This is a genomic window from Streptomyces sp. ME02-8801-2C (genome assembly GCF_033793965.1).
In the GTDB taxonomy this organism is placed as follows: domain Bacteria; phylum Actinomycetota; class Actinomycetes; order Streptomycetales; family Streptomycetaceae; genus Streptomyces.
On the sequence record NZ_JARAXP010000001.1, the window covers coordinates 1 to 115,343 of the forward strand.

Annotated in this window: 107 protein-coding genes and 2 riboswitches (1 of these 109 running past the window's edge); of the genes, 72 read left to right on the top strand and 35 right to left on the bottom strand. The window is 70.3% G+C overall.

Annotation, left to right across the window (positions count from 1 at the left end; all coding sequences use genetic code 11):
* The 3 genes from PV396_RS00005 to PV396_RS00015 all read left to right on the top strand — a co-directional run.
* On the top strand, positions 1–703 hold a 703-nt coding region (locus PV396_RS00005), incomplete at its 5' end, for a cbb3-type cytochrome c oxidase subunit I (protein ID WP_319199460.1).
* Positions 700–1,098: a cytochrome c oxidase subunit 4 gene (locus PV396_RS00010; RefSeq protein WP_053743865.1), complete on the top strand. Its 399-nt coding sequence runs from the start codon at positions 700–702 to the stop codon at positions 1,096–1,098. The genes PV396_RS00005 and PV396_RS00010, both read left to right, overlap by 4 nt.
* A 144-nt stretch (positions 1,099–1,242) precedes the next feature.
* A complete protein-coding gene (locus PV396_RS00015; RefSeq protein WP_319199461.1) occupies positions 1,243–2,505 on the top strand; it encodes a L,D-transpeptidase in 1,263 nt (420 codons plus the stop codon).
* Between the two features lie 89 nt (positions 2,506–2,594).
* Here the strand turns inward: PV396_RS00015 and PV396_RS00020 are convergent, their stop codons facing one another.
* Entirely contained in the window at positions 2,595–2,996 is a 402-nt protein-coding gene (locus PV396_RS00020; RefSeq protein WP_319199462.1) for a hypothetical protein, read from the bottom strand.
* Between the two features lie 188 nt (positions 2,997–3,184).
* Here PV396_RS00020 and PV396_RS00025 point away from each other — a divergent pair, with 188 nt between their 5' ends.
* The 6 genes from PV396_RS00025 (at position 3,185) to PV396_RS00050 (ending at position 10,367) form a co-directional block, all read left to right on the top strand.
* The gene (locus PV396_RS00025; RefSeq protein ID WP_044472511.1) at positions 3,185–3,805 is read left to right on the top strand and encodes a heme-copper oxidase subunit III; all 621 of its coding nucleotides are present in this window, start codon (positions 3,185–3,187) and stop codon (positions 3,803–3,805) included.
* An 83-nt stretch (positions 3,806–3,888) separates the two neighbouring features.
* On the top strand, positions 3,889–4,701 hold the full coding sequence (locus tag PV396_RS00030) for a c-type cytochrome (protein ID WP_319199463.1): 813 nt from the start codon (positions 3,889–3,891) through the stop codon (positions 4,699–4,701).
* Entirely contained in the window at positions 4,698–5,771 is a 1,074-nt protein-coding gene (locus PV396_RS00035; protein ID WP_319199464.1) for a ubiquinol-cytochrome c reductase iron-sulfur subunit, read from the top strand. Before PV396_RS00030 ends, PV396_RS00035 begins: the two co-directional genes overlap by 4 nt.
* Complete coding sequence (locus PV396_RS00040) at positions 5,768–7,408, top strand: cytochrome bc complex cytochrome b subunit (RefSeq protein WP_319199465.1); 1,641 nt, start codon at positions 5,768–5,770, stop codon at positions 7,406–7,408. The genes PV396_RS00035 and PV396_RS00040 overlap by 4 nt, the downstream gene beginning before the upstream one ends.
* 144 nt (positions 7,409–7,552) lie before the next feature.
* Positions 7,553–8,617, top strand: coding sequence for an anthranilate phosphoribosyltransferase (trpD, locus tag PV396_RS00045; protein ID WP_319199466.1), 1,065 nt, complete (start codon positions 7,553–7,555; stop codon positions 8,615–8,617).
* An 82-nt stretch (positions 8,618–8,699) separates the two neighbouring features.
* A riboswitch (SAM riboswitch) is annotated at positions 8,700–8,817 on the top strand.
* 188 nt (positions 8,818–9,005) lie between these two features.
* Positions 9,006–10,367 carry an aminotransferase class V-fold PLP-dependent enzyme gene (locus tag PV396_RS00050; protein ID WP_319199467.1) on the top strand — a complete coding sequence of 454 codons (1,362 nt, stop codon included), beginning with the start codon at positions 9,006–9,008 and terminating at the stop codon, positions 10,365–10,367.
* Positions 10,368–10,566: 199 nt separating this feature from the next.
* On the opposite strand, the gene PV396_RS00055 is transcribed toward PV396_RS00050, so the two are convergent.
* Positions 10,567–10,848: an Lrp/AsnC family transcriptional regulator gene (locus tag PV396_RS00055; protein WP_319199468.1), complete on the bottom strand. Its 282-nt coding sequence runs from the start codon at positions 10,846–10,848 to the stop codon at positions 10,567–10,569.
* Positions 10,845–11,600: a rhomboid family intramembrane serine protease gene (locus PV396_RS00060; protein ID WP_319199469.1), complete on the bottom strand. Its 756-nt coding sequence runs from the start codon at positions 11,598–11,600 to the stop codon at positions 10,845–10,847. Before PV396_RS00060 ends, PV396_RS00055 begins: the two co-directional genes overlap by 4 nt.
* A 159-nt stretch (positions 11,601–11,759) precedes the next feature.
* On the opposite strand from PV396_RS00060, the gene PV396_RS00065 reads away from it, so the two are divergent.
* From PV396_RS00065 to PV396_RS00085, 5 genes are all read left to right on the top strand, one after another.
* Complete coding sequence (locus PV396_RS00065; RefSeq protein WP_319199470.1) at positions 11,760–11,999, top strand: hypothetical protein; 240 nt, start codon at positions 11,760–11,762, stop codon at positions 11,997–11,999.
* Positions 12,000–12,040: 41 nt separating this feature from the next.
* Complete coding sequence (locus tag PV396_RS00070) at positions 12,041–13,390, top strand: NYN domain-containing protein (RefSeq protein ID WP_319199471.1); 1,350 nt, start codon at positions 12,041–12,043, stop codon at positions 13,388–13,390.
* A 233-nt stretch (positions 13,391–13,623) separates the two neighbouring features.
* Positions 13,624–14,658 carry an NlpC/P60 family protein gene (locus tag PV396_RS00075; protein WP_319199472.1) on the top strand — a complete coding sequence of 345 codons (1,035 nt, stop codon included), beginning with the start codon at positions 13,624–13,626 and terminating at the stop codon, positions 14,656–14,658.
* A gap of 255 nt (positions 14,659–14,913) precedes the next feature.
* The gene (locus tag PV396_RS00080) at positions 14,914–15,933 is read left to right on the top strand and encodes an NlpC/P60 family protein (protein ID WP_319199473.1); all 1,020 of its coding nucleotides are present in this window, start codon (positions 14,914–14,916) and stop codon (positions 15,931–15,933) included.
* Between the two features lie 86 nt (positions 15,934–16,019).
* Positions 16,020–17,240 (top strand): hypothetical protein, encoded by a 1,221-nt coding sequence (locus PV396_RS00085; RefSeq protein WP_416071309.1) that lies wholly within the window; start codon positions 16,020–16,022, stop codon positions 17,238–17,240.
* Here the strand turns inward: PV396_RS00085 and PV396_RS00090 are convergent.
* Complete coding sequence (locus PV396_RS00090) at positions 17,228–18,469, bottom strand: glycosyltransferase family 87 protein (protein ID WP_319199474.1); 1,242 nt, start codon at positions 18,467–18,469, stop codon at positions 17,228–17,230. The two genes, PV396_RS00085 and PV396_RS00090, sit on opposite strands and share 13 nt — an antisense overlap.
* Positions 18,470–18,609: 140 nt before the next feature.
* Between PV396_RS00090 and PV396_RS00095 the strand changes: the two genes are divergently transcribed.
* Entirely contained in the window at positions 18,610–19,752 is a 1,143-nt protein-coding gene (locus PV396_RS00095) for a glycosyltransferase family 4 protein (RefSeq protein ID WP_319199475.1), read from the top strand.
* A gap of 154 nt (positions 19,753–19,906) precedes the next feature.
* Positions 19,907–21,493, top strand: a complete 1,587-nt coding sequence (locus tag PV396_RS00100) for a GMC oxidoreductase (RefSeq protein WP_319199476.1) — start codon at positions 19,907–19,909, stop codon at positions 21,491–21,493.
* A gap of 34 nt (positions 21,494–21,527) precedes the next feature.
* Here the strand turns inward: PV396_RS00100 and PV396_RS00105 are convergent, their stop codons facing one another.
* Positions 21,528–23,324 carry an AMP-dependent synthetase/ligase gene (locus tag PV396_RS00105; RefSeq protein ID WP_319199477.1) on the bottom strand — a complete coding sequence of 599 codons (1,797 nt, stop codon included), beginning with the start codon at positions 23,322–23,324 and terminating at the stop codon, positions 21,528–21,530.
* Between the two features lie 348 nt (positions 23,325–23,672).
* Between PV396_RS00105 and PV396_RS00110 the strand changes: the two genes are divergently transcribed.
* The 6 genes from PV396_RS00110 (at position 23,673) to PV396_RS00135 (ending at position 29,082) form a co-directional block, all read left to right on the top strand.
* The gene (locus PV396_RS00110; RefSeq protein ID WP_319200570.1) at positions 23,673–24,428 is read left to right on the top strand and encodes a metallophosphoesterase family protein; all 756 of its coding nucleotides are present in this window, start codon (positions 23,673–23,675) and stop codon (positions 24,426–24,428) included.
* 138 nt (positions 24,429–24,566) lie between these two features.
* Positions 24,567–25,007 carry an SRPBCC family protein gene (locus PV396_RS00115; protein ID WP_319199478.1) on the top strand — a complete coding sequence of 147 codons (441 nt, stop codon included), beginning with the start codon at positions 24,567–24,569 and terminating at the stop codon, positions 25,005–25,007.
* Between the two features lie 150 nt (positions 25,008–25,157).
* Positions 25,158–26,351 carry an ArsA family ATPase gene (locus PV396_RS00120; RefSeq protein ID WP_319199479.1) on the top strand — a complete coding sequence of 398 codons (1,194 nt, stop codon included), beginning with the start codon at positions 25,158–25,160 and terminating at the stop codon, positions 26,349–26,351.
* A 57-nt stretch (positions 26,352–26,408) separates the two neighbouring features.
* The gene (locus tag PV396_RS00125) at positions 26,409–26,930 is read left to right on the top strand and encodes a DUF5304 domain-containing protein (protein ID WP_319199480.1); all 522 of its coding nucleotides are present in this window, start codon (positions 26,409–26,411) and stop codon (positions 26,928–26,930) included.
* A 135-nt stretch (positions 26,931–27,065) separates the two neighbouring features.
* Positions 27,066–28,019, top strand: a complete 954-nt coding sequence (locus PV396_RS00130) for an ROK family glucokinase (RefSeq protein ID WP_319199481.1) — start codon at positions 27,066–27,068, stop codon at positions 28,017–28,019.
* Positions 28,020–28,326: 307 nt separating this feature from the next.
* Positions 28,327–29,082, top strand: a complete 756-nt coding sequence (locus tag PV396_RS00135; RefSeq protein WP_319199482.1) for an endonuclease/exonuclease/phosphatase family protein — start codon at positions 28,327–28,329, stop codon at positions 29,080–29,082.
* 46 nt (positions 29,083–29,128) lie between these two features.
* Here PV396_RS00135 and PV396_RS00140 read toward each other — a convergent pair whose 3' ends face one another.
* Positions 29,129–29,725 carry a hypothetical protein gene (locus PV396_RS00140; RefSeq protein ID WP_319199483.1) on the bottom strand — a complete coding sequence of 199 codons (597 nt, stop codon included), beginning with the start codon at positions 29,723–29,725 and terminating at the stop codon, positions 29,129–29,131.
* Entirely contained in the window at positions 29,718–30,599 is an 882-nt protein-coding gene (locus tag PV396_RS00145; protein ID WP_319200572.1) for an alpha/beta hydrolase, read from the bottom strand. The genes PV396_RS00140 and PV396_RS00145 overlap by 8 nt, the downstream gene beginning before the upstream one ends.
* Before the next feature lie 189 nt (positions 30,600–30,788).
* On the opposite strand from PV396_RS00145, the gene PV396_RS00150 reads away from it, so the two are divergent.
* The 4 genes from PV396_RS00150 (at position 30,789) to PV396_RS00165 (ending at position 34,698) form a co-directional block, all read left to right on the top strand.
* A complete protein-coding gene (locus PV396_RS00150; RefSeq protein WP_319199484.1) occupies positions 30,789–31,529 on the top strand; it encodes a lysophospholipid acyltransferase family protein in 741 nt (246 codons plus the stop codon).
* A gap of 61 nt (positions 31,530–31,590) precedes the next feature.
* Entirely contained in the window at positions 31,591–32,856 is a 1,266-nt protein-coding gene (gene macS, locus PV396_RS00155; protein ID WP_319199485.1) for a MacS family sensor histidine kinase, read from the top strand.
* A gap of 35 nt (positions 32,857–32,891) precedes the next feature.
* Complete coding sequence (locus tag PV396_RS00160) at positions 32,892–33,587, top strand: response regulator transcription factor (RefSeq protein ID WP_319200574.1); 696 nt, start codon at positions 32,892–32,894, stop codon at positions 33,585–33,587.
* An 82-nt stretch (positions 33,588–33,669) separates the two neighbouring features.
* Complete coding sequence (locus PV396_RS00165) at positions 33,670–34,698, top strand: 6-phosphofructokinase (protein WP_319199486.1); 1,029 nt, start codon at positions 33,670–33,672, stop codon at positions 34,696–34,698.
* 99 nt (positions 34,699–34,797) lie between these two features.
* Here PV396_RS00165 and PV396_RS00170 read toward each other — a convergent pair whose 3' ends face one another.
* On the bottom strand, positions 34,798–36,657 hold the full coding sequence (locus PV396_RS00170) for an anthranilate synthase family protein (protein WP_319199487.1): 1,860 nt from the start codon (positions 36,655–36,657) through the stop codon (positions 34,798–34,800).
* A 350-nt stretch (positions 36,658–37,007) separates the two neighbouring features.
* Here PV396_RS00170 and PV396_RS00175 point away from each other — a divergent pair, with 350 nt between their 5' ends.
* The gene (locus PV396_RS00175) at positions 37,008–38,360 is read left to right on the top strand and encodes a class II 3-deoxy-7-phosphoheptulonate synthase (RefSeq protein WP_319199488.1); all 1,353 of its coding nucleotides are present in this window, start codon (positions 37,008–37,010) and stop codon (positions 38,358–38,360) included.
* Between the two features lie 159 nt (positions 38,361–38,519).
* Complete coding sequence (locus tag PV396_RS00180; protein WP_319200576.1) at positions 38,520–38,750, top strand: bacterioferritin-associated ferredoxin; 231 nt, start codon at positions 38,520–38,522, stop codon at positions 38,748–38,750.
* A 34-nt stretch (positions 38,751–38,784) separates the two neighbouring features.
* Here the strand turns inward: PV396_RS00180 and bfr are convergent, their stop codons facing one another.
* Positions 38,785–39,264: a bacterioferritin gene (gene bfr, locus PV396_RS00185; RefSeq protein WP_319199489.1), complete on the bottom strand. Its 480-nt coding sequence runs from the start codon at positions 39,262–39,264 to the stop codon at positions 38,785–38,787.
* Positions 39,265–39,449: 185 nt separating this feature from the next.
* On the opposite strand from bfr, the gene PV396_RS00190 reads away from it, so the two are divergent.
* A complete protein-coding gene (locus PV396_RS00190; RefSeq protein WP_319199490.1) occupies positions 39,450–40,097 on the top strand; it encodes a sulfite oxidase-like oxidoreductase in 648 nt (215 codons plus the stop codon).
* Between the two features lie 33 nt (positions 40,098–40,130).
* Here the strand turns inward: PV396_RS00190 and PV396_RS00195 are convergent, their stop codons facing one another.
* The 6 genes from PV396_RS00195 to thiO form a co-directional block, all read right to left on the bottom strand.
* Positions 40,131–40,616 (bottom strand): DUF4396 domain-containing protein, encoded by a 486-nt coding sequence (locus tag PV396_RS00195; protein ID WP_319199491.1) that lies wholly within the window; start codon positions 40,614–40,616, stop codon positions 40,131–40,133.
* A gap of 87 nt (positions 40,617–40,703) precedes the next feature.
* Positions 40,704–41,573 (bottom strand): deoxyribonuclease IV, encoded by an 870-nt coding sequence (locus tag PV396_RS00200; protein ID WP_319199492.1) that lies wholly within the window; start codon positions 41,571–41,573, stop codon positions 40,704–40,706.
* A gap of 73 nt (positions 41,574–41,646) precedes the next feature.
* A complete protein-coding gene (gene pknB / locus PV396_RS00205) occupies positions 41,647–43,605 on the bottom strand; it encodes a Stk1 family PASTA domain-containing Ser/Thr kinase (RefSeq protein ID WP_319199493.1) in 1,959 nt (652 codons plus the stop codon).
* A gap of 174 nt (positions 43,606–43,779) precedes the next feature.
* Positions 43,780–44,574, bottom strand: coding sequence for a thiazole synthase (locus PV396_RS00210; RefSeq protein ID WP_319199494.1), 795 nt, complete (start codon positions 44,572–44,574; stop codon positions 43,780–43,782).
* 3 nt (positions 44,575–44,577) lie between these two features.
* Entirely contained in the window at positions 44,578–44,778 is a 201-nt protein-coding gene (gene thiS, locus PV396_RS00215) for a sulfur carrier protein ThiS (RefSeq protein WP_319200578.1), read from the bottom strand.
* 8 nt (positions 44,779–44,786) lie between these two features.
* Positions 44,787–45,959 carry a glycine oxidase ThiO gene (gene thiO, locus PV396_RS00220; protein ID WP_319199495.1) on the bottom strand — a complete coding sequence of 391 codons (1,173 nt, stop codon included), beginning with the start codon at positions 45,957–45,959 and terminating at the stop codon, positions 44,787–44,789.
* Positions 45,957–46,069, bottom strand: a riboswitch (TPP riboswitch). Its footprint overlaps the gene before it by 3 nt.
* A gap of 51 nt (positions 46,070–46,120) precedes the next feature.
* Here thiO and PV396_RS00225 point away from each other — a divergent pair.
* The 6 genes from PV396_RS00225 to PV396_RS00250 all read left to right on the top strand — a co-directional run bounded on the left by PV396_RS00225 (position 46,121) and on the right by PV396_RS00250 (position 51,190).
* Positions 46,121–46,474: a hypothetical protein gene (locus PV396_RS00225; protein ID WP_319199496.1), complete on the top strand. Its 354-nt coding sequence runs from the start codon at positions 46,121–46,123 to the stop codon at positions 46,472–46,474.
* 53 nt (positions 46,475–46,527) lie between these two features.
* Entirely contained in the window at positions 46,528–47,766 is a 1,239-nt protein-coding gene (locus PV396_RS00230) for an FAD-dependent oxidoreductase (RefSeq protein WP_319199497.1), read from the top strand.
* A 97-nt stretch (positions 47,767–47,863) separates the two neighbouring features.
* Entirely contained in the window at positions 47,864–48,235 is a 372-nt protein-coding gene (locus PV396_RS00235) for an Rv2175c family DNA-binding protein (protein ID WP_319199498.1), read from the top strand.
* Between the two features lie 97 nt (positions 48,236–48,332).
* Positions 48,333–49,013 carry a thiamine phosphate synthase gene (gene thiE / locus PV396_RS00240; protein WP_319199499.1) on the top strand — a complete coding sequence of 227 codons (681 nt, stop codon included), beginning with the start codon at positions 48,333–48,335 and terminating at the stop codon, positions 49,011–49,013.
* A gap of 111 nt (positions 49,014–49,124) precedes the next feature.
* A complete protein-coding gene (gene metF / locus PV396_RS00245) occupies positions 49,125–50,048 on the top strand; it encodes a methylenetetrahydrofolate reductase [NAD(P)H] (protein WP_319199500.1) in 924 nt (307 codons plus the stop codon).
* Positions 50,049–50,104: 56 nt separating this feature from the next.
* Positions 50,105–51,190: a hypothetical protein gene (locus PV396_RS00250; RefSeq protein ID WP_319199501.1), complete on the top strand. Its 1,086-nt coding sequence runs from the start codon at positions 50,105–50,107 to the stop codon at positions 51,188–51,190.
* Positions 51,191–51,221: 31 nt separating this feature from the next.
* Here PV396_RS00250 and PV396_RS00255 read toward each other — a convergent pair whose 3' ends face one another.
* The 5 genes from PV396_RS00255 to PV396_RS00275 form a co-directional block, all read right to left on the bottom strand.
* The gene (locus tag PV396_RS00255) at positions 51,222–52,730 is read right to left on the bottom strand and encodes an NAD(P)/FAD-dependent oxidoreductase (protein WP_319199502.1); all 1,509 of its coding nucleotides are present in this window, start codon (positions 52,728–52,730) and stop codon (positions 51,222–51,224) included.
* 35 nt (positions 52,731–52,765) lie between these two features.
* Positions 52,766–53,365, bottom strand: a complete 600-nt coding sequence (locus PV396_RS00260; RefSeq protein WP_319199503.1) for a DUF4126 domain-containing protein — start codon at positions 53,363–53,365, stop codon at positions 52,766–52,768.
* 381 nt (positions 53,366–53,746) lie between these two features.
* A complete protein-coding gene (locus PV396_RS00265) occupies positions 53,747–54,376 on the bottom strand; it encodes a TetR/AcrR family transcriptional regulator (RefSeq protein ID WP_319199504.1) in 630 nt (209 codons plus the stop codon).
* Between the two features lie 44 nt (positions 54,377–54,420).
* A complete protein-coding gene (locus tag PV396_RS00270; protein ID WP_319199505.1) occupies positions 54,421–56,505 on the bottom strand; it encodes a YhgE/Pip domain-containing protein in 2,085 nt (694 codons plus the stop codon).
* Positions 56,477–57,271, bottom strand: a complete 795-nt coding sequence (locus PV396_RS00275; RefSeq protein WP_319199506.1) for an ATP-binding cassette domain-containing protein — start codon at positions 57,269–57,271, stop codon at positions 56,477–56,479. Before PV396_RS00275 ends, PV396_RS00270 begins: the two co-directional genes overlap by 29 nt.
* A gap of 176 nt (positions 57,272–57,447) precedes the next feature.
* Between PV396_RS00275 and PV396_RS00280 the strand changes: the two genes are divergently transcribed.
* The 3 genes from PV396_RS00280 to PV396_RS00290 all read left to right on the top strand — a co-directional run bounded on the left by PV396_RS00280 (position 57,448) and on the right by PV396_RS00290 (position 59,613).
* Positions 57,448–58,017, top strand: a complete 570-nt coding sequence (locus PV396_RS00280; protein ID WP_319199507.1) for an SAV_6107 family HEPN domain-containing protein — start codon at positions 57,448–57,450, stop codon at positions 58,015–58,017.
* Between the two features lie 139 nt (positions 58,018–58,156).
* The gene (locus PV396_RS00285; RefSeq protein WP_319199508.1) at positions 58,157–58,927 is read left to right on the top strand and encodes a methyltransferase; all 771 of its coding nucleotides are present in this window, start codon (positions 58,157–58,159) and stop codon (positions 58,925–58,927) included.
* 275 nt (positions 58,928–59,202) lie between these two features.
* On the top strand, positions 59,203–59,613 hold the full coding sequence (locus PV396_RS00290; RefSeq protein WP_318321074.1) for a DUF3040 domain-containing protein: 411 nt from the start codon (positions 59,203–59,205) through the stop codon (positions 59,611–59,613).
* Between the two features lie 105 nt (positions 59,614–59,718).
* Here the strand turns inward: PV396_RS00290 and PV396_RS00295 are convergent, their stop codons facing one another.
* The 4 genes from PV396_RS00295 to PV396_RS00310 all read right to left on the bottom strand — a co-directional run bounded on the left by PV396_RS00295 (position 59,719) and on the right by PV396_RS00310 (position 65,305).
* Positions 59,719–62,106 carry a DUF3488 and transglutaminase-like domain-containing protein gene (locus PV396_RS00295; protein WP_319199509.1) on the bottom strand — a complete coding sequence of 796 codons (2,388 nt, stop codon included), beginning with the start codon at positions 62,104–62,106 and terminating at the stop codon, positions 59,719–59,721.
* Complete coding sequence (locus PV396_RS00300) at positions 62,103–63,470, bottom strand: DUF58 domain-containing protein (protein ID WP_319199510.1); 1,368 nt, start codon at positions 63,468–63,470, stop codon at positions 62,103–62,105. Before PV396_RS00300 ends, PV396_RS00295 begins: the two co-directional genes overlap by 4 nt.
* Entirely contained in the window at positions 63,467–64,507 is a 1,041-nt protein-coding gene (locus PV396_RS00305; RefSeq protein WP_319199511.1) for an AAA family ATPase, read from the bottom strand. Before PV396_RS00305 ends, PV396_RS00300 begins: the two co-directional genes overlap by 4 nt.
* Before the next feature lie 249 nt (positions 64,508–64,756).
* Complete coding sequence (locus PV396_RS00310; RefSeq protein WP_319199512.1) at positions 64,757–65,305, bottom strand: carbonic anhydrase; 549 nt, start codon at positions 65,303–65,305, stop codon at positions 64,757–64,759.
* Between the two features lie 386 nt (positions 65,306–65,691).
* Between PV396_RS00310 and rsmH the strand changes: the two genes are divergently transcribed.
* The 16 genes from rsmH (at position 65,692) to PV396_RS00390 (ending at position 83,870) form a co-directional block, all read left to right on the top strand.
* Positions 65,692–66,648 carry a 16S rRNA (cytosine(1402)-N(4))-methyltransferase RsmH gene (gene rsmH, locus PV396_RS00315; RefSeq protein ID WP_319199513.1) on the top strand — a complete coding sequence of 319 codons (957 nt, stop codon included), beginning with the start codon at positions 65,692–65,694 and terminating at the stop codon, positions 66,646–66,648.
* Positions 66,649–66,745: 97 nt separating this feature from the next.
* Positions 66,746–67,360 carry a hypothetical protein gene (locus tag PV396_RS00320; RefSeq protein ID WP_319199514.1) on the top strand — a complete coding sequence of 205 codons (615 nt, stop codon included), beginning with the start codon at positions 66,746–66,748 and terminating at the stop codon, positions 67,358–67,360.
* A gap of 5 nt (positions 67,361–67,365) precedes the next feature.
* A complete protein-coding gene (locus tag PV396_RS00325) occupies positions 67,366–69,318 on the top strand; it encodes a penicillin-binding protein 2 (RefSeq protein ID WP_319199515.1) in 1,953 nt (650 codons plus the stop codon).
* A 30-nt stretch (positions 69,319–69,348) separates the two neighbouring features.
* Positions 69,349–71,022 carry a UDP-N-acetylmuramoyl-L-alanyl-D-glutamate--2,6-diaminopimelate ligase gene (locus PV396_RS00330; RefSeq protein ID WP_319199516.1) on the top strand — a complete coding sequence of 558 codons (1,674 nt, stop codon included), beginning with the start codon at positions 69,349–69,351 and terminating at the stop codon, positions 71,020–71,022.
* A gap of 4 nt (positions 71,023–71,026) precedes the next feature.
* Positions 71,027–72,457 carry a UDP-N-acetylmuramoyl-tripeptide--D-alanyl-D-alanine ligase gene (locus PV396_RS00335; RefSeq protein WP_319199517.1) on the top strand — a complete coding sequence of 477 codons (1,431 nt, stop codon included), beginning with the start codon at positions 71,027–71,029 and terminating at the stop codon, positions 72,455–72,457.
* The gene (mraY, locus tag PV396_RS00340) at positions 72,457–73,545 is read left to right on the top strand and encodes a phospho-N-acetylmuramoyl-pentapeptide-transferase (protein ID WP_319200580.1); all 1,089 of its coding nucleotides are present in this window, start codon (positions 72,457–72,459) and stop codon (positions 73,543–73,545) included. The genes PV396_RS00335 and mraY overlap by 1 nt, the downstream gene beginning before the upstream one ends.
* The gene (gene murD / locus PV396_RS00345) at positions 73,527–74,969 is read left to right on the top strand and encodes a UDP-N-acetylmuramoyl-L-alanine--D-glutamate ligase (RefSeq protein ID WP_319199518.1); all 1,443 of its coding nucleotides are present in this window, start codon (positions 73,527–73,529) and stop codon (positions 74,967–74,969) included. Before mraY ends, murD begins: the two co-directional genes overlap by 19 nt.
* A 169-nt stretch (positions 74,970–75,138) precedes the next feature.
* The gene (gene ftsW, locus PV396_RS00350; protein WP_319199519.1) at positions 75,139–76,509 is read left to right on the top strand and encodes a putative lipid II flippase FtsW; all 1,371 of its coding nucleotides are present in this window, start codon (positions 75,139–75,141) and stop codon (positions 76,507–76,509) included.
* A 6-nt stretch (positions 76,510–76,515) separates the two neighbouring features.
* Complete coding sequence (gene murG / locus PV396_RS00355; RefSeq protein ID WP_319199520.1) at positions 76,516–77,607, top strand: undecaprenyldiphospho-muramoylpentapeptide beta-N-acetylglucosaminyltransferase; 1,092 nt, start codon at positions 76,516–76,518, stop codon at positions 77,605–77,607.
* Positions 77,608–77,632: 25 nt separating this feature from the next.
* Positions 77,633–78,451, top strand: a complete 819-nt coding sequence (locus tag PV396_RS00360) for a cell division protein FtsQ/DivIB (RefSeq protein WP_319199521.1) — start codon at positions 77,633–77,635, stop codon at positions 78,449–78,451.
* Between the two features lie 275 nt (positions 78,452–78,726).
* Positions 78,727–79,920 (top strand): cell division protein FtsZ, encoded by a 1,194-nt coding sequence (gene ftsZ / locus PV396_RS00365; RefSeq protein WP_319199522.1) that lies wholly within the window; start codon positions 78,727–78,729, stop codon positions 79,918–79,920.
* Positions 79,917–80,654 carry a peptidoglycan editing factor PgeF gene (pgeF, locus tag PV396_RS00370; protein WP_319199523.1) on the top strand — a complete coding sequence of 246 codons (738 nt, stop codon included), beginning with the start codon at positions 79,917–79,919 and terminating at the stop codon, positions 80,652–80,654. The genes ftsZ and pgeF overlap by 4 nt, the downstream gene beginning before the upstream one ends.
* Before the next feature lie 6 nt (positions 80,655–80,660).
* Positions 80,661–81,380 (top strand): YggS family pyridoxal phosphate-dependent enzyme, encoded by a 720-nt coding sequence (locus PV396_RS00375; protein WP_319199524.1) that lies wholly within the window; start codon positions 80,661–80,663, stop codon positions 81,378–81,380.
* Positions 81,381–81,510: 130 nt separating this feature from the next.
* Positions 81,511–82,170, top strand: a complete 660-nt coding sequence (locus PV396_RS00380) for a cell division protein SepF (protein ID WP_319199525.1) — start codon at positions 81,511–81,513, stop codon at positions 82,168–82,170.
* Positions 82,171–82,255: 85 nt separating this feature from the next.
* Entirely contained in the window at positions 82,256–82,546 is a 291-nt protein-coding gene (locus PV396_RS00385) for a YggT family protein (RefSeq protein WP_319199526.1), read from the top strand.
* Between the two features lie 46 nt (positions 82,547–82,592).
* Positions 82,593–83,870 carry a DivIVA domain-containing protein gene (locus tag PV396_RS00390; RefSeq protein WP_319199527.1) on the top strand — a complete coding sequence of 426 codons (1,278 nt, stop codon included), beginning with the start codon at positions 82,593–82,595 and terminating at the stop codon, positions 83,868–83,870.
* A 167-nt stretch (positions 83,871–84,037) separates the two neighbouring features.
* On the opposite strand, the gene ileS is transcribed toward PV396_RS00390, so the two are convergent.
* Positions 84,038–87,187, bottom strand: a complete 3,150-nt coding sequence (gene ileS / locus PV396_RS00395) for an isoleucine--tRNA ligase (RefSeq protein WP_319199528.1) — start codon at positions 87,185–87,187, stop codon at positions 84,038–84,040.
* 579 nt (positions 87,188–87,766) lie between these two features.
* Between ileS and PV396_RS00400 the strand changes: the two genes are divergently transcribed.
* The 4 genes from PV396_RS00400 to PV396_RS00415 all read left to right on the top strand — a co-directional run bounded on the left by PV396_RS00400 (position 87,767) and on the right by PV396_RS00415 (position 90,645).
* Entirely contained in the window at positions 87,767–88,531 is a 765-nt protein-coding gene (locus PV396_RS00400) for a TraR/DksA family transcriptional regulator (protein WP_319199529.1), read from the top strand.
* 63 nt (positions 88,532–88,594) lie between these two features.
* Positions 88,595–89,167: a signal peptidase II gene (gene lspA, locus PV396_RS00405; protein WP_319199530.1), complete on the top strand. Its 573-nt coding sequence runs from the start codon at positions 88,595–88,597 to the stop codon at positions 89,165–89,167.
* Positions 89,168–89,233: 66 nt separating this feature from the next.
* Positions 89,234–90,178, top strand: a complete 945-nt coding sequence (locus PV396_RS00410) for an RluA family pseudouridine synthase (protein ID WP_319199531.1) — start codon at positions 89,234–89,236, stop codon at positions 90,176–90,178.
* The gene (locus tag PV396_RS00415) at positions 90,175–90,645 is read left to right on the top strand and encodes a GNAT family N-acetyltransferase (RefSeq protein ID WP_319199532.1); all 471 of its coding nucleotides are present in this window, start codon (positions 90,175–90,177) and stop codon (positions 90,643–90,645) included. Before PV396_RS00410 ends, PV396_RS00415 begins: the two co-directional genes overlap by 4 nt.
* A gap of 96 nt (positions 90,646–90,741) precedes the next feature.
* Here the strand turns inward: PV396_RS00415 and PV396_RS00420 are convergent, their stop codons facing one another.
* A complete protein-coding gene (locus tag PV396_RS00420) occupies positions 90,742–91,842 on the bottom strand; it encodes a mechanosensitive ion channel family protein (RefSeq protein ID WP_319199533.1) in 1,101 nt (366 codons plus the stop codon).
* 125 nt (positions 91,843–91,967) lie between these two features.
* On the opposite strand from PV396_RS00420, the gene PV396_RS00425 reads away from it, so the two are divergent.
* The gene (locus PV396_RS00425; protein WP_319199534.1) at positions 91,968–92,537 is read left to right on the top strand and encodes a dienelactone hydrolase family protein; all 570 of its coding nucleotides are present in this window, start codon (positions 91,968–91,970) and stop codon (positions 92,535–92,537) included.
* A 3-nt stretch (positions 92,538–92,540) separates the two neighbouring features.
* On the opposite strand, the gene PV396_RS00430 is transcribed toward PV396_RS00425, so the two are convergent.
* The 4 genes from PV396_RS00430 to PV396_RS00445 all read right to left on the bottom strand — a co-directional run bounded on the left by PV396_RS00430 (position 92,541) and on the right by PV396_RS00445 (position 97,424).
* Complete coding sequence (locus PV396_RS00430) at positions 92,541–94,214, bottom strand: alkaline phosphatase D family protein (protein WP_319199535.1); 1,674 nt, start codon at positions 94,212–94,214, stop codon at positions 92,541–92,543.
* 135 nt (positions 94,215–94,349) lie between these two features.
* Positions 94,350–95,198: a thioredoxin domain-containing protein gene (locus PV396_RS00435; RefSeq protein ID WP_319199536.1), complete on the bottom strand. Its 849-nt coding sequence runs from the start codon at positions 95,196–95,198 to the stop codon at positions 94,350–94,352.
* A gap of 120 nt (positions 95,199–95,318) precedes the next feature.
* Positions 95,319–96,014: a hypothetical protein gene (locus PV396_RS00440; RefSeq protein WP_319199537.1), complete on the bottom strand. Its 696-nt coding sequence runs from the start codon at positions 96,012–96,014 to the stop codon at positions 95,319–95,321.
* Positions 96,015–96,098: 84 nt separating this feature from the next.
* Positions 96,099–97,424 carry a DUF2252 domain-containing protein gene (locus PV396_RS00445; protein WP_319199538.1) on the bottom strand — a complete coding sequence of 442 codons (1,326 nt, stop codon included), beginning with the start codon at positions 97,422–97,424 and terminating at the stop codon, positions 96,099–96,101.
* A gap of 237 nt (positions 97,425–97,661) precedes the next feature.
* Here PV396_RS00445 and dnaE point away from each other — a divergent pair, with 237 nt between their 5' ends.
* A complete protein-coding gene (dnaE, locus tag PV396_RS00450) occupies positions 97,662–101,201 on the top strand; it encodes a DNA polymerase III subunit alpha (protein ID WP_319199539.1) in 3,540 nt (1,179 codons plus the stop codon).
* A gap of 102 nt (positions 101,202–101,303) precedes the next feature.
* Here the strand turns inward: dnaE and PV396_RS00455 are convergent, their stop codons facing one another.
* Positions 101,304–101,477, bottom strand: a complete 174-nt coding sequence (locus tag PV396_RS00455; RefSeq protein WP_319199540.1) for a hypothetical protein — start codon at positions 101,475–101,477, stop codon at positions 101,304–101,306.
* 236 nt (positions 101,478–101,713) lie between these two features.
* On the opposite strand from PV396_RS00455, the gene PV396_RS00460 reads away from it, so the two are divergent.
* The 4 genes from PV396_RS00460 (at position 101,714) to PV396_RS00475 (ending at position 105,711) form a co-directional block, all read left to right on the top strand.
* The gene (locus PV396_RS00460) at positions 101,714–102,934 is read left to right on the top strand and encodes an NYN domain-containing protein (protein WP_319199541.1); all 1,221 of its coding nucleotides are present in this window, start codon (positions 101,714–101,716) and stop codon (positions 102,932–102,934) included.
* Positions 102,935–103,045: 111 nt separating this feature from the next.
* Positions 103,046–104,017 (top strand): ABC transporter ATP-binding protein, encoded by a 972-nt coding sequence (locus PV396_RS00465; RefSeq protein ID WP_319200582.1) that lies wholly within the window; start codon positions 103,046–103,048, stop codon positions 104,015–104,017.
* Positions 104,018–104,120: 103 nt separating this feature from the next.
* Positions 104,121–104,948, top strand: coding sequence for an ABC transporter permease (locus PV396_RS00470; protein ID WP_319199542.1), 828 nt, complete (start codon positions 104,121–104,123; stop codon positions 104,946–104,948).
* 34 nt (positions 104,949–104,982) lie between these two features.
* On the top strand, positions 104,983–105,711 hold the full coding sequence (locus PV396_RS00475; protein WP_319199543.1) for a hypothetical protein: 729 nt from the start codon (positions 104,983–104,985) through the stop codon (positions 105,709–105,711).
* A gap of 140 nt (positions 105,712–105,851) precedes the next feature.
* On the opposite strand, the gene ybaK is transcribed toward PV396_RS00475, so the two are convergent.
* From ybaK to PV396_RS00495, 4 genes are all read right to left on the bottom strand, one after another.
* Positions 105,852–106,352: a Cys-tRNA(Pro) deacylase gene (gene ybaK, locus PV396_RS00480; RefSeq protein WP_319199544.1), complete on the bottom strand. Its 501-nt coding sequence runs from the start codon at positions 106,350–106,352 to the stop codon at positions 105,852–105,854.
* Positions 106,353–106,363: 11 nt separating this feature from the next.
* Positions 106,364–107,104: an LON peptidase substrate-binding domain-containing protein gene (locus tag PV396_RS00485; protein ID WP_319199545.1), complete on the bottom strand. Its 741-nt coding sequence runs from the start codon at positions 107,102–107,104 to the stop codon at positions 106,364–106,366.
* 11 nt (positions 107,105–107,115) lie between these two features.
* Positions 107,116–108,180 (bottom strand): hypothetical protein, encoded by a 1,065-nt coding sequence (locus tag PV396_RS00490; protein ID WP_319199546.1) that lies wholly within the window; start codon positions 108,178–108,180, stop codon positions 107,116–107,118.
* A 109-nt stretch (positions 108,181–108,289) separates the two neighbouring features.
* The gene (locus PV396_RS00495; RefSeq protein ID WP_319199547.1) at positions 108,290–109,888 is read right to left on the bottom strand and encodes an oxidoreductase; all 1,599 of its coding nucleotides are present in this window, start codon (positions 109,886–109,888) and stop codon (positions 108,290–108,292) included.
* A 208-nt stretch (positions 109,889–110,096) separates the two neighbouring features.
* Between PV396_RS00495 and hisD the strand changes: the two genes are divergently transcribed.
* The 8 genes in view from hisD to hisF are tightly spaced (at most 4 nt apart) and all read left to right on the top strand, a layout consistent with a single transcriptional unit that may run on beyond the window.
* Entirely contained in the window at positions 110,097–111,422 is a 1,326-nt protein-coding gene (gene hisD / locus PV396_RS00500) for a histidinol dehydrogenase (protein ID WP_319199548.1), read from the top strand.
* Positions 111,419–112,531 (top strand): histidinol-phosphate transaminase, encoded by a 1,113-nt coding sequence (locus tag PV396_RS00505; protein WP_319199549.1) that lies wholly within the window; start codon positions 111,419–111,421, stop codon positions 112,529–112,531. Before hisD ends, PV396_RS00505 begins: the two co-directional genes overlap by 4 nt.
* Complete coding sequence (gene hisB / locus PV396_RS00510; RefSeq protein WP_006377508.1) at positions 112,528–113,121, top strand: imidazoleglycerol-phosphate dehydratase HisB; 594 nt, start codon at positions 112,528–112,530, stop codon at positions 113,119–113,121. The genes PV396_RS00505 and hisB overlap by 4 nt, the downstream gene beginning before the upstream one ends.
* 4 nt (positions 113,122–113,125) lie before the next feature.
* Positions 113,126–113,290 (top strand): hypothetical protein, encoded by a 165-nt coding sequence (locus PV396_RS00515; RefSeq protein WP_319199550.1) that lies wholly within the window; start codon positions 113,126–113,128, stop codon positions 113,288–113,290.
* A complete protein-coding gene (gene hisH / locus PV396_RS00520) occupies positions 113,281–113,937 on the top strand; it encodes an imidazole glycerol phosphate synthase subunit HisH (protein WP_319199551.1) in 657 nt (218 codons plus the stop codon). Before PV396_RS00515 ends, hisH begins: the two co-directional genes overlap by 10 nt.
* 3 nt (positions 113,938–113,940) lie before the next feature.
* Positions 113,941–114,666, top strand: a complete 726-nt coding sequence (priA, locus tag PV396_RS00525; RefSeq protein ID WP_319199552.1) for a bifunctional 1-(5-phosphoribosyl)-5-((5-phosphoribosylamino)methylideneamino)imidazole-4-carboxamide isomerase/phosphoribosylanthranilate isomerase PriA — start codon at positions 113,941–113,943, stop codon at positions 114,664–114,666.
* Complete coding sequence (locus PV396_RS00530; RefSeq protein ID WP_319199553.1) at positions 114,663–115,061, top strand: RidA family protein; 399 nt, start codon at positions 114,663–114,665, stop codon at positions 115,059–115,061. The genes priA and PV396_RS00530 overlap by 4 nt, the downstream gene beginning before the upstream one ends.
* Positions 115,058–115,343: the 5' portion of an imidazole glycerol phosphate synthase subunit HisF gene (gene hisF / locus PV396_RS00535; protein WP_319199554.1), read on the top strand. It continues 470 nt past the right edge of the window; the window shows 286 of its 756 coding nt (coding positions 1–286); it begins with the start codon at positions 115,058–115,060; its stop codon lies beyond the right edge, outside the window. Before PV396_RS00530 ends, hisF begins: the two co-directional genes overlap by 4 nt.

Sequence of the window (115,343 nt, forward strand, 5' to 3'; positions counted from 1 at the left end):
CTTCAACTGGATCGGCACCATGTGGAAGGGGTCGCTGAGCTTCGAGACCCCGATGCTCTGGGCCACCGGCTTCCTGATCACCTTCACCTTCGGTGGTCTGACCGGTGTCATCCTGGCCTCGCCGCCGATGGACTTCCACGTCTCGGACTCCTACTTCGTGGTGGCGCACTTCCACTACGTGGTGTTCGGCACGGTGGTGTTCGCGATGTTCTCCGGCTTCCACTTCTGGTGGCCGAAGATGACCGGCAAGATGCTCGACGAGCGCCTCGGCAAGATCACGTTCTGGACGCTGTTCATCGGCTTCCACGGCACCTTCCTCGTCCAGCACTGGCTGGGCGCCGAGGGCATGCCGCGCCGGTACGCGGACTACCTCGCGGCGGACGGCTTCACCGCGCTGAACACGATCTCGACGATCAGCTCGTTCCTGCTGGGCCTGTCCGTGCTCCCGTTCCTCTACAACGTGTGGAAGACCGCGAAGTACGGCAAGAAGGTCGAGGTCGACGACCCGTGGGGCTACGGCCGCTCGCTCGAGTGGGCCACGTCCTGCCCGCCCCCGCGTCACAACTTCCTCACCCTGCCGAGGATCCGCAGCGAATCCCCGGCGTTCGACCTGCACCACCCTGAGATCGCAGCGCTGGACCAGCTGGAGAACGCCGGACACGGCGAGAAGGCTCTCGCCGGCGGTAAGGAGGCGGGCAAGTGAAGGTCCAGGGCAAGATGTTCATCTGGCTCGCCGTCTTCGTCCTCGCCATGGCGATCGTCTACGGCGTGTGGTCGAAGGAACCGGCGGGCACCACGGCGCTCTTCCTCGCCTTCGGCCTGTGCATCATGGTCGGCTACTACCTGGCCTTCACGGCCCGGCGGGTCGACGTGGGCGCGCAGGACAACAAGGAGGCGGACGTCGCGGACGACGCCGGCGAGGTCGGGTTCTTCAGCCCGCACAGCTGGCAGCCGCTCTCGCTGGGCATCGGTGGCGCGCTCCTGTTCCTGAGCGTCGCGATCGGCTGGTGGCTGGCGTACTTCGCGGCCCCGATCCTGCTGATCGGTCTGTGGGGCTGGGTCTTCGAGTACTACCGCGGCGAGAACCGCACCCAGTAGCGCGAGCCCAGTAACACGCACGGTGCTCAGGGGAGCCCGGACACTCCGTCAGGAGAGTCCGGGCTCCCTCTTTTGTCACACCCTCGTTCCCTCGCACGGATCACCCGCCGCGCCGAGCCCGACGCACGTTCTTAGCGTGAGGGCATGAGGCACTCACCGAGTAACCGTACGGTCGTCAGCTGCACCCTCCTGGTGGCCGCCCTGGGGGCGTCCGCCACCGCCTGCGGCTCCGACGGCCATCCCCTCTCGGCGAAGCCGTACGACGCGGCTGAGCAGATCTCCTTCGGGGACTCCATCGGCGACGGCAAGAAGGCCGACCCCGACAAGCCCCTGGAGGTCACCGCCGAGGACTCAGACGGCCGCATCACGGACGTCACCGCCGTCGACGCCGCCGGACGCTTCGTGGCCGGCGAACTCTCCGCCGACGGCAGCCGCTGGCACAGCACCTCCCCGCTGGCCGCGGGCGCCCGCTACACGGTCCGGGTGAGCACGGAGGACGAGGACGGCGCCCCCGGCCGCGAGACCCGCACCTTCGAGACCAGCAGGCCCACCACCAAGAAGCGCCTGGACGTCACCTTCGGCCCGAAGACGGGCACCTACGGGGTGGGCCAGCCGGTGACCGCCGAACTCAGCGAACCCGTCCGGGAGAAAGCACAGCGCGCGATAGTCGAGCGTGGCCTCAAGGTGGACTCGGCCCCCACCGCTGAGGGCGCGTGGCACTGGGTGAACGACAAGGAACTCCACTACCGGCCCAAGGAGTACTGGCCGACCAGGGCCACCGTCCAGGTTCGCAGCAACCTGCCCGGCATCAAGATCGCCGACCGGCTGTGGGGCGGCAAGGCCAAGCCCCTGAAGTTCACCACCGGCGACCGGGTCATCGCCGTCACGGACGCGGCGACCCACGAGATGACCGTCTACAAGAACGACAAGGTGATCAACACCATCCCGGTCACCACGGGCAAGCCCGGCTTCGACACCCGCAACGGCGTCAAGGTCGTCCTAGGCAAGGAGTACTTCGTACGGATGCGCGGCACGAGCATCGGCATAGCCGAGGGCAGCGCCGACTCGTACGACCTGCCCGTCTACTACGCCACCCGGGTGACCTGGAGCGGCGAGTACGTCCACGCCGCCCCCTGGTCCGTGGGCTCCCAGGGCTCCGCCAACGTGAGCCACGGCTGCACCGGCATGAGCACCGGCAACGCCAAGTGGTTCTTCGACAACGTCCGCGAGGGCGACGTCGTCAAGGTCGTCAACTCCGACGGCCACACCATGGAAACCTTCGGCAACGGCTTCGGCGACTGGAACCTGGACTGGAAGAACTGGCAGGCCGGCAGCGCCCTCACGACCACTTCCTCGGACGGCACGAATCCGACTCACCAGGTGAGGCTGACCCCGCAGAGCATCTGACAAGGGGCGCGAGGTCCCACTTTTAGGGGCGCGGGGAACTGCGCGACAAGCCACAGACGGCCCGCACCCGCCACCGAACCGCACCCCCCCTAGGCGCTCAAGGCCCTCCTGGCCCGCAACAAAGAAGCCAACGCCGACGCGAACTCCACCGGATCCACCGGCAAGGTGACCGCCGCGTCGGCCCGACTCCACGTCGCCAGCCACGCGTCCTGCGGCCGCCCGATCAGCAACAGCACCGGCGGGCACCGGAAGACCTCGTCCTTGATCTGCCGGCACATCCCCATGCCCCCCATGGGCACGGCCTCCCCGTCCAGCACACAGACGTCGATCCCGCCCTTGTCGAGTTCCTTCAACACGGCCGCAGGCGTCGCACACTCGAGGAACTCGACCACGGGAACGTCGGGAGCGGGCCGCCGTCCCGTCGCCAACCGCACCTGCTCGCGGGTGTTGGAGTCGTCGCTGTAGACCAGCACCGTGGCGGTCGGCTGCATTGTTCCTCCGAGACATCAGCGTCGTACGGACAGACGGACCGGGTCCGTTGGGCCGGATGCTACTCCCTTGGACCCGCCGTCTGAACACCGCTCACACAGCCGTCCGATGGGCCATACGGGCTGGACACACCCCACAGACACTCCGAACGGCACCCCCCGGGGTGAGGGCGGGATAAGCGACCGACATAATGTCGGTCGTGGCGACAGCAACGACAGTAGAAACCGGGCACGCGCACCCGTCGGTCAACCGGCCGAACCTCACCAGCGTCGGAACCATCATCTGGCTTAGTTCCGAGCTGATGTTCTTCGCGGCCCTCTTCGCGATGTACTTCACCCTGCGATCGGTGACCGGTCCGGATCACTGGAAGGAGATGGCGTCAAGCCTGAACTTCCCGTTCTCCGCGGCCAACACCACGATCCTGGTGCTCTCATCCCTCACCTGCCAGCTCGGCGTGTTCGCCGCCGAGCGCGGTGACGTGAAGAAGCTCCGGATGTGGTTCATCGTCACCTTCGTGATGGGTGCGATCTTCATCGGCGGTCAGGTCTTCGAGTACACCGAGCTGGTCAAGAAGGACGGGCTCTCGCTCTCCTCCGACCCGTACGGCTCGGTGTTCTACCTGACCACCGGCTTCCACGGGATGCACGTGACGGGCGGTCTCATCGCCTTCCTGTTCGTCCTCGGCAGGACGTACGCGGCGAAGAGGTTCACCCATGAGCAGGCGACCGCCGCGATCGTCGTGTCCTACTACTGGCACTTCGTCGACGTCGTCTGGATCGGGCTCTTCGCCACGATCTACATGATCAAGTAGCCGGGCTCGCCCGATCCTCACATCGGGTCCGCCCGATACCTCCAGAAGACTCGACGCTGAAGATCCTGACACCGGGGTAATCCGTGAAAAAGCTCTCCGCACGACGACGCCATCCGATGGCGGCGGTCGTCGTCCTACTCATCGCGCTGGCGGCCGTCGCGGGGCTGTACAGCACGCTCAAGCCCGCAGGCAGGGCAGAGGCCGATGAGACCGCCCAGTCCCTCACCATCTCCGAGGGACAGCGGCTGTACTCCGTGGGCTGCGCCAGCTGCCACGGCACCGGCGGTCAGGGGTCCTCCGACGGTCCGAGCCTGGTGGGTGTGGGCGCCGCGGCGGTCGACTTCCAGGTGTCGACCGGCCGTATGCCGGCCGCGACCTCGCAGGCGGCGCAGATCCCCAAGAAGAAGAACATCTACTCGCAGGCCGAGATCGACCAGCTCGCGACGTACATCGCGTCGCTCGGCGCCGGTCCCTCCGTGCCGACCGAGGAGCAGTTCGGCCCCGAGGGCGCGGACATCGCCAAGGGCGGCGAACTCTTCCGTACCAACTGCGCGATGTGCCACAACTTCACCGGCAAGGGCGGTGCGCTCACGCACGGCAAGTTCGCCCCGGACCTTGAGGGTGTCGCCCCGAAGCACATCTACGAGGCCATGCTGACCGGCCCGCAGAACATGCCGTCCTTCCCCAACACGACGCTGTCGGAGAAGAACAAGAAGGACATCATCGCGTACCTCAACGCGGTCAACGGCGATGACACCGTCGAGCCCGGCGGCCTCGGCCTGGGCGGTCTCGGACCGGTCAGCGAAGGCCTGTTCGCCTGGATCTTCGGACTCGGAGCGCTCATCGCGGTCGCCGTCTGGGTCGCCGCTCGGACCGCAAAGGCCAAGAAGTCATGAGTAGCCAAGACACTCCAGAAGAGAAGCTGCCCGCTGTGCAGGCTGCATCACACAACGATCACGAGCACGGTGCCGTGGGCGTCGCGGACGAGAAGAACCCGTTCGCGGACCCGGGGCTGCCGCCTCACGAACACCGTGTCCAGGACATCGACGAGCGGGCCGCAAAGCGGTCCGAGCGTGCGGTCGCCTTCCTGTTCACGCTGTCCATGCTGGCCACCATCGCCTTCATCGCCTCGTACGTGGCGATCCCGCACGACAAGGCGATCTACGTCTTCCCGATCGGGCACATCAACGCGCTGAACTTCGCGCTGGGGCTGTCCCTCGGCCTGGCGCTCTTCCTGATCGGCGCGGGCGCGGTCCACTGGGCCCGCACCCTGATGTCCGACGAGGAACTCGTCGACGAGCGGCACGCGATCGAGGCGCCGCCCGAGGTCAAGGCGAAGGTCCTGGCCGACTTCAAGCAGGGCGCCAAGGAGTCCGCGATCGGCCGGCGCAAGCTGGTCCGCAACACGATGTTCGGCGCGCTGGCCCTGTTCCCGCTCTCCGGCGTCATGCTGCTGCGCGACCTCGGCCCGCTGCCCGGCACGAAGCTCCGCCACACCATGTGGTCCAAGGGCAAGCAGCTCGTCAACATGAACACGAACGAGCCGCTGCGTCCCTCGGACATCGCGGTCGGTTCCCTCACCTTCGCCAAGCCCGAGGGCCTGGAGGAGGACGACCACGAGTTCCAGACCGAGATCGCCAAGGCCGCCCTGATGATCGTCCGCATCCAGCCGGACAACATCAAGGACAAGCGCGAACTCGAGTGGTCCCACGAGGGCATCGTGGCGTACTCGAAGATCTGCACCCACGTCGGTTGCCCGATCTCCCTGTACGAGCAGCAGACGCACCACGTGCTCTGCCCCTGCCACCAGTCCACCTTCGACCTCTCCGACGGCGCCCGGGTGATCTTCGGCCCCGCCGGTCACGCCCTGCCGCAGCTGCGCATCGGCGTGAACGACGACGGCTACCTCGAGGCGCTCGGCGACTTCTCCGAGCCCGTCGGTCCTGCATTCTGGGAGCGCGGATGAGCACTACGGCAAACACCGACGCGCGTTCGTCGCGCGAGAAGGCACCCGCCGGTGAGCGGGTCGCCGACTGGGCCGACGGCCGACTGGGGATCTACTCCCTGGCCAAGACCAACATGCGCAAGATCTTCCCCGACCACTGGTCGTTCATGCTCGGCGAAGTCTGCATGTACAGCTTCATCATCATCATCCTCACGGGTGTGTATCTGACGCTGTTCTTCCACCCGTCGATGAACGAGGTGGAGTACCACGGCAGCTACATCCCGCTGCAGGGCCAGCTGATGTCCGAGGCGTTCAACTCGACCATGCACATCTCCTTCGATGTGCGCGGTGGTCTGCTGATCCGGCAGATCCACCACTGGGCGGCGCTGATCTTCCTCGCCGGCATGTTCGTGCACATGATGCGCGTTTTCTTCACGGGTGCGTTCCGCAAGCCCCGCGAGGTCAACTGGCTGTTCGGGTTCCTGCTGTTCGTCCTGGGCATGTTCACCGGCTTCACCGGTTACTCGCTCCCGGACGACCTGCTCTCCGGCACCGGTGTGCGCTTCATGGAGGGCGCGGTCCTGTCCGTGCCGGTCGTGGGCACGTACCTGTCGTTCTTCCTGTTCGGCGGCGAGTTCCCCGGCGGCGACTTCGTGGCCCGGTTCTACTCGATCCACGTACTGCTGCTGCCGGGCATCATGCTCGGCCTGATGGTGGCGCACCTGATCCTGGTCTTCTACCACAAGCACACGCAGTTCGCGGGCCCCGGAAAGACGAACAACAACGTCGTCGGCATGCCGCTGCTGCCGGTCTACATGGCCAAGGCCGGAGGCTTCTTCTTCCTGGTCTTCGGTGTCATCGCGGTCATCTCGGCGATCGCCTCGATCAACCCGATCTGGACGATGGGCCCCTACCGGCCGGACCAGGTGTCGACCGGCGCGCAGCCCGACTGGTACATGGGCTTCTCCGAAGGCCTGATCCGTGTCATGCCGGGCTGGGAGATCAACTTCTGGGGTCACACGCTCGTCCTGGGCGTGTTCATCCCGCTGGTCATCTTCCCGCTGGTCCTGGTCGCGATCGCGGTCTACCCGTTCATCGAGTCCTGGGTCACCGGCGACAAGCGCGAGCACCACATCCTGGACCGCCCGCGCAACGCCCCGACCCGTACGGCCTTCGGCGTCGCGTGGATCACCTGGTACATGGTGCTGCTGATCGGTGGTGGAAACGACCTCTGGGCCACGCACTTCCACCTGTCGATCAACGCGATCACCTGGTTCGTACGCGTGGCGTTCTTCGTCGCCCCGGTCCTCGCGTTCATCACCACCAAGCGGATCTGTCTCGGCCTCCAGCGCCGCGACAAGGACAAGGTGCTGCACGGCCGCGAGTCCGGCATCATCAAGCGCCTGCCGCACGGTGAGTTCATCGAGGTGCACGAGCCGCTCAGCCAGGAGGCCCTGCACACCCTCACCGCGCACGAGCAGTACGTGCCGGCCGCGATCGGCGCCACGGTCGACGAGAACGGTGTCGAGCGCAAGGTGAAGGGCACCGAGAAGCTGCGCGCCAAGCTCAGCGAGTCGTACTACGGCGAGGACAGCCAGATCGCCAAGCCCACCGCCGAGGAGTACAAGGAGATCACGAGCGGCCACGGCCACCACTGATCACCCCGCTTCGCCACACACGGCAGAAGGGCCCCGTCCGTACATCGGACGGGGCCCTTCGTCGTGCCGCCGGGCTGGATAGGGTGTGCCCATTCCCACTAGAAGTCCCGCGGATCCCGCAGGGACGGTACCCAGGAGCGGCAGATGAGCGCTGTGAACCCCGCCGGAGGCGACACCGCGGCGGTCCGTTCCTGGCCCCGCGTGCTGAACGGCCTTCTCGACGGTCATGACCTGAGCGCGGCCGACACCGCCTGGGCGATGAACCTCATCATGCGCGGTGAGGCGACCGACGCGCAGATCGCCGGATTCGTGGTGGCGCTGCGCGCCAAGGGCGAGACCGTCGAGGAGATCTCCGGGTTCGTCGAGGCCATGTACGAGCACGCCAACGTGATCGAGGTGCCGGGGCCGACCGTCGACATCGTCGGCACCGGCGGCGATGGCGCCAACACCGTCAACATCTCCACCATGTCGGCCATCGTCATCGCCGGTACGGGCGCCAAGGTCGTCAAGCACGGCAACCGGGCGGCCTCCTCGGCCTCCGGGGCGTCGGACGTCCTGGGCCAGCTCGGGGTCAATCTGGAACTGACGCCGAAGCGGGTGGCCGAGGTGGCGGAGGAGGCCGGGATCACCTTCTGCTTCGCGGCCAAGTTCCATCCCGCTATGCGTCATGTGGGCGCCGCGCGCGGCCAGTTGGGCATCCGGACGGTCTTCAACATCCTGGGCCCGCTGACCAACCCGGCCAAGGTCAGGGCCCAGGCGGTCGGCGTCGCGCACCCTCGGATGGCGCCCATCGTCGCCGGTGTCTTCGCCGAGCGCGGCAACTCGTCCCTGGTGTTCCGGGGCGACGACGGTCTCGACGAACTGACGATCACCGCCACCTCCCGGGTGTGGGTCGTCCGGGACGGCAAGGTGACCGAGGAGACCTTCGACCCGCGCGACGTCGGCATCGAACTGGTCCCGGTGGAGGCGCTGCGCGGCGGCGACTCCTCCTACAACGCGGCGGTCGCCCGGCGGCTGCTGGACGGCGAGACCGGGCCCGTACGGGATGCCGTGCTGCTCAACTCGGCGGCGGCGCTGGTGGCGTTGGACCCGGGGCCGGGTTCGCTCGCCGAGCAGATCGGCGCCGGGATGGCGCGGGCCGCGGAGTCCATCGACTCCGGGGCGGCGAAGCGGACGCTCGAGCGGTGGGCGGCGGCCAGCAACTCCTAGCAACTCCTTCCTCGGTGGTGGGCGTCCCGCGATCCGGACACGGGTTGCGGGACGTCGATCACCTCCGTTACGTTCTCTTCCAGGTCATGAGTGACAGTCATGAGGCCCCGGCCGACTGTCCGGCAACCCTCCGTCCGTGGCGGGGTGCCCCGGGATGAAGACCAGGCCGTAGGCAGCAAGGCTTACGGCAAGCGCGGGCCCCTCTCGACACCAGGGGTCCTGGTCGTTCGAGGGAGTCTTCCGTGAGCAAGCGAATGCGATAGGGCTGCCGAGCCCCGCCTCCGCGCACCCTTTTCCTTTCCTTTTCCTGTGCTGAGCCACGTCCGAGGCCATAGCCCGACGTGTCCGCCCGCACAGCGATTCCTCTTGTCTCTCACGGGAGTTCGCCATGTCTGTCTCCACCGTTGCCGCCGACCGGACCGTTTGTGCCCCGCTGCCCGTTCTGGGCCGTGATGTCACCGTCCCGCTCGTCACCGGCGGCGAGGTCACCTACGCGGCGCTCGACTACGCCGCCAGCGCGCCCGCTCTCCAGCGGGTCTGGGACGACGTGGCCGCGTACGCGCCCTACTACGGCAGCGTGCACCGGGGTGCCGGCTACCTCTCCCAGCTGTCGACGGACCTCTTCGAGACCGCCCGCAGGACCGTCACCGAGTTCCTGGACTGCCGCGCCGACGACCAGCTGATCTTCACCCGGTCCACCACCGACTCCCTCAACCTGCTCGCCTCCGCCCTCCCCGACGGCTGCCAGGTCTTCGTCTTCGAGACCGAGCACCATGCCTCGCTGCTGCCCTGGCAGCACGCCCAGGTCACCTACCTCGACGCCCCGCGCACCCCCGAGCAGGCCGTCGCCACCCTCCGGGAGGCTCTCGCCGCCCGTGACCCCAAGGGCCCGGCCCTCGTCTGTGTCACCGGCGCCTCCAACGTCACCGGTGAGCTGTGGCCCGTACGGGAGCTGGCCGCCGCCGCCCACGAGCACGGTGCCCGGATCGTCCTGGACGCCGCCCAGCTCGCCCCGCACCACCCGGTCTCCGTCCAGGACCTGGACGTCGACTGGGTCGCCTTCTCCGGCCACAAGCTGTACGCGCCCTTCGGTTCCGGGGTCCTGGCCGGCCGCGCCGACTGGCTGCGCGCCGCCGACCCGTACCTCGCCGGTGGCGGGGCCAGCCGCAAGGTCACGCGGCGCGAGGACGGGGGAGTGGACGTGGAGTGGCACGACAGCGCCGCGCGGCACGAGGCGGGGTCGCCGAACGTCATCGGTGCCTACTCGATCGCCGCTGCCTGCAAGGCCCTCACGGAGGCCGGGTTCGAGTCGCTGGTGGCCCGGGAGCAGTACCTGATCGACACCGTGCGGGCGGGGCTGGCGGAGGTGCCCGAGGTGCGGGTGCTCTCGCTGTTCGGTGACGACGCGCCGCGGGTCGGGGTCATCTCGTTCGTCGTCGAGGGGTGGAACAGCTCGCACTTCGCCGCGGCGCTGTCCGCGGAGTACGGGATCGGGGTGCGGGACGGGTTGTTCTGCGCGCATCCGCTGGTGCGGACGCTGCTGGGCAGTGAGCCGCAGACTCAGGGGGAGTGCGGGGCGCCCGAGGCGGCGCCGGGGGAGAAGTCGCTGAACGCGATCCGGGTGAGCTTTGGGGCCGGCACCCCCGACGAGCACGTTGAGCGGTTCGTGGGGGCGGTGAAGGAGCTTGTGCGGGACGGGGCTCGGTGGCAGTACCGGACTGAGGACGGGCGTTGCGTGCCGGCCGTTTGATCGCCCCCGCCGCCCCTACCGCCCCATCCCTGGGGGCTGCGCCCCCAGACCCCCCGTTTCGCTCCGAAAGCGCTCGTCCTCAAACGCCGGACGGGCTGGGGGTGCCGGCCGGTGCTGGTGAACCGGGGTGGCGCCAGCGGACCCAGGGGCGCGGGGAACTGCGCACAAGCCACATGCGACCCGCATCCGCCAATGGACCCTAGGAATCGAGCCCGATCGCGAACGCCGCCTCCAGGTCGTGCTGGCTGTACGTCCGGAACGCCACGTGTGTGTCCGTCGCCTCCACGCCGGGGATCTTGCTGATGCTGCCGGGGATGATCTCCGCCAGGTCCTCGTGGGCCCTGACGCGGACCATCGCGATCAGGTCGTACGTACCGGTGACCGAGAAGACCTCGCTCACGCTGTCCAGTGCGGCGATCGACTCCGCGATCTCGGGGATCCGGTCCACGCTGGTCTTGATGAGCACGATCGCGGTGATCACGGCTGGTTCTCTCCCTCGGTGGCCGGCGCTGGGGCGGACCTCACTCTAGTGGTACGCCGATACCGCACCCACGCGTGGACGAAGCCGAGGCCGAAGCCGACGACGTGTGCCAGATACGCGACTCCCGGACCGCTGGACGCCCGGCCCGCCGCCACCCACTGGAGGGTCACCCAGAACGGGAGGGTGAGCCAGGCCGGGAAGCGCAGCGGGAGGAAGAAGAGGAACGGGAAGAGGCTGGTGACCCGGGCGCCCGGGAAGAGGTACAGGAACGCGCCCAGGACCGCCGAGATCGCGCCGGACGCCCCCACCAGCGTCTGCTGCGAGCCGGCGTTGGCGGCGGCGTACCCCAGCAGGGCGAGACAGCCGCAGCCCAGATAGAAGAGGGCGAACTCCAGATGGCCCAGGCGTTCCTCCGTCATCGCGCCGAAGACGTAGAGGAAGAGCATGTTGCCCAGCAGGTGGACCCAGCTGCCGTGCACGAAGAGCGCCGTGGCCGGGGTGAGTGTGGCCCGCGGGGAGCCCGTGAAGAGGTCGGCGGGGACCACGCCCCAGCGCCGGAAGTAGGCCCGCTGGGCGGCGAGCAAGGCATCGCCGGTGCCGTACCCGGGGTTCAGTCCCGAGGCGGGGCCGATGACGAAGAGCAGACAGCAGACGGCGATCAGCCCGTACGTCACCGGCGCCGACTGGGCGCGGACCGTTCTGCCGACCGATCCGCCGACCGTCGTACGCCACTTTTCGAACTCGCCGATCATGGACACAGAGCATGACGTAACGGGACCGAACAGTGCAGACCGCCTCGCCGCTGTGGACGGACGGGCGGTGGGTACCCGGCAGGCCTTAGGGTTACGAGCCACACGCTCCAGGGAAACTGGCGCAGCACGGATACTAGAAGGAAAGCGAACATATCCACGATGACGGTTCCTCTGCCTACCGACACGACCCGGTGGCGCTGTGCTCTGTGCGGCAACCTCACGCGTTTCGACGTGACGCGCTCCTCGAAGGTCGTGGAGTACGTGCACCTCGACCTCGCCGGAGATCCGACGGTGGAGGAGCGCGAGGTGGTCAGTGAGACCATCGAGTCGGTGCGCTGCCGTTGGTGCAACGCCGTGGATCAGGTGGAACTCGTGGACAGGCCGGGCGCCGGCTCCTGACGGGAGCGCGGGGCCCGCACCGGAATCGGTTGGGGTGACGGATGGTGGAGACCACAGGCGGGGAGCCGGGCGACGGCGCCGCCGAGGTGCTCGACCGCCCGCTGCCCGACGGCGTGCGCAGGCGCGTCGTACAGATCGTCTCCGACGGGTTCGGTGGGCTCACCGTCGGCGAACTGCCCGCGCAGTTGCGGCAGTACGCGCGGTTCGCGCCCAACCGGCGTGCCAAGTTCGCCGGGAACGCGATGGCCGCCGCGCTGGAGACCGACACGCTGTTCCGGCAGCGCATCGGGGAGAAGCTGCGTGAGGCCCAGCCGGAGCTGGCGGGTGCTCTCGACGCCGGTTCGCCGCCTCCGGCCGCGGATCCGCTGGACGTGGCCGCCGCGGCCTATGTGCTGCGGCCCACCGGCTGGGTCAAGCTCGTCACCGCGGCCGGCGAGGAGGCGCAGCGCGCCGACGCCGAGCGGGCCGACGAGGAGAGCCGGGCCGAACTGGAGCGGCTGCGCGAGGAGCTGGCCTCCGCCCGTGACCACACCCGTGCGGAGACCGAACGGCTCCGTACGGAGCTGGAGTCGGCCAAGAAGGAGACGGAGTCGCTGCACCGCAAGCTGCGTGCGGCCCTCAGCGACGTCAAGCGGGGCGAGGCGGCCCTGCGCAAGCTGCACGCCGAGATGGAGGCCCTGCGCGGCGAGGGGCACACCCAGGTCTCCGCGGCCGAGAGCGAGACCCGGCGGCTCAAGGGGCGGCTGAGCGAGGTCGAGGCGGCTTTGGAGGCCAGCAGACGCGCCGCCCGGGAGGGGCGCAGCGTCGAGGACATGCGCGTACGGCTGCTGCTGGACACCGTGCTCGACGCGGCCCAGGGGCTGCGGCGGGAGCTGGCGCTGCCGCCGGTGTCGGTGCGGCCGGCCGAGACGGTGGAAGCGGTCGAACCGGGACGAATGACCCCGAAGGACATCGCCGCGCGGGCGCTTTCGGAGAACGACCCGGCCATCCTCGACCAGTTGCTCGCGCTGCCGCAGGCGCACCTGGTCGTCGACGGCTACAACGTGACCAAGACCGGGTATCCCCAAATGCCTCTGGAGAAGCAGCGGTTGCGGCTGCTTGGTCAGCTCTCGCAGCTCGCCGCCCAGACCGGCGCCGAGGTGACCTGTGTCTTCGACGGCGCCGAACTGGCCGCTCCGGTGCTGCTGGCGCCGCCGCGCGGGGTGCGCGTCCTGTTTTCCAAGGCCGGGGTCACCGCCGACGAGCTGATCCGTCAGCTGGTGCGCGCCGAGCCGCCCGGCCGGCCGGTCATCGTCGTGTCGACGGACCGCGAGGTGGCCGACGGGATCGCCAAGGCGGGCGCCAGGCCGGTGGCTTCCGTGGTGCTTCTGAAGCGGTTCTCGCGCGGCTGACAAGGCCTGGGCGTAATGGTCGAATTGGCCGGACTGTGCGAAGTGTTACGCAACGTAGCGTCAATCGAGCATCGCTGTATGTGTGTTGTGTGTAAAAAATGCGGTGAGTGACAAACATTTTTCATGCCAGGATTTGAAGTGATCACAGGAAGGTCACTAGGGTCATGCCTCGAACCTCCGCTCGGGTGATCACTCAAAGGGAGTGACGGCGGGAGAAGAAGGAGTTCGCCTCCGTGGCGTCCCATCGTCGACCGAAGCAGCCGAGCCGCACCCGCGTGACCGTGCTCACCACCGCCGCAGCCGCAGCCGTGGCCCTCAGTGCCAACGCCGCCAACGCCGCGCCGAGTGAGAAGCCGAGCATGGACGAGGTCAAGGCGAAGGTCGACAAGCTCTACGAGCAGACCGAGCAGGCCAGCGAGAAGCTCAACGGGGCCGAGGAGAAGCAGGACCGGCTGGAGAAGGAGATCTCCACCCTCCAGGACAACGTGGCCCGCGGTCAGGCGGACCTCAACGACCTGCGCGACAGCCTCGGACTCGCCGCCGCCGCCCAGTACCGCACCGGCAGCATCGACCCCTCCGTGCAGCTGTTCCTCTCCGCCGACCCCGACGACTACCTCGACAAGGCGTCCACGATGGACCAGCTGAGCAGTCAGCAGGTCGAGACGCTCAAGAAGGTCACGGAGAAGCAGCGCGCGCTCGCCCAGCAGCGCTCGGAGGCCACCGAGAAGCTCAAGGACCTCGCGGACACCCGCAGCGAGCTGGCCAAGAAGAAGAAGGAAGTCCAGAGCAAGCTCACCGAGGCGCGTCAGCTCCTCAACTCCATGACGGCCGCGCAGCGGGCGGCCATCGCCGCCGCCGACGCCCGCGCCAGCCGGGCCAGTGAGCGCTCCGCCCTCGACGGTGGCGGTTCGCATGTCACGGGCCGCGCCGGTTCCGCGTACGCGGTCGCGCAGAGCAAGATCGGCTCGCCGTACGTCTACAGCGCCTCGGGCCCCAACACCTTCGACTGCTCGGGCTTCACCTCCTGGTCGTTCGCCCAGGTCGGCATCCACATCCCCCGTACCTCGCAGGACCAGGCCAACGCCGGTACGCGCATCTACTCGCAGAGCGATCTCCAGGTCGGTGACCTGGTCATCTTCTACAGCGACCACCACCACGTCGGCTTCTACGCCGGCAACGGCCAGGTCCTGCACGCTCCGCGCAGCGGCACGGTCGTCCGGTACGAGTCGATCGACAACATGCCGTTCCAGTTCGGCGTACGGATCTGATCTGCTCTTCGCCGGATCGGATAGTCGTACTCCTTCCGGGTCCTTTCAAGATCAGGACACGTTGACGCCCGAACGGGCGAATCTCAACAACTTCCGCTGACCCCACGCCCCGCCCATGACCTGCGTCATAGGCGGGGCGTCACTGTGCGTGGCCATCGAGGTCTTTGGCCGGTGCGCGGTCGCGCGGCTACTGTCGGCCCGCCCCCAACACCGGGGGATCGTCAGCGTCCGCCAGCGGAAGGAGTGCGGCTTCTCGTGGGATTCCATCGCCGCCTTGCACCGTCCGGGTTCGACCGGGGCGCCACCGCCGCGCTCTGCTTACTGTCGGCCGCCGTGGCCGCTCTCGGCGCCGCCGTTCCGTCTGCCGTCGCCGCGCCGACCGACAGCACCCAGGCAGAGGTCGACCGGCTCTACGCGGAGGCCGAGAAGGCCACCGAGTCCTACAACCGGGCCGACGAGCGCGTGGACGCGCTGCGCGAGCAGGTGACCCGGACCCAGGACCGGATCGCCCGGCAGCAGCAGCGCATCAACACCATGCGGGAGGCGCTCGGTTCGCTCGCGGGCGCCCAGTACCGGTCCGGGGGCATGGACCCCTCGCTCGCGCTGCTGTTCTCCGACACCCCGGACGACTACCTGGAGAAGGCTGCCGCGCTCGACCGGATCAGCGTCCACCAGGCAGGTGAGCTGCGGGAACTCCAGGCCGCCTTACGGGAACTCGACCAGGAGCGCGCGGAGGCCACCGGCCGGCTCGCCGAACTCGACCGCAGCCGCAAGGCGGTCGCCGAGCACAAGCGGACCGTCGAACGGAAACTGGCGAGGGCGCGGGAGCTGCTCGACTCGCTGCCCTCCGCCGACCGTGCCGCCTACGACCGGGCCTCCCGTTCCGACCGCGCCGACCTGCCGGACCCCGGCAACGCCGCCGCGCCGAGCGGCCGCGCGGCAGCCGCCGTGGCCGCCGCCCGTGCGGCCCTGGGCAGCCCGTACGTCTGGGGCTCCAACGGGCCCTCCGGCTTCGACTGTTCGGGCCTGATGCAGTGGTCGTACGCGAAGGCCGGGGTCTCCCTGCCGCGCACCTCGCAGGCCCAGCGGTACGCCGGACAGCAGGTCCCGCTCTCCCAGGCGCAACCCGGTGACCTGGTCACCTACCGGTCCGACGCCAGCCACGTCGGGATGTACGTGGGCAACGGCCAGGTGATCCACGCCCCCTATCCGGGCGCGCCGGTGCGGTACGACCCGGTGGGCATGATGCCGGTCTCGTCGGTCACCAGGGTCTGAACGGACCTGAACGGGCCTGTACGTCCCCTTTTTCGCGTTTTCTCGTTTTCTCGGTTTCCTGACAATCGGCCCGTACGATCGTCGGCGTGGCTGGTCGAGGGCGTATGCGGGGTGCGTGGGGTGGGTGGCGGGTCCGGGTCGTGGCCCTCTGGTTGCTGGTCGGCTCGCTCGGCGGCCTCGTCGCGTGCGACGGCCGGCCGGGGACCGACACCGCGTCCGCCGACGTACAACAGCTGCTCGACCAGCGGGCGGCGGCGGTCCTCGCCGGCGACGCACCGGCGTACGCGCGGACCGGTGAGCCGGCGGAGTTCACCCGGCTGCGCGCGCTCCCCCTGGCGGCCTGGTCGTACCGACTGACCGCCCTGCACCCCACCGGGGACGGCGAGGCCACCGCCGACGTGGAGCTGAGCTACCGCGTCGAGGGCATCGACAAGGCACCCCTGAACACCGGTCGGACGCTGAGCCTCACCGAGCGGGCAGACGGCCACTGGTACGTCGACGCCGACCGGCCCGCCCGCGAGGCCGGCCAGCAACTGTGGGACCAGGGGACGGTGACGGCCGTACGCGGCACCCACAGCCTCGTACTGGGGGTCGGCCAGTCGGCACGGACCCTGAGCCGCTACGCGGGCCTCGCCGACCGTGCCGTGCCGTTGGTGACCCAGGCGTGGGGAGGGGCGTGGACGAAGCGGATCGTGGTCCTCGTACCGAAGTCGCTGGACGGGATGGCGGCGCTACTCGGGTCACCGGCCTCCTCGTACCGGGGGATAGCGGCCGTCACGACCGGGGAGACGGGCGGGTCGGTGCGGGCGCCCGCGGACCGGATCATCGTCAACCCCGACGCGTACAGCGTGCTCGGCGACTTCGGCAAGCAGGTCGTGCTCACCCACGAGACCACGCATGTGGCGACCCGTACCGCCACCTCGGCGGCCACGCCCCTGTGGCTCTCCGAGGGATACGCGGACTGGGTCGGCTACCGGTCAACGGGCCGTACGGCGGTCCAGGTGGCGCCCGAACTGGCCCGCGTCGTGGACTCGGGCGAGGTGCCGGACGCGCTTCCCGTGGACGCGGACTTCGGCTTCGACGGGGACGGGGCGAAGCTGGCCCGGGCGTACGAGAGCGGCTGGCTGGCGTGCCGGATGATCGCCGACCGGTGGGGCGAGACGCGGCTCGGCGAGTTCTACCGGGCCGTGGGGGCCCACGGGACACGTGCGGGGGCCGTCGAGGGGGCGCTGGCAGACGTGCTGGGGACCACGCCGAAGGAGTTCACCGCGCTGTGGCGGGACTATGTCCGCGCTCAGCTCGGCTGAGTCTCCCGGGCGCGGGTGGCCTGGTCGGGCAGCGGCGGGAGCTGCGCCCGGGTCGGGGCCGTCGTACGCCACAGCTCACGGGCTGCGGTGAGGGAGGCGGCGAGCAGGAGGCCGTTGCGGGTGAACAGGAGGGTCATGCCGTAGGCATCGCTGGCGACCACGTGTCCGAAGCCGAGTGGGAACTCCAGGACCGTCACCAGACAGGCGACGACGACCAGAGCCGCGGGCAGGGTCATACCACTGGCGCGGAAGCAGAGGCAGACGGCGGCGAGGCCGACCAGCCACACCATGTACTGCGGGCTGATCACCCGGCTGGTCACCGTGAACAGCAGCACCGCCACGAAGGCCGCGTCCGCGAGGGTGTGCGGCAGGAAGCGGGTGGCGCGCAGCCGCCACAGCAGCAGCCAGCCGAAGGCGACGACGCTCAGCAGCAGCGCCACCGTGCTCACCGTCTTCACATACGGGCCCAGGAATTCGATGGAGCCGTAGTTCAGCGCCACCCGGCCCTCCCAGCCGAACTGCCGCCCGACATGGAAGACGAGGGCGCCCACCGACTCCACCTCGGTGCCCCGGTCGCCCTGGAAGGTCAGGAAGGCGAAGGCGCCGGGCATGGCCACCGCGAACAGCGCGGCCAGCGCGGCCACGGTGACGGCCGCCGAGGCCCACGCCCGCCGCCGTACGGCCCCGACGAGCAGCAGCGCCGGCCAGACCTTCAGCAGCGCCCCGAAGCCCGCCAGGGCGCCCATGAGACGCGGATGCCGGGCCCCGGCGAGCAGCGCGGCCACCGACACGGCGGTCACCATCACGTCGTACCGGGCGTACACGGTCGGGCCCAGCAGCGGGACGCCCACCACCCACACCCAGGTGCCGCGCGGTGTCCCGCCGGGGCGCGCGCCCGCGTACCGGAGGAGGGCCAGGACGACCAGGTCGGCGAGGAAGGCCAGGACGAAGAAGGCCGTCGCGTAGTCCAGGAACGGCAGGGTGGCGGGGGAGAGGATCGCGAGGGCGGCGGCGGGCGGGTACTGCCAGGTGACGTCGGCGAGTGGGAAGGTGCCGTGGCTCAGTACCCCGTACCAGCCGTGGTAGATCACCGAGACGTCGCTCGTGACGTCCGGGCCGGGGAAGACGAACACCTTGGTCACGAACAGCAGCAGGAGCAGCCGGGTCAGTCCCCAGGTACCCAGCAGCGCCACGGGGAGCCGCCGCCGTCCTCTGCTCGCGATGTCCACCTGAACTCCTGTTCGTGCTGTCGTGCTGTCGTGCGTGCGGCCATGATCTCCCGAGCGGCTGTGCGAATGCCGCAAACCGGGCCGGACACCTGTGAGGGTTCTGGAAGGGTGCGGGGGGCGGTTCGGTAGGGTCGTCCGCGATGCGAAAGACCCTGATCGTGACGAACGACTTTCCGCCCCGGCCGGGCGGCATCCAGGCCTTCCTGCACAACATGGCCCTGCGGCTCGATCCCGACCGGCTGGTCGTCTATGCCTCCACCTGGAAGCGGGGCCCCGAGGGGGTCCGGGCCACGGCCGCCTTCGACGCCGAGCAGCCCTTCACCGTCGTACGGGACCGGACGACGATGCTGCTGCCGACGCCCGCGGTCACCGCACGGGCCGTCGGGCTGCTGCGTGAACACGGGTGCGCGTCGGTGTGGTTCGGGGCCGCGGCGCCGCTCGGGCTGATGGCTCCGGCCCTGCGGAAGGCGGGCGCCGAGCGGCTTGTGGCGACGACCCACGGTCATGAGGCGGGGTGGGCGCAGCTGCCGGCGGCGCGTCAACTGCTGCGCAGGATCGGCGAGTCGACGGACACCATCACCTACCTCGGCGAGTACACGCGGTCGCGGATCGCCGGCGCGCTGACCCCGCGGGCGGCCCGGCGGATGGTCCAGCTGCCGCCCGGGGTCGACGAGAAGACCTTCCACCCGGGGTCGGGGGGCGCCGCGGTCCGCGCCCGGCTCGGGCTCACCGACCGGCCTGTCATCGTGTGCGTCTCGCGGCTGGTCCCGCGCAAGGGGCAGGACACGCTGATCCTGGCGATGCCCCGCATCCTCGCGGCCGAGCCGGAGACGGTCCTGCTGATCGTCGGCGGCGGCCCCTACGCGCGGGAGCTGCGCAAGCTCGCGCACGAGACCGGTGTCGTCGACTCGGTCCGCTTCACCGGGCCGGTGCCCTGGTCCGAGCTGCCCGCCCACTACGGGGCCGGGGACGTCTTCGCGATGCCGTGCCGGACGCGCCGGGGCGGTCTGGACGTCGAGGGGCTCGGGATCGTGTACCTGGAGGCGTCCGCGACGGGACTGCCCGTGGTCGCCGGGGACTCGGGGGGCGCGCCGGACGCGGTCCTGGACGGCGAGACCGGCTGGGTGGTGCGCGGCAGCTCCGTGGAGGAGACCGCCGACCGGATCACCGTCCTGCTCGGCGACGCCGAACTGCGTGCCCGGATGGGGGAGCGAGGGCGCGCCTGGGTCGAGGAGAAGTGGCGCTGGGACCTGCTCGCGGAGGAGCTGAAGAAGCTGCTGTGACGGCGGTGCCCGAAGGTCCGGACACATCCGACGACATATAGGTACGCACCTACTAGGCGGAAGTCGAAATTCCGCCGATGCTGCGGTCATGACAGAAAAGCTGATACACCGTCAGTTGATGCAGCATCAGCTGACGAGACGTCAAATACTGGGCATGGCCGCCTTCCAGACGGCCGCCGCCCTCGGATTCACCCGCGTCGGCCTCCAGTCCGCCCAGGCCGTCGAACCCGCCGCCGTCGAGTCCGCCCCCGCCATCGTCATCGGTTCCGGGTACGGCGGCGCGGTCGCCGCTCTCCGCCTCGGACAGGCCGGCATCCGCACCCTCGTCATCGAGATGGGCCGCCTCTGGAACACGGCGGGCCCCGACGGCAAGATCTTCTGTTCCACCGCCGCCCCCGACAAACGCTCCATGTGGTTCAAGAACCGCACCGAGGCACCGCTGGCCAGCTTCCTGTGGCTGGACGTCGTCAACAAGGACATCACCCCCTACCCCGGCGCCCTGGACCGCGTGCACTACGACGCCATGTCCGTGTTCCTCGGCCGCGGGGTCGGCGGCGGTTCGCTGGTCAACGGCAGCATGGCGGTCACCCCTCTCCAGTCGTACTTCGCCGAGCAGTTCCCCGGCGTCAACACCGCCGAGATGTACGGCACCTACTTCCCGCGGGCCCGCGCGATGCTCGGTGTCAACAGCGTGGACTCCGCCTGGTTCGAGTCCACGGAGTGGTACCGCTTCAGCCGGATCTCCCGCAAGCACGCCGAGAAGACGGGCCTGAAGACCACTTTCGTACCCAGCGTCTACGACTTCGACTACATGCAGCGCGAGGCGGCCGGCACGGCCACCAAGTCCGCGCTCGGCCAGGAGGTCATCTACGGCAACAACTACGGCAAGCGCAGCCTCGACAAGACGTACCTCGCCTCCGCGCTCGGCACCGGCAACGTCACCATCAACACCATGGAACGCGTCAGGGCGATCACCCGGGCCGCCGACGGGACGTACGTCCTGACCGCCGACCGGATCGACGACACCGGCACGGTCGTCCAGACCAAGCAGTACGGGTGCACCTATCTGTTCCTCGGCGGCGGCAGCGTCGGGACCACCGAACTCCTCGTGCGGGCCCGGGAGACGGGCACACTGCCCGCGCTCAACGCCGACGTGGGCACCGGATGGGGGACCAACGGCAACGTGATGCTCGGACGCGCCAACCACCTGTGGGACACCGTCGGGGCCAACCAGTCGACGATGCCGGTCATGGGCATCGACGACTGGGCCAACACCGCCAACCCCGTCTTCGCCGAAATCGCCCCGCTGCCAACGGGGTTGGAGCACTGGGTGAGCCTCTATCTGGCGATCACCAAGAACCCGGAACGGGCCTCGTTCACCTACGACGCGGCGACCGACTCGGCGCGGCTGCGGTGGAGCGCCGCCCAGAGCGCGGTGTCCGTCGCCATGGCCAAGAAGCTGTTCGACCGGATCAACTCGGCCAACTCCACCATGTACCGGTACGACCTGTTCGGCTCCAACAACAAGATCTTCGCCGACGACTTCACCTACCACCCCCTGGGCGGCTGCGTGTTGGGCAGGGCGACCGACAACTACGGGCGGGTGAAGGGGTATTCGAAGCTGTACATCACCGACGGTTCGCTGGTGCCCGGGTCGATCGGGGTGAACCCGTTCGTGACGATCACCGCGCTCGCGGAACGGACGATGGCGCGGGTCCTCGCCGAGGACACCGCGCCATGAGACCCAAGGGGTTCAGCAGGGCCGACCGGGCTTACTAACCCTGGTAGATCGCCTCGATCTGGTCCGCGTAGTCCTTCGCCACCACATTGCGCTTGAGCTTCAGGGACGGCGTCAGGTGGCCCGACTCCTCGGAGAACTGGGAGGCAAGAATGCGGAACTTCCGCACCGATTCCGCCTTCGACACCGCGGCGTTGCCGTCGTCGACCGCGTCCTGGACCGCCGCGAGGAGATCCGGGTCATGGGCGAGCGACGCCGCGGTGGACCCGGCCGGCTTGCCGTGCTCGTCGGCCCAACGACCCAGGAACTCCTCGTCGATGGTGACGAGCGCGCCCACGAACGGCCGCCCGTCGCCCACCACCATGCACTCCGCGACCAGCGCGTGCGCGCGGATGCGGTCCTCGATCACGGCCGGGGCGACGTTCTTGCCGCCCGCGGTCACGATGATCTCCTTCTTACGGCCGGTGATGCTCAGGAAGCCGTCCTCGTCGAGGGTCCCGATGTCACCGGTGTGGAACCAGCCGTCGGCCAGCGCCTCCTCGGTGGCGCCCGGGTTGTTCCAGTACCCCTTGAACAGGTGCTCGCCGTGCAGCAGGACCTCGCCGTCGTCGGCGATGCGCACGACCGAGCCGGGCAGCGGCTGGCCCACCGAGCCGATCTTCTGCCGGTCCCAGGGGTTGAACGCGGTGGCGGCACAGGACTCGGTGAGCCCGTAGCCCTCGAGGACTGTGAAGCCGATGCCCCGGAAGAAGTGCCCGAGCCGCTCACCGAGCGGAGCGCCACCGGAGATGGCGTACTCGCCCTTGCCGCCGAGGACCGCGCGCAGCTTGCTGTAGACCAGCTTGTCGAACGTCCTGTGCTTGATCTTCAGGCCGAGGGACGGGCCCGACGGGGTGTCCAGCGCCCGGCTGTACGCGATCGCCGTGTCGGCGGCCTTGTCGAAGATCTTGCCCTTGCCGTCCGCCTGCGCCTTGGCCCGCGCCGAGTTGTAGACCTTCTCGAAGACACGCGGTACACCGAGGATCAACGTCGGCCGGAACGAGGCGAGTTCGTCGGTGAGGTTCTTGATGTCCGGGACGGTGCCCAGCTTGATCGGCGCCATCATCGGCGCGATCTGCACCAGCCGCCCGAAGACATGTGCGAGGGGAAGGAAGAGAAGGACCGAGCACTCGCCGGTACGGAACAGGGGCCGAAGCCGCTCGACGACGTTGCCGCACTCGGCGAAGAAACTGCGGTGGGTCAGCACACAGCCCTTGGGCCGTCCGGTCGTACCGCTCGTGTACACGATGGTCGCCGGGTCGTCGGCCTTCGCCTGCGCGCCGCGCTCCACGACGGTCGCGTCAGAGACGCCCTGGCCGGCCCGCCCCAGCTCCTCCACCGCGCCGGCGTCGATCTGCCAGACGTGCTTCAGTTCGGGCAGTTGATCGCGCACCGACTCCACGGAGGCGGCGTGGCCGTCCAGTTCGACGATGATCGCGGTGGCTCCCGAGTCACTGAGGATCCACTGCACCTGCTCGGCGGAGCTGGTCTCGTACACGGGCACGGTCACCGCGCCGGCGCACCAGATCGCGAAGTCGAACAGCGTCCACTCGTACCGCGTACGGGACATCAGGGCGACCCGGTCGCCGGGTGCGATCCCGGCGGCGATGAGGCCCTTCGCGGCGGCGTTCACCTCGGCGAGGAACGTCGTGGCCGTCACGTCCTGCCACGCGCCGCCCACCTTGCGGGCGATGACGGCGACATCCGGATGCTGCGCGGCGTTTCGACGGACGATGTCGGTCAGATTTCCGTCGGCGGGGACCTCGTACAAAGCCGGAAGGCTGAACTCGCGCAAGACTGCTGCTCCTCATAGGGCGCCGGCGCCACGACGTTGTGCGATGCGACGGTGCGGTCCATGGCTCGGGCAAGTACTCGAGGACCCGTAGGTGAAATCCTGAGTACGACTGGACTGCCTGGACGTTACCCGTCGGTATGGCCCCTACGACAGGGGGGCCCGGCGAGATGTTCGCGGCATCACACGGGATTGGTGTCTTTTACGCACAGTAGTGCACGGTTTTCTTGACCGGCCAGTAATCGTGGGCGACCCCCCTGTTCTGTTCACCCGCGCCCCACACGCCTACCCTTGATCGCCATGGCACCCACACCGCGGGGCAACCCACGTGCGAAGAGGACGCGTATCCATGTGGTCAGCGACGTGCACGGCAACGTGCGGGACCTGGCCGAAGCCGGTGCGGGTGCCGACGCCCTGATCTGTCTGGGCGACCTGGTCCTCTTCCTCGACTACGCCGACCACTCGCGCGGCATCTTCCCCGACCTCTTCGGTGCCGAGAACGCGAGCCGCCTCGTGGCGCTGCGCACGGCCCGCCGCTTCGAGGAGGCCCGCGAACTCGGCGCCCGGCTGTGGGCCGGGGTCGGCGCGGACCGGGCGACGGTGATCGAGAAAGCGGTGCGCAAGCAGTACGCCGAACTCTTCGCCGCGTTCCCCACACCGACGTACGCCACCTACGGCAACGTCGACATGCCGACACTGTGGCCGGAGTACGCCGGACCGGGCACCCAAGTCCTCGACGGGGAACGGGTCGAGATCGGCGGCCGGACCTTCGGCTTCGTCGGCGGCGGCCTGCGCACGCAGATGCGCACGCCGTACGAGATCAGCGACGAGGAGTACGCGGCGAAGATCGAGGCGGTCGGCGAGGTCGACGTGCTCTGCACGCACATCCCGCCGGAGGTACCGGAACTGGTGTACGACACGGTCGCGCGCCGTTTCGAACGCGGCAGCCGTGCGCTGCTGGACGCGATCCGGCGCACGCGCCCCCGGTACGCGCTGTTCGGCCATGTCCACCAGCCGCTGGCCCAGCGGATGCGGATCGGCGGCACGGAGTGCGTCAACGTGGGGCACTTCGCGGGGAGCGGAAAGCCGTGGGCGCTCGAATGGTGACCCCGGTGACGGCCGAGGACCCCGGTGACGACCCGGGTCCGGGTGGCAACGGCCTGTCCCGCGCGGGGTAGCCTTCACGCTGCACATACGTGCGTACCAACCCTCCCTCACCGGACCGCATCTGGAGGAGCCACGGCGATGGCGGAATTCACCAGTTCGAGCATCACGATCGAGGCGGCACCGAACGAGGTGATGGCGGTGATCGCCGACTTCGCCCGTTACCCGGACTGGACCGGCGAGGTGAAGGAGGCGGAGGTCCTGAAGACCGACGCCCAGGGCCGCGCCGAGCAGGTCCGCCTGGTCATGGACGCCGGCGCGATCAAGGACGACCAGACCCTCGGCTACACCTGGACCGGCGAGCACGAGGTCTCCTGGACCCTGGTCAAGTCGCAGATGCTGCGGGCGCTGGACGGCTCGTACATCCTGAAGCCGGCCGGGGCCGGGGCGACCGAGGTCACCTACCAGCTGACGGTCGACGTCAAGATCCCGATGCTCGGCATGATCAAGCGCAAGGCGGAGAAGGTCATCATCGACCGGGCGCTGGCGGGCTTGAAGAAGCGCGTGGAGAACCCGAAGTAGCCCGCTTTTCAAACGCCGGACGGGCTGACATACCAGCCCGTCCGGCGTTTGAGGACGAGGCCGTTCAGGCCGAAAGCGGGGGTCTGGGGGCCGCAGGCCCCCAGGGACGGGACGGGTAGGGGCGGCGGGGGCGAGATACCGTTCACCCCCATGCGCACCATCCTCGTAACCGGCCCCGGCGGCTCGGGCCGCACCACCCTCGCCGCGGCCACCGCCCTGACCGCGGCGCGCGACGGCACCCCCACCCTCGTCCTCAGCACCGACCGCACCGACACCCTCGGCGCCGCCCTGGGCACCCCCACCGGCCCCACCCCCGTCCCCGTCCCGGGCACCCCCCACCTCACGGCCTGGCGCCCCGACGCCGTGACCCGCTTCCGCGCCGACCTCACCGCCTTCCAGGACCGCGCCGCGAACGTGCTCGACTTCCTGGGCGCCTCCCGGCTCGACCCCGAGGAGGTCACCCCGATCCCCGGCGCCGAGGAACTCGCCCTGCTGCGCGCCCTGCGCGACGCCGCGCTCTCGGAGGCGTACGAACTCCTCGTCGTCGACCTGCCGCCCACCCCGCAGGCCCTCGCCCTTCTCTCCCTCCCCGACGAACTGCGCCGCTATCTGCGCCGGCTCCTCCCGGCCGAGCGCCAGGCCGCCCGCGCCCTGCGTCCCGTACTCGGCCGCCTCGCCGGCGTCCCGATGCCCTCGGAGTGGCTGTACGACGCCGCCGCCCGCTGGGACGTGGAACTGGCCGCCGTCACCGCGGTCGTCGAGGACCAGGACACCGTCGTACGACTGGTCGCCGAACCCGGCCCGGCCGGCACCGACGCCGTACGCGCCGCGACCACCGGACTCGCCCTGCGCGGCCTGCGCGCCGACGTGCTGCTCGCCAACCGTGTCCTGCCGGAGCCCTCGACCGACCCCTGGCTCGCCTCCGTCACCGCCCAGCAGCGCAAGACGATCGACGCATGGGCCGAGTCGGCCCAGGCCCCCGGGGCGTACGCCGTCCACCAGGTCCCGCACCTCGGCCACGACCCGCGCGGCACCGACGACCTGGCCGCCCTGCGCGCACCCGCTGTCAACCGGACCCCCGCCCCCATCGAGTGGCCCGTCACCGACCACCTGGCCGACGACGGTGTGCTCGTCTGGCACATCCCGCTGCCCGGCGCGATACGCGACGAGCTCGACCTCGTCCGGCGCGGCGACGAACTCGTCCTCACCGTCGGCCCGTTCCGCCGTATCGTCCCGCTGCCCTCGGCGCTGCGCCGCTGCACGGTGGCCGGCGCCGCCCTGCGCGACGGCGAGCTGAGGATCCGATTCACACCGGACCCCGGTCTGTGGCCGCAGACACGATGAACCGCGTACGTCCATTCGGGTACCGTCGTAGAGACGAACCGTAGTCAGGAGCCCGCCATGAGCGAAGAGCGCCCCACGTCCGACGCCGCTCGGGGGGAGGCCGCCGGCGAGGCACCGTTCGAGACGCCCGCCACCGACTCCGACGCGTGGGCGAAGGCCTGCGCCGAGGACCTCGAGGCCGAGAAGGCGCGTCGCCGGACGCAGTACGGGCCGCCCCCCGGCTCGGCCGCCGAGGAACTGCGCAAGCTCGTCGACGCCGTCTCGGACAAGCTGTCGTCCCTCCAGTCACCTCTGCTGGGCGCGGTCGCCCAGGGCACCGCCCAGCAGGTGGTGCGGCAGGTCGTCCAGCAGGCGAAGGCCGCCGTCGAGCCGGTGATCGAACGCAATCCGGACGTCTTCGACCACCTGGCAGCCGCGGGCAACGAACTGTTCGCCGCCTACCGCTCGGCCGTCGAGTCCCAGGAACGCCGCTGGACGAGCCGGGAGACCCATCGTGAGAAGTCGCGCGGCGAGGACCGGGGCCACGACCGGGACGAGGGCACCGGCTCCGGCTCCGGCGAGCGCATCGACCTGGACTGACAGCTCCCTCGATCACTGACAGCCCCCTCATTTCGGGCCCCGCCGGGTCTGCCCACCGTGCGGACGACGAGAACCCGGCGACAGGGCCTCGGGTACCGTTGTCCGTAGCGGGGCTCGACCGAAACTGAGGGATTCATGGGACTCACCATCGGCGTCGACATCGGCGGCACCAAGATCGCGGCCGGCGTGGTCGACGAGGAAGGCAACATCCTCTCGACCCACAAGGTGCCGACCCCGGGCACGCCCGAGGGCATCGTGGACGCCATCGCCGCCGCCGTCGAGGGCGCGCGGGCCGGGCACGAGATCGTCGGCGTCGGCATCGGCGCGGCCGGATACGTGAACCGTCAGCGTTCCACGGTCTACTTCGCGCCCAACATCGACTGGCGCGAGGAGCCGCTGAAGGACAAGGTCGAGGCCCGCGTGGGCCTGCCGGTCGTCGTCGAGAACGACGCGAACGCGGCGGCGTGGGGCGAGTACAAGTTCGGTGCCGGCAAGGGCCACCGCAACGTCATCTGCATCACCCTCGGCACCGGCCTCGGCGGCGGCATCATCATCGGCAACAAGCTGCGCCGCGGCCACTTCGGCGTGGCCGCCGAGTTCGGCCACATCCGGGTGGTCCCGGACGGGCTGCTGTGCGGCTGCGGCAGCCAGGGCTGCTGGGAGCAGTACGCGTCGGGACGCGCCCTCGTCCGGTACGCCAAGCAGCGCGCCAACGCGACCCCCGAGAACGCGGAGCTGCTTCTCTCGCTGGGCGACGGCACCCCCGAGGGCATCGAGGGCAAGCACATCTCGATGGCCGCACGACAGGGCGACCCGGTCGCCGTCGACTCCTACCGCGAACTGGCCCGCTGGGCCGGCGCGGGCCTCGCGGACCTGGCCTCGCTCTTCGACCCGTCCGCCTTCATCGTCGGCGGCGGCCTCTCGGACGAGGGCGAACTGGTCCTCGACCCCATCCGCAAGTCCTACAAGCGCTGGCTGGTGGGCGGCAACTGGCGCCCGGTCGCCGACGTCATCGCCGCCCAACTGGGCAACAAGGCAGGCATGGTAGGCGCAGCAGACCTGGCAAGAGAACCCGACCCGATCATGTAGAACACCCGCACACATGTACCTGCTCGCCGTCCCCTGACAAGAGGGCGGCGAGCAGTCTTACCCAGGGGCGCGGGGAACTGCGCGACAAGCCCCCACCGGCGGCTGGCCAACCACCAACCGCACCCCCCTAGGGGCGCGGGGAACTGTGCGAAAGCCCCCACCGGCGGCTGGCCAACCACCAACCGCACCCCCCTAGGGGCGCGGGGAACTGCGCGAAAGCCCCCACCGGCCGCCGGCCAACCAACAACCGCACCCCCACGGCGGGTTACCACCACCCCCCTTACCTCACCTACGTATCTTGACCAACATGGCGACGAACCCCCCGCTACCAGAACCCCGCACGAACCCCGACGGTTCCGCCGTCATCCGAGTCCTCAGCTACAACATCCGCTCGATGCGCGACGACAACACCGCCCTCGCCCGAGTCATCACCGCCTGCACCCCCGACCTGGTCCTCATCCAGGAAGCCCCCCGCTTCTTCCGCTGGCGCAAGAAACTCGCCCGCCTCGCGGCCGCCTCCGGCCAGGTACTCCTCTCCGGCGGCGCCACCGCTGCCGGCCCCGCCCTCCTGTGCTCCCTGCGCGCGACGGTCGAACGCACCGAGGACGTCCTCCTCCCCCTCACTCCCGGACAGCACCGCCGAGGCTTCGCGACAGCGGTCGTCCGCTTCGGGGAGGCCCGGCTCGGCGTACTGAGCTGCCATCTGAGCCTGCACAGGGAGGAGCGGTACGAGCAGTCGGGGCTGCTCCTCGACCGGCTCGCCGCGCTGGACGTACCGCACGCGGTCGCGGGCGGTGACCTCAACGAACGCCCGGACGGCCGCAGCTTCCGGCGACTGGCCACGGGCCTCCAGGACTGCTGGACCACCGCTCCCTGGGGCACGGAGTACACCTCGACGCCCACCGACCCCCATCAGCGGATCGACGCGATCCTGGCCACGCCGGGCATCGAGGTCCTCGGGTGCGGGGTGCCGGTGGGTCTGCCCGGTGTGACGGAGACAGACCTGAGGGCGGCCACGGACCACCTTCCGGTCCTGGCCGCCCTCAGAGTGCCGACTGCGTGACAGTGCTCGGAGCGATCACAGCGATCGCGTGATCACGGGGTGGCCGTCAGACCACGGCCCCCCGCCCCGGGTCCTGCTCGTCGTCCTCGTCGCCCTTCATCCGCATCACCAGCGTCGCGAACCCGCCGAGGAACCCGCCGATGCCCAGGGTCGTCAGCCACCAGGTCATGTCCCAGCCCAGCAGCACGGCCAGCAGAAGCAGGACCGGACCGCCGAGCACGCCCAGCCAGGCGAACCGGGCGGTCGTGTCGGAAGCGGGCAGCGGAGGCGGCTCCGGGGGGACGAAGTGGCCCTCGTCGTCATCGTCGAAGTCGTCCTCCGACCCCTCCGGCATGCTGTAGTCGCGCGGGCCGCCGACTCCCGGGGCGAAGGCGACGGAGCTGCCCAGCGGCTTCGCGGGCTGCCCGTCGCCCTTGGCCACCTTGTCGGCGTTGCCCTTGGGGTCGGGGTCCATGGATTCGTCGGTGTCGTCGTTCGGTTCCGGTTCGAGCAGGGCCAGATCCTCGACGGACTTGAACGGTTTCGCGCCGGGCGGGTCCGGCGGCTCGTCGCCGTACGCCTCCACGATCGCGGCCCACGCGGCCGCCTCGTCGAAGGGCACCCCCTTCTCCTCCGGCTCGCGGTCGGAGTCGTGCTCAGCCACCCGTGGCCGTCCCTTCCTGCTGCCCCACCTGGTCTGACCGCCGGCTCTGGTGCGGTACCTGCGCGTCACCGGCATCCAGTCCGACCGGGTCCTGGGAGTCCTTCGACTCCTCGGCCCCCTCACCGGCCGCGGGTGCGAGCCGGAGGACGAACGCGTGGCTCTCCTCGAAGATCCGGTCCGCATCATTGTCCAACGTCGCGACGTGGTAACTCTGTTCCAGCACGATCTCCGTGACGTCCGTGGACGACACCCGGCTCAGCACCCGGGCCGAGTCGGCCGGCGGCACCACATGGTCCGCCCGGCTGCGCAGCAGCAGCATCGGCTGGGTGACCTGCGGCAGCTCGCCGTCGACCAGACGGTAGAACGTCCGCATCGAGTGCGCCGCGTGCAGCGGAACCCTGGGGTAGCCGACCTCGGCGACGCCCTCCTTCTTGATGTCGCTCACGATGCCGGGCACCGAGGGCACGAGATGACGCACCACCGGAAGGGCGTACGCGGCAAGACCGTGCACCTTGTTCGCCGGGTTGACGACCACGATGCCGCTGATCCGGTCGCCGTACCGCGCGGCGAGCCGCAGGGTCAGCGCGCCGCCCATCGACAGGCCGAAGACGAACACCCGGGTGCAGCGCTCGAGCAGGGCGCGCAGCTCCCGGTCCACCTCCGCGTACCAGTCCTGCCAGCCGGTGAGCTGCATGTCCTCCCAGCGCGTGCCGTGCCCGGGCAGCAGCGGCAGCGAAACGGTCAGTCCGCGCTCGGCGAGGTACTCCGCCCAAGGGCGCAACGACTGCGGGGAACCGGTGAAACCGTGACAGAGGAGGACTCCGACCTCCCCGCCCTCATGGCGGTACGGCTCGGCTCCAGGAAGGACCGGCACCATCGGTCTCCTGTTCATGGGGTGGGTTACTGGGGTGGGTGATCACGCATGGAAGCCACGAGGCTTCGAGGCGTACTTCACCGTACGCGACCGCACTGACACCGACCAGGGCCGTCGGGTTCTTTGCCGGTGCCGCGGGATAAGGTCTGATCTACAGACTCGGGAGGCACTCGGTTGTTGTACGGCGCGATGAAGGTTTCCGTCGGGGTACCGCTGAAGGTCGCCTTCAGGCCCTGGGTGGAAGGCCTGGAGAACGTTCCCGCCGAGGGTCCGGCGATCCTGGCGAGCAACCACCTGTCCTTCTCCGACTCCTTCTTCCTGCCCGCGGTCCTCGACCGCAAGGTCACCTTCATCGCGAAGGCGGAGTACTTCACGACGCCCGGCCTCAAGGGCCGGATGACCGCCGCCTTCTTCAAGGGCGTCGGCCAGCTGCCGGTCGACCGCTCCGGGGCTCGCGGTGCGGGCGAGGCCGCGATCAGAAGCGGGGTCGAAGTCCTGGAGCGCGGTGAGCTGTTCGGCATCTATCCGGAGGGCACGCGCTCGCCCGACGGCCGCCTCTACCGGGGCAAACCCGGTGGCCTCGCGCGCGTGGCGCTCGCCACCGGGGCGCCGGTCATCCCGGTCGCGATGATCGACACGGAGAAGATCCAGCCGCCGGGCAAGGTGATGCCCAAGCTGATGCGCCCGGGCATCCGGATCGGCGAGCCGCTCGACTTCAGCCGCTACCACGGCATGGAACACGACCGTTTCGTGCTCCGGGCCGTGACCGACGAGGTCATGTACGAAATCATGAAGCTCTCCGGCCAGGAGTACGTCGACATCTACGCCTCGGCAGCCAAGCGCCGGATCGCCGAAGAGGCGAAGGCGGAGAAGCAGGCCGAGAAGCAGGCGCAGAAGGCGCTGGAGAAGGCACGGTCGAGCACCAAGTAGCGGTACCGGGCAGCGGTACCAGGGGGCGGATTCGGGGCGGGTCCGTCGGAGGGCGGGGGACATGGCCGTACGTGAGAAGGCCGTACGTGAGAAGGCCGGGCGCAGACAGACCGGTGCTCCGAAGATCGTGCGGATGTCGGTCGAGCAGCCGCTGTGGCGCGCGCTGACCGGGTACCGCATCCTGACGATGCTGTACGCGATCGGGCTGTTCGCCAACTCCTACGAGGAGTTCGCGCGGCCCTGGGTGGCCGTCGCCTACTTCTCGGTGCTGTTCGTCTGGAACTTCGCGACCCTGCCCAAGGTGGCGAACGCGGCCAACTGCACGAAGCGCTTCCTCGCCGCCGACCTCACCATCGCGCTCGCCGGGATACTCCTCACGCTCGTCGCCGAAACGCACGAGAGGATCGCCTCGGGCGGTCCCACGCTGCCGTCGATTTGGACGGCCGGATCGGTGCTGGCCTTCGCGATCAAGGGCGGCTGGCGCTGGGCGGCCTTCGCCTCGACCCTGGTCGCCGTCGTGAACCTGGTGGAGCGCGGTACCCCGGCCCGCGACACCGTCCACAACGTGGTCCTGGTGTGGGTCGCCTCCATCGCCATCGGGTACGTCGTCGAGGTCGCCCGCGCCTCCGAGCGCACCCTCGCCCGCGCCCTGGAGATCGAGGCCGCGACCCGCGAACGGGAGCGGCTCGCCCGGGACATCCACGACAGCGTCCTCCAGGTACTCGCGATGGTGCAGCGGCGCGGCGCCGTGCTCGGCGGCGAGGCGGGGGAACTGGGCCGGATGGCCGGCGAACAGGAGGTCGCCCTGCGCGCCCTGGTCTCCGGCGGCCTCGTACCGGAGTCACGGGCATCGGCGTCCGGGGCCGCCGCGGACCCGGCGGGGGAGTCGGCGCCTGACTCGCCCGACCCGGTGGACCTGCGCACCCTGCTCGTCCCGTACGCCACCTCGACGGTCACGCTCTCCGAGCCCGGCGCGCCCGTGCCGCTCGCGCGGGCCGCCGCGAAGGAGCTGGCCGCCGCGGTCGGCGCCGCCCTGGACAACGTACGCAAGCACGCGGGGGAGGGGGCGCGGGCCTGGATCCTCATCGAGGACGAGCCGGACTCCGTCGTGGTGACCGTGCGCGACGACGGGCCGGGCATCCCGGAAGGACGGCTCGCGCAGGCCGAGGGCGAGGGGCGGCTCGGCGTGGCCCAGTCGATCCGCGGCCGACTGCGCGATCTCGGCGGCGACGCCCAGCTGATCTCGGTGCCGGGGCAGGGCACGGAGGTCGAACTGACGGTACCGAAGGACACCAGAGCGGCACGGGGGAAGGCGGAGCGGCGATGACGGACACCGCGAACGAGAACAAGGACGAGAAGCCCATGAGCGGGACCGCAAGCGGAGATGACCGGCAGAGCCCTCTCCGGGTCATGGTCGTCGACGACCACCCCATGTGGCGGGACGCGGTCGCCCGCGACCTCGCCCAGTCCGGGTTCGACGTGGTCGCCACGGCGGGTGACGGCGAGCAGGCCGTACGCCGCGCCCGGGCCGTCACCCCCGACGTCCTCGTGCTCGACCTCAACCTGCCCGCGAAACCAGGTGTCCAGGTCTGCAAGGAGGTCGTCGGGTCCAACCCCGGGCTCCGCGTCCTGGTCCTCTCGGCGAGCGGCGAGCACGCCGACGTCCTGGAGGCGGTGAAGTCGGGTGCGACCGGCTACCTGCTGAAGTCGGCCTCGACGGAGGAGCTGATCGACGCGGTACGCCGTACGGCGGTCGGCGACCCGGTGTTCACCCCGGGCCTGGCCGGTCTGGTCCTCGGCGAGTACCGCCGCCTCGCCTCCGAGCCGGCACCGGCGGCGGGCGACGACGAACCCAAGGCCCCGCAGCTCACCGACCGCGAGACGGAGGTACTGCGGCTGGTGGCCAAGGGCCTCAGCTACAAGCAGATCGCCGACCGCCTGGTCATCTCCCACCGCACGGTCCAGAACCACGTCCAGAACACCCTGGGCAAGCTGCAACTGCACAACAGGGTGGAACTGGTGCGCTACGCGATCCAGCGCGGCCTGGACGACGAGTGAGAGCGGTACGGAGCCTCGACGCAGAGTGAGGCGCACGTCACACTGATCCTTCGTCAGGAACCCGCGGCGAAGGGACATTTCCATGCGCGTCGGAGTACTGACCGGAGGCGGCGACTGCCCCGGGCTCAACGCCGTCATCCGGGCCATCGTCCGCAAGGGCGTACAGGAGTACGGGTACGAGTTCGTCGGCTTCCGGGACGGCTGGCGAGGTCCGCTGGAGGGCGTCACCGTACGCCTCGACATCCCCGCCGTGCGCGGCATCCTCCCGCGCGGCGGCACCATCCTCGGCTCCTCGCGGACCAACCCGCTCAAACAGGAGAACGGCGTCGCCCGCATCCGGGAGAACCTCACCGCGCAGCAGGTCGACGCGCTCATCGCGATCGGCGGCGAGGACACCCTGGGAGTCGCGGCCCGGCTGACCGACGAGTACGGGATTCCGGTCGTCGGCGTACCGAAGACGATCGACAACGACCTGTCCGCCACCGACTACACCTTCGGCTTCGACACCGCGGTCGGTATCGCGACGGAGGCGATCGACCGACTGCACACCACCGCCGAGTCGCACATGCGCGTCCTGGTCTGCGAGGTGATGGGCCGCCACGCCGGCTGGATCGCCATCCATTCCGGGCTCGCCGGCGGCGCCAACGTCATTCTCATCCCCGAACAGCGCTTCGACACCGAGCAGGTGTGCGCCTGGGTGACCTCGCGCTTCAGTGCCTCGTACGCCCCCATCGTGGTCGTCGCGGAGGGCGCGATGCCCAAGGACGGCGACATGGTGCTGAAAGACCAGTCCCTCGACTCCTTCGGCCATGTCCGGCTGTCCGGCGTCGGCGAATGGCTGGCCAAGGAGATCGAGAAGCGCACCGGCAAGGAGGCGCGCACCACGGTGCTCGGCCATGTCCAGCGTGGCGGCACCCCCAGCGCCTTCGACCGCTGGCTCGCCACCCGCTTCGGCCTGCACGCCATCGAGGCCGTCCGCGACGGGGACTTCGGCAAGATGGTCGCCCTGCGGGGCACGGACATCGTCCGCGTCCCGATCGCGGAGGCCACGGCGAAACTGAAGACGGTCGACCCGAAGCTGTACGAGGAGGTCGGGGTGTTCTTCGGCTGACGGTGGGGTGTGGTTGCTCGCGCAGTTCCCAGCGCCCCTGCTTTTCAGGGGCGCTGGGAACTGCGCGACAAGCCCCCACCGGGCCCGCAGACGAAGGAACTACCGCGCCCGCAGGGACTGCACCCCCGCCACCAACTCCCGTACGACACTCGCCCCGTCCAGCGTCAGCACCGACTCCGGGTGGAACTGAACGCCTGCGAACCCGGGCCCCCGAACCGCATGCACCTCTCCACCCTCACTCCTGCTGACCTCGACCCCATGAGTCGCCAGCTCCGCCGCCGACTCGTCGTCGCAGTGCGCCACGAAGCTGTTGTAGAAGCCGACGGTCTCCGTCCGCCCGAACAGTTCGATCTCCGTCTGTGCTCCCTGGTACGGCACCTCCTTGCGTACGATCCCCAGCCCCAGCTCCACCGCGATCAGCTCGTGCCCGAGGCAGACACCGAGGACGCCGTGCCGGTGGTCCTGCAGCACCTCGGCGGTCAGCTCGCGCAGGAACCGCATCTTCGGGTCGGCCACATCGCCCGGATCACCGGGACCGGGCCCCAGCACCAGCGGCCCCTCGTGCCGTACGACGGCCTCCCGAAGCCCCGGTTCGTCGTAGCGCCGTACGGTCACCTCGAGGCCCGACGAGCGCAGGACGTGCGCGAGCATCGCCGTGAAGGTGTCCTCCGCGTCGACGACCAGCGCGTTCCCGGCCAGCTCCTCGGTCCGCTCCTGCATCCGCAGCCAGAACGGCGCCAGCGAGCCGCGCCGCCCGTCCAACGCGGCCCGCACGCGTGGATCGTCCATGAGCCGCGGCCGTACGCCCACCTCCCGGGGCCTTCCCGGTACGACACCCAGCGCCGCCAGCACCCCGGCAGCCTTGGCGTGGGTCTCGGCGACCTCACCCGCCGGGTCAGAGCCCCGGACCAGCGTGGCACCGACCGGCACCTTGAGCCGCCCGTCCGCCGCGATGTCGGCGGTCCGGATGAGGATCGGCGAGTCGAGGGTCTGCGCCCCTCCCGCATCCCGCCCCAGCAGCGCCAGCGCGCCCGCGTAGTAGCCCCGCCCGCCGACCTCGTGCCGTTCGATCACCCGGCAGGCGTTCTGCACGGGCGAGCCGGTGACGGTCGCCGCGAACATGGTCTCCTTCAGCACCTCCCGCACATCCAGCGAGGACCGGCCGCGCAACTCGTACTCGGTGTGCGCGAGATGGGCCATCTCCTTCAGCCGAGGACCGACCACGACCCCGCCCATGTCGCCGACGGTGCACATCATCTTGAGCTCCTCGTCGACGACCATCGACAGCTCCTCGATCTCCTTGCCGTCGGCGAGGAAGGAGAGCAGATGCTCGGGGGTCGGCCCCTCGGCCGGATAGCGGTACGTCCCGCTGATCGGGTTCATGACCACGGTCCCGCCGGACATCCGGACGTGCACCTCGGGGCTGGCCCCGACCAGCGTCCGCTCCCCGGTGTGGACCACGAACGTCCAGTACGCGCCCCGCTCGCCCTCCAGCAGCCGCCGGAACAGCGCGAGGGCATCGGCGCGTCCGAACCCCGGGATCTCACCCCCGTACGTCCGCCGGATGACGAAGTTGGCTCCTTCGCCCCGCCCGATCTCCTCCCGCAGCACCCGCCCGACGATGTCCGCGTACTCCTCGTCCCCGACATCGAAGCCACCGCCCTCCACCCGCACCTCGTGCGCGGGAAGCTGGTCGAGCGCCTCCTCGAGCGGGAGTTCGTACGTCTCCTCGGGCGTGAGCACCGAGAGCGGGGTGCCGTCGTCGCGGACGTCGAAACCGCGCTCGCGGATCTGGCGGAACGGGATGAGGGCGAGCCCCTGGTCGGGGATGTCGGCGAGCCGGTCGTACGTGCTCACCGGGCCGAGCAGCAGTTCGACCACCGCGTGATCGTGGCCGGGTGTGCGGCGGTGGAGCAGGGCGAACGGGCGGTTGTCGTGCAGGAGCCGGTCGAGTCGCATCGTTGTTCGTTCCTCTTCCATCGATCGATGACGGGATCAGTGATCGGGAGGAACGGCCGGCGCGGAGATTCGCGGAAGTCCGCTGAAACACCGAAGGCCGCCCCTCGGGCGGCCTTCGCGAAGTCTTGCGTACGCGCAGTCAGTGGGCCGCCGAGTGAGCGGGCCACCACCAGTTCTGGTTCTGGGTCGAGTGCGCGAACATGCGACGGACCATACACCACGGGCCGCGCGCGGATCGTGAACCGGCGCGCGGACCGGCCATTCCGCTCACCGGACCCGAACGAGCGAACCCTGTCTCACTTGATGAGCACGCGGATGGACGCCCGACACGACCCCGTAATGTTGGGGTCGTGACCGTGAACGCTAAGACCAGCGCGAGCGCTGGCAACACCTGGCGAGACCTGCCCGCGGCGCAGCAGCCCGAGTACCCCGACACCGAGGCTCTGCGCGCAGTCGTTGCGGAGCTCGAGTCGTATCCCCCGCTCGTCTTCGCGGGCGAGTGCGATCAGCTGCGCGCCCGGATGGCGGCCGTCGCCAAGGGAGAGGCGTTCCTCCTCCAGGGCGGCGACTGCGCCGAGTCCTTCGACGCCGTCGGCGCCGAGCACATCCGCGCCAAGCTCAAGACCCTCCTCCAGATGGGTGCCGTCCTCACGTACGCGGCCTCCGTGCCGGTCGTGAAGGTTGGCCGGATCGCCGGCCAGTACTCGAAGCCCCGCTCCAAGGGCACCGAGACCCGCGACGGCGTGACCCTGCCGACGTACCGCGGTGACTCGGTCAACGGCTTCGATTTCGACGAGAAGTCCCGGATCCCGGACCCCGAGCGCCTGAAGCGGATGTACAACGCGTCCGCGTCCACGCTCAACCTGGTCCGCGCCTTCACCACCGGCGGGTACGCCGATCTGCGCCAGGTGCACGCCTGGAACCAGGACTTCGTGAAGTCGTCCCCGTCCGGGCAGCGGTACGAGCAGCTGGCCCGCGAGATCGACAACGCGCTGAACTTCATGCGTGCCTGCGGCACGGACCCGGCCGAGTTCCAGACGGTCGAGTTCTACTCCTCGCACGAGGCGCTGCTGCTGGACTACGAGTCGGCGCTGACCCGCGTCGACTCCCGCACCGGACGGCTGTACGACGTCTCGGGGCACATGGTGTGGATCGGCGAGCGCACTCGGCAGCTGGACGGCGCGCACATCGAGTTCGCCTCCCAGGTCCGCAACCCGATCGGCATCAAGCTCGGCCCGACGACGACGGCCGAGGAGGCGCTGCAGTACATCGAGCGTCTCGACCCGGACCGCGAGCCCGGCCGGCTGACCTTCATCGTCCGCATGGGCGCCGACAAGGTCCGCGACAAGCTGCCCGAGCTGGTCGAGAAGGTCACGGCGTCGGGTGCGACGGTGGCCTGGGTGACCGACCCGATGCACGGCAACACCTTCGAGGCGGCCTCCGGTCACAAGACCCGCCGCTTCGACGACGTGCTCGACGAGGTGAAGGGCTTCTTCGAGGTCCACAAGGGGCTGGGTACGCACCCCGGCGGTATCCATGTGGAGCTCACGGGCGACGACGTCACCGAGTGCGTGGGCGGCGGCGACGAGATCTTCGTCGACGACCTGCACCACCGCTACGAGACGGCCTGCGACCCCCGCCTCAACCGCAGCCAGTCGCTCGACCTGGCTTTCCTCGTCGCGGAGATGTACAGGGACCAGTAGGCGGACTGCCTGTTACAGCAGACGGCGGTGGGGCGCGGATCACATACGATCCGCGCCCCACAGCACTTTTCGGGCACCGGCCAGCCGGGTAAGGTTAGGTTAACCTCACCGATCTTCGGGAGGGTGTGACCCTGCGATCCCGTACGGGAGGTGACCCGCGTGTACGTCTGCAACTGCTTCGGAGTGACCGAGGCGCAGGTGAAGAAGCATGCGGCGGACGGCGCCTGCACCCCCCGCCAGATCGCGTCGGCCTGCAAGGCGGGCACCGACTGCGGCTCGTGCGTACGGCGCATCCAGGCGCTGCTGGGCAGGGGCGCGTATCCCACCCGTGGGCTCGCGGACGAGGGCAGCCGACAGGTCCTGGCCGAACAGCTGGACGAAGCCGCCTGAGTCCTGGAGGCCGTCGGCCCGGGTGGGCCGGCTCTCAGCTCTCCGGCTGCTCGATGAGCTGCGCGATGTAGAGGGCCTCGCCGAGCTTCTCCACCAGTTCCAGCTGGGTGTCCAGATAGTCGATGTGGTGCTCCTCGTCCGCGAGGATCGACTCGAAGATGTTCGCGGACGTGATGTCGCCCTTGGCGCGCATGACCTCGATACCGCGCCTGAGGCGGTCGATCGCCTCGACCTCGACCTGCCGGTCCGCCTGGAACATCTCCGTCAGGGTCTGCCCCACCCGCACATGGAAGAGCCGCTGGTAGTTCGGCAGGCCGTCCAGGAAAAGAATCCGGTCGGTGAGGATCTCCGCGTGCTTCATCTCGTCGATCGACTCGTGCCGCGTGTACTTCGCGAGCTTTGTCCAGCCGAAGTTCTCCTGCATCTTCGCGTGCAGGAAGTACTGGTTGATCGCCGTGAGTTCGGCGGTCAGCTGCTCGTTGAGGAATTCGATGACCTCGGGGTCGCCCTGCATCGCAGAGGCTCCTTCCAAGCGGGGGACTGGGGAGGTTGCCGCCGAATGATTTCACCGCCGCCGAAGATCGTCCAGTAAGTGCGCACTTAGTAAGTAAGGGCATGCTTAGTCCAAGTTATCCGGACTTGATGGAATTCGGTCGGGCCTGGTCATGCGTACTCTTCGTGGTCTGTCAGGATGGAGTCATGGGGCAGCCGGTGGAAGGTGAATCGGGACAGCGCGATTCAGGAGGTGCGGCGCAGCCCGAATTGCCGCCGGGGCAGCGAGTGCAGCGCGGCTGGCCGGTCACCCATTACGGGCCGGTGCCCAAATTCCGCCCCGAACGCTGGGAGTTCAGGGTTTTCGGCGCCACCGCCGACAGCGAGAAACGCTGCTGGAACCACGAGGAGTTCACGGCCCTCCCGTACACCTCCGTCGTGGCCGACCTGCACTGCGTCACGAAGTTCAGCATGCTCGGCGCCGAGTGGGGCGGAATTCCGGCGCGGACGATCCTGGCGGCCGCGCCGCCCGCGCCGGAGGTCACCCACGTCATGGTCTGGGCGGAATACGGTTTCAGTTCGAATCTCCGACTGGCCGATTTCGCGTCGGACGGCACGATCTTCGCCACCCACAAGGACGGCGAACTCCTCACCGCGGAACACGGCTTCCCGGTCCGGCTGGTGGTGCCGCATCTGTACGCCTGGAAGGGCCCCAAGTGGGTGCGCGGGGTGGAGTACATGACCGCCGACCGCCGCGGCTTCTGGGAGGAACGCGGCTACCACAACGTCGGCGACCCATGGCGCGAACAGCGCTACTCCTACCAGGAGGAGCCCGGCGACGGCCCCGAGCTCTGAGGTCATGAATCCTGAGGTCCTGTGCGGCCGAGGTCAGTGGTGGTACCGGTGCACCACCGCATGACCCTTGCCCCGGCCGATCGTCCACTTGTTGACGGGCGTGGTGACGACGAAGGCGATGGCCAGCGAGATCGCCAGCGCGCCCCAGAAGAGCAGATCGTCCAGCTGGGCGTCCATCGCGCCCGGCCACAGCGTGATCACGCCGTTGTCGACCAGTTCCATCACGGCGATCGACAGGGTGTCGGCGGCCAGCGCCACCTGGACGGCTCTACGGAGTCCGACGCCGGCGCGCAGGACCCCGCGCAGTGTGAGCGAGTAGCCGAAGAAGAACGCCAGGACGATCGCCAGCACGGTGGTGGGCAGGTTTCCCCAGCCGAGCGCCGTACCGATGACCATGCCGAGCACCTCGCCGATGGCGCAGCCGGTGAGGCAGTGAAGGGTGGCCTGGACGGCGGTGGCCCAGGTGGCGGCCGGTGTGTGCTGGTGCTGGTGTGCGTGTTCGGGTGTCTCGTGCTCCATGAGTAACCCCCGGGTGTCACGTGGTCACGGTTTCCTGCACTTGCCGCCAATATACCCCCCAGGGGTATTCTCGTTCTGTCTCTTTCTCTACCCGTCCCGAAGCTTCTTCAGGCGTTCCACGTCCGCCGCGTGTCCCTCCTTGCCGCCGGGCGTCTCGATGATCAGCGGTACGCCCTCGGTCGCCGGGTGGGTCATCAGCGCGCGGAACGGGTCCTCGCCGATATGGCCCGCGCCGATGTTCTCGTGGCGGTCCTTGTGCGCGCCGACCACGTCCTTGGAGTCGTTGGCGTGGATCAGCTTCAGCCGGCCCTCGCCGACCGTGTCGACCAGCAGATCGAGGGTCTGGTGCATCCCGCTCGGGCCGGTCAGATCGTGCCCGGCCGCGAAGATGTGGCAGGTGTCGAGACAGACGCCGAGCTTCGGGTGGGCGTCGAGCGCCTCGAAGTACGGCCCGAAGTCCCAGGTGCGCGAACAGAGGGAGGAGCCCTGCCCGGCGGTCGACTCGAGGAGCAGAAACGGGTCGTCGTCATGGGCGAGCTCGTCGAGCAGCGGCAGCAGATGCTCCCGTACCTGCTTGAGGGCCACGGACCGCTCCCGCCCGCCGGTCGCGCTCCCGGTGTGCACCACCACGCCCAGCGCGCCGATCTCGCGCCCGCGCCGCAGCGAGTGCCGCAGCGACTCCACGGACCGCTCGACGGTCGCCTCGGTGTGCGAGCCGAAGTTGATCAGGTACGGGGCATGGACGTATGCCGGGATCGAGCTCTCGGCGCAGGCCGCGCGGAACTCCTCGTCCTGCCGGGGACTGCCCACGGGCGTCGCCCAGCCGCGCGGGTTGGCGACGAAGACCTGCACGGTCTCGGCGAGGAGGTCACGGGCGTAGGACAGGCCGACGGAGTGGAGTCCGCCGGCCACGGGAACATGGCCGCCGACGGGGTTGCGGAGCTGCTTGCTGGTCACCCTCGAAGGGTGTCACGCGGCGCTCCGCGTCCCGTCGGCGGATACCGATGACCTGCCACCGCTGTCCGCCGGGTCAGCGGATCGTGATGGTGATCTTCGAACCCTTGGGCGCGGTGTCGCCGCCGTCCACGGACTGCTTCTTCACCGTGTCGCCGAAGAGCCCGAGCAGTCCCCGGTCCTCGTCGACCGTGAACCCGGCGCCCTCCAGGGCCTCCCTGGCGTCGCCGACACTGTCGCCCACGACATCCGGGACCTCGATCATCTCGGGGCCCTTGGAGACCGTCAGGGTGACCGTGTCGCCCTGTTCGGCCTCGCTGCCGGCCTCCGGCGACTGGGCGGCGACCTGTCCCTTGGCGAATTCGTCCGAGGTGACGGTCCGCTCGGCGACCTTGACCTTCAGCCCCGCCTGCTCCAGTACGGACTTCGCTTCGGCGAGCTCGGCGCCGGTGACGTCGGAGACCTCCACCGGGCTGCCCTTGCTGACGACGAGGGCGACCGCGGAACCCGCGCGCCGCTCGGTGCCCGGCTCCGGACTGGTACTGATCACCGAACCCCGGGGCACCTCCTCGCTGAACTCCCGGGTGACCATCCCCGGCTCCAGACCCTCGCGCTTCAGCACCGCTCTGGCCTTGTCCAGGCGGTAACCCTCGAGCTGGGGCACCGGCACGGTCTCCGGCCCCTTGGAGATGGTGAGCGACACGCTGTCGTTGTCCCGGATGCGCTCGCTGACCCCGGGATCAGTGCTGATGACGGTGCCGCGTCTCACTGTGTCGCTGTAGGCCTCGTCGATCGTGCCGACCTCGAGCCCGGCCTGCTTCAACCGGGCCTCGGCCTGCGCCTGCGTCATCGACAGCACCCCGGGGACCTGGGTGAACTGCCCGGAGTTGATGTACCAGACGCCCGCCCCCACCCCGAGGACGAGCAGTACGGCGGCGAGGACGGCGAGCGGCCCACGCCTGCTCCGCGCCCGCGGGGAGCGCCGGGAGGGCGGGGCGGGCGCCGGGGGAGCGCCGACCGTTCCCAGCCGGCTCGTCCGGTGCAACCGTCCCTCGTCGACCGGGGGTTCGATCTCGTTGACGGGCAGGGGCCGCGGCACGGCCAGCGCGCGCGGGATGACGCTCGTCAGGTCCTCAGCGTTGTCGTGCGCCGAGGCGACGGCCTGCGGCGGTACGGCGTCCAGTTGTTCGGCGCCGAGCGCGCTGCGCGTCTCCAGCACCAGCGCGAGCAGCGCCACGGCGTCGTACGGGCGGATGTCGGCGTTGCGCGCGGTCGCCGAGGCGACCAGCGCGTCCAGCTCGAGGGCCAGCCCGGGGACGAGGGACGAGGGCGGCGGCACGTCCTCGTGCAGGTGCTTGTAGAGCACCAGCGCGGGGGAGTCGCCGTAGTGCGGCTGGTCGCCGGTCAGCATCTCGTAGAGGACGATTCCGCAGGCGTACACATCGACCCGTGGGTCGGTGGTGCCGGTCTCGATCTGCTCGGGTGCGAGGTAGGAGACGGTGCCGAGGACGGCACCGGTCGTGTTGGTGACCGTGTCCACGGCCCGCACGAGCCCGAAGTCGGCGACCTTGACCCGGCCGTCGTCCCCTATGAGCACGTTCTCGGGCTTCATGTCGCGGTGCACGAATCCGGCCCGGTGGGCGGCGCCGAGCGCGGCGAGCACGGGCTCCAGGATGTCGAGCGCGGCCCTCGGCTGGAGCGCGCCGCGTTCACGGAGCACGTCACGCAGGGTGCAGCCGGCGACGTACTCCATGGCGAGATAGACGTACGACCCGTCGGTGCCCTGGTCGAAGACCTGCACGACGTTGGGGTGCGCGAGCCGGGCCACGGACTTCGCCTCGCGGATGAACCGCTCGACGAAGGACACGTCGGCGGCGAGCGAGGGGTGCATCACCTTGAGGGCGAGCACGCGGTCGAGGCGGGTGTCCACGGCCCGGTAGACCGTGGCCATCCCGCCGACCGCGATCCGCGCGTCCACGCGATAGCGACCGTCGAGCACCTGCCCGACGAGAGGGTCCTGAAGGGTCGTGTCCACGCAGGCGAGTGTACGAGCCGTCACTGACAGGGCCGCGATCTCACTCGGGAAAGCAGCAGGACTGAAGCCGACCTGTGACGCGAACCGAGACGGAGAGCCGCCGACGGTGGGAAGCCCCCACCGGAGAGCTCCCCTTGCCAGCGGGCTGGAAACGGGCGGTGCGCGGGTGGGAGATCAAAAATTGGGCCGCTCCGGATCCAGCACGGCCAGCCCCTCCGCAGGAGACGACGCCTCGGCGAAGTGACGCCGCGGAATCCGCCCCGCCCGGTAGGCCAACCGCCCCGCCTCCACCCCGCTCCGCATGGCGGCAGCCATCAGCACGGGTTCCTGAGCCCGGGTGACCGCCGACGCCAGCATCACCCCCGCACACCCCAGCTCCATCGCCAGCGCCACGTCCGACGCCGTCCCCGCCCCCGCGTCCAGAATCACCGGCACACGCGCGTGCTCCACGATCAGCTGGAAGTTGTGCGGGTTGCGGATCCCCAGCCCCGACCCGATCGGCGACCCGAGCGGCATGATCGCGGCGCACCCGACGTCCTCCAGCTTGCGTGCCAGCACCGGATCGTCGTTCGTGTACGGCAGCACCGTGAACCCGTCGTCCACCAGCACCTCCGCCGCGTCCAGCAGTTCGATGGGATCCGGCAGCAGCGTCCGCTCGTCGGCGATGACCTCCAGTTTCACCATGTCCGTACCGAGCGCCTCCCGGGCCAGCCGGGCCGTCAGCACGGCCTCGCCGGCGGTGAAGCATCCCGCCGTGTTGGGCAGCACCTGGATGCCGAGCCGTTCCAGCACCGACAGCACCGACCCGTGCACCGAGGGATCGACGCGCCGCATCGCGACGGTCGTCAGTTCCGTGCCCGAGGCCACCAGGGCCCGTTCCAGCACCTCGAGGCTGGGCGCGCCCCCCGTACCCATGATCAGCCGGGACGCGAAGGCCGTACCACCGAGGACAAAGGGATCGTCGGCCATGGTTCAGCCTCCCTGGACGGCGGTGAGGACCTCGACGCGGTCTCCCTCGGCGAGGGGGGTCGAGGACCAACGCGCGCGTGGGACGACGGTTTCGTTGAGCGCGGCGGCCACACCGGAAGGCGCCGGGGTGAGGGTCTTCACCAGCGCGTCGAGCGCGGTACCGGCGGACACCTCTTGCTGCCGGCCGTTGACCAGGATGTTCAGGGAATGGCTCATGCGAACTGCTCCATGCGTACGGCGTGGACGGCGTCGAACCGTCGAGGGGTGAAGGCGCGGGCCTCGTCCGGCAGTTCACCGGTGGCCAGGGCGGCGGCCATCGCGTCTCCGGTGACCGGCGTCAGCAGCACGCCGTTGCGGTAGTGCCCGGTGGCCACCAGAAGCCCGTCCAGCGCGGTCGGGCCCAGCAGCGGCGCGTTGTCGGGGGAGCCGGGGCGCAGTCCCGCGCGGGTCTCCGTCAGCGGCAACTCGGTGATCCCGGGGACGAGTTCGTGGGCGTCGCGCAGCAGCTCGTAGACACCGCCCGCCGTGACGGTGGTGTCCCAGCCCAGCTCCTCGCTGGTCGCCCCGACGACCAGCTCACCGTTCTCGCGCGGCACCAGATAGACCTGGCTGCCGCGCACCACGGCCCGCACGGTCCGGCTCAGGAAGGGCGCGTACCGCTGCGGCACGGTCACCCGCAACACTTGCCCCTTCACGGGCCGTACGGGTGGCAGCACAGCCTCCGGGACTCCCGCGAGCCGTCCGCTGAGGCTGCCCCCGGCCAGCACGACCGACCCGGCGGCCAGTTCGTCGCCGTCCGAGTCCGTGACCCCCACGGCCCGCCCCCGCCGTACCTCGAGCCGTTCGGCCCAGGTCCGGCGCAGCACGACCCCGGCGCGCTCGCACGCGGCCACCAGCGCCCCGGCCAGCCGTCGCGGATCGATCTGGTGGTCGCCGTCCACCCGCAGCCCCCCGCGCACGCCCGGCGCGAGCATCGGCTCCAGGCGCCGGCATTCGCGCCCGGACAGCCACTCCGACTGCAGGCCGGAGCGCTGTTGCAGGGCGTGCAGTTCGCGCAGCTCGGCGCGGTCGTCGGCGTCGAGCGCGACGGCGAGGGTGCCGCAGCGGCGGTAGCCGAGGTCATGACCGGTCAGCTCGGTGAGCTCGGCGACGAAGTCCGGATAGCGGCGGGCCGACTCCAGGTTCAGCCCCAGCAGGGTCTGCTCCCCGTGGTGCAGTTCGGTGACGGCGGCCAGCATCCCGGCCGCCACCTGCGCGGCCCCGCCGCCCGGCACGGGATCCACGACGGTCGTGGCGAGCCCGCGCTGCGCGGCCCGCCAGGCCGTCACCAGCCCGATGATCCCGCCGCCGACGACCACGACGTCCGAGGTGTGTGTACGCGACATGGGCGTCCAGCCCCTCCCTTCGCCGGCATGACCCGGATCAGGTTCGTACGGTCGGAGGCCGCCCAGCCTCCCTCTCAGCCCGGTGCGTCCGGGCTCCCGCGAGTGCTTACGCTGGTCACCCTAGCCCGCAGTGCGACGCCCATGTAAGGGAGCCCGTCCCCATGCCCCGCTCGCTCGACGGCCTCGTCCTCGCCCCTGTCACGGACCAGGCCCCAGGTCAGGTGGGGACGCGCACCCGGTTCACCTACCACGAGCGAAACGGCGAGATCTGGGCCGAGTACGCGGGCGGCGATGTCGTACGCGGCCATCTCGTGGGTACACGGGAAGGTGACCGGCTCGACTTCCGGTACGTGCAGCTGAAGCGCGACGGGACGACGTCCTCGGGCCACTGTGTGTCCGAGGTGACCGAACTGCCCGACGGGCGGCTGCGGTTGGCGGAGACCTGGGAGTGGGAGTCGCAGCCGGGCAGTGGGACGAGCGTGGTGGAACAGGTCGAGCGCGTGGTTGTGGAGTAGGTCACTGACCGCGCCCACTGACTGACAATTTGTCAGTTGTCTATGGTGATCGGGTGAGCGAGCAGACGCAGGCACAGGACACACCGGGCGGGCTGCGGGCGCGGCGCGTGGTCGTCGTGGGCGCGGGCATGGCCGGGGTGCAGACCGCGGTCGCCCTGCGGGAGCAGGGGTTCACGGGCACCGTCACGCTGCTGGGTGCCGAGCCCCATCAGCCGTACGACCGGCCGCCCCTGTCCAAGGCCGTACTGCTGGGCAAGGCGGAGGACTCCGCCTTCGACGTCGACTTCGAGGCCCTCGGTATCGAACTGCTGCTCGGGTGCGAGGTGCTGGGCGTCCGAGGCGCCGAACATGAACTGGACACCGCCGAGGGGCCCGTCCCGTACGACGTCCTGGTCCTCGCGACCGGCGCCGAACCGATCCGGCTGCCGGGCACCGAGGGCGTACCCGGGGTGCATCTGCTGCGGACCCTCGACGACGCCGAGCGGCTGCGGCCGGTCCTCGCACGTCAGCATGACATCGTGGTCGTCGGGGCGGGCTGGATCGGCGCCGAGTTCGCCACCGCCGCCCGCGAGGCCGGCTGCTCCGTCACCGTCGTGGAGGCCGCCGACCGGCCGCTCGCGGGCGCCCTGCCCGCCGAGGTGGCCGCGCCGATGGCCGCCTGGTACGCCGACAGCGGCGCCTCGCTGCGCACCCACGCGCGCGTGGCACGCGTCGAGCCCGGCGCGGTGGTGCTCGACGACGGCTCGCGGCTGCCCGCAGGCGCCGTCGTCGTCGGCATCGGGGCCCGCCCGGCCACGGCCTGGCTCACGGGCTCGGGGATCACCCTGGGCGAGCACCGCGAGGTCGTCGCCGACGACCATCTGCGCACCTCCCAGGCGGACGTCTACGCGGTCGGCGACTGCGCCTCCTTCCCCTCGGGAAGGTACGGCCGACGTCTTCTGGTCCACCACTGGGACAACGCCCTCCAGGGACCCCGTACGGTCGCCGCCAACATCATCGGGGAGTCCCCGGCGGTCTACGACCCCGTCCCGTACTTCTGGTCGGAGCAGTTCGGCCGCTTCGTCCAGTACGTCGGCCACCACCAGTCCGCCGACACCACCCTGTGGCGCGGCGACCCGGCCGGGCCCGCCTGGACGGTCTGCTGGCTGCGCGAGGGCCGCCTGGCCGCCCTGCTGGCCGTGGGCCGCCCCCGGGACCTGGCCCAGGGGCGCCGGCTGATCGAGGCGGGCACCCTGATGGACGCCGAGGCCCTGACGGACCCCTCCCGGCCACTGAAGGCGGCCACGGCGTAGGGCCGGGCGTTGCCCGACGCGGCTCGACACCATCACAACGGCGCAGGTCACAGGGGTCCCGCTTCCGACTGTCAGTGCGGGATGGCAGGCTTGTCCCGTGACCGAGATTGACGCAAAGATCGATGCTCTCGTCCCCGCCTGGCTCACGCTGCCCGACATCGCGGAAATCCTCGACATCGAGGTGACACGCGTCCGGCAGTTGGTCAAGGAGGGCCAAGTGATCGCCGTACGCCGTGGCGAGAACCGCGCGCTGCACGTCCCCGCCGCCTTCATCGACGGGGCCGAGCAGAAGGTCGTCAAGGGCCTCACCGGCACCCTGACGCTCCTGAGGGACGACGGCTTCTCCGACGAAGAGATGCTCGAGTGGCTCTTCACTCCCGACCCGAGCCTGCCCGGCACCCCCGCGCAGGCCCTCAGCGAGAATCGCGGCACGGAGGTGAAGCGCCGGGCCCAGGCGCTCGCCGTCTGATCCGACCAGCCGCCGGTGTGCGGGCCTCGGCCCGCACACCACCACACAGGGGCGCGCCCGGGTGAACACCCAGGGGCGCGCCCATGGGGGGACACGTATGCCCGAGACGACCGACACCGTGCCCGGGGCGAGCGCCGGTACCGCCCGTGCGCGGCTCGCCGACGCCCGGGTCTATCTCTGCACGGACGCCCGCAGACGGCAGGGCGACCTCGCCGAGTTCCTCGACGCCGTCCTGGCCGGCGGGGTCGACATCGTGCAGCTGCGCGACAAGGGCATGGAGGCGGCCGAGGAACTGGACCACCTCCAGGTCTTCGCCGACGCCTGCGCCCGGCACGGCAAGCTCCTCGCCGTCAACGACCGCGCGGACGTCGCCCACGCCGCCGGTGCCGACGTACTTCATCTCGGCCAGGGCGACCTCCCCGTCCCGGCGGCCCGCGCGATCCTCGGCCCCGACGTCCTCATAGGCCGCTCCACGCACGCCGAGTCCGAGGCCGAGGCGGCCGCCGTCCAGGAGGGCGTCGACTACTTCTGCACGGGCCCCTGCTGGCCCACCCCCACCAAACCGGGCCGCCACGCCCCCGGCCTCGACCTGGTCCGCCACACGGCCGGGCTCGCCACCGAGCGTCCCTGGTTCGCCATCGGCGGCGTCGACCTGGGCAACCTGGACGAGGTGCTGGCGGCGGGCGCCACCCGCGTGGTCGTCGTACGGGCGATCACCGAGGCGACCGACCCGGGCGCGGCGGCGGCGGAGTTCGCCAAGCGGCTGCGTTCGTGGTGAGCGTCGGCTGAGCCACCGCCAGGTGTCCGAGTCGTGGACAACAAGGCGACAATCCGGGCAAATTTCCGCCATCCGGTTGGGAGACCGCCGCCCCCTGACTAACCTGCGGGTATGGCCCTCGGAACCGCGTCCACCCGAACCGACCGCGCACGCACTGTGCGCGACATGCTCGCATCCGGCAAGACCACGTACTCCTTCGAGTTCTCGGCGCCCAAGACCCCCAAGGGCGAGCGGAGCCTGTGGAACGCGCTCCGGCGGGTCGAGGCGGTAGCGCCGGACTTCGTGTCCGTGACCTACGGGGCGGGCGGGTCGACGCGCGCGGGCACGGTCAAGGAGACCCAGCAGATCGTCTCCGACACCACGCTCACCCCGGTCGCCCACCTCACCGCGGTCAACCACTCCGTCGCCGAACTGCGCAACATCATCGGCCAGTACGCCGACGCGGGCATCCGCAACATCCTGGCCGTGCGCGGCGACCCGCCCGGCGATCCGATGGCCGACTGGGTACCGCACCCGAGCGGTCTGACGTACGCCGCCGAACTCGTCCGGCTCATCAAGGAGTCGGGCGACTTCTGCGTAGGCGTCGCCGCCTTCCCCGAGACGCACCCGCGCTCACCGGACCGGGACACGGACGTCACGCACTTCGTCGACAAGTGCCGGGCCGGCGCGGACTACGCGATCACCCAGATGTTCTTCCACCCGGAGTCCTATCTGAGGCTGCGGGACGCGGTCGCGGCGGCGGGCTGCCCGACCCCGGTCATCCCCGAGGTCATGCCCGTGACCAGCGTGCGGATGCTGGAGCGGTTGCCGCAGCTCAGCAACGCGGCCATCCCTTCTACCCTGAAAGAGCGGATCCTCACAGCCAAAGACGACGCGACGGCTGTACGCTCCATTGGCATCGAGTTCGCCACGGAGTTCTGCGCGCGACTGCTGGCCGAGGGAGTTCCCGGGCTGCACTTCATTACGCTGAACAACTCCACGGCATCGCTGGAAATCTACGAAAACCTGGGTCTGCACCACCCACAGCGGGCCTAGACCGGCCGCACGGGCGTACGACACACTGCGTAGCGGCCACTGGGAGAGGGGCGTACATGGGCTGGACGGTCCTCTACATCGCGTTTGGCGTCGTCGCGCTGTGGCTACTCGGAGAGGTTCTGCTCCAGTACAAGGCGCGGCTGCGCTGGCGTCTGCTGGCCTTCGTCGGCTTCCTCGGCGTGGTCCTCGGCGTGCTCATCCCGAATGTGCTGGTCATCGGCCTGGGCGCCGCGGCCTTCGCGGTCGGCCAGACCTACGTCACGCTGTCGTTCCGCAGCGGCTTCTCGGCCGGTTGGGCCGTAGCGGGCCGCACGGGCCTCCTCGCGCGGTTCGGCAAGAAGGGCCGCCGCGAGGGGGAGCACCAGGACCCGACGCTGGAGGTCTCCGACCTGGAGGCCACCGAGAGCGCCTACGGGCAGGGCAACGGCACGGACGCGGACTTCGGCGACTTCGGCCGCAGCCCCGCGGAGGGCGCCGGTAACGATGCCTACGACACCGGTGCCGGAACGTACCAGCAGGGCGAGGACTTCGACCGCGACTACGACCGGGACGACGTCTTCACCCCCGCCCGCCCCCTGCGGCCCACGGAGACCGGGAACACGGCCGTCTACGAACCGCAGCCCATCCCCGACGAGACCGGCACGTACGGCATATACAGCGATGCCGCCTACGCGTCGGCGACCGGCCAGGACCAGTCCTACGCGGGCGCGGGCCAGGACCAGTCGTACGCGGCCGCGGCCCAGAACGGCGACCAGACCTACGGCTACGACGGCTACACCGGTTACGACCAGCAGCAGTACGGCTACGACGCCTCGGGCCAGCAGCAGTACGCCGCCTACTCCGACCCGTACATCGGCCAGGGCTACGGCGGCACCTCGTACGACTCCGGCTACGACCAGCAGCAGTACGGCGGCCAGCAGGGCTACGGCCAGGACCAGTACGGCAACGGCGGCTACCACGAGACCCCGTCGAACGGTGTCTGGGTCCCGCAGCAGCGCAACACCGACGACCCGTTCTTCGGCGGTGAACTCCCGCCGGAGCAGCAGTATCCCTACCAGGACAACGGCAACGGCCAGGGCGGTGCCAACGGCAACGGGCAGACGCACGGGAACGGGTTCGACGAGCAGCAGTACCGCTTCTGAGGTCCGCCGCCCCGCCCGGGCGCCCGGGGACTCACTGCGAGCCCCGGAAGCCCGGCCCCTCCACGATCAGCCCGGCCACCAGCGCACCCGACATGCCCGCGTGCGCGAGCCCGCCCCCGGGGTGCGACCAGCCGCCCACGCGGTACAGCCCCGGCAGCCGGGTGCTGTTGGCGGGATGCAGGAAGTCCCCGTTCCCGCCCGCCAGTGAGGGCGCCGGCATGCCCCCGAGGAACGCGCCCGTCTCGTCCCCCGAGTGTCCTGGCGTCCGTATCTCCCGCCACAGGATTCGCTCGCGCAGCCCGGGAATCGCGGCCTCCGCCGCGCCGACCATCAGTTCCGCGAACCCCTCCGCCGGGCCGTCCGCACCCCAGTCGCCCATGACCGCCGCCGGGGCGCTCAGGACCACGGACTCGTGCTCCTCGTCGGGCCGCAGCCCGGGATCGTCCGGCCGCAGCACGGTCACCGTGGGCCGAACCGGGCCGTTCCCCTCCCCGCTGATCCAGTCCAACTCGGCCTCGCGGTCCGGCGCGTGCACCACCGTGCGATGCGCGGCACCCTTCTCGCGGGCCCCGCGCAGGGCCAGCAGCACGGTGAACCGGCCCGGCGAGGGCGTCGACGCGTCGGGAAACACGTCACCGTCCTCGTCGAGCGTGTGCTCCGCCAGCCCCTTCAGCCGTACGGGATCCACGCCCGCCACGACATGGTCGGCCTCCGTGACCGTGCCGTCGGCCAACTCCAGCCCCGCCGCCCGGCCGTCCTTCTCGACGATCCCCATGACCTCGGCCCCGAAGACGAACTCGACCCGCCGGGCCACGCACCGCTCGTACACCGCGCGCGCCAACTCCCGGATGCCGCCCCGCACATACCAGGTGCCGAAGGCGTGCTCCATGTACGGCAGCACGGCCGCGCTCGCCGGAACGGCCCGGGGATCGAGGCCGAACGCCAGGGCGTGACTCTCGAGGAGGGCGGCCAGGCGCGGGTCGCGCAGCTCCCAGGCGGCGACCTCGGAGAGGGTGCCGGCCCGACGGGTGCGCAGCAGCCGCTTGTGGGGGACCGCCGGATAGGGCTCCCGCTCCGCCAGCACCTGCCAGTCGGTCCACAGGGGCTCCTCCAGGAGCGGTCTGCGGGTGCGGTCCCAGGCCTCGCGGGCCCGGACCAGGAAGTCGCCCCAGCGGTCACCCGCCCCGGGGCCGAGAGCCGCCTCCAGCGCCTGGACGACGCCCGCGCGGGACGCGTTCGGCAGGGCGACCTCCGTGCCGTCCGGGAAGACGTGCCGCGAGGACGGGTCGACCTGGACCAGCTCGACGCACTCCTCCAGGGGCTGCTTGCCGGTCTTGACGAACAGGTCGCGGTAGACCGCGGGCAGGGTGAGCAGCCCCGGGCCCGTGTCGAACGAGAAGTCGTCGCGCTCGAAGCGGCGCACCGCTCCGCCGTACGTCTCCCCACGCTCGTACACCGCCACCCGGTGGCCCGCGACGGCCAGCCGGGCAGCGGCCGCCATCGCGCCCATGCCGGCGCCGATCACCGCAATCCGTGCCATACGAGGGACTTTATCGGCCCCCACTGACAATCCCGTCAGGGGCCTGTGACCAGCCGTTTCTCCTCGCGCCGCTGCGCCCGGCGGCGCAGGAACCGTCTGATCCGGGAGACCAGGAAGTACAGCACGACCAGGCCGGTGAGCAGCAGCGCGCCCGCGATGATCGCCGCCGCCTGCGGGTGGAACATCGCGACCGTCACGATGCCCGCGACTCCGAGGTCCTCGGCGACGCTCACGATCACGTTGCTGAACGGTTCCGGCGAGGTGTTGACCGCCATCCGCGTCCCGGCCTTGACCACATGGCTGGCCAGCGCCGTCGAACCGCCGATCGCACCCGCGGCCAGATCGGACAGCGAACCGCTCTGCCCGGCCAGCAGCGCCCCGACGACGGCCCCGGAGACCGGCCGGATCACCGTGTGCACCGCGTCCCACGCCGTGTCCACGTACGGGATCTTGTCGGCGACCGCCTCGCACAGGAACAACACGCCCGCCGCGACGAGGACTTCGGGGCGCTGCAGCGACTCGGGGACCTCGTCGCTCAGCCCGGTCGCGCCGAAGACGCCGAGGAGGAGCACCACCGCGTACGCATTGATGCCGCTGGCCCAGCCGCTGGTGAACACCAAGGGGAGTACTGACACGGACGCGATGGTAACCAGTCGGCAACGGCGTGTCGTGGGGGTGAGCGCGCAGGGCTGAGTACGCGTACCTAGGGGGAGAGATGAGTAGGCGCACGGATGGGCGACGACCTGCGCGAACGGGAGAGTGGAGACACGGAAAAGGGCACGGCTCCGGTACCGCCGACACGGGGCGGCGGAACGGTGCCGAGGCCCTGGACCGCTCCTTCCGCCGATCCGTCGGCGGGAGCGAGACACCGGGGGATCCGGGGGAACGACCGCACGGGGGAACAGGGGGGTACGGGGGAAACGGGGGAGCAGGAAGGAAGCGCCGGTTCGAGGTGGCCCGCGGGGGACGCGGCCACAACGGACCGGCGCTTTCCTGTGCACCCGGACCCCGCCCGCTCAGCCCTTGCCGCCCACCCGTCCCTGAAGCAGCCGGGACAGCGCCGAGTGGACGTCGTCCAGGGAGCGTTCCGGCTGGAAGGACTGCCAGTCCAGGGCGGCGACCAGGACCATGCCGACCAGGGCCGCCGCGGTCAGCGGGATGTCGATCTCGTCGCTGAGCTCGCCGGCCGCCACCGCCTCGCGCAGGACGTCCTCGATGACCGCCACCGCCTGCTGCCTGACCACCATCAGGGTGGACTGCCAGGCCCGGTTGGTCCGCCACAGCTCGGCCACGTACAACTGGGTGAAGGCCGGATAGCGGCTGATGAAGACGAGCCCGGCCCGGACCATCGCGTCCAGGGCGTCGATCCTGGTGCCGCCGTCCCGGGTGGTCTGCTCGGCCGCCTCCCGAAGGGAGGCGGTGAGGAGTTCCACACCGTGGCGCAGCAACTCCTCGAAGAGGACGGACTTGCTCGCGAAGTTGTAGTAGACCGTGCCCTTGGCGACGCCTGCCCGTTCGGCGATCTCGTCCACCGTGGTGGCGGAGAAGCCCTGTTCGGCGATGAGCGTGACGGCTGCCTCGTAGAGCTTCTGCCGGGTGGCCTCGCGGCGCGTACCGCCGCCCGACGCGGTCCTGCTGTGTTCCATGGCTCCGATTCTCACAGGAACACCGGGCACCCGCTGACGAGACGTCACAGGCTCAGCTCCGGGTGCAGCCGGTCCAGGGTCCACACTTGCCTGCGACGGGCCGACACGGCGGTCAGCGCCAGTGCGCCGGCCGTGAACGCCGCCAGCACGGCACACGCCTGCCACACCGGGCCGAGCCCACCGCCGGTGATGAGCCTGCGCAGCGCCTCGACGACATGGCTCATCGGCATGAACGGGTGGATGGCGTTGAAGAAGTCGGGGCTGGTCTGCACGGGATAGGTGCCGCCCGCGGACGTCAACTGGAGCATCAGGAAGGCGAGTACGAGGATCCGTCCCGCCGGTCCGAAGCGGGCGTTCAGCCACTGGACGATCGCCGCGAAACACGCGGTGACCAGGAACAGGAAACCGACTGTCCCCGCCGCCCGCACCATCTCCAGGCCGACCGCCCAGTGCAGTACGGACATCAGGGCCACGGTCTGGAGCACGCCCAGGGCGGCCACGGGGAGCCAGCCCGCCAGGGTGATGCGCCACGCGGAGGCGCCCGCGGCGAGCGCGCGCCGGTTGAGCGGCGGGATCAGCATGTAGGCGACCATCGCGCCCACCCAAAGGGACAGCGGGATGAAGTAGGGGGCGAATCCGGTGCCGTAGTTGGGTGCCTTGTGCAGGTCCTTGGACGCCAGTTGGACCGGGTCGGACATCACCTGGGTGCGCGCGTCACGGTCCTGCCGGTCGTAGTCGGGGATCCGCCCGGCGCCGTCGTGCAGTCCGCCGGCGAGCTTCCCGGAGCCGTCGGCGAGCTTGAACATGCCTCCGGAGAGGTCGTCGGCGCCCGTCCTGAGCTCCTGGACGCCCGTGTCCAGGGCCGTGGCGCCGGCCCTGGCGGTGGTGAGCCCGGTGTGCAGCTTCCGCGCTCCCGTGGCCACCTGGGCCGCCCCGGCGTTGAGCCGGTCGACCTTCCGGACGGCGTCGTCGAGGTCCTCGGAGAGGCGCGGGGCGCGGTCGGCGAGCGACTGGGCCTGCTTCTGCAGCGTGGCCAGTTGCCGGTCGAGGCGGTCCAGGTCGCCGTTCTGGTCGGCGACCAGGGTGTCGACGTCGTCGGCGACCGTCGCCACGTCCGCCGCCGCCTTCCTGGCCTTCTTCAGGTCGGCGCACGCGGCGTCGGGCAGCACCGCGGTCTCGCAGCGCGCCCGGTAGACGCCGTCCAGGGTGGTGGAGGCCGTGTGGGCGCCCTCGGCGGCGACCGGGGCGGCCTTCACCAGGGTGCCGAGGTTGCGCCGGACCGTACCGGCCGAGTCGGCGACGAGCTGGGCGGCGTCCCCGATCGTCTTCTCGTTGTCCTCGAGGAAGGGCCCGAGCCGGTCCGAGACGCCGTGCACCCGGTCGGCGAGCGTCTGCGTGCCCGCGGCGACCTGCCGCGATCCGTCGGCGAGGTCGCCCGCGCCCGTGTCCAGCTTCTTCAGTCCCCGGACCAGCTTGCCGCTGCCCGCCTCGGCGTCCTTCAGCCCGTCGGCGAGGTCCTTGGATCCCTTCTCGGCCTTGCCGATGCCGCCCGTGAGGGTGTCGGCGCCCTCGGCGGCCTTCACGGTCTGCCCGTGGATGTCGGAGAACGAGACGAAGATCCGGTCCAGGAACGACCGCGACGCCTTCGTGGAGGCCGCCGTACGCACCTCGCCGAACACCGTCCGGGAGATCTGCCCCACGATGTAGTTGTTGGCGTCGTTGGTCCGCACCTGGAGCGCGCCCGTCTCCGGAGCGTTGCCCGAACTGGACGCGATCCGCCGGCTGAAGTCGGCCGGCATGGTCAATGACAGGTAGTACGTGCCGTTCTCGACGCCCTCGCGCGCCTCGGCCGCACTCACCTCGTGCCACTCGAAGGTGTCGCTGTCCCGCAGCCCCTTCACGATGTCGGCCCCGGCGGTGAGCTCCTTCCCGGAGACGCTCGCCCCCCGGTCGTCGTTCACGAGCGCCACGGGGATGCGGTCGAGCCTGCCGTACGGGTCCCAGAAGGACCACAGGTACAGGGCGCCGTACAGCAGCGGCAGCAGCAGGAGCGAGGCCAGGGCGGCCCGGGGGAGCCTGCCCCGGCGGAAGCGCCTGAGCTCAAGCGCGGCCAGTCTCGGGGAGCGCATCCGCCGTCTCCTTCTCCTGAGTCTCGATCTCGTGGGTTCCGGTCTCGTGCGGTTCCCGCGCGCGCGGGAACGCCGACACGGTCGATACCGCGACGGCCCCTTCGGGTGCCTCGCTGCACACCGCGACGACGGTCGTCCCGGCCTCGGCGATCGACCGCAACATGGCCCACACCTCGGCCCGTTCGGTGTCCGACAGCTTGAGGTCCGTGTCGTCCACGCCCAGCAGCCGGGGCCCGCCGACCAGCGCCAGCGCCACGGACAGCCGCAGCGCCTCCAGCCGTTCCAGATCGCGTACGGCCGTCCGGGAGCCCTTGGGCAGGGCCTCCAGGTCGAGACCGGCCGCCGTCAACGCGGTGGTGACCCGCAGCCTGTTCTCGGCCAGCCGCTCCGCCCGTGGCCGCAGCAGCCCGCGCAGGGAACCGCCGAACCGGCGCTGGAGCAGCGCCCGTTCGCGCAGGTGCTCCCCGACGGTGAGGGCGGGCTCGAGGTCGGTGATCCCGGGCACGTGCGCGAGCGCGCTCGCGTGGCGTACCGCCGCCAACTGCTTGGGCAGGCTCCACCCGCCGACCTCGGCCGAGCCCTCGGTGGGCCTCATCCGGCCCGTGAGCGCGAGCAGCAGGCAGGTGCGTCCGGACCCGGACGGCCCCTCCAGTGCGATCAGCGAACCGGGTTCCGCGTCGAAGGACACCTCATGGAAGGCCCAGCCGCGAGGCCCCTTGAGCCCGAAGGCCCGGGCGGTCACCCCGAGTCCGTGGGGACTCTCCACGTGCCCATCTCCCTCGTGAATTCTTTGAACTGACTGGTCAGTGCAAAAGATAGCTCGAACCTTCGATCGAAGCAAAAGACCAGGTCAGAACGGATTGTCAGTGGCATACCGCACGATGGGCACATACGGCACCTCCCGTCGGGACGTGCCGTCACACAGACGACAGGAGGTTCGTCATGGCCAGCTCGAACGCAGCCGCCGCCCCACGGCGCCGCGCCCCCGGCCCTGTCCCCTCACTGACCGGGCCGGCGGGAGACGTGCACCCCGTGCTCCGCCGGGCCACGGCCCCGCCCGCGGCCCTCGACCTGCTCGCCCAGGCCCGCGCCGGACTCGACGAGGCGGCCGTCCTGGAGACCGCGAACGAGCGGTACGCCACCGCCCACCTCGCCGCCCTGCGCACCGCGGCCGCGGTACTCGCCGCCCGGGGCCGCCCCGAACCCACCCCCAGGCGCCGGGCACGCATCCGCAGCGCATGGGAAGTACTCCCCGAGATAGCTCCCGAACTCGCCGAGTGGAGCGCGCTGTTCGCCTCCGGTGCCCGCCGCCGCGCCCGCGCCGAGGCCGGCATCCAGGGCGCCGCCAGCAGCCGCGACGCCGACGACCTGATCCGCGACGTGGCGATGTTCCTGCGCCTCGTCGAGCGGATGCTCGTCCTCCAGCCGGTGCTGCCCCAGCCGCGCCACGACCCGGACAGGTCCCCGGGGACGGCCCGGGACAGGGACCGGGACGTCCCTGACGCGGGCTGAGGCGGATGTCCGGGTACGTCACCGGAGGCAATAGGGTGGTGGGGAAGTCGCAGCCTTTCCGCAGCCCACCGGGGCCGGGGAGGCGCCCCGTTCCCTCCGCCCCGACCAGAGGCGGCGCCGCGCCGAGGAGTCACCTGCCGTGTCGAACCCGACTCGCCCCCGCGCCTCTCTCCGTACCGCAGTCGTCTGGGAGGTCCTCCAGGACGCCCTGGAACGCCGCGTCAAAGCCACGGGGCGCGAGTCGCTGGACGTCCTCGACACCGGCGGCGGCAGCGGCAACTTCGCGGTGCCCGTCGCCCGCCTCGGCCACCGTGTCACCGTCGTCGACCCCAGCCCCAACGCGCTGTTCGCGCTGGAGCGCCGGGCCGCCGAGGCCGGCGTCGCCGACCGCGTCCGCGGCGTCCAGGGCGACGCGCACGGCCTCTTCGACGTGGTCGAACGCGGTGGCTACGACGCGGTGCTCTGCCACGGCGTCCTGGAGTACGTGGACGACCCCGCCGAGGGCGTCCGCAACGCGGTGGCCGCCCTGCGCTCCGAGGGCGTCCTCAGCCTGCTCGCCGCCGGTTTGGGCGGCGCCGTGCTGGCCCGGGCCCTCGCAGGGCACTTCAAGGAGGCCAGGCAGGCCCTCGACGACCCGAACGGCCGCTGGGGCGAGAGTGACCCCGTGCCCCACCGCTTCACCGCCGAACAGCTCACCGCGCTGGTCGAGAGCGCCGGCCTGCGCGTCGGCGCCGTACACGGCGTACGGATCTTCGCCGACCTGGTGCCCGGCGTCCTCGTGGACACCGAGCCCGGCGCCCTGGACGCGCTGCTGAAGCTGGAGGCCGCGGCGGCCGAACAGGCCGCGTTCCACTCCGTGGCCACCCAGCTTCATGTGCTCGGTGAGACGCCGGGGGCCACCGAGGCGTGAGTCACCTCCGGTGGCGGAGCGCTGATCAGGGGCTCGGCCGCAGATGGAGTACGCCACAGGCCCCCCGATCGGCCGCCCGGAGCCGTATGATCGAGGGAGACCGCCCGGCATGACGGCCCGGTTGCTGGGGAATGAACGCCTCAGTAAGCCGGACGGCCATGGCGGATTCCGGTTGCCAATTGGCGTAGAGGGGCGGGTTTCACGGGGGCGATTCCCTGCCTATCCTGAAGGGGACCCCCGGTCGCCCCGGCGACTGCACGAATGAGGAGGACTCCGTGCCGCTCTCGGAGCACGAGCAGCGAATGCTCGAGCAGATGGAGCGAGCGCTGTACGCCGAAGATCCCAAGTTCGCGACAGCGCTTGAGGGAAGCGGGCTGCGCACGTACACCCGGCGACGGGTCTACCAGGCGGTCGCGGGCTTCCTCGTAGGTATCGCGCTCCTCATGGCCGGAATGGTCGCACAGCAGATTTGGGTCAGCGTGGTGGGGTTCCTCGTCATGCTGGGCTGTGCGGTATTGGCTGTGACGGGTTGGCGCAAGGCTCCCAAGCCGGGTGAACAGCCCGCCGCGGGTGCCGCCCCCGGAGCCCCGCACGCTCGCCGACAGGGTCGGCAGCGGCGCTCCATGATGGACCGCATCGAGGAGCGCTGGCAGCGCCGGCGCGACGAACAGCAGGGTGGCCAGTAGCCCTTCGGGCCGCAGTTCCCCGAGTTGTGACCGCAGGACGTGAAACGGCGGTGGCCCGGAACCCTTGAGGGTTCCGGGCCACCGCCGTGTTCGGCCGCCGCGCCGTCAGCCCTGCTGGCCCCACGGCTTGCGCAGGGCCGGCCTCGCCGCCACGACCCGCTCGCCGAGCGCGGACCAGCGCGCCGAGAGCGCCCACACCACACGTACGGTCGAACGCGGGACGAACATCGCGCGCAGCCGCGTGCCCCGGCCCACCGAGGCGCGCAGGGCGTCCGTCGCCCGGCGCACGTCCTCCGCGAGCCCCACCGTCGGACGGGGAGTCGGCGCGTACAGGACCTGCTCCACGGCGTCCGCCACCCGGTGCACGGATTCCGCCGCCGCTGGATCGAGAGCGCCGAGGCGCACGATCCGGGCCGCCGCCTTGCGGGGCGTCTGGGACTCCTCCGGGCTGATGCCGAAGTCCCAGGCGGTGTCGGTCAGTTCCTGCCAGGCCGACAGCGCGTGGACCGTCGCGTCGGCGTCGGCGCGGCCATGCGCCCCGAGCCGTACGCCCCGGATCCGCAGCCGCCACAGCATCGGCAGCAGCAGGAGCGCCAGCACGGCGAGCGCACCCAGCGTCCACCCCAGCTCCGGGGACCACCAGCCGCTGTCGTCGTCCTGACCCAGTGCCGTCTGCGCGGACTCGCTCGCGCAGCCACCGTCCAGCCGCCGCTGCGCCGCCGTGCAGGTCTCGCTCGCCGAAGCCGAGTCGGACGGCGCGACGGTCGCCTGCTGCGACGGCACGTCCGGGTTCGGGATGGTGCTGGGCGTCTGGGACTGCGTGTACTCCGGCACCGAACCGCGGGTCGGGGTCGGCTCGAAACGGGTCCAGCCGACGCCCTCGAAGTACAGCTCGGGCCAGGCGTGCGCGTCGCGCAGCCCCACCGAGATCGTGCCGTCCGGCTGCGGGGTGCCCGGCGCGAAGCCCACCGCGACCCGGGCCGGGATGCCCAGCGTGCGGGCCATCGAGGCCATCGCGAAGGAGAAGTGGACGCAGAAGCCCTCCTTGTCCCTCAGGAACCGCGCGATCGCGTTGGAGCCGCTGCCGACCTGCACCTGGGTGTCGTACCGGAAGCCGCCGCTCACCGCGAAGTAGTCCTGCAGCTTGACCGCCTGCTCGTAGGCGTTGACCGAACCGGCGGTGACCTCGCGCGCGGTGCGCGCCACGATCGACGGCAACGACTCCGGGACCTGGGTGAACTCGCGCACCAGCGCCGGGTCCGGCTTCGGTGCCTCGGCGAGCTGCTCCGCCGTCGGCTGCACGTCCAGGCTCGTCACCGTGTACCGCGCGCCGCGGGTGTTCTGACCGTGGTCACCGACGAGAGTGCGGCCCACGGGCTCGAAGCGCCAACTGCCGTCGATCTTCACACCGGTCGCGGGGTACGGCATCGGGAGCCAGTCCTGGGCGTACCAGTCCGCTGCCGAGATGGACGTCGTGATCTCGGTGCGCCGTACGTCCGCCCGCAGGCCGATCGGCGTCGGGAACGTGTTGGGCACGTCCTGGATGTGCCGCTGGGACGGCTTCCACGCGGTGCCGTCGAAGGAGTCCAGCGAGACGATCCGCAGGTACATGTCCTGGGTGTCCTCGCTGCTGCTGCGCACGGACATGACCTGGCGGTCCTCGTTGACGTTCAGACTGTCGCGGAGTGACACCAGCGGGTTCACGGCGGAGATCGTGCCGCCGTTCCCACTGCCCGAACCCACACCGCCGCCCGCGGCGCCCAGCAGTCCGCCGTCGAGCGAGGGCAGCGCCAGCGGCACCACCAGGGCGACGCCCAGCGCGACCGCGCCGATCCGCCGTCCCGTGCGGACGGGGGCGATCGCGCCGCCCGCCGGCTGTTCGCCGGGGGCGCGCGGTGCGCCGCCGAAGACCCGGCCCCATTGGGAGAGCCGGTCCCGGCCCTCGGCCAGCAGCAGCATCAGATAGCCCGCCGCGGCCAGGAGGAACCACACCCAGGCGCCGCCGCCGTCGGCCAGCCCGGCGGCGACCGAGTACAGCGCGAGGAGCGGCAGCCCGGCCGGAGCCGCGCTGCGGAACGTCACCGCGAGGGTGTCCACCATGAGCCCGATCAGCAGCGCACCGCCGACCAGCATCAGCCGTATGCCGTCGGACAGCGGCGCCGGAATCGCGTACCGCCCGACGTCGTCCGCGCCGCTCTGCAGCAGTGTGCCGAACTGCTGGAAGGCGTCCGGGCCCGGGACCAGACCGAAGAAGGCCTCCTCACGGACGAACACCAGGGTCAGCAGGACGAGGGAGACGAGAAGCTGCGCCGCCACCGTCAACGGCCAGGCCAGCGGCACCCGCCGGGCCCCCGCGCCGACGACCGTCTGTATGCCCAGCAGGAAGGCCACCTGGAGCAGCCAGCTCACGTCCTCGACCAACGGCAGCAGGGCACACGAGGCCAGCATCGTCGCCACCCAGGCGCACAGCGCCAGTCGTGCGCGCCCGCTCATGACCGTCCCTCCCCGCCGCTGAGGGCACCGAGACCGGAACGCTCCCGGTCCGCCTGACGCCACAGGTCGCTCATCGCGGCCCCTCGCGGTACCCGCACCGCCGTCCAGCCCGCCTCGCGCAGCATCCGCAGCGACTCCTCGCCCGGGTCCTCGGGACCCGGCACATCGTGGGGCTCCCGCACCCAGGTCTCGCTGTCCAGCACGAAGGCGATCGCCCCGCCGCTGCGCTGGCGCATCTTGGCGGCCACCGCGGCCTGCTCCTCGTCGAGATCGCCGAAGAACGCCATCAGCAGCCCCTCGCCGCCGGCACGCAGCACGTCGTACGCGCGGGAGATGTCCATGCCGTCCGAGTGGTCGATCACCGCGAGCGTGTCCATCATCAGTCCGGCCGCGTCCGCCGACTCCTGGCTGGCGCCCGCGAAACCCTCGGCGCCCTCACCGGGCACGGAGTTGCCCGTGTCCGTCAGCAGCCGTACGGAGAAGCCCCGTTCGAGCATGTGGACCAGGACGGAAGCGGCGCCCGACACCGCCCACTCGAAGGCCGAGTCCGGGCCCGCGCCCAGATAGGCGATGCCCCGGGTGTCGAGGAGCACCGTGCAACGGGCGCGCTGCGGCTGCTCCTCGCGGCGCACCATGAGCTCGCCGTAGCGGGCGGTGGAGCGCCAGTGCACGCGGCGCAGGTCGTCGCCGTAGCGGTACCCGCGCGGGATCACGTCGTCCTCGCCGGCCAGCGCCAGTGAGCGGTGCCGGCCCTCGCCGTACCCCTTGGCCTCGCCGGTCAGCCGCGCCGGCGGCAGGGTCTCCACGCGCGGGATCACCGTCAGGGTGTCGTACGTGGAGAAGGAGCGGGTCAGTTCGCACATGCCGAACGGGTCGGTCAGGCGCAGCTGGAGCGGGCCCAGCGGATAGCGTCCCCGCAGGTCGGAGCGGACCCGGTAGGACACCTCGCGGCGCCCGCCGGCCTCCACCCGGTCCAGGACGAAACGCGGACGCGGACCGAGCACGTACGGCACCCGGTCCTGGAGCATCAGCAGGCCCGTGGGCAGCCGCGAGACGTTGTCCATCCGGAGATGGACGCGGGCCTCGGCGGCGGCGGGCACGCGCGCGGGGGAGAGCCGGCGGCTGCCGGCCACCCGGTAGCGCGTGCGGTACAGGACGGTCGCGCAAACCAGCGGGAGCACGGCGAGCAGTACGCCCACCCGCAGCAGATCGCTCTGCCCCAGGACGTACGCGCAGATGGCGGCGGCGACCCCGGCGGCCAGGAAGGAGCGCCCTCGGGTGGTGAGGCCGGCCAGCGCCGTGCGCACGCCGCCCTTGTCGCTCTGGTCGTCGTCCTCCGGGTGCCCCGGCGCCTCTGCGCTCATCCAAGCCTCCGCGGCGGCTGCTGGCCGAAGTCGGGCGCGGAGCGGCCCATGCCGAACCCGCTCTGCTGCTGGGGTGCCGCGGGCACCGCGGTGCGCTGCAGGATCTCCTGGACGACCTGCTCGGAGGTACGGCGGTTGAGCTGGGCCTGGGCGGTGGGCAGCAGACGGTGGGACAGGACGGCCACGGCGAGGGCCTGCACGTCGTCCGGCAGCGCGTAGTCCCGGCCGCTGAGGGCGGCGGAGGCCTTCGCGGCGCGCAGCAGATGCAGGGTGGCGCGCGGTGAGGCGCCGAGTCTGAGATCGGGGTGGGTGCGCGTGGCGGCGACCAGGTCCACCGCGTATCGCCGGACCGCCTGCGCGACGTGCACGTTGCGGACGGCCTCGACGAGCTTCACGATGTCGTGCGCGTGGGCCACCGGCTGGAGGTCGTCCAGCGGGGAGATGCCGCCGTGCACGTCCAGCATCTGGAGTTCGGCCTCCGCGCTGGGGTAGCCGATGGACACGCGGGCCATGAAGCGGTCGCGCTGTGCCTCCGGGAGCGGGTAGGTGCCCTCCATCTCGACCGGGTTCTGGGTGGCCACCACCATGAACGGGCTGGGCAGCTCGTAGGTCTGCCCGTCGATGGTGACCTGGCGCTCCTCCATGGACTCCAGGAGCGCGGACTGGGTCTTCGGCGAGGCACGGTTGATCTCGTCGCCGATCACGATCTGCGCGAAGATCGCCCCCGGTTTGAACTCGAAGTCGCGGCGCTGCTGGTCCCAGATGGACACACCGGTGATGTCCGAGGGCAGCAGGTCCGGCGTGAACTGAATGCGCCGCACGGAACAGTCGATGGACTTGGCCAGCGTCTTCGCCAGCATGGTCTTGCCGACGCCGGGGACATCCTCGATCAGAAGATGCCCCTCGGCGAGCAGCACGGTCAGCGAAAGCCGTACGACCTCAGGCTTGCCCTCGATCACTCCCTCCACCGAACTGCGGACTCGCTCCACAGTGGCGGTCAGATCAGTGAGGCTCGCTCGATCGTCATAGGTCGTCACACGGCCCTCCTCGGCCCGTTCTTTCTCCGGGCCGACGCCTGCGATGCGGACCGGCCCACCCCGAAACACGGACACCACACGGAAAGAGTTCCGCGCGACGCCACACCCGCATTCTTGTTGCCGTTACCGGTTCGTGTCACTCGCCTGTGGATAACTGGCAGGGGTATGTCTGATTTTCAGGGCTTTTCAGCCCTGAAGTGAAGGGTAAATTTCGTAGAGACATACGTACGGATGGGCGGTCCGGTTCGGTCAAGCGGGATCGATCTCGCGCAGCAGGCCCGACTTCACGTCGAAGACGAAGCCGCGGACGTCGTCCGTGTGCAGCAGGAACGGGTTGGTGCGCACGCGCTGCATCGACTGGCGTACGTCCTGGTCGACATCGCGGAAGGCCTCCACCGCCCACGCCGGACGCTGTCCGACCTCGGCCTCCAGCTCCTGCCGGAAGTCCTCGGTGAGGGACTCCAGGCCGCAGCCGGTGTGGTGGATGAGTATGACGCTGCGGGTGCCGAGCGCCCGCTGGCTGATGGTGAGGGAGCGGATCACGTCGTCGGTGACCGCGCCGCCCGCGTTGCGGATGGTGTGGCAGTCGCCGAGCTCCAGGCCGAGCGCGGCGTGCAGGTCGAGACGGGCGTCCATGCAGGCCACGACCGCCACCTTGAGCACCGGGCGGGCGTCCATCCCCGGGTCGGTGAAAGCCGCCGCGTACTGCCCGTTCGCCTCGACGAGGCGGTCGATGACGGTCTCGGCGGTGGCTATGGCGCCTTCGGGTCCGGTGGGAACTGATGCGGAAGTCGTCATAGGCATGACGGTACTGGTCACGTCCCTTCCGGGCCCGCTGTGAGAGGGGACAAAGAACATCAATGAGTGTTGTTGTGAGGTAACCCACACGGGTGGTGTGAGTGTGCCCCTACGGGTGATTGCGGCGGAATTGCGGCTTGCCGGGCAGGGCCGTGCGACGCGCAGGCCGGTTGATTGACCGCGCGACACCGTGGACTAAAGTGACGCGAAGCGGGAGCCGAGACTCCCTGCTGGATTGTTAGATCCCCGCGTGCGCGGCGCGTACGTACGGCTCGGCCTCCTCCCGCTCCCGGTCGGCTGACGCTTTTGGCGCCGGCGGGCCCGCCTTCTTCGAGCGGCCCGGGATCCGGTGGTGCGTAACGGCCGGCCCGACCTGAGAGGGCCCCTTGAGCCAGAGTCGACATGTCCCGGTGATGCTCCAGCGGTGCCTGGACCTGTTGGCCCCCGCACTGGAGCGGCCCGAAGCGGTCGTCGTCGACTGCACCCTCGGCCTCGGCGGCCACAGCGAGGCACTGCTCGCCCGTTTCCCCGAGGTCCGGCTGGTCGCCCTCGACCGCGACAAGGAGGCCCTGCGCCTCTCCGGGGAACGGCTCGCCCCCTTCGGCGCGCGGGCCGACCTGGTGCACGCGGTCTACGACGAACTGCCCGACGTACTCGACCGGCTGGGCCTGCCCAAGGTCGACGGAGTCCTGTTCGACCTCGGAGTCTCCTCCATGCAACTCGACGAGGCCGACCGCGGGTTCGCCTACGCCCAGGACGCCCCCCTCGACATGCGCATGGACCAGACGACGGGCATCAGCGCCGCCGAGGTCCTCAACACCTACCCCGCCGGTGAACTCGTCCGGATCCTGCGGGCGTACGGCGAGGAGAAGCAGGCCAAGCGGATTGTCTCCGCGGTCGTGCGCGAGCGTGACAAGGAGCCCTTCAGCAACAGCGCCCGGCTCGTCGAACTGATCCGCGACTCGCTGCCGCAGGCCGCCAAGCGCACCGGGGGCAACCCCGCCAAGCGCACCTTCCAGGCGCTGCGCATCGAGGTCAACGGTGAACTGACCGTCCTGGAAAGGGCGATCCCGGCCGCGGTGAAAGCGCTCGCCCTCGGCGGCCGGATCGCCGTCCTGTCGTACCACTCGCTCGAAGACCGGCTGGTCAAGCAGGTGTTCGCGGCCGGCGCCGCCAACACGGCGCCCCCCGGACTGCCGGTCGTGCCTGAGCGCTACCAGCCCCGGCTCAAGCTGCTCACCCGTGGTGCCGAACTTCCCACCGAGGAAGAGGTCGCCGAGAACCGGCGAGCCGCCCCGGCGCGACTGCGTGGGGCTCAGCGCATCAGGGAGGACGCCGAGTGAGACGTACGGAGGGGACGGCGGGGGAGCGGGAGACCCCGGAGTCGCCGGGCGGTGAGCGGGCAGGCGCGTGGGAAGAACCGACTCGCGGGGAGGGTGAGTGAGTAGCAGACCCGAACTCAGGGGCCGGGCCGCCCGCCTCGCCAGGCTCTTCCCCGCGGGACCGGGGCAGGCCGCCCGTACCCCCTTCGTCCTGCTCGTCGTCTTCCTGCTGGGCGGCGGACTCATCGGGCTCCTCGTACTGAACTCCGCGCTCAGCGAAGGCGGGTTCCGGCTCGACGACCTCCAGAAGGACACCAAGAGCCTCACCGACGAGGAACAGGCGCTCCAGCGGGACGTGGACGCCTACGCCGCGCCCGACGCCCTTCAGCGCCGGGCCAAGCAGCTCGGCATGGTGCCCGGCGGCGACCCGGCCTTCCTCGACCCCGACGGCACCGTCAGGGGTGTCCCGGAGGCGGCTGAGCAGGCGGAACAGGCCGCACTGAGGATCCCGGCGCTGATCCCGCCCCAGGTGACTGCCCCCGAGCCGGTGCCCAGCCCCGCGCCTACCTCCACACCGGCCTCCACGCAGGCCCCCGGTTCCACCCCGACTCCCGCCTCCGAGTCGACTCCCGTCCCTGAGCCGACACCCACGCCGACCCCCTCCGCACCGGCGTCCCCGGCGCAGGCGCCCGCAGCCACCCCCGCTCTCTCCTCCACGACCCCCGGCAGGTGACGGAAGTGTCCGACAGGGAACCGCCGCGCCGCCGGGTGCCCGCCCCGGCCAGGTCCGCCCGCCCCGGAGCCCCCCGGCGTCCGGGCCCCGGCGCCCGCCCCGCCCGTCGTCCCGTCGCCGGCCGCCCCACCGGGCCGAAGGTCATCCGGCTCGGCAGCCCCCGGCCCCGGCTGCGCATGGTCAGCCTCGGGCTGGCCCTGGTGATGATCGCCTTCGTCGTACGGCTGCTCCAGGTGCAGGCCGTCGACGCGAGCGTGTACGCCGCCATGGCCGAGCAGAACCGGTACGTCGGCCGCACCCTGGCCGCCGAACGCGGCGAGATCACCGACCGCAACGGCGTCGAACTGGCGACCAGCGTGGACGCGTACGACATCACCGCCGACCCGACGATGTTCACGCCGAAGAGCACGAAACTGAGCGACGCCCCCGAGCAGGCCGCCGCTCTCCTCGCCCCGATCCTGGGGCAGGACGCCAACGACGTCGCCAGGAAGCTGAAGACGCCGAACACGCGCTACACGCTGCTCGCGCACCGCCAGACCCCGCAGGTGTGGACGCAGATCAAGGACCTGAAGTCCACCCTCGCCGCCAAGTCCGCAACCGACCCGACCACCGTCAACGTCCTCGCCGGTGTGCTGGCCGTGCCCGCGAGCAAGCGTGTCTATCCGAACGGTGGACTGGCCGCCGGACTGCTGGGCTGGGTCAGCGCCGACGGCAAGGGCGGCGGCGGCCTCGAACAGCAGCTGAACGGGGAACTGGCGGGGAAGGACGGCAAGATCCGGTACGCGCAGTCAGGGGGACGCCAGGTGCCCACCGCCGACTCCACCGAGACACCCGCCGTACCCGGTTCCGACGTCGAACTGACCATCGACCGTGACATCCAGTGGGCCGCGCAGAACGCCATCACCGAGCAGGTGAAGGAGTCGAAGGCGGACCGCGGATACGTGATAGTGCAGGACACTCGCACCGGCCAGATCCTGGCCATGGCCAACTCGCCCGGCTTCGACCCCAACGACCTCACCAGGGCGAACCCGGACGCGCTCGGCAACGCGGCCCTCCAGGACGCCTACGAACCCGGCTCCACGGCCAAGGTCATGTCGATGGCCGCCGTGATCGAGGAGAACGTCGCCACGCCCACGACACATGTCGTCGTGCCCAACCGGCTGCACCGAGGAGACCGGCTCTTCAAGGACGACATCAACCACCCGACCTGGTACCTCACCCTCAACGGCGTGCTCGCCAAGTCCAGCAACATCGGCACCATCCTGGCCACCGGCCAACTGGGCAAGACCCAGGCGCGGTCCAACCAGGTCCTCTACTCCTACCTGCGCAAGTTCGGCCTCGGCAGCTACAGCGGACTGGACTTCCCCGGCGAGACCAAGGGCATCCTCGCCCCGCCCGACCAGTGGTCGACCTCCCAGCAGTTCACGATCCCTTTCGGCCAGGGTGTCTCCCTCAACGCGATGCAGGCGGCCTCCGTGTACTCGACGATCGCCAACGGCGGCGTCCGCGTGGAGCCGACCCTGATCCGGGGCACCAAGGGCGCCGACGGCAGGTTCACCCCCGCCGCCGAGCCCAAGAAGACCCGGGTCGTCAGCGCGAGGACGGCGAAGACCCTCGCCAAGATGCTGGAGTCCGTCGTGGACGACGAGGAGGGCACCGGCACCAAGGCGCGCATCCCCGGCTACCGGGTGGCGGGCAAGACGGGTACGGCGAACCGCGTGGATCCGGCCACCGGCCGCTACCACGGCTATACGTCGTCGTTCGCCGGGTTCGCCCCCGCCGACAACCCGCGCATCACCGTGTACTGCGCCATCCAGAACGCCACCAAAGGCAGCTACTTCGGAGGTCAGATCTGTGGCCCCATCTACAAGGAGGTCATGGAGTTCGCCCTGAAGACCCTTCAGGTGCCGCCCACCGGGGCCAAGGCCGCGAATCTCCCCGTGGCCTTCACACCCTGATCAGCACGGAAACCAGCCAGGAAACAGCTCGTGACGACGAACTCACCCGACCCGGGGCACAGCACCCCGGCGCACACCCCGCCCGCGCCCTCACTTCGCTCGTCCGGGGGTGCGCCCGGTACGCTCACCGCCGTGCCACACGCTGATCAGTACCAAACCACCCAGAAGGGCGTTCCTGTGACATATCCGGGGCCGCCAAGGCCGGTTCACGTCTCCGCCACACCCCTCGCGGAACTCGCCGGACAACTGGGTGCCTCGCGGCCCCAGACCACCCAGGACGCCGGAATCACGGGCATCACGCACGACTCGCGCGCGGTGCGCCCCGGCGACCTGTACGCCGCCCTCCCGGGCGCCCGGCTGCACGGCGCCGACTTCGTGACGCAGGCCGCCGGCCTCGGCGCCGCCGCCGTGCTGACCGACCCCACGGGCGCCGAACGCGCCGCCGCCACCGGACTTCCGGTGCTGGTGGCCGACGACCCGCGCGCGCGGATGGGCGAACTGGCGGCCACGATCTACGGCCGTCCGGGGCGCGACCTGCTCCAGATCGGCATCACCGGCACCTCGGGCAAGACCACCACCGCCTACCTCGTCGAGGGCGGCCTCAAGACGGACCGGGCCACCGGACTGATCGGCACGGTCGAGACCCGCATCGGCGACGAGCGCATCAAGTCCGAGCGCACCACACCCGAGGCCACCGATCTCCAGGCCCTGTTCGCCGTGATGCGCGAGCGCGGGGTCGAGGCGGTCGCCATGGAGGTCTCCAGCCACGCGCTGGTCCTCGGCCGGGTCGACGGCTGCGTGTTCGACATCGCCGTTTTCACCAACCTCAGCCCGGAGCACATGGAGTTCCACTCCGACATGGAGGACTACTTCCGGGCCAAGGCGCGGCTGTTCACGCCCGAACGCAGCAAACTCGGGGTCGTCAACCACGACGACCCCTACGGCCGACGCCTCGCCCAGGAGGCCACCGTCCCGGTCGTCACCTTCTCCGCCGAGGGCCACCCGGACGCCGACTGGCGCGCCGAGAACGTCCAGGTCGGCCCGATGGACTCGACGTTCACGGTCGTCGGCCCCAAGGATCAGCGGATCGGCGCGAGGGCGCCGCTCGCCGGCACCTTCAACGTCGCCAACACCCTCGCCGCGATCGTCGCCCTCGCCGAGGCCGGGCTCGACCCGCAGACCGCCGCCGACGGCATCGCCGCCGTACCGGGAGTGCCGGGACGCCTCGAACGGGTGGACGTGGGTCAGCCGTATCTCGCGGTCGTCGACTACGCGCACAAGACGGACGCCGTCGAATCGGTGCTGCGCGCGCTGCGCAAGGTCACCGAGGGCAGCCTGCACGTGGTGCTCGGCTGCGGCGGCGACCGGGACACGACCAAGCGCGCCCCCATGGGTGCCGCCGTGGCCAGGCTCGCCGACACCGCCGTACTGACCTCCGACAACCCCCGTTCCGAGGACCCCCTCGCGATCCTCGCGACCATGCTCCAGGGGGCGGCCTCCGTGCCGGCCCACGAGCGTGGCGAGGTCCAGGTGTTCGAGGACCGGGCCGCGGCCATCGCCGCCGCCGTGGCCCGCGCGCGGCCCGGGGACACCGTGCTGGTCGCCGGCAAGGGCCACGAGCAGGGCCAGGACATCGCCGGAGTGGTTCGTCCCTTCGACGACCGCCAGGTGCTTCGCGAAGCTATCCAGCAGACCCAGGGATGAACTTGTGATCGCCCTCTCTCTCGCCGAGATCGCAGCAGTCGTCGGCGGGCAGACGCACGACATACCGGATCCGTCGGTCCAGGTCACCGGACAGGTCGTCAGGGACTCCCGTGAGGTGGAACCCGGCAGTCTCTTCGTCGCCTTCGCCGGCGAGCGCGTCGACGGCCATGACTTCGCGGCCGCGGTCGTCGAGGCGGGCGCGGTCGCCGTACTGGCGTCCCGGCCGGTCGGCGTGCCCGCGATCGTCGTGGACGACGTCCAGCGGGCGCTGGGCGCCCTCGCCCGGCACGTGGTGCGCAAGCTCGGCGCGACCCTCGTGGCCCTCACCGGCTCCGCGGGCAAGACCAGCACCAAGGACCTGATCGCCCAGGTGCTGCGGCACAAGGCACCGACGGTCTTCACACCCGGCTCCCTCAACAACGAGATCGGGCTGCCGCTGACCGCGCTGAGCGCCACCGAGGAGACCAGGTTCCTGGTCCTGGAGATGGGCGCCCGCGGAATCGGTCACATTCGCTATCTCGCCGAGCTGACGCCCCCACGGATCGGCCTCGTCATCAACGTGGGCACCGCCCACATCGGCGAGTTCGGCGGTCGCGAACAGATCGCACAGGCGAAGGGCGAACTCGTCGAGGCGCTCCCCGCCGAGGCCGACGGCGGCACCGCGATCCTCAACGCGGACGATCCCCTCGTGCGGGCCATGGCGGCTCGAACAAAGGCGAAGGTGATCTTCTTCGGAGAGTCCGGCGAAGCGGACGTACGCGCCGAGAACGTGCGACTCACGGACAGGGGACAGCCCGCCTTCAGGCTCCACACACCCTCCGGTGCAAGCGACGTGACCATGCGCCTGTACGGTGAGCACCACGTGTCGAACGCGCTCGCCGCCGCCGCCGTCGCCCATGAGCTGGGCATGTCCGCAGACGAGATCGCCACCGCGCTCTCCGAGGCGGGCTCCCTCTCCCGCTGGCGGATGGAGGTCACCGAGCGCCCGGACGGCGTGACGATCGTCAACGACGCCTACAACGCGAACCCCGAGTCCATGCGAGCGGCTTTGCGCGCGCTCGCGGCAATGGGCACAGCCGCTCAGGCAAAAGGGGGCCGTACGTGGGCGGTGCTCGGCAAGATGGCCGAGCTCGGGGACGAGGCGCTCGCCGAGCACGACGCGGTCGGACGGCTGGCCGTCCGGCTCAATGTCGGCAAGCTCGTCGCGGTCGGGGGCAGGGAAGCGTCCTGGCTCCAACTGGGCGCATATAACGAGGGTTCGTGGGGTGAGGAGTCGGTGCACGTGTCCGACGCACAGGCGGCTGTCGACCTGTTGCGCAGCGAGCTGCGCCCGGGGGATGTCGTGCTCGTGAAGGCGTCCCGGTCGGTCGGGCTGGAAAGCGTGGCGCAGGCGCTGCTGGCGACCGGTGCCGAGGGTGAGGTTTCCGCCCGATGATGAAGCAGATCCTGTTCGCAGGAGTCATTGGCCTCTTCCTGACCCTGATCGGCACCCCGCTGCTGATCAAGCTCCTGGCCCGCAAGGGCTACGGTCAGTACATTCGCGACGACGGCCCGCGCGAGCACCACGCCAAGCGCGGTACGCCGACGATGGGCGGTATCGCCTTCATCCTGGCGACGATCGCCGCGTACTTCCTCTCCAAGGTCTTCACCGGCCTGGGAGAGGCCGACACGCCCCCGCCGACCTTCTCGGGCGTGCTGGTGATCGGCCTGATGGCGGGCATGGGCCTGGTCGGCTTCCTGGACGACTACATCAAGATCGTCAAGCGCCGCTCGCTCGGTCTGCGGGCCAAGGCGAAGATGGCGGGTCAGCTCGGCGGCGGTATCGCCTTCGCCGTCCTGTCACTGCAGTTCGCGGACAACCGCGGCAACACGCCCGCCTCGACGAAGCTCTCCTTCGTCCAGGACTTCGGCTGGACGATCGGCCCGGTGCTGTTCGTCGCCTGGGCGCTCTTCATGATCCTGGCGATGTCGAACGGCGTGAACCTGACGGACGGTCTGGACGGCCTCGCCACCGGCGCCTCCGTCCTCGTCTTCGGCGCCTACACGTTCATCGGCGTCTGGCAGTTCCAGGAGTCCTGCGCCAACGCGCAGACCCTGACCAACCCCTCCGCCTGTTACGAGGTACGAGATCCGCTCGACCTCGCCGTCGTCGCCTCGGCCCTGATGGGTTCCTGCCTCGGCTTCCTGTGGTGGAACACGTCACCCGCCAAGATCTTCATGGGTGACACCGGTTCGCTGGCCCTGGGCGGCGCGCTCGCCGGCCTCGCGATCTGCTCCCGTACGGAGCTGCTGCTGGCGCTCCTCGGCGGCCTGTTCGTCCTGATCACCATGTCGGTGGTCATCCAGGTCGGCTCGTTCCGCACGACAGGCAAGCGCGTCTTCCGCATGGCGCCACTCCAGCACCACTTCGAACTCAAGGGGTGGTCCGAAGTCCTTGTCGTGGTCCGCTTCTGGATCATCCAGGGCATCTGCGTGATCGTCGGACTGGGCATCTTCTACGCGGGATGGGCGGCCGGAAAGTGACCTCCGGGCAGGGTGGCGACTGGGAAGGCATGCGGGTCACCGTCGCGGGCCTCGGCGTGAGCGGTATCAGCGCCGCCCGCGCCCTGGCCGCGCTCGGCGCCCAGGTCACCGTCGTGGACGGCGGAGACTCCGAGGCCCACCGGGAACGCGCGGCGGCTCTGGACGGCATCGAGGTACGCCTCGGGGACGCGGAGACCCTGCCCGAGGGCACCCAACTGGTCGTCACCTCGCCCGGCTGGAAACCGAGTTCACCGCTCTTCGCGGCGGCGGCCGAGGCGGGCGTGGACGTGGTCGGCGACGTGGAGATCGCCTGGCGGCTGCGCGGCCGGGACGGTCGAGAACCAGCCCCATGGCTGGCGATCACCGGCACCAACGGCAAGACGACCACCACCCAGATGCTCGCGTCGATCCTGCGCGCGGCAGGCCTGCGTACGGCCGCCGTCGGCAACATCGGCACGCCGATCATCGACGTCGTCCTCGGCGACGAGCCGTACGACGTCCTGGCCGTCGAACTCTCCAGCTACCAGCTCCACTGGGCGCCCTCCCTGCGCGCCCACTCCGCCGCCGTCCTCAACATCGCCCCCGACCACCTCGACTGGCACGGTTCCATGGAGGCGTACGCCGCCGACAAGGGCCGTATCTACGAGGGCAATCGGGTCGCCTGTGTCTACAACGTTGCCGACAAGGCAACCGAGGACCTGGTGCGCGGCGCGGACGTCGAGGAGGGGTGCCGCGCCATCGGGTTCACGCTCGGTGCGCCCGGACCGTCCCAACTCGGCGTCGTGGACGGCATCCTGGTCGACCGCGCGTTCGTGGAGAACCGGCAGCGGAACGCCCAGGAACTGGCCGAGATCGGGGACGTCAACCCGCCCGCACCGCACAACATCGCCAACGCCCTTGCCGCAGCTGCCCTCGCCCGCGCCTTCGGGGTGCCCGCGAAGGCGGTCCGGGACGGCCTGCGGGCCTTCACCCCGGACGCGCACCGCATCGCGCACGTGGCCGACGTGGACGACGTCGCGTACATCGACGACTCCAAGGCGACCAACACCCACGCGGCCGAGGCCTCCTTGGCGGCGTACGAGTCGATCGTGTGGATCGCCGGCGGACTCGCCAAGGGCGCGACCTTCGACGAACTCGTCGCCAAGTCGGCAAAGCGACTTCGCGGGGTGGTGCTGATCGGCGCCGACCGTGCGCTGATCGGCGAAGCGCTCGCGCGACACGCGCCGGAAGTACCCGTCGTCGACCTCGACCGGACCGACACTGGGGCGATGCGAGCGGCTGTTCAGGAGGCCCGGCGGTTGGCTACGCCGGGCGACACGGTGCTGTTGGCCCCGGCCTGTGCCTCCATGGACATGTTCGCCAACTACAACAAACGCGGTGACGCGTTCGCGCAGGCGGTTCGCGAACTCGGTACGGGGACCTGACGGTCGGTCTTCGGCCGCGGTGCCTGGAGGTACGCGTGAGGTTGGTTGTGGCTCGGGAACTGTCGGTGCGTTGTTCGGTGCCGGTCCGGTGGGGGGCTGGTCGCGCAGTTCCCCGCGCCCCTGAAGGGCCGCTGCGCGCGCCCTTCAGCGGTTGGGCGGGAGGCCTCTGATGCCCAGTAGCCGTACCGGGCGTCCGCCCGTGCAGCGGGCCGTTCGGGTTCGGCGGCCCGCCGCCCCCCGCCCGCCTCGCGACAATCCCGTGCGCACGCTCCACCGGCGGATCCAGCGGGCCTGGGACCGGCCGTTGACCGCGTACTACGTGATTCTCGGCGGGTCGCTGCTGATCACGGTGCTCGGGCTGGTGATGGTCTACTCGGCTTCCCAGATCAAGGCGCTCCAGCTGTCGCTGCCCGGGTCCTACTTCTTCCGCAAGCAGTTCCTCGCCGCCACGATCGGCGGTGTGCTGCTGTTCGTGGCCTCGCGCATGCCGGTGAAGCTGCACCGGGCGCTCGCCTACCCGATCCTCGCCGGCTCCGTCTTTCTGATGGTCCTCGTCCAGGTGCCCGGGATAGGGCTGTCCATCAACGGCAACCAGAACTGGATCTCGCTGGGCGGCTCCTTCCAGATCCAGCCGAGCGAGTTCGGCAAGCTCGCCCTGGTGCTGTGGGGCGCCGACCTGATTGCCCGCAAGGAGGACAAGCGGCTGCTCACGCAGTGGAAGCACATGCTGGTGCCGCTGGTCCCGGTGACGTTCATGCTGCTCGGCCTGATCATGCTCGGCGGCGACATGGGGACGGCGATCATCCTCACCGCCATCCTGTTCGGCCTGCTGTGGCTGGCCGGGGCGCCCACGCGGCTGTTCGTGGGTGTGCTGTCCGTCGCCGCGTTCATCGGGCTCGTCCTCATCAAGACGAGCCCCAACCGCATGGCCCGCTTCCAGTGCATCGGCGCCACCGAACCGGGCACCGGGGCCAACTCCTGCTGGCAGGCGGTGCACGGAATCTACGCGCTCGCCTCCGGTGGCCTGTTCGGTTCGGGCCTCGGCGCGAGTATGGAAAAATGGGGGCAACTCCCCGAAGCGCACACCGACTTCATCTTTGCCGTCACCGGTGAGGAACTGGGCCTGGCGGGGACGCTGTCGGTGCTCGCCCTCTTCGCGGCTCTAGGCTATGCGGGTATCCGCGTGGCCGGACGCACGGAGGACCCCTTCGTGAGGTACGCCGCGGGAGGTGTGACCACCTGGATCACCGCTCAGGCGGTGATCAACATCGGTGCGGTGCTCGGCCTGCTGCCGATCGCCGGTGTCCCGCTCCCGCTGTTCTCCTACGGGGGTTCCGCCCTGTTGCCGACCATGTTCGCCGTGGGACTGCTGATCGCCTTCGCCCGCGACGAACCGGGTGCGCGGGCGGCGCTTTCGTTGCGGCAACCCCGCTTTGGTAGAAAGCGGGGGGCCGGGGGTCCGGTGTCCGATCGGAGCCCCCGGAGATGGAACACGATGAGACGGCGTGCCTCGGCGGCGCGTACGTCCGGAGAGCGGTGAATTTCGGTGCATGTCGTACTCGCCGGTGGGGGGACCGCCGGCCACATCGAGCCCGCGCTCGCCCTCGCGGACGCCCTGCGCAGGCAGGATCCCACCGTGGGGATCACGGCCCTGGGCACGGAACGCGGTCTGGAGACCCGGCTCGTTCCCGAGCGGGGCTATGACCTGGCGCTGATCCCGGCGGTCCCACTGCCGCGCAAGCCCACCCCCGAACTGATCACCGTCCCCGGGCGGCTGCGCGGCACGATCAAGGCCGCCGAGCAGATCCTGGAACGCACCAAGGCGGACGCGGTCGTCGGCTTCGGCGGCTATGTGGCCCTGCCCGGCTACCTCGCCGCCAAGCGCCTGGGCGTGCCGATCGTCGTCCACGAGGCGAACGCCCGGCCCGGCCTCGCCAACAAGATCGGCTCGCGGTACGCCGCGCAGGTCGCCGTCTCCACCCCGGACAGCAAGCTCCGCGACGCCCGCTACATCGGCATCCCGCTGCGCCGTTCGATCGCCACCCTCGACCGGGCCGCCGTACGGCCCCAGGCGCGGGCCGCGTTCGGGCTCGACCCGAGTCTGCCGACGCTGCTGGTCTCCGGCGGCTCGCAGGGCGCCCGGCACCTCAACGAGGTGGTCGAGCGGGTCGCGCCGTACCTCCAGCAGGCCGGCATCCAGGTGCTGCACGCGGTCGGCCCGAAGAACGAACTGCCGCAGGTCCACCAGATGCCGGGGATGCCCCCCTACATCCCGGTACCGTACGTGGACCGGATGGACCTCGCGTACGCCGCGGCCGACATGATGCTGTGCCGCGCGGGCGCGATGACCGTCGCCGAACTCTCCGCCGTGGGACTCCCGGCCGCCTACGTCCCGCTGCCCATCGGCAACGGCGAACAGCGGCTGAACGCCCAGCCGGTGGTCAAGGCCGGCGGTGGACTTCTGGTCGACGACGCGGAACTGACCCCCGAGTGGGTGCAGCGGCAGGTCCTTCCCGTGCTCGCCGACCCGCACCGGCTGTACGAGATGTCCCGGGCCGCCAGCGAGTTCGGGCGCCGGGACGCCGACGAGCTGCTCGTCGGCATGGTGTACGAGGCGATCGCCTCGCGCCACCGCTAGGCGACGAAGAGGAAGGCAGGCAGGCGTGGCCGGAGGAGCGACGACCGCCGAACGCGGCGAACGACAGCAGGACCCCTCCCGCCCGCCCCGCCTGCCGGGCCTCGTCCGCCGGTTGGGGCCACGCAGGCTTCGTATGATCGTCATCCTGGCCCTCGCCCTGGTCCTCCTCGGCGGGGGCGCCCTCTGGGTGCTCTACGGATCCCGGTGGACCCATGTGGAGCGCGTGTCGGTCTCGGGGACCGAGGTTCTGACGCAGGCGCAGGTGCGCGAAGCCGCCGATGTGCCCGTCGGGAAACCGCTCGTTTCCGTCGACGTGGACGCCATTGAGTCCCGACTGCTCAGGAAATTGCCCCGAATTGACTCGGTTGAGGTCGCTCGGTCCTGGCCGCATGGAATCGGGCTGAAAGTGGTCGAACGCACCCCTGTCCTGATTGTCGAAAGCACCGGTAAAGGGGGCAAGTATGTCGAAGTGGACGCGAAAGGCGTGCGATTCGCGACGGTTTCAGTTGCCCCGGAAGGTGTACCCGCATTGCAATTGACGCTGTCCGGGGCCGGATCGCAGACCGCCAGTCTGCGCCGCTTCGGCAGCGACAGACTGGTGCGCGAGGCCGTACGGGTGGCAGGCGACCTGCCGAGTGCCGTCGCGCGCGCCGTCAAGGCGGTCGAGGTCCGCTCGTACGACTCCATCTCGCTGGAGTTGGGCGACGGCCGGACCGTCGCGTGGGGGAGCGGCGAGAGGGGCGGTGCGAAGGCCCGTGCGCTCACCGCTCTGATGAAAGCGGCTCCCGGTGCGCGGCACTTCGACGTGAGCGTCCCCACCGCCCCCGCGTCATCAGGGAGTTGACGTCTGTCGGCGCAGGCCAGCACCCTGGTTGGGCATCGCTATGGCTGATCACATAGGGTGAAAAGAAAAACGGGAGGTTCGGCGTGTTCGTTGAACGTGCGCCACTTGTCGACTTAGTGTCCTGTTCGGAAGAGTCCAAGGAACAGACACACTGGTAACCCTAAACTTCAACGTTAGGGTTCGGGTCGGCGTTCGGACCGTCCCACTTCGGCATGAGTTGTCCGTTCGCCGCACCGCGAACGGCGACACGTAACTCGAGGCGAGAGGCCTTCGACGTGGCAGCACCGCAGAACTACCTCGCAGTCATCAAAGTCATCGGTGTCGGCGGCGGTGGTGTCAACGCCATCAACCGGATGATCGAGGTCGGTCTGAAGGGCGTCGAGTTCATCGCCATCAACACCGATGCTCAGGCGCTGTTGATGAGCGACGCCGACGTCAAGCTCGACGTCGGCCGCGAACTCACCCGCGGACTCGGCGCCGGCGCCAACCCGGCCGTCGGCCGCAAAGCGGCAGAGGACCACCGCGAGGAGATCGAGGAGGTCCTCAAGGGGGCCGACATGGTCTTCGTGACAGCCGGCGAGGGCGGCGGCACCGGCACCGGCGGCGCGCCCGTCGTGGCCAACATCGCCCGCAACCTCGGCGCCCTCACCATCGGCGTGGTCACCCGCCCGTTCACCTTCGAGGGACGGCGCCGCGCCAACCAGGCCGAGGACGGCATCGCGGAACTCCGCGAAGAGGTCGACACCCTCATCGTCATCCCCAACGACCGGCTGCTGTCCATCTCGGACCGCCAGGTCTCGGTCCTCGACGCGTTCAAGTCGGCGGACCAGGTCCTGCTCTCCGGTGTCCAGGGCATCACCGACCTGATCACCACCCCCGGTCTGATCAACCTCGACTTCGCCGACGTCAAGTCCGTGATGTCCGAGGCCGGTTCGGCCCTCATGGGCATCGGCTCGGCCCGCGGCGACGACCGCGCGGTGGCGGCGGCCGAGATGGCGATCTCCTCGCCGCTCCTCGAGGCCTCCATCGACGGTGCCCGGGGCGTCCTGCTCTCCATCTCCGGCGGCTCCGACCTCGGTCTGTTCGAGATCAACGAGGCCGCCCAGCTGGTCAGCGAGGCCGCACACCCCGAGGCCAACATCATCTTCGGCGCGGTCATCGACGACGCGCTCGGTGACGAGGTCCGGGTCACGGTCATCGCGGCCGGCTTCGACGGGGGCCAGCCCCCGGCCAAGCGCGACAACATCCTCGGCTCGGCCGGCGCCAAGCGCGACGAACCGACGCCGGTCCGGCCCTCCGCCGAGAGCCGTCCGTCCTTCGGGTCGCTCGGCAGCGTCACGCCGCGGGAGGCCCCGGCACCCGCCCCGGAGCCGGTCAACGAACTCCCGGTCTCCCCGCCGGTCCCGCCGTCCCGGTCCTACTCGGACAGTGCGGCCGAGGAACTGGACGTGCCGGACTTCCTGAAGTGATAGGACAGCGCTCCGAAACGAGCGACACGAGCGGCGCGCACTTCGCCTTCACCGACCGGTGGGGCGGAGTGAGCGCCGTTCCGTACGAGGAGCTCAACCTCGGCGGCGCGGTCGGCGACGACCCGGCCGCCGTCCGCACGAATCGTGAACAGGCCGCCAAGTCCCTGGGTCTCGACCCGGAGCGGGTGGTCTGGATGAACCAGGTGCACGGCAACGACGTCGCCGAGGTCGACGGGCCGTGGGCCGGCAGGCCCGTCCCGCCCGTCGACGGACTGGTCACGGCGACCAGCGGTCTCGCTCTCGCCGTCCTCACCGCCGACTGCGTCCCGGTTCTGCTGGCCGACCCGGTCGCCAAGGTGGTCGCCGCGGCCCACGCGGGCCGGCCCGGACTGGTCGCCGGGGTCGTCCCCGCCGCCGTGAAAGCCATGGAGTCGCTGGGCGCCGACCCCGCCCGCATCGTCGCCCGCACCGGCCCGGCGGTCTGCGGCCGGTGCTACGAAGTTCCGCGGGAGATGCGCGCCGACGTCGCCGCCGTCGAACCCGCCGCGGCGGCCGAGACCAGCTGGGGCACCCCGGCGGTCGACGTGGTCGCGGGAGTGCACGCACAGCTGGAGCGGCTCGGGGTGCGCGACCGGCAGCAGTCGCCGGTGTGCACGCGGGAGTCAGCCGACCACTTCTCGTACCGCCGAGACCGCACGACCGGGCGGCTCGCAGGCTATGTCTGGCTGGACTGATAGGACATGACAGACCGTAAGCGCGAACTCGCCGCAAATCTGGCGGCAGTCGAGGAGCGTATCGCGAGGGCCTGCGCGGCCGCGGGCCGCAAGCGGGAGGAGGTGACGCTGATCGTCGTCACCAAGACCTATCCCGCGAGCGATGTGCGGATCCTGTGGGAGCTCGGTGTGCGGCATGTGGCCGAGAACCGTGACCAGGACGCGGCACCCAAGGCCCAGGAATGTGCGGATCTGTCGCTCACCTGGCACTTCGTGGGTCAGTTGCAGACCAACAAGGTGCGTTCCGTGGTCGGTTACGCCGGTGTCGTGCAGTCCGTCGACCGTGACCGGCTGGTCTCCGGGCTGTCCAAGGAGGCCGTACGGGCCGGGCGCGAGGTGGGTTGTCTGATCCAGGTCGCGCTGGACGCCGGGGAGAGCGGGCGGGGGGAGCGCGGGGGCATGGGGCCGGGCGGGATCGAGGAGTTGGCCGACCTCGTCGCCGGGGCCGAGGGGCTCAGGCTCGACGGGCTGATGACGGTCGCCCCGCTGACCGGACCGTACGCCGGACGTGAACTTGCGGCGTTCGAGCGGCTGATGGATTTGTCGACTGCTATGCGCCGCAGGCATCCGGCTGCGAACATGGTGTCCGCAGGGATGAGTGCGGACCTCGAAAAGGCCGTGACGGCCGGGGCGACACATGTACGCGTCGGCGGTGCGGTACTCGGAGTCCGTCCCAGGCTCGGGTAACGTCGCCAGGAAGTCGGACCACAGCAGAAAATATGGTCATTATCGCCGAAAGGCGGTCATAACGACCTCGTGGATCACGGGCACTTGGCATTCGTCAGTCGATCCACCACAGAGCGGAGGACTCAGAGCAATGGCCGGCGCGATGCGCAAGATGGCGGTCTACCTCGGCCTCGTGGAGGACGATGGGTACGACGGCCGGGGATTCGACCCCGATGACGACTTCGAGCCCGAACTCGACCCGGAGCCCGAGCGAGACTTGCGGCGGCGTGAGCCCTCGCACCAGCCGCACGGTTCGCATCAGTCCCATCAGCCGCACCAGTCCCAAAGGGATGAATCGGTACGAGTGGTGCAGCCGTCCGCTCCGCGTGATCCGGTGCCGCATTCCGCTTCGCTCGGTGCGGATTCCGGGCGTCCGGCGCGGATCGCGCCCGTGGCGTCCATCACACAAGAACGCCAGAGCCTGGAGAAGAACGCACCGGTGATCATGCCCAAGGTCGTGTCGGAACGAGAGCCTTACCGGATCACCACGCTTCACCCCCGGACGTACAACGAGGCCCGTACCATCGGGGAACACTTCCGTGAGGGCACCCCTGTGATCATGAATCTCACTGAGATGGATGACACAGATGCGAAGCGACTTGTCGACTTTGCGGCCGGTTTGGTGTTTGGTCTTCACGGCAGCATCGAGCGGGTGACGCAGAAGGTGTTCCTGTTGTCGCCTGCTAACGTCGATGTCACGGCGGAGGACAAGGCCCGCATCGCAGAGGGCGGGTTCTTCAACCAGAGCTGAGACGCACGACCGGAACAGCAGTAATCAGGCAATACCAGTAGTAGTACCCAGCAGCACGGAAACAGGGGAGAGGTAAGCGCGGATCATGAGCGTGGTTGGACAGGTTCTCTACATCGCGCTGATGTGCTTCCTCATCGTGCTGATCTTCCGGTTGGTCATGGACTACGTCTTCCAGTTCGCCCGCTCATGGCAGCCCGGCAAGGCGATGGTGGTCGTTCTGGAGGCCACCTACACTGTCACCGATCCACCGCTCAAGCTTCTGCGGCGGTTCATCCCGCCGTTGCGTCTCGGGGGCGTGGCGCTTGACCTGTCCTTCTTCGTACTGATGATCATCGTGTACATCCTGATCACCGTCGTCAGGTCGGTGTTGGTGTGAACGATACGGTCTTGCCGAATGCCGACGACTACGTTGAGGTGAAGAGATGCCATTGACCCCCGAGGATGTGCGGAACAAGCAGTTCACGACCGTCCGCCTCCGAGAAGGCTATGACGAGGACGAGGTCGATGCGTTCCTCGACGAGGTCGAAGCCGAACTGACCCGCCTGCTCCGCGAGAACGAGGACCTGCGCGCCAAGCTGGCCGCTGCCACGCGCGCCGCTGCACAGAACCAGCAGCAGGGCATGCGCAAGCCTCCGGAACAGCAGGACCAGCAGGGCATGCAGCAACAGGGTATGCAGCAACAGGGCATGCCCCAGCAAGGCATGCCTCAGCAGGGAATGCCTCAGCAGGGCATGCGAGGCCCGGGCGGCCCGGTGCCCGCCGGCATATCGGGCCCGCCGCAGCAGCAGATGGGTGGCCCCATGGGTGGCCCGCCCCAGCTGCCCAGCGGTGCGCCGCAGTTGCCCCCCGGCCCCGGTGGCCAGGGCGGTCCGCAGGGTCCCGGCCCGATGGGTCAGGGCCCCATGGGTCAGAACCCGATGCAGGGACAGATGGGTCAGGGCCCCATGGGTCAGGGTCCGATGCAGGGTCAGATGGGCCAGGGCGGCATGCCCGGCCAGATGCAGCAGATGCCCGGTCAGCAGATGCAGGGCCAGATGCAGCAGATGGGCGGCCCGATGGGCGGTCCCATGGGTGGCCCGATGGGCGGCCCCGGCCAGGGTCCCGGTGGCGACAGCGCCGCGCGTGTTCTCTCGCTGGCCCAGCAGACCGCCGACCAGGCGATCGCCGAGGCTCGTTCCGAGGCCAACAAGATCGTCGGCGAGGCACGCAGCCGCGCCGAGGGCCTGGAGCGCGACGCCCGCGCCAAGGCCGACGCTCTTGAGCGGGACGCCCAGGAGAAGCACCGTGTCGCGATGGGCTCCCTGGAGTCCGCCCGCGCCACCCTGGAGCGCAAGGTCGAGGATCTGCGTGGCTTCGAGCGCGAGTACCGCACCCGCCTGAAGTCCTACCTGGAGTCGCAGCTGCGTCAGCTGGAGACCCAGGCCGACGACTCGCTGGCCCCGCCGCGCACTCCGGCCACGGCTTCCCTGCCGCCGTCCCCGGCGCCCTCGATGGCTCCGGCCGGCGCCGGTGCCCCGTCGTACGGCGGCAACCAGGGCATGGGTGGTCCCGGCCCGGCTGCTCCGTCCTACGGCGGCCAGCAGCAGATGTCCCCGGCCATGACCCAGCCCATGGCTCCGGTCCGGCCGCAGGGCCCGTCTCCCATGGGTCAGGCTCCTTCACCGATGCGTGGCTTCCTGATCGACGAGGACGACAACTGACGGCCTCTAGTACGCCTTAGGCGTCGTCGGCGTTCAGGGCGGGGCCCCGGATTTTTCCGGGGCCCCGCCCTTTTTGCGTGGCCCTTCGCCCAGCGAGGACGCCGAGGGCCCGGTCCCGCCAGGTTTCTGGCGGGACCGGGCCCTCGTACGCGCTGTCCGTGTGGCCGTTACGCCTTGCGCAGACGGAACGTCAGCGACAGGCCCTCGTCGGTGAACGGGTCCCCGAAGGTGTCGTCCGCCTCACCCCCGCCGAAGTCCGTCGCCAGGACCTCGTCGGCGATCAGGCCCGAGTGCTCGGCCAGGGCCGCGGTGACCGCCGGGTCGGTGGACGACCAGCGCAGCGCGATACGGTCTGCCACGTCGAGGCCGCTGTTCTTGCGGGCCTCCTGGATCAGCCGGATCGCGTCACGGGCGAGGCCCGCCTGACGCAGCTCCTCCGTGATCTCCAGGTCGAGGGCGACCGTCGCGCCCGAGTCGGACGCCACCGACCAGCCCTCGCGCGGGGTCTCCGTGATGATGACCTCGTCCGGTGCCAGCGCGACCGTCTCGCCGTCGACCTCCACCGACGCCGTGCCCGCGCGCAGGGCGAGGGACAGCTCGGCCGCGTCGGCGTTCGCGACGGACTTCGCGACGTCCTGGACGCGCTTGCCGAACCGCTTGCCCAGGGCGCGGAAGTTGGCCTTGGCGGTGGTGTCGACCAGCGAGCCGCCGACGTCGGAGAGGGACGCGAGGGAGCTGACGTTGAGCTCCTCCGTGATCTGCGCGTGCAGTTCACGGTCGAGGCTGTCGAAGCCGGCCGCCGCGACCAGGGCGCGGGACAGCGGCTGCCGGGTCTTCACGCCCGACTCCGCGCGCGTGGCACGGCCGAGCTCGACCAGCCGCCGTACGAGCACCATCTGCTTCGACAGCTCCGGGTCGATCGCGGACAGGTCCGCCTCGGGCCAGGTGGTCAGATGGACGGATTCCGGGGCGCCCGGCGTCACCGGCACCACCAGGTCCTGCCAGACCCGCTCGGTGATGAACGGGGTCAACGGGGCCATCAGCTTCGTGACGGTCTCGACGACCTCGTGCAGGGTGCGCAGCGCTGCCTTGTCGCCCTGCCAGAAGCGGCGCCGGGACCGGCGGACGTACCAGTTGGACAGGTCGTCGACGAACGCCGACAGGAGCTTGCCGGCGCGCTGGGTGTCGTACGCCTCCAGGGACTGGGTCACCTGGTCGGTGAGCGCGTGGAGTTCGGACAGGAGCCAGCGGTCCAGGACCGGGCGGTCGGCCGGGGCCGGGTCCGCCGCGGAGGGGGCCCAGTTCGACGTACGCGCGTACAGGGCCTGGAAGGCGACCGTGTTCCAGTAGGTGAGGAGCGTCTTGCGGACGACCTCCTGGATGGTGCCGTGTCCGACGCGGCGGGCCGCCCACGGGGAACCGCCGGCCGCCATGAACCAGCGCACCGCGTCCGCGCCGTGCCGGTCCATCAGCGGGATCGGGTCCAGGGTGTTGCCCAGGTGCTTGGACATCTTGCGGCCGTCCTCGGCGAGGATGTGGCCGAGGCACACCACGTTCTCGTAGGACGACTTGTCGAAGACCAGGGTGCCGACCGCCATCAGCGTGTAGAACCAGCCGCGGGTCTGGTCGATGGCCTCGCTGATGAACTGCGCCGGGTAGCGGGACTCGAACAGTTCCTTGTTCTTGTACGGGTATCCCCACTGCGCGAACGGCATCGAACCCGAGTCGTACCAGGCGTCGATGACCTCCGGCACGCGCGTGGCCGTCCGTCCGCAGTCGCCCTGGGGGCAGGCGAAGGTGACAGCGTCGATGAAGGGGCGGTGCGGGTCCAGGCCCGACTGGTCGGTGCCCGTGAGCTCGGTCAGCTCCGCGAGGGAGCCGACGACCGTGAGGTGGTCCTCCTCGCAGCGCCAGATCGGGAGCGGGGTGCCCCAGTAGCGGTTGCGGGAGAGCGCCCAGTCGATGTTGTTGTTCAGCCAGTCGCCGTACCGGCCGTTCTTGACCGTGTCCGGGAACCAGTTGGTCTTCTCGTTCTCCTGGAGGAGACGGTCCTTGACGGCGGTGGTGCGGATGTACCAGGAGGGCTGCGCGTAGTAGAGGAGCGCGGTGTGGCAGCGCCAGCAGTGCGGGTAACTGTGCTCGTACGGGATGTGCTTGAAGAGGAGGCCGCGCTGCTGGAGGTCCTCGGTCAGCTGTTCGTCGGCCTTCTTGAAGAAGACGCCGCCCACGAGGGGGACGTCCGCCTCGAAGGTGCCGTCCGGGCGGACGGGGTTGACGACCGGCAGGCCGTACGAGCGGCAGACCTTGAGGTCTTCCTCACCGAAGGCGGGGGACTGGTGGACCAGGCCCGTACCGTCCTCGGTCGTCACGTACTCCGCGTTGACCACGTAGTGGGTGGGGACGTCCGCCGGGAACTCCACCAGCTCGAACGGACGTTGATAGGACCAGCGCTCCATCTCGGCGCCGGTGAAGGTCTGGCCGGTGGGCTGCCAGTCCTCACCGAGCACCTTGGTGAGCAGCAGCTCGGCGACGACCAGCTTCTCCTCGCCGTTCGTCGCCACCACGTAGGTGACCTCGGGGTGGGCGGCGACCGCGGTGTTGGAGACGAGGGTCCAGGGCGTCGTCGTCCAGACGACGAGAGCGGCCTCGCCGGCCAGCGGACCGGAGGTGAGTGGGAAACGGACGTACACGGACGGGTCGACGACCGTCTCGTAGCCCTGGGCCAGCTCGTGGTCCGACAGGCCCGTGCCGCAGCGCGGACACCAGGGGGCTACGCGGTGGTCCTGGGTCAGCAGGCCCTTGTCGAAGATCGTCTTCAGCGACCACCACACCGACTCGATGTACTCGGGGTCCATCGTGCGGTAGGGGTCGTGGAGGTCGGTCCAGTACCCCATGCGGGTAGTGAGCGCCTCGAAGGCGTCCGTGTGACGGGTCACCGACTCACGGCACTTGGCGTTGAACTCGGCGATGCCGTACGCCTCGATGTCCTGCTTGCCGGAGAAGCCGAGCTCCTTCTCGACCGCCAGCTCCACCGGGAGGCCGTGGCAGTCCCAGCCGGCCTTGCGGGCCACGTGGAAGCCGCGCATGGTGCGGAAGCGGGGGAACACGTCCTTGAAGACGCGGGCCTCGATGTGGTGGGCGCCGGGCATGCCGTTGGCGGTGGGCGGGCCCTCGTAGAACACCCATTCAGGGCGGCCCTCGGACTGCTCGAGGCTCTTGGCGAAGATCTTCTGCTCGTGCCAGAACTCGAGCACGGCGTGCTCGAGGGCGGGCAGGTCGACCTGGGCGGGCACCTGGCGGTACGTCGGCGTTGTCATCAGCGAGCTTCCTCCGGCGGACTTTCTGCCTTCCGTCGGAGGGACGAGAGCCGGAATTCTCCGGACGCCGTGTACGGCGTACTCCCGCGGTACCACCCTCCTTGGCTCCCCGGTGCCTCGTGCGCACCGTTGAGCCCCCTCATTGGGGTCGCGATACCGGGTCTACTGGCCTTGGCTGTGCTGCTCGCCTCGCTGCGGCTTTCTTCCGGCGGCTCCGGGGTGATCTTCGCGTCGCGCTCGCCCCCGGGCTTCCACCGTCCCCGGGTCGCTCTGGGCTGCGTACGCCGCTACTCGTCCCCATCCACGCTTCTCGCTCCGCCCAGTGTACGGCGCCCCACCGACAGCGGCCGACCGGTTTTCCCGCCACCCGAACGGCGCGGGTCCGGTGTCCGGATTCCGGGACGTCCGGCTCGGCGGATTACCCGGCGGAGAGCTGGGCACAACGCTTGCAGGCTCGCCCCGCGGGAGTGGTGGGGCGGGCGAATCGGGTGACGTGCCCCGTTGCCGCGGGACTCAAGTCGATTTATCGTCCCAGCACGATTCGCGTGCAAGATCCCAATATGTGAAGGGGCCGCGGCCATGGTGGCGAAAAAGACCGCCGTACAGCAGTCGGCGTCCAGCAGTTCCACGGGATCCACGGCCGCGGGGGCCTCCGGCGGTGGCAAGGGCACGGACGGGAAGAAGAGCGCCATCGGGAAGAGCGCCGCCGAGAAGACGACGGCCACGAAGGCAGTGGCGGGGAAATCGGCCGCCAAGAAGGCTGTCGTCAGGAAACGCACCTCCACGAAGAGCACGGCCAAGAGCACGGCCAACAAGGCGGGCGCGGCGGAGGCCGCGACGAAGACGGGAGCCACGACAGTGGTTGCGAAGAAGAGTCCGGGCACGGCCACGGCGGCCAAGAAGCCCAGCGCGGTACCCAAGGCGCGGATCGTCGGGGCGGCGGAACCGGGCGAGCTCGCCGTACGCCCCGGTGAGGACCCGTGGACTCCCGAGGAGGTGGCGGAGGCACGCGCCGAACTGCAGTCCGAGGTGGTGCGGCTGCGCGCCGAGATCGCGACCTCGGAGCAGTCGCTCGTGGGGCTCATGCGGGACTCGGGGGACGGCGCGGGCGACGACCAGGCGGACACCGGTACCAAGAACATCACGCGCGAGGGGGAGATGGCACTGGCGGCCAACGCGCGCGAGATGCTGATCCAGGACGAGCGGGCCCTGGAACGGCTGGACGCGGGCACCTACGGCCTGTGCGAGAACTGCGGCAACGCGATCGGCAAGGCACGTATGCAGGCCTTCCCGCGCGCGACGCTGTGCGTCGAGTGCAAGCAGAAGCAGGAGCGACGCTACTGACCGCTTCCCGGGAGGCGTGTCGTACGCTCGTCCTCAGTCAGGAACCTAGGTTGAGGGACTCACGTGGCAGAGGCGGAGCGCATCATCGGTACGCCGGACATCCCAGAGGCGACGGGCGCCGAACCGGAGACCCCGGACGAGCGGCCCCGGGGCAGGCGCCGGATCCTCGTCCTGTTCACGGTCGCCGCGCTGGCGTACGCCCTGGACCTCGTCAGCAAGATGATCGTGGTCGCCAAGCTGGAGCACCACGCGCCGATCGAGATCATCGGGGACTGGCTCAAGTTCGAGGCGATCCGCAACGCGGGCGCCGCCTTCGGCATGGGTGAGGCCTTCACCGTGATCTTCACGGTCATCGCGGCGTCCGTGATCGTCGTGATCGCCCGCCTGGCCCGCAAGCTCTACAGCCTGCCCTGGGCGATCGCGCTCGGTCTGCTGCTCGGCGGCGCGCTGGGCAACCTGACCGACCGCATCTTCCGCTCGCCGGGCGTCTTCGAGGGCGCGGTCGTCGACTTCATCGCGCCCAAGCACTTCGCGGTCTTCAACCTCGCCGACTCGGCGATCGTCTGCGGCGGCATCCTGATCGTCCTGCTGTCCTTCAAGGGCCTCGACCCGGACGGGACCGTCCACAAGGACTGAGGGCCCGAGCGGGGTTTGTCCACAGGCCCGGTCGGGGGTGCCGGGCCCGTCCGGCATACTCGACAGGTGAGTACGATTCCCGAGATCCGTAACCTGCCCGTGCCGGACGGCCTGGAGGGCGAGCGCGTAGACGCCGCCATCTCCCGGATGTTCGGCTTCTCCCGTACGAAAGCAGCCGAGCTGGCCGCAGCCGGGAAGGTCATGGTCGACGGCTCGGTGGTCGGCAAGTCGGAGCGGGTGCACGGCGGCGCCTGGCTCGAGGTCGAGATGCCGCAGGCGCCCGCGCCCGTGCAGGTGGTCGCCGAGCCGGTCGAGGGCATGGAGATCGTGCACGACGACGACGACATCGTCGTGATCGTCAAGCCCGTCGGCGTGGCCGCGCACCCGTCGCCCGGCTGGACCGGGACGACCGTCATCGGCGGCCTCGCCGCCGCCGGCTACCGCATCTCCACCTCCGGTGCCGCCGAGCGCCAGGGCATCGTGCACCGGCTCGACGTGGGCACCTCCGGCCTGATGGCGGTCGCCAAGTCGGAGCGCGCGTACACGTCGCTCAAGCGCCAGTTCAAGGAGCGCACGGTCGACAAGCGCTACCACACGCTGGTCCAGGGCCACCCCGACCCGATGAGCGGCACGATCGACGCGCCCATCGGCCGGCACCCCAACCACGACTACAAGTGGGCGGTCACGGCCGAGGGCAAGCCGTCCGTCACGCACTACGACCTCATTGAGGCGTTCCGCGCGGCCTCCCTGCTCGATGTGAAGCTGGAGACGGGCCGCACCCACCAGATCCGCGTCCACATGGCCGCCCACCGCCACCCCTGCGTCGGCGACCTCACGTACGGCGCGGACCCGACGCTTGCCAAGCGGCTCGGCCTGACCCGCCAGTGGCTGCACGCCGTACGCCTCGGCTTCGAGCACCCGGGGGACGGCACGTGGGTCGAGTTCGAGAGCGACTACCCCGACGACCTGGCCACCGCCCTGGAGCGGGTGCGTGAGGAGACGTACGGATGACCCTGCCGTCGTACGTGGTGCGTGTCGCCGAGGACCCCGCCGACCGCGAGGCCTGCTTCGCGGTGCGCAAGGAGGTCTTCGTCGTCGAGCAGCGGGTGCCGGAGGATCTGGAGTACGACGAGTTCGACGCGGGCGCGCTGCATGTGCTGGCCGTCCGGGAGGACGGGGTGGCGCTCGGTACGGGGCGGTTGCTGTACGGGCCGGCTGCGGCCGGGCGGACCGGGGGTGATCTGTCCGTGGGGTCGCTCGGGCGGCTCGCGGTGCGGAAGGAAGCGCGGGGGTTGGGGGTGGGGGTTGCCCTGGTGCGGGGGATCGAGGGGGCGGCTCGTGGGCTGGGGCTTGTCGCCGTGGATCTGCATGCGCAGACCGCTGCGGCGGGGTTTTACGAGCGGCTCGGTTATGTGGGGTACGGGGGCGAGTTCTTCGAGGCGGGGATCGCGCATCTTGGGATGCGGCGCCGTTTTTAGGGTTTTCTCCCGCCGGCGCACCGCCCGTTTCCAGTTCGTTGAGAAGTGGGCCTCTCCTGTGGGGGGTGTTCTTCGTCGGCGGCTTTCCGTTTGGGGTCAGGTTCGGCCTGCTACCCGGGGGGTTTCGTACGCCCTGCGGGCCTGGCGGGTGAACTCCGTGCCCGGGGGCAGGGTCGCGTCCGCCGTGTTGACCCGGGGAAGGGCGTACGGGTGCTGTTCGGTCAGCCAGCGGATCATGCCCTCGCGGACGTGCACCCGGACCTTCCAGACGTCGTCCGCGTCCTTCGCCGTCACCAGCGCGCGTACTTCCATGGTGCTCGGGGTGGCATCCGTGACGGACAGGTCGCAGGCGCGGCCGTCCCAGGCCGGGCACTCGCGCAGGAGGTCCCGGAGCTTCTCGCGCATCGCCTCCATGGGCGCGGTGTGGTCCAGGTGCCAGAAGACGATGCCGGTCATCTGGGCGCCGCCCCGCGACCAGTTCTCGAAGGGCTTCGAGGTGAAGTAGGAGACCGGCATCGTGATGCGGCGCTCGTCCCAGGTGCGCACGGTCAGGAAGGTCAGCGTGATCTCGTCGACCGTGCCCCACTCGCCGTCCACCACGACCGTGTCACCCATGCGCACCATGTCGCCGAAGGCGATCTGGAACCCCGCGAACATGTTGCTCAGCGTCGACTGGGCCGCCACACCGGCGACGATGCCCAGGACACCGGCGGAGGCCAGCAGGGAGGCGCCGGCCGCGCGCATCGCCGGGAAGGTCAGCAGCATCGCCGCCACGGCCACGACACCCACGACCGCCGTGACCACCCGCATGATCAGCGACACCTGGGTACGGACCCGGCGGACCCTGGCCGGGTCGCGGTGGGCGCGGGCATAACGGGAGTACGTGGTGTCCACGATCGCCGCCGAGATGCGCACGATCAGCCATGCCGCCGAGCCGATCAGGACCAGTGTCAGGGCCCGGCCGACGCTGACCTCGTGGCCGGGAAGCAGATCGGCCTGGTCGTACGACCCTCTGAGCAGCGCCGCGCACAGGAGGAGCTGGTAGGGCACGCGGCCCCGCCGCAGCAGGCCCCACAACGGGGTCTCGGTCTGTCGTTCGTCCGCCTTGCGCAGCAGACGGTCCGTGACCCAGCCGATGAGCAGCGTGAGCACGACCGAGCCACCCAGGACGATCAACGGGCGCAGTACGTTCTCCATGCCGGAGAACGTAACCGTAGAAGGGCGGTCCTGAACATGTGGCCCCGGGTGTGCTGGCACACATGCCGCGTGGGGAGGCTGTTGCCGGTGGGGTCGTTGTCAGTGGTGGCTGGCACGATGTGTGCATGAACGTCATGCTCTTTCACTCGACCTACGGGCTTCGCCCCGCCGTGCGTGCCGCGGCGGACCGGCTGCGGGCGGCCGGACACGAGGTGTGGACCCCCGACCTCTTCGAAGGGCGCACCTTCGAGACCGTCGAGGAGGGCATGGCCTTCAAGGACTCCATAGGCAAGGACGAGCTGCTCAAGCGGGCGATCCTGGCCGCCGCGCCCTACTCCGGGCGCGGTCTGGTGTACGCGGGGTTCTCCTTCGGCGCCGCGACCGCGCAGACGCTCGCGCTTGGCGACGACAGGGCGCGCGGGCTGTTGCTGCTGCACGGCACGTCCGACATCGCGGAGACGGCGTCGGTGGACGAGCTGCCGGTCCAGCTGCATGTGGCCGAGCCCGACGCGTTCGAGACCGACGACTGGTTGAGCTCCTGGTATCTCCGGATGGGCAAGGTGGGCGCCGATGTCGAGGTCTACCGGTATGCCGGAGCCGGTCACCTCTACACCGACCCGGAACTGCCGGACTACGACGAGGAGGCGGCCGAGGCCACCTGGCGGGTGGCGCTCGGCTTCCTCGACAGCCTGTAGGTACTACACCGGGTCGTACGTCCGCTCCACCCGCTGCGTGCCGCTGGGTGTGCGGTACGAGCGCCACCAGGTAGAGGTCGCGTTCGGCTTCGTGCGGTCTGACAGTACGTAGTAGTCCATCTGCGCGCGGTCGGCGGTGATGTCCAGGACGCCGTAGCCGTGGCGGTCGGTGTCGACCCAGTGGACGTGCCGGTTGGCCGCGCGGATGATCGGCGCGGCGAGTGCGGTGACGGTGCCCTCGGGGACCTTGAGGATGTCGTCGAGGTTGTCGGAGGTGACCGACGTGACGACGAACTCCGTGGCGGCCGAGGGCGACAGCGGGTAGGTGCCGGCGTCCACGGGCACGTCGTTGGCCCAGGCCATGTGGATGTCGCCGGTCAGGAAGACGGTGTTGCGGATGGCGTTCGAGCGGAGGTGGGCGAGGAGTTCACGCCGGTCGTCCGTGTAGCCGTCCCACTGGTCGGTGTTGAGGGCGAGGCCCTCCTTGGGCAGGCCGAGCAGCTCGGCGAGGGGCTTGAAGAGGTCGGCGGTGAGAGAGCCGATGGCGAACGGCGAGATCATCACCGAGTTCCCGACCAGCCGCCAGGTGGTGTCCGAGGCCTTCAACCCGGCCTTCAGCCAGTCCAGTTGGGCCCGGCCGGTGATCGTACGCGCCGGATCGTCGACCGAACCGCTGCCCGTGGACACCTGCCGCGAGCGGAAGGAACGCAGATCGAGGAGGGACAGGTCGGCGAGCTTGCCGAAGCGCAGGCGCCGGTAGGTGGTGCCCGCGACCGCCGGGCGGACCGGCATCCACTCGAAGTAGGCCTGCTTGGCCGCGGCCTGCCGGCTCGACCAGGTGCCCTCCGCGCCCTCGGTGTGGTTCTCGGCGCCGCCCGACCAGGCGTCGTTGGCGAACTCGTGGTCGTCCCAGATGGCGATGACGGGAGCCGCCGCGTGGAGGGACTGCAGGTCGGAGTCGGTCTTGTAACGGCCGTGGCGTACGCGGTAGTCGGCGAGCGTGAGGATCTCGTGGGCGGGGGAGTGCGGGCGTACGACGGTGCCGCGGGTGCCGTAACCGCCGGTGCCGTACTCGTAGATGTAGTCGCCGAGGTGCAGCCAGGCGTCCAGGTCGCCGCGGGCCGCGAGATGGCGGTACGAGGAGAAGTAACCGGCTTCCCAGTTGGCGCAGGAGACCACACCGAAGCGCAGGCCCGCCACGGCGGCGTCGGCGGCGGGCGCGGTACGGGTGCGGGCGGCGGGGGAGTCGGTGCCGCCGGCCGAGAAGCGGAACCAGTAGTCCGTGGCGGGCGCGAGGCCCCTGATGTCCGCCTTGACCGTGTGGTCGGAGGCCGCCCTCGCGGTCGTCGATCCCTTGGAGACGATGTTCGTGAACGCCTTGTCGCGGGCGACGATCCAGCTCACCTCGGTGTCCGGGCCGATCCCGGAACCGGGTATCGCCTCGGCGGTGGGCGTCACGCGCGTCCACAGCAGGACGCCGTCCGGCAGCGGATCGCCGGAGGCGACCCCGTGCAGGAAGGCGGGGGTCTCGGCGGCGGCGCGGGCGGGCAGCGCGGCGGCCAGCGGACCGGCCAGCACCGCGGTGGCGGCGGCGGCCTTGACGACCGTACGGCGGCGTGGGGCGAGGGAGTTGACCCGGGCGCCCATGGACTCGGAGGAAGCACTTCGACTCGTCACGGGCGCTGAGATTACTGACCGGTAAGGCCGAAGAGCGGGCGAACGTCAAAAGTTCGCCCGCTCTTCGGCTGATCGTCCACCGGGACCGAGCGGCGGACCGTACGACAGGCGCCGGAAACGCCCGGAACCCGCTGCTCAGGCCTTCAGCGCGGCGTCGATCGCGGTGTTGAAGTCGGCGACCGACATGGGCGCGTTGTCGCTGCCCGGGGCCGTGAGCTTCTTGCCGTCCATCACCAGGCTCGGCGTGCCGTTGACGCCGTCCTTGTTGGTGTTGAACGTCTGGGACATCGCCAGTGCCCAGGCGTCGTACGTGCCGTTCTTGACGGCGGTCTGGAACTTCGTGTTGTTCTTGAGCGCGGCGACCGTGTCCGCCACCTTGATCAGGTAGTCGTCGCTCTTGAACTTGTCGTCCGTCTCCTCGGGGTGGTACTTCGTCGAGTAGAGGGCGGTCTTGTACTCGAGGAACGCCTCCGGACTCACGTTCAGCGCGGCGCCCATGGCGCTCATCGCGTTCTTGGAGCCCTCGCCGCGGGAGCCGATCGCGATCTTCCCGTTGTCGTCGGTGTCGCCGTCGAGGAACGTTCCGCCGATGTACTGGATCTTGAACTTGCCCGCGTCGAAGTCCGCCTTCAGCGTCGAGCCGACCGTCTCCTCGAACTGGGCGCAGATCGGGCAGCGCGGGTCCTCGTACAGCTTGAGGGTCTTCTTCGCGGTGCTCTTGCCGAGGATCACCGTCGTGCCGTCGGTGCCCGTGGTGTTGGCCGGCGCGACGACCTTCTCGTCCTTCGCCGCGTCCCAGTAGCCCGGCTTGTTGTTCTGCACGACCGCGTAGCCGATACCGCCGGCTATCGCGAGGACGGCGACGACGGCGCCCGCCACGATGACCTGCCGCCTGGCCTTGTCGCGCTTGGCCTGGCGCTCGCGCTCCTCGCGCAGACGCTCACGTGCCGCGCTCTTGGACGCCTGGCTGTTCCGCTTGCTCATGCTGGTGATCTCCCTGGGGAACGCGTACGCGTCATGGGCGTCGTACGCGGAAACGAATGAACGAATAAGGGTCCTGCCGGTGCGCGTCGCTCGGCACTGTCGCTCGGGCGGGGGTGCCGCTCAGGCGAAGGCGAGCGGGCCCGGGCTCGGCGGCCCTCGTCGTCCCAGGGAGTGGACGAACAGGCGCGTGCGGAGGGCGGCGACGCGCCGAGCCGGTCGCGGCAGACGGCGTACCGCCGGGGCGGACCGGACCGTGACCGCGGCGGCGGCCAGCAGCAGCGGGCGGAAGGTGGACGCGGTGAGCGAGTCCAGCAGCTGGGCCAGGGCCCGTTCGCCCCGGCGCAGCCAGGCGGCGGCCAGCAGCCCCACGCCGACATGCGCGGCCAGCAGCAGCCACGCGGTGGAGGGGCCCGCGTGAGCGAGCAGGGCCGTCACCCGGTCGGTGTCGGCGCCCGTCACCCGGGACAGCGGGGTGCCCACGCCGTCACCGGCGCACAGCACGTCGAAGCCGACCGAGCGCAGCGGGCCGGCGACCGGGCCGCCCACCCGGCCGTAACAGACCGTCTGACCGGTGGTGAAGACCGTGTCGGCGGCCAGCTCCAGCGGGACCAGCAGGGCCGCGATCCGGGCGAAGCCGCGCTCGCGGCCGGCCAGCGCGTACGCGACGACGAAGACGGCGGCGGCGATCACCGCCACCGTCCCCATCGGCAGCGGGACCCTGGACAGCAGCACGTGCGACGCGCTGCTGAGCGTCACGACGAGTGCCGTGAACAGCGCCGCGCGTACGGCTCTGAGGTGGGTCCCGGATATGTCCATAGCGGAGGAGAGTGTGTCATGGACTCCCGTAAGAGGCCCCTAAAAGGTCCCTGTGAGCCCGTGCACGGTCCGATGAGGGAACCTCTAGAGGCCCGGGATCCGGCCGTTGCGGAACAGGTCCACGAAGATCTGGTGGTCGCGACGCGCGCGTGCCCCGTACTCGTGGGCGAATTCGACCAGGACGTCCGCGAAGCCCTCCTCGTCGGCCGCGATCACCGCGTCGATGGCCCGCTCCGTGGAGAAGGGCACCAGGGACTCGCCGGACTGGTCGTCCGCCGCCGCGTGCATCGTGGCCGTGGCCCGGCCCAGGTCGGCGACGACGGCCGCGATCTCCGCCGGGTCGTCGATGTCGCCCCAGTCCAGGTCCACGGCGTACGGAGACACCTCGGCGACGAGCTGGCCGCGCCCGTCCAGCTCGGTCCAGCCGAGCCACGGGTCGGCGTGGTCCTGGAGGGCGCGCTGCGAGATCACCGTGCGGTGGCCCTCGTGCTGGAAGTAGCCGCGGATCGCCGGGTCGGTGACGTGCCGGGAGACGGCCGGGGTCTGGGCCTGCTTGATGTAGATCACCACATCGTTCTCCAGGGCGTCCGTGGCGCCCTCCAGAAGGATGTTGTACGAGGGCAGCCCGGCCGAGCCGATGCCGATGCCCCGGCGGCCCACGACGTCCTTCACCCGGTAGGAGTCCGGGCGGGTCAGGGACGACTCCGGCAGGGTCTCCAGGTAGCCGTCGAAGGCGGCCAGCACCTTGTAGCGCGTGGCCGCGTCCAGCTCGATGGAGCCGCCGCCCGGCGCGAAGCGGCGCTCGAAGTCGCGGATCTCCGTCATCGAGTCGAGCAGCCCGAACCGGGTCAGCGAGCGCGCGTCACGCAGCGCGTCCAGCAGCGGCCCCTGGGCGGTGTCCAGGGTGAACGGCGGCACCTCGTCGCTCTTCGCGCCGGTGGCGAGGGCGCGGATGCGTTCGCGGTACGCGCCCGCGTATGTGCGCACCAGCGCGGTGATCTGCTCGTCGGAGAGGGCCTTCGCGTACCCGATGAGGGCCAGTGAGGCGGCGAGGCGCTTGAGGTCCCAGGTGAAGGGGCCGACGTACGCCTCGTCGAAGTCGTTGACGTTGAAGATCAGCCGGCCCTGCGCGTCCATGTACGTGCCGAAGTTCTCCGCGTGGAGGTCGCCATGGATCCACACGCGCGAGGTGCGGTCGTCCAGGTACGGTCCGCCCCGCCGGTCCGCGTCCAGGTCGTGGTAGTAGAGGCACGCCGTACCCCGGTAGAACGCGAACGCGGAAGCGGCCATCTTGCGGAACTTCACGCGGAACGCGGCCGGATCGGCGGCCAGGAGCTCGCCGAACGCGGTGTCGAAGACGGTGAGGATCTCCTCGCCGCGGTGCTCGGCGCTGAGCTGCGTAACCGACATCGCTGGGTGCCTCCTGGTGCAGGTGATGCGTGACGAATGGGGCCGGACGGGCCGCCCGGCGGGACGGACGATGCCGTCGTCCCTCCAACGTCCGAAGGTACGCCCCAGTGCCCACGGCCCACCCACGAAGGTACGGGGGAGCAGCCTCCCGCTGTCAGTGCCGAGGCATAGACTTCGTCGCTGTCCCCCCAGACTGCCCGCAGCCTGTCGCCGAGCGTTTCCCATGGAGGCCACGCCGTGTCAAAGCCGCCGTTCACGCACCTGCACGTCCACACCCAGTACTCGCTGCTGGACGGTGCCGCGCGGCTCAAGGACATGTTCAACGCGTGCAACGAGATGGGCATGACCCATATCGCCATGTCCGACCACGGCAACCTCCACGGGGCGTACGACTTCTTCCACACCGCCAAGAAGGCGGGTGTCACGCCGATCATCGGCATCGAGGCGTATGTGGCGCCGGAGTCGCGGCGCAACAAGCGCAAGATCCGCTGGGGCCAGCCGCACCAGAAGCGCGACGACGTGTCCGGTTCGGGTGGTTACACGCACAAGACGATCTGGGCGGCCAACGCGACGGGCCTGCACAACCTGTTCCGGCTCTCCTCGGACGCCTACGCGGAGGGCTGGCTGCAGAAGTGGCCGCGCATGGACAAGGAGACCATCTCGCAGTGGTCCGAGGGGCTCATCGCCTCCACGGGCTGCCCGTCCGGTGAGCTCCAGACCCGGCTGCGCCTCGGGCAGTTCGACGAGGCGCTGAAGGCGGCCTCCGAGTACCAGGACATCTTCGGCAAGGACCGGTACTTCCTGGAGCTCATGGACCACGGGATCGAGATCGAGCACCGGGTCCGCGACGGCCTCCTGGAGATCGGCAAGAAGCTCGGCATCCCGCCCCTGGTGACGAACGACTCGCACTACACGTACCCGCACGAGGCGGGCGCGCACGACGCGCTGCTGTGCATCCAGACCGGCAAGAACGTCTCCGACCCGGACCGCTTCAAGTTCGACGGCACCGGCTACTACCTGAAGTCCACGGACGAGATGTACGCCGTCGACTCCTCCGACGCGTGGCAGCAGGGCTGTGCCAACACCCTCCTGGTGGCCGAACAGATCGACACCACCGGCATGTTCGAGGCGAAGAACCTCATGCCGAAGTTCGACATCCCCGAGGGGTTCACCGAGGTCACCTGGTTCAAGGAGGAAGTCCGGCTCGGCATGGCCCGCCGCTTCCCCGGCGGTGTCCCCGAGGACCGCCAGAAGCAGGTCGAGTACGAGATGGACGTCATCATCCAGATGGGGTTCCCGGGTTACTTCCTCGTCGTCGCCGACTTCATCATGTGGGCCAAGAAGCAGGGCATCGCGGTGGGCCCCGGCCGTGGTTCGGCGGCCGGTTCGATCGTCGCGTACGCCATGGGCATCACCGACCTCGACCCGATCCCGCACGGTCTGATCTTCGAGCGGTTCCTCAACCCCGAGCGCGTCTCCATGCCCGATGTCGACATCGACTTCGACGAACGCCGGCGCGTCGAGGTGATCCGGTACGTGACGGAGAAGTACGGCGCCGACAAGGTCGCCATGATCGGCACGTACGGCAAGATCAAGGCGAAGAACGCCATCAAGGACTCCGCGCGCGTGCTGGGCTACCCGTACGCGATGGGCGACAGGCTCACCAAGGCCATGCCCGCCGACGTCCTCGGCAAGGGCATCGACCTCAACGGCATCACCGACCCCTCGCACCCGCGCTACAGCGAGGCCGGCGAGATCCGGGCGATGTACGAGAACGAGCCGGACGTCAAGAAGGTCATCGACACCGCCAAGGGCGTCGAGGGCCTGGTCCGGCAGATGGGTGTGCACGCGGCCGGCGTCATCATGTCCAGCGAGCCCATCGTCGACCACGCGCCCGTGTGGGTGCGGCACACCGACGGTGTGACCATCACACAGTGGGACTACCCGCAGTGCGAGTCGCTCGGCCTGCTCAAGATGGACTTCCTGGGCCTGCGCAACCTGACCATCATGGACGACGCCGTCAAGATGGTGAAGGCGAACAAGGGCGTCGAACTCGACCTGCTGGCCCTGCCGCTGGACGACCCGGCGACCTTCGAACTGCTCCAGCGCGGCGACACCCTCGGGGTGTTCCAGTTCGACGGCGGGCCCATGCGTTCACTGCTGCGGCTGATGAAGCCCGACAACTTCGAGGACATCTCCGCTGTCTCCGCGCTCTACCGTCCCGGCCCGATGGGCATGGACTCGCACACCAACTACGCGCTGCGCAAGAACAAGCTCCAGGAGATCACCCCGATCCACAAGGAGCTGGAGGAGCCTCTCGAGGAGGTCCTCGCGGTCACCTACGGTCTGATCGTCTACCAGGAGCAGGTGCAGAAGGCCGCCCAGATCATCGCCGGGTACTCGCTCGGCGAGGCCGACATCCTGCGCCGCGTGATGGGCAAGAAGAAGCCCGACGAACTGGCCAAGAACTTCACCATCTTCCAGGCCGGCGCCAAGAAGAACGGCTACAGCGACGAGGCGATCCAGGCCCTGTGGGACGTCCTGGTCCCGTTCGCCGGATACGCCTTCAACAAGGCCCACTCGGCCGCCTACGGTCTGGTCTCCTACTGGACCGCCTATCTGAAGGCGAACTACCCGGCCGAGTACATGGCCGGTCTGCTCACCTCGGTCAAGGACGACAAGGACAAGTCCGCGATCTATCTGAACGAGTGCCGGCGCATGGGCATCAAGGTGCTCCCGCCCAACGTCAACGAGTCGATGTCCAACTTCGCCGCCCAGGGCGACGACGTGATCCTCTTCGGCCTGTCCGCGGTGCGCAACGTCGGTACGAACGTCGTCGACTCGATCATCAGGTCCCGCAACGCCAAGGGGAAGTACGCGTCCTTCCCCGACTACCTTGACAAGGTCGAGGCCGTCGTCTGCAACAAGCGGACCACGGAGTCGCTCATCAAGGCCGGCGCGTTCGACAGCATGGGGCACACCCGCAAGGGCCTCACCGCACACTTCGAGCCCATGATCGACAACGTGGTCGCGGTGAAGCGGAAAGAAGCGGAGGGGCAGTTCGACCTCTTCGGCGGCATGGGCGAGGAGGACACCAGCGAGCCCGGTTTCGGTCTCGACGTCGAGTTCACCACCGACGAGTGGGACAAGGCCTATCTCCTCGCCCAGGAGCGGGAGATGCTCGGTCTGTACGTCTCCGACCACCCTCTCTTCGGCCTGGAACACGTCCTGTCCGACAAGGCGGACGCCGGTATCGCCCAGCTCACCGGGGGTGAGCACGCGGACGGCGCGGTTGTCACCATCGGCGGCATCATCTCGGGTCTGCAGCGCAAGATGACCAAGCAGGGCAACGCCTGGGCCATCGCCACCGTCGAGGACCTCGCGGGTTCCATCGAGTGCATGTTCTTCCCGGCGACCTACCAGCTGGTGTCCACCCAACTCGTCGAGGACGCCGTCGTGTTCGTCAAGGGACGCCTCGACAAGCGGGAGGACGTGCCCCGGCTGGTCGCGATGGAGCTCCAGGTCCCGGACCTGTCCAACGCGGGCACCAACGCGCCGGTGATCCTCACCATCCCCGCCCTGAAGGTCACCCCGCCGATGATCAGCAGGCTCGGCGAGATCCTCAGTCACCACAAGGGGGAGAGCGAGGTCCGCATCCGGCTCCAGGGACCGAGCAAGACGACGGTCCTGCGGCTCGACCGCCACCGGGTGAAGCCGGACCCGGCCCTCTTCGGTGACCTGAAGGTGCTGCTCGGACCGTCCTGTCTGGCCGGCTGAGCAACTGACGTGAGCGAGGGGCGCGCCCTGAACGGGCGCGCCCCTCGCTGTGCCCGGGCTTCAACAGCCCGTCGTGTGAATGCCCGTGGTACGCGAGCGGGCTCAGTTGTGGCCGAAGCGCTTCTGCCGGCCCTTGCGCGCCATGTCACCGGGAGTCACCTGGCTGATGCGCTGCTCGGCCTGCGACTCCATCGAGGAGGACTTCGCCTGCTCGGCACCGCGCTCGGCCTGTGAAGCCTGCGTCTGCGGGCGGCTCTGCTTCTTGTTCTTGGCCATGGTGATCTTCCTCCTGAGGGGGATCTAGGGGCCAGGACCGAGTTCAGATTCACATGACCCGACAAAGCGTGCATGTCGGAGAATTACCGTGCGTAATAAGGGCGGCCGTGCGGCCAGACCCACCGCCGACGAGCGAAACGCCACGCCGAAGATCGAGTTCGGGCCGTTAACCTCCGCGCGGTCGGGCAGACTCGAAGGAAGCCCAAAGCAAACCTCCCGGAAAGAGGGTGGATCGCGTGGACCGCTGCATCGTCCTGGTGGACGCCGGGTATCTGCTCGGGGCCGCGGCGAGCCTTCTCGCCGGGGAGCCCTCGCGGTCCCGGATCACCGTCGACCACGCCGCCCTCATCCAGGGCCTGCGAGAACGCGCCGAGTCGGACACCGAACGGCCACTGCTGCGCATCTACTGGTTCGACGGCGCCCCCGACCGGGTGCCCCAGCCCGAGCATCGCAGGCTGCGCGTGATGCCCCGGGTCACCGTCCGGCTCGGCGCCCTGACCCGCAGCGACGGACGGTGGGCCCAGAAGGGCGTCGACGCCGCCATGCACGCCGAGCTGACCGAGCTGGCCCGCAACCGGGCCTGCTCCGACATCGTCCTCGTCACGGGCGACGGCGATCTGCTGCCGGGCATGATGGCCGCCAAGGAGCACGGCGTGGCCGTACACCTGTGGGCCGTGCAGGCCGCGGACGGCGACTACAACCAGTCCGAGGACCTGGTCGCCGAGGCCGACGAGCGGCGCGTCCTCGACCGTACGTGGATCACCAAGGCCGTACGGGCCAAGGAACTCGGCGGGATCTGCGCGCCGCAGCCCGCGCCCCGGCCCGAGATCGCCGCGATCCTTTCCGCCCCGCTGCCCGAGTCGTCGCTCGGGCAGACCGCGGAACGCGCCGCGGACGAGCAGCAGGAGCACGCGGCGGCGCCCGACGCGCAGAACGGCGCGCAGGAGCGCGTGAGCGCGCCCAAGGGCGTACCGACCCCCAAGGACCTGGCCGCGCTGCGGGCCCCCGGGGCCCCGCCCGCCCAGCAGCCCGCGAGCGCCACCCTGCGCTGGTCCTCCGACAAGGGCTGGGTCGACCGGCCGGGCGTGGCCTCCGAGCCCCCCGAGATCGCGTCCATGCCGACGCTGGCCCAGCTCACCTCGGCCGAGCAGCGCTGGGCCGACCGCGAGGAGGACATCACCACGGTCGGCGGTGATCCGTACGAGGTCGGGCAGGTGTTCGCGCGCCGCTGGATGGAACGCCTCCCGGACCCCGCCCAGCTGCAGAAACTGTCCACGATGTACCCCCGTATCCCACACCGTATCGACGGCGAACTGCTGCGCTACGCCGCCCGCTTCGGACTGCTCGCCCACAAGGACGACCAGATCGACGAGCACGACCGGTACGCGATCAGGGCCGGATTCTGGCGCGAGGTCGACGTCCGTACGGCCGCGGAGCACGCGCCCGCCGGGGAGTGAGCGGGCGGGCGCAGGGACGGGGGTTGGATTTCAGGCGGAGTCGGGCACCCCGTACTCTCGTCCCTCGTGAGTACGCGCACGGCAGACACAGCCCGACACGGTGACGATGTCGTGTGCGCGGTGCGCGATCTCACCAAGACCTATGCGGCGGTACGCGGTCGGCGCGGCGCCCCCGGAACACCCGAGGTACGGGCCACCGACGCCGTCGAGCTGGACGTCCGCCGCGGTGAGATCTTCGGCCTGCTCGGGCCGAACGGCGCCGGCAAGTCGACCCTCGTACGGCAGATCACCGGCCTGATGCGCCCCGACCGGGGCAGCGTCGAGATCCTCGGCCACGACGTCGTGCGCCACCCCGAGCGGGCCGCGCGCATCCTCGCCTATCTCGGCCAGGAGTCCAGCGCGCTCGACGAACTCACCGTCTCGCTCGCCGTCGAGACCACCGCGCGACTGCGCGGCCTGGAGGTACGGCAGGCGCGCGCCGAACGGGACGCCGTCCTGGAAGAGCTCGGGCTCACGGCACTGGCCGCCCGGCCCATCCGCAAACTGTCCGGCGGCCAACGGCGGCTCGCCTGCTTCGCCACCGCGCTGGTCGGCGAACGACCGCTGCTCGTCCTCGACGAGCCGACGACCGGGATGGATCCGGTGGCCCGGCGGGCCGTGTGGTCGGCGGTGGACCGGCGGCGGGCCGAGCGCGGTACGACGGTGCTGCTGGTCACCCACAACGTGATCGAGGCGGAGACGGTTCTCGACCGCGTCGCCGTCCTCGACCGGGGACGCGTGATCGCCTGTGACACGCCCGCCGGGCTGAAGGAGCAGGTCGCGGGCGAGGTCCGGGTCGATCTGGTCTGGCGGGAGTCGGCGCCACTGCACGTCCCCGAGGTCGCCGCGCTGCGCGACCGGGCCGTCGAGTCGGGGCGCAGATGGACGCTGCGGCTGGCTCCGGAGGAGGCCCGCGCGGCGGTCGCCACGGTCACCGGCGGGGCCGCCTTCACCGCGCTGGACGACTTCACCCTGGCCACGCCGAGCCTGGAGGACGTGTATCTGGCGCTCGGCGGGAACGTGCAGGGGCTGGTGAAGGCGTGAGTGGCCTGAGCGTGGGCGGCTTCGGATCCGTACGGGTGTGTGTGCGGGGACTGGCGGGGGAGAGGGCGGCTGTCGTGACCGGGACGAAGAGGAGCAGCTCGACGTGAGTTTCGTGCCCGCCGAGGTGCTGCCGAGCAGCGCCCTGGCCGTGGAGAAGACGCCCGCGCGCCCCGCGACGGCCGAGCTGGGGCCGCGTGCGCGGCTGTGGCCCGCGCTGGTCGCGGTGTACCGGGCGCAGCTGTCCCGGGCCCGGGTCGCGCGGATTCCGCTGCTGTTCGTGGCGACCTTCCAGTCCGTCGGAATCATGATCCTGATGCGGGGGGTCGTGGACGGGGGCGGTGAGGCCCGGGCCGTGGTGGCCGGGGCCTCGGTGCTGGTCGTGGCCTTCGTCGCGCTGAACCTGCTCGCCCAGTACTTCGGGCAGCTGCGGGCCAGCGGCGGGCTCGACCACTACGCCACCCTGCCGGTACCGCCGGCGGCCGTGGTGCTCGGGGCCGCGGGGGCGTACGCGTCCTTCACCGTGCCCGGGACCGTGGTCACCGCGGTGTTCGGGTGCGTGCTGTACGGGCTGCCGCTGGCGCATCTGTGGGTGCTCGCCCTGGTGATCCCGCTCGCCGGAGCCGCGCTCGCCGGGCTCGGCGCCGCCTTCGGACTGCTCGCGCCACGCCCGGAACTGGCCACGCTGCTCGGGCAGTTGGGAATGTCGGCGGCGCTGCTGCTGGGCGTGCTGCCGGCGGAGCGGATGCCGGGGCTGGTGCGGTTCGCGCGGGATCTGCTGCCCTCGACGTACGGTGTGGAGGCCTTCGCCCGGACCTTCGGGCCCGACCCCGACTGGGCCTTCGTGTTCGGTGATCTCGCCGTGTGCGCGGGGGTCGGGGTGGTCTCGCTGGCCGTGGCGACCTGGGCGTACCGTCGGGCGGCCGTCCGGTGACGCGCCGCACGGACGGGCCTGGCACGATGTCGGTGTGACCGCACCGCTGACTCCGCCTCCGCCGCCGCACCAAGAGCCCTCGCACGAACGCGACGAGGCTTCGCAGCCCAAGCAGCTCCAGCAGCCCCTGCAGCAGCAGCCCTCGCTCCAGCAGGGGCCGGACAGCCGCGGCCGACAGTTCTGGCCGGAGCCCGACGGGGGCAGTGGGTTCGCGCCCGCGTACGGGCAGGACGGCCCCGGTATGAAGACCGAACTGCGGGAGGCCGCCGTCGTCACGGTGGCGCTGGTGCTCGGCGGGGTGCTGCTCGGGCTGCTGTGGTGGTGGCTGGCGCCGAAGGTTCCGCTGGTCGGGGACATCGTCGAAAGCCGGTGGGTCGTGTACGTCAAGGACAGCGAGGGCGAGCAGGCCGTCGGGGTCGACGGAACGTTTACTCTGCTGGCGTTGGCCTTCGGGGCGGTCAGTGCGCTGGGGGTTTTCCTGGTGCGGCGGCGTGGGGGTGTGCCGTTGGTGGTCGCGCTGGCGGTGGGTGGGGTGCTGGGGTCGGTGCTGGCCTGGCGGTTGGGGGTTTGGCTCGGGCCGGCGCAGGATGTGATCGCCCATGCGAAGGGTGTGGGTAAGGGGGTTACGTTTTCGGCGCCGTTGAAGTTGGGGGCGAAGGGGGCGTTGTTGGTGTGGTCTGTGGGGGCGTTGGTGGTGCATCTGGGGTTGACGGGGTTGTTCGGGCCTCGGGATCCGGAAGAGGTGGTGGCTCCGCCCGTTTAAGGGGACTTTTTTCGCCCCCGCCGCCCCTACCCGTCCCATCCCGTTCCTGGGGGCTGTGCCCCCAGACCCCCCCTGCGGCCCTGGACGGGCCTTGTCCTCAAACGCCGGACGGGCTGGGGGTGCCGGCCGGGGCTGAGCATTCACGTGCGGGCGATCGGGGCCCTTGTTGCCTGGGTGAGGGTCGTCAGGTCATCGGGGGACAGTTCTACCTCCAGGCCTCTGCGGCCCGCCGAGACGCAGATCGTGGGGTGGGTGGCCGCCGAGGTGTCCAGGACCGTGCGGAGTTTCTTGCGTTGGCCCAAGGGGGAGATGCCGCCCCGCACATAGCCCGTCGTGCGTTCCGCCAAGGCGGGGTCCGCCATGGACGCGCGTTTGCCCGACACCGCCGCCGCCAGTGCCTTCAGGTCCAGCTGACCCGCCACCGGGACCACCGCGACCGTCAGCACCCCGTCCACGTCCGCCACCAGGGTCTTGAAGACGCGCTCCGGTGACACCCCCATCGCCTCGGCGGCCTCCTCGCCGTACGAGGGGTGCGCGGGGTCGTGTTCGTACGCGTGGACCGTGTAGGGGACGCCTGCCGCTGTGAGGGCCACTGTCGCCGGGGTTCCGCCCGACTGCTGCTGCTGTTTCTTCTTCGCCATTGCGGTTGCCCTCAGTTCAGGCTTGTCGGGGCGCGGGTCAGTTCCGACGCGGGCAGGGACGGGAGGTTGCGGATGATCGCCGTCTCCGTGCGCAGAAGCACCAGTTCCTCGCGGAGCCGGGACGACGTGTCCGGCGCCTGGAGCAGGCGCTGCTTCGACGGGGTGTCCAGCATCATCGCCGCCGCCACCAGGTACGACACCACCGATGGCTCGTCGGGGAGGTCGGCGCCCGTCGACAGGGAACGTTCCCGTGCGCCCGCCAGGCGCTTCTGGTACTGCCTGAAGGCCCTCAGGACGCCCTCCGCCAGCGCGCCCGCCTCGTCGCCGGGGGATTCCTCCAGCTCCTCCAGTTCCGCGGTCAGGAACGGGCCCGACGCGTCAACCGACAGCACCCGCACCCGGGTCGTACCGGTGGCCAGCACCTCGAACGTGCCGTCCTCGCGTTCCCTGATCGTCGCCGCGTCCGCCACGCACCCCACGGAGTGGAAGGCCTTGACCGGGTCGTCGCCGAAGCCGGCCGTGGGCCCGCGTTCGGGCACCGCCGTCTGGTCGGGCAGGCCCTGGGCGCTGGGCGCCACCTCGTGGCCGTCGCGGATCGTCACGACGGCGAACCGGCGTGGTTCGTCCTCGGGGGTCTTCAGAAGTTCGCGCATCATGGCGCGATAACGCTCCTCGAAGATGTTCAGCGGGATGACGAGTCCCGGGAACAGCACCGAGTTGAGCGGGAAGAGCGGCAGTTGGACGGTGGTCACGACGGGAAAGCCTAATGGTCGCCGGAGTGTGCGCGTCCGTCGTGCTCACTCCCCGGCTGAGCGGCGCCGGTGGCGCACCGGGCGGCGGGCACGTTCCGGTGGATCTCCTCGCGTGCTTCGAGGAACCCGCCGAGGGGGTCGTCCGAGAACCGGTCCCAGGGGAAGGACGTGGTGTACGGGCCGGTCAGACGTACTTGGAGAAGGGCGTCCTCCCATCGGCCGAGCGCGATCAGAACGTACGTGAGCAGGTTGCGCAGTTCGGCAGGCCACGGGGCCGCCGCCGGGTACGTCGCCGACAGAGCTGTGGCCGTGTCCGCCGCCGTGTCCAGGCGGTACCGGTCCAGCACCGTCCTGCCGTCGTTCTGGGTGAGGCAGATGAAGGCCGCGTGCAGGGGCAGCGCCTGGACGAGCGAGCCGGGCAGGGCGTCCTGCGCGGCCCGCTCGGCGAAGTCGAAGCACTCGCGGTACGAGCCGTTGCCGCCCGCGGACCGGAAGGGGCCCGTGGACAGGTACTGCAGCGCCGCCACATGGCAGCCGTAGTGATGCGGCGAGCGGCGTACGGCCTCTGCCCAGAGCCTCTCGAACTCACCGTGGTCCGCGTCGCTGCCCCGGGCCCGGTCCAGGGCGATCCGCCAGGGCACCGGGTCTCGCGGGTCGCCCGCCTCGGCGGCCTCGACCAACGGGCCCGTCTGCAACAGGAGTTCGGCCCGGGCGGGGGACTCCCAGGCGTTCGCCACCGCCAGCTCGGCCGCGACGAGCAGCGCGTCCGGGTCGTTCGGGGCGGCCGCGCGCCAGGACGTGAGCCACTCGGCGCGGGAGTGCGCGAACGCGGCCAGCCGGACCACGTAACGGTCCCGGTGCTCCCACTCGCCCGTGGCGCGGGTGGCGGCCAGCAGTTCGGCCGCCGGCCCGTACTCGCCCCGGCCCGCCGCGACGAGCGCGGGGCCGAGCCGGGCGTCGGGCGCGTCGAGCAGTACCTCGTCGTCGGGGGGCAGTCCGGCGGCGGCGAGGCGTGGAGACGGCGGAGTGTTCCGTTCCGCCCGGGTGGCGCGGAGTAACGCACGCAGCGAAGCCATGGTGTCGCCATTGAAAGGCGCAGGTCGGGGCCGCGCCAGACCAAATGCGCACCCTGTTTTTAGTTGTACGGTCCGAGGTGTGGGGATGGTGAAGAAAAATGAGCCGAGCTCAGTTTCTGCGCAGCGTCCGGGTCGCCCCCGCCGCCACCGTCGTCGCCAGGACCCAGCCCAGCATGATGATCGCGGCGGCCAGCCACTGCCAGCCCCCGCGCAGCTGCCAGAAGCCGACCTGACCCAGATCGATCAACGGGAGAAGCAGGTCGAGGGCGAAGAGCGAGGGGTTCCACGGCGGGTGCTCCCCGCTCTTCAGCGGCGGATGGCTCGCGTGCGCGAACGCCACCGAACTCGCCGCCCACAGCACCGCCATCCACACGGCGGCCCGGCCCGGCCGGTACCCGTAGGCGACCGTCCAGTCCTGCACATACCCCCACAGTTTCGCCGCAGGCGGCAGGGTCTCGCGGCGACGGCGCTGCTTGGCGAGCAGCACCTCGCGCGCGTCCTCGTCCTCACCACTGTTGCGCAGCACGGCGGCCAGCCGCTCGTACGGCTCCGGGCTGTACTCGGCGGTCGCCGCCGCCACCCACGCCAGCCGCTCCGTCGGCGGGAACGGCCCCTGCGGTACGAGGTTCTCGTACCCGAAGCCGCCCATGTGCAGGTTGCCAGGGCCTGGCCAACTGCCCGCCCGGTCCACGAGGTTGACGACCTTCGCACCCGACAGCAGCACCTTGCCGCGCTCCGGCCGCTCCCCGAGGAAGCGCAGCTCGGGCGTCTGTACCCGGCGCAGCGACAGCGACTGCTCGTCGGTGAAGGTCAGCCGGGCGCGTTCGAGGTCGACGGCGTCGCCGAACCGGCCGTCGTCCAGGCGGATCCCGCCCTCGCACTCGAAACGCTGGATGCGTGTCCCGTGGGCGGGGGTCGTGCCGCTGGTCAGGATGGGGTTCCAGACGCCGGCCGGGGTGAGGTACAGGGTGCGGCCCACGGTCAGCTGGGGGGCGTTGAGCGCGAGTCTCCCGTACGGATTGGCGAGCCGGCTGCCGCGCAGGCTCAGCGAGACACCGATCGTCGCCCCGCGCAGGCTCAGCTCACCGTGCGCCTCCAGCATCTCGGCCTGGAGGTCCTGGCCGACGTGCATACCGTCCCCGACCAGCGAGCGCCCGCGCCGGTCCCGGTAGACGACGGCCTGGTTGAGCAGCAGATCCGTGCCGATGTGCGCGTCGGTGAGGCGTACGCCGTTGTGGAAGCGGCAGCGCGGCAGATGCAGATCGCCCTCGGTGTGCACGCGGGCCGCCTCCAGCCGGGGCACCGAGCAGTCCACCAGGCGTACGGTCGTGAAGCGGGCCTCCGGCAGCAGGATCTCCTTCTCGAACCGGCAGCCCTTCAGCTCGACATAGGGCACGACCGTGCCGCCCGCCAGATCGAGCGTGCCGTTGATCTGCACACCGGTGAGCTTGAGGGACGACACGCGCCCCGCGAGCGCGGGCGGGCCGTCGAGGAGCAGCCAGCACACGATGCGGGCCCGCACGGTCCGGTCGGCGCCCCACGGATGGCCGCCGTGCGGATCGTCGACGACGGTGTCGCCACTGCTCAGGTCGTACACGCTGCCGTTGCGGAAGGCCTGCCACATACCGACCTCGGCGGCGCTCAGATCGTCCGGCGGTTCCCCCGTGGTCCCCGAGTCCCCCGTGCGGATTCCGCCACCCTCTGTCACGACGTTTTCCCACTCCTCCCCGTGCCACCAGGTGTTACCAACAGGTTTAGTACAACCGTTCTGCCCGCTCGGTAACCCTCTGAACGCAAAACGTGAAGGTGATCTTCCGGGTTCCCGCGCGGGTCTCGCAGGGGCGCTTCGCAACGCTCCGTATCAGCCACTGATACACGCGAACGTCGCCCGATCGGCGTCTGAGAGAATTGACCGCGTGATCTCTCGAATCGATCTGCGCGGCGACGCCCTCCCTGAGGGACCCGCCCTGCGCGACCTGCTGCCCCGAGCCGACTTCGACGTCTCGGCCGCCCTGGAGAAGGTGCGTCCGATCTGCGAGGCCGTGCATCATCGGGGCGACGCGGCGCTGATCGACTTCGCGGAGAAGTTCGACGGCGTCCGGCTGGAATCCGTCCGCGTGCCCGCCCAGGCCATCGCCGACGCGCTGGAGCAGCTCGCCCCGGCCGTCCGCGCGGCCCTGGAGGAGTCCATCCGCCGCGCCCGTCTCGTCCACCGCGAGCAGCGCCGTACGACGCACACGACCCAGGTCGTGCCCGGCGGCTCGGTCACCGAGAAGTGGGTGCCCGTGGACCGGGTCGGGCTGTACGCGCCCGGCGGCCGGGCCGTGTACCCCTCCTCCGTGATCATGAACGTCGTACCCGCTCAGGAGGCGGGCGTCGAGTCGATCGCCCTCTCCTCCCCGGCCCAGGCCGACTTCGGCGGGCTGCCGCACCCGACCATCCTCGCCGCCTGCGCCCTCCTCGGCGTCGACGAGGTGTACGCGGCCGGAGGCGCCACCGCCGTCGCGATGTTCGCGTACGGCACCGAGTCCTGCGCGCCCGCCAACATGGTGACCGGCCCCGGCAACATCTGGGTCACCGCCGCCAAGCGGTACTTCGCGGGGAAGATCGGCATCGACACCGAGGCCGGCCCCACCGAGATCGCGATCCTCGCCGACGACACCGCCGACCCGGTGCACGTCGCCGCCGACCTGATCAGCCAGGCCGAGCACGACCCGCTGGCAGCCGCCGTCCTCGTCACGGACTCCGTGGCGCTCGCGGACGCGGTCGAGAAGGAACTGGAACCGCAGGTCGCGGCCACCAAGCACATCGAGGACCGGATCGCCCCGGCACTGGCCGGCAAGCAGTCCGCGATCGTCGTCGTCGACGGCGTGGAGGAGGGCCTGCGGGTCGTCGACGCGTACGGCGCCGAACACCTGGAGATCCAGACCGCGAACGCGGCGGCCGTGGCCGACCGGGTGCGCAACGCCGGCGCGATCTTCGTCGGCCCCTGGGCGCCGGTCTCGCTCGGCGACTACGCGGCCGGGTCCAACCACGTCCTGCCCACCGGCGGCTGCGCCTGCCACTCCTCCGGCCTCTCCGTCCAGTCCTTCCTGCGCGGCATCCACATCGTCGACTACACGCGGGACGCACTGGCCGACGTGGCACACCATGTGGTGACGCTGGCGGAGGCGGAGGACCTGCCCGCACACGGCGCGGCGGTGAAGGCAAGGTTCGGGTGGAAGGTACCTGAGAGCAAGTGAACTTCGGAATCGACGATCTTCCCGTACGGGACGAACTGCGCGGCAAGTCGCCGTACGGCGCGCCCCAGCTCGACGTCCCCGTACGGCTGAACACCAACGAGAACCCCTACCCGCTGCCCGAACCGCTCGTCGAGCGGATCGCCGAGCGGGTGCGCGAGGCCGCCCGGAACCTCAACCGCTACCCCGACCGGGACGCCGTGGAGCTGCGTACGCAGCTCGCCAAATATCTGACGGACACCTCGGGCCACGAGGTCGGCCTCGCCAACGTGTGGGCCGCCAACGGCTCCAACGAGGTCATCCAGCAGCTGCTCCAGACCTTCGGCGGGCCCGGCCGTACCGCGATCGGCTTCGAGCCCTCCTACTCGATGCACGGCCTCATCGCGCGCGGGACGGGCACCGGCTGGATCTCCGGCCCGCGCAACGAGGACTTCACCATCGATCTCCCGGCGGCCGAGAAGGCCATCGCCGAGCACCGGCCCGACGTCGTCTTCGTCACCACGCCCAACAACCCCACCGGCAACGCGGTCCCGCGCGAGACGGTCCTCGCGCTGTACGAGGCAGCGCAGGCCGCCAAACCCTCGATGGTCGTGGTCGACGAGGCGTACATCGAGTTCAGCCACGGCGACTCACTGCTGCCGCTGCTCGAGGGACGGCCGAATCTCGTCGTCTCCCGGACGATGTCCAAGGCGTTCGGGGCGGCGGGTCTGCGCCTCGGCTATCTCGCCGCGCACCCGGCCGTTGTCGACGCCGTGCAGCTCGTACGACTGCCCTATCACCTGTCGGCCGTGGCGCAGGCGACCGCCCTGGCCGCCCTGGAGCACACCGACACGCTGCTGAAGTACGTCGACCAGCTCAAGACCGAGCGGGACCGGCTCGTCGCCGAACTGCGTGCCATCGGGTTCGACGTCACCGAGTCCGACGCCAACTTCGTGCAGTTCGGCACCTTCGCCGACTCCCACGCGGCCTGGCAGCGGATCCTCGACCAGGGCGTCCTGGTCCGGGACAACGGCGTACCCGGATGGCTGCGGGTCACCGCGGGAACCCCCGCCGAGAACGACGCGTTCCTGAACGCGGTACGTGAACTCAAGAAAGAGCAGGGCAAGTCATGAGCCGCGTCGGACGCGTGGAGCGCACCACCAAGGAGACATCGGTCCTCGTCGAGATCGACCTCGACGGCACCGGCAAGGTCGAGGTGTCGACGGGCGTCGGCTTCTACGACCACATGCTCGACCAGCTCGGCCGGCACGGTCTGTTCGACCTCACCGTGAAGACCGAGGGTGACCTGCACATCGACTCGCACCACACCATCGAGGACACCGCCCTCGCCCTCGGAGCAGCCTTCAAGCAGGCCCTCGGCGACAAGGTCGGCATCTACCGCTTCGGCAACTGCACGGTCCCCCTGGACGAGTCCCTCGCCCAGGTGACGGTGGACCTGAGCGGCCGCCCCTACCTCGTGCACACCGAGCCCGAGAAGATGGCGCCGATGATCGGCGAGTACGACACCACGATGACCCGGCACATCCTGGAGTCCTTCGTCGCCCAGGCCCAGATCGCGCTGCACGTGCACGTGCCCTACGGGCGCAACGCCCACCACATCGTGGAGTGCCAGTTCAAGGCGCTCGCCCGGGCCCTGCGCTACGCCTCCGAACGCGACCCGCGCGCGGCGGGCATCCTCCCCTCCACGAAGGGCGCGCTGTAAAGCCATGAGCGGCCTCTCCACCGTACTGATCGTCCTCGGCCTCTTCCTGCTCGGCGGGATCTACTCCTTCGTCAAGCAGAAGATGCCGATGAGCCTCATCGTGCTGCTCTCGATAGGCGCCGCGATGTGCCTGGTCGCCGGCGTCCTGAGGCTGGAGGTATGGAATTGAGCGCGTCCAAGGCGTCCAAGAAGGTCGTCGTCTTCGACTACGGGTTCGGGAACGTGCGGTCGGCCGAGCGTGCTCTCGCGCGCGCGGGTGCCGAAGTCGAGATAACGCGTGACTTCGACACGGCCATGAACGCGGACGGGCTGCTGGTGCCGGGCGTCGGCGCCTTCGCCGCCTGTATGCAGGGCCTCAGGGAGGCGCGCGGGGACTGGATCGTCGGGCGCCGGCTGTCCGGCGGCCGCCCCGTGATGGGCATCTGCGTGGGCATGCAGATCCTCTTCGCACGCGGTATCGAACACGGCGTCGAGAGCGAGGGCCTCGACGAGTGGCCCGGCTCCGTCGAGCCGCTCCAGGCCGACATCGTGCCCCACATGGGCTGGAACACCGTCGAAGCCCCGGCGGACTCCCAGCTCTTCGCGGGCCTGGACGCCGACGCGCGCTTCTACTTCGTCCACTCGTACGCCGTCCACGACTGGTCCCTCGAGACCGCGAACCCCGTGATGCGCGCCCCCAAGGTCACCTGGTCGACGCACGGCAAGCCCTTCGTGGCGGCCGTCGAGAACGGCGCCCTGTGGGCCACCCAGTTCCACCCCGAGAAGTCCGGCGACGCCGGAGCGCAGCTGCTCACCAACTGGATCGGAACCCTGTAGACCATGGCCAAGCTCGAACTCCTCCCCGCCGTCGACGTCCGCGACGGCCAGGCCGTCCGCCTCGTGCACGGCGAGTCCGGCACGGAGACCTCGTACGGCTCCCCCCTGGAGGCGGCCCTCGCCTGGCAGCGCTCCGGCGCCGAATGGCTGCACCTGGTCGACCTGGACGCGGCCTTCGGCACCGGCGACAACCGCAAGCTGATCGCCGAGGTCGCCGGCGCGATGGACATCAAGGTGGAGCTGTCCGGCGGCATCCGCGACGACGACACACTGGCCGCCGCCCTGGCGACGGGCTGCACGCGCGTGAACCTCGGTACGGCCGCCCTGGAGACCCCGGACTGGGTCGCCAAGGTCATCGCCGAGCACGGCGACAAGATCGCGGTCGGCCTGGACGTACGGGGAACCACGCTTCGCGGCCGTGGCTGGACCCGCGACGGCGGCGACCTCTACGAGACGCTCGAGCGCCTCAACGCCGAAGGCTGCGCGCGGTATGTCGTGACCGACATCGCCAAGGACGGCACGCTTCAGGGCCCCAACCTGGAGCTGCTGCGCAACGTCTGCGCGGCGACCGACCGGCCGGTCGTGGCCTCCGGCGGCGTCTCCTCCCTGGACGACCTGCGGGCCATCGCCGAGTTGGTACCCCTCGGTGTCGAGGGCTCCATCGTCGGGAAGGCCCTGTACGCGAAGGCGTTCACCCTGGAAGAGGCCTTGGAGGCGGTGGCCAAGTGAGCGACGTACGGCGTGTGACGACCGGTGCGCCCTGGGAGGAGTCCTTCGGGTACTCCCGCGCGGTGGAGCTGCCGAACGGCCTGGTGCTGGTCTCCGGCTGCACCTCGATAGTGGACGGCGAGATCGCCGGCGGCGGCCCGTACGAGCAGACGGTCAACGCGTTCAACGTCGCCTTCGCGGCGCTGGGGCAGCTGGGTCTCGGGCGGGACGACGTCGTGCGCACGCGCATGTACATCACGCACGCGCGTGACGTGGACGATGTCGGACGGGCCCACAAGGAGCTGTTCGACTCCGTCCGGCCCGCCGCGTCCATGATCATCGTCGCCGGCCTCGTGGACCCCAGCCTGGTCGTCGAGGTCGAGGTGGAGGCGTACCGAGGAGTGACCCCAGCATGACCCTTGCCGTACGAGTCATCCCCTGCCTGGACGTGGACAACGGCCGGGTCGTCAAGGGCGTCAACTTCCAGAACCTGCGCGACGCGGGCGACCCCGTCGAGATGGCCAAGGTGTACGACGCCGAGGGCGCCGACGAACTGACGTTCCTCGACATCACCGCCTCCTCGGGCAACCGCGAGACCACCTACGACGTGGTCCGACGCACCGCCGAACAGGTGTTCATCCCGCTCACCGTGGGCGGGGGAGTGCGCGCGGCCGAGGACGTCGACAAGCTGCTGCGGG

Excerpts from the sequence above, each read along its gene's own strand:
- PV396_RS00210 (WP_319199494.1), bottom strand. The coding sequence starts at position 44,574 with ATGGCCGACGATCCCTTTGTCCTCGGTGGTACGGCCTTCGCGTCCCGG.
- PV396_RS00065 (WP_319199470.1), top strand. The coding sequence starts at position 11,760 with ATGACGGTTCCTCTGCCTACCGACACGACCCGGTGGCGCTGTGCTCTG.
- PV396_RS00295 (WP_319199509.1), bottom strand. The coding sequence starts at position 62,106 with ATGAGCGGGCGCGCACGACTGGCGCTGTGCGCCTGGGTGGCGACGATG.
- thiE (WP_319199499.1), top strand. The coding sequence starts at position 48,333 with ATGCCCGAGACGACCGACACCGTGCCCGGGGCGAGCGCCGGTACCGCC.
- PV396_RS00100 (WP_319199476.1), top strand. The coding sequence starts at position 19,907 with ATGGCCGCCTTCCAGACGGCCGCCGCCCTCGGATTCACCCGCGTCGGC.
- PV396_RS00130 (WP_319199481.1), top strand. The coding sequence starts at position 27,066 with ATGGGACTCACCATCGGCGTCGACATCGGCGGCACCAAGATCGCGGCC.
- hisH (WP_319199551.1), top strand. The coding sequence starts at position 113,281 with ATGGAATTGAGCGCGTCCAAGGCGTCCAAGAAGGTCGTCGTCTTCGAC.
- PV396_RS00265 (WP_319199504.1), bottom strand. The coding sequence starts at position 54,376 with ATGGAACACAGCAGGACCGCGTCGGGCGGCGGTACGCGCCGCGAGGCC.
- PV396_RS00015 (WP_319199461.1), top strand. The coding sequence starts at position 1,243 with ATGAGGCACTCACCGAGTAACCGTACGGTCGTCAGCTGCACCCTCCTG.
- PV396_RS00490 (WP_319199546.1), bottom strand. The coding sequence starts at position 108,180 with ATGGCTTCGCTGCGTGCGTTACTCCGCGCCACCCGGGCGGAACGGAAC.
- PV396_RS00060 (WP_319199469.1), bottom strand. The coding sequence starts at position 11,600 with ATGATCGGCGAGTTCGAAAAGTGGCGTACGACGGTCGGCGGATCGGTC.
- murD (WP_319199518.1), top strand. The coding sequence starts at position 73,527 with ATGGGCGGCCGGAAAGTGACCTCCGGGCAGGGTGGCGACTGGGAAGGC.
- ileS (WP_319199528.1), bottom strand. The coding sequence starts at position 87,187 with ATGACAACGCCGACGTACCGCCAGGTGCCCGCCCAGGTCGACCTGCCC.
- trpD (WP_319199466.1), top strand. The coding sequence starts at position 7,553 with ATGAGCGCTGTGAACCCCGCCGGAGGCGACACCGCGGCGGTCCGTTCC.
- thiO (WP_319199495.1), bottom strand. The coding sequence starts at position 45,959 with ATGTCGCGTACACACACCTCGGACGTCGTGGTCGTCGGCGGCGGGATC.
- bfr (WP_319199489.1), bottom strand. The coding sequence starts at position 39,264 with ATGCAGGGCGACCCCGAGGTCATCGAATTCCTCAACGAGCAGCTGACC.
- PV396_RS00455 (WP_319199540.1), bottom strand. The coding sequence starts at position 101,477 with ATGGCCAAGAACAAGAAGCAGAGCCGCCCGCAGACGCAGGCTTCACAG.
- PV396_RS00300 (WP_319199510.1), bottom strand. The coding sequence starts at position 63,470 with ATGAGCGCAGAGGCGCCGGGGCACCCGGAGGACGACGACCAGAGCGAC.
- PV396_RS00170 (WP_319199487.1), bottom strand. The coding sequence starts at position 36,657 with ATGCGACTCGACCGGCTCCTGCACGACAACCGCCCGTTCGCCCTGCTC.
- PV396_RS00095 (WP_319199475.1), top strand. The coding sequence starts at position 18,610 with ATGCGAAAGACCCTGATCGTGACGAACGACTTTCCGCCCCGGCCGGGC.
- PV396_RS00435 (WP_319199536.1), bottom strand. The coding sequence starts at position 95,198 with ATGAGCAAGCGGAACAGCCAGGCGTCCAAGAGCGCGGCACGTGAGCGT.
- PV396_RS00070 (WP_319199471.1), top strand. The coding sequence starts at position 12,041 with ATGGTGGAGACCACAGGCGGGGAGCCGGGCGACGGCGCCGCCGAGGTG.
- PV396_RS00035 (WP_319199464.1), top strand. The coding sequence starts at position 4,698 with ATGAGTAGCCAAGACACTCCAGAAGAGAAGCTGCCCGCTGTGCAGGCT.
- PV396_RS00420 (WP_319199533.1), bottom strand. The coding sequence starts at position 91,842 with ATGGAGAACGTACTGCGCCCGTTGATCGTCCTGGGTGGCTCGGTCGTG.
- mraY (WP_319200580.1), top strand. The coding sequence starts at position 72,457 with ATGAAGCAGATCCTGTTCGCAGGAGTCATTGGCCTCTTCCTGACCCTG.
- ftsW (WP_319199519.1), top strand. The coding sequence starts at position 75,139 with ATGCCCAGTAGCCGTACCGGGCGTCCGCCCGTGCAGCGGGCCGTTCGG.
- PV396_RS00020 (WP_319199462.1), bottom strand. The coding sequence starts at position 2,996 with ATGCAGCCGACCGCCACGGTGCTGGTCTACAGCGACGACTCCAACACC.
- PV396_RS00250 (WP_319199501.1), top strand. The coding sequence starts at position 50,105 with ATGGGCTGGACGGTCCTCTACATCGCGTTTGGCGTCGTCGCGCTGTGG.
- PV396_RS00375 (WP_319199524.1), top strand. The coding sequence starts at position 80,661 with ATGACAGACCGTAAGCGCGAACTCGCCGCAAATCTGGCGGCAGTCGAG.
- PV396_RS00135 (WP_319199482.1), top strand. The coding sequence starts at position 28,327 with ATGGCGACGAACCCCCCGCTACCAGAACCCCGCACGAACCCCGACGGT.
- PV396_RS00165 (WP_319199486.1), top strand. The coding sequence starts at position 33,670 with ATGCGCGTCGGAGTACTGACCGGAGGCGGCGACTGCCCCGGGCTCAAC.
- PV396_RS00195 (WP_319199491.1), bottom strand. The coding sequence starts at position 40,616 with ATGGAGCACGAGACACCCGAACACGCACACCAGCACCAGCACACACCG.
- metF (WP_319199500.1), top strand. The coding sequence starts at position 49,125 with ATGGCCCTCGGAACCGCGTCCACCCGAACCGACCGCGCACGCACTGTG.
- PV396_RS00310 (WP_319199512.1), bottom strand. The coding sequence starts at position 65,305 with ATGACGACTTCCGCATCAGTTCCCACCGGACCCGAAGGCGCCATAGCC.
- PV396_RS00390 (WP_319199527.1), top strand. The coding sequence starts at position 82,593 with ATGCCATTGACCCCCGAGGATGTGCGGAACAAGCAGTTCACGACCGTC.
- PV396_RS00400 (WP_319199529.1), top strand. The coding sequence starts at position 87,767 with ATGGTGGCGAAAAAGACCGCCGTACAGCAGTCGGCGTCCAGCAGTTCC.
- hisB (WP_006377508.1), top strand. The coding sequence starts at position 112,528 with ATGAGCCGCGTCGGACGCGTGGAGCGCACCACCAAGGAGACATCGGTC.
- PV396_RS00445 (WP_319199538.1), bottom strand. The coding sequence starts at position 97,424 with ATGTCGGTTACGCAGCTCAGCGCCGAGCACCGCGGCGAGGAGATCCTC.
- PV396_RS00120 (WP_319199479.1), top strand. The coding sequence starts at position 25,158 with ATGCGCACCATCCTCGTAACCGGCCCCGGCGGCTCGGGCCGCACCACC.
- PV396_RS00415 (WP_319199532.1), top strand. The coding sequence starts at position 90,175 with ATGACCCTGCCGTCGTACGTGGTGCGTGTCGCCGAGGACCCCGCCGAC.
- PV396_RS00385 (WP_319199526.1), top strand. The coding sequence starts at position 82,256 with ATGAGCGTGGTTGGACAGGTTCTCTACATCGCGCTGATGTGCTTCCTC.
- PV396_RS00125 (WP_319199480.1), top strand. The coding sequence starts at position 26,409 with ATGAGCGAAGAGCGCCCCACGTCCGACGCCGCTCGGGGGGAGGCCGCC.
- PV396_RS00160 (WP_319200574.1), top strand. The coding sequence starts at position 32,892 with ATGAGCGGGACCGCAAGCGGAGATGACCGGCAGAGCCCTCTCCGGGTC.
- PV396_RS00515 (WP_319199550.1), top strand. The coding sequence starts at position 113,126 with ATGAGCGGCCTCTCCACCGTACTGATCGTCCTCGGCCTCTTCCTGCTC.
- PV396_RS00115 (WP_319199478.1), top strand. The coding sequence starts at position 24,567 with ATGGCGGAATTCACCAGTTCGAGCATCACGATCGAGGCGGCACCGAAC.
- PV396_RS00255 (WP_319199502.1), bottom strand. The coding sequence starts at position 52,730 with ATGGCACGGATTGCGGTGATCGGCGCCGGCATGGGCGCGATGGCGGCC.
- PV396_RS00190 (WP_319199490.1), top strand. The coding sequence starts at position 39,450 with ATGGGGCAGCCGGTGGAAGGTGAATCGGGACAGCGCGATTCAGGAGGT.
- PV396_RS00380 (WP_319199525.1), top strand. The coding sequence starts at position 81,511 with ATGGCCGGCGCGATGCGCAAGATGGCGGTCTACCTCGGCCTCGTGGAG.
- priA (WP_319199552.1), top strand. The coding sequence starts at position 113,941 with ATGGCCAAGCTCGAACTCCTCCCCGCCGTCGACGTCCGCGACGGCCAG.
- PV396_RS00280 (WP_319199507.1), top strand. The coding sequence starts at position 57,448 with ATGGCCAGCTCGAACGCAGCCGCCGCCCCACGGCGCCGCGCCCCCGGC.
- PV396_RS00440 (WP_319199537.1), bottom strand. The coding sequence starts at position 96,014 with ATGGACATATCCGGGACCCACCTCAGAGCCGTACGCGCGGCGCTGTTC.
- ybaK (WP_319199544.1), bottom strand. The coding sequence starts at position 106,352 with ATGGCGAAGAAGAAACAGCAGCAGCAGTCGGGCGGAACCCCGGCGACA.
- macS (WP_319199485.1), top strand. The coding sequence starts at position 31,591 with ATGGCCGTACGTGAGAAGGCCGTACGTGAGAAGGCCGGGCGCAGACAG.
- PV396_RS00425 (WP_319199534.1), top strand. The coding sequence starts at position 91,968 with ATGAACGTCATGCTCTTTCACTCGACCTACGGGCTTCGCCCCGCCGTG.
- PV396_RS00270 (WP_319199505.1), bottom strand. The coding sequence starts at position 56,505 with ATGCGCTCCCCGAGACTGGCCGCGCTTGAGCTCAGGCGCTTCCGCCGG.
- PV396_RS00225 (WP_319199496.1), top strand. The coding sequence starts at position 46,121 with ATGCCCCGCTCGCTCGACGGCCTCGTCCTCGCCCCTGTCACGGACCAG.
- PV396_RS00040 (WP_319199465.1), top strand. The coding sequence starts at position 5,768 with ATGAGCACTACGGCAAACACCGACGCGCGTTCGTCGCGCGAGAAGGCA.
- PV396_RS00050 (WP_319199467.1), top strand. The coding sequence starts at position 9,006 with ATGTCTGTCTCCACCGTTGCCGCCGACCGGACCGTTTGTGCCCCGCTG.
- PV396_RS00025 (WP_044472511.1), top strand. The coding sequence starts at position 3,185 with ATGTCGGTCGTGGCGACAGCAACGACAGTAGAAACCGGGCACGCGCAC.
- PV396_RS00150 (WP_319199484.1), top strand. The coding sequence starts at position 30,789 with ATGAAGGTTTCCGTCGGGGTACCGCTGAAGGTCGCCTTCAGGCCCTGG.